The organism is Phycisphaerales bacterium (assembly GCA_035627955.1).
Taxonomy (GTDB): domain Bacteria; phylum Planctomycetota; class Phycisphaerae; order Phycisphaerales; family UBA1924; genus JAEYTB01.
Window position 1 is genome coordinate 1 of the sequence record DASPKU010000019.1, and the last position, 115,343, is coordinate 115,343.

Consider the following 115,343-nt stretch of genomic DNA (forward strand, 5'->3'; position numbering starts at 1 on the left):
CATGGAGTCCTTCACCCACGCGAGGGTCTGCCGCCAGACCTTGAGCTCTTCGAGCACGCTGGCGAACACGGCGAACTGCGGCCCCGCAGGCGCGGCCACGTACCAGACCGCCCCGGGTCGGGAGTTTGCCGCCGCAAGGCCAAGCGCGGGCCGTAGGAGCCCCTGTAGGCCCTCTACGCCGTCGTTGGCGATCTCCAGCGCCTGCTCAGTCTTGCCGACATAGGAGACGCCGTAGGGCGGGTCGGTGAGGATGAGATCGGCGCGGGAGCCGGCGAGCACGCGGGCAACGTCGGCCTCCTTCGTGCTGTCGCCGCAGAGAAGGCGGTGCTCGCCCAAGACCCAGAGGTCGCCGGGCTTTGAGATCGCGGTGGTGGGGGGCTCGGGGACCTCGTCCTCCTGCACCTCCGTGGGCCGTAGCTCCTCGATGAGGTCGTCGAGCTCGGCCTGGTTGAAGCCGGTCACCTCCAGCATCTCCAAGGGCAGAGACTCCAGCAGGCGCGTCAGCGTCTCGTCGTCCCATTCAGCCAGCTCGCTGGTGCGGTTGTCGGAGATCGCAAAAGCGGTCGCCTCCACCTCGCTCTCGTCCACGACCACGCAGGCCAGGTGGGACCAGCCGAGCTGCTTCGCGGCCAGGAGTCGGCCGTTGCCGGCGCGGACCACCATGCCCTGGCGCTGCACGACGATGGGGAACCGCTGGCCGAAGCGCTTGAGAGACCCCGCGATCGCGGCGAGGTTGCGCTCGTTGTGCTTGCGGGCGTTGGAGGGGTCGAGGGTGAGCTCGGTAAGAGGTACAGCGAGGTGCCTCAACGGCTCGGCGATGTACGTGAGGTGTGCGCGTGCGTCCTGCACCAATGTTGAGCTCCCATTGCTCCTCCAGATGTGTTTTACGCGCACTCGGCGCTGCCGAGCAAGACCCACGTTGATCAAAGACAACTGCTTGGCGTCAAGAGGCACGACATGGCTTGTCGGGGCCCACCCCGGCAACGAAGAAAAAAACACAAATCCGAGCGTGTCCACCGAGAGTTCGCTCGGTTCTAAGTTGATCTGAGGAGTGTGGCAATGTCGCGTCTGTTCCCGCATTGACCGCACCAACCCCCGCTGGGTAGCTTCAGGTGAGAGCGCTTCTGGTCGGCTCCGCTGGAGGTAAGACCGAAAGCATTGCGCTGGGGGGCCATGCCAAGGCGGTCACAACTGGATCATCGTCGCGGCCTGGGCCGTAGCGCTCCCGTTCACCCTGTACTACTTCTGAAAGGCGAATCCCCATGCTCGCAAGAACCCTGATGCTCGCTGGCGCTGCAACCCTCATTTTCGCTGGGGGCGGGTGCAGCTCCAAGTTCAAAACCGAACTCATTTCTCAGATGCCGTCGGACGTTTCCGGAGGGATCTACTACTACCTGCCAAAGACCGTGGTTCGTCTCCAAGTCGAGTACGAGTTGGCGAAGACGACCGAGTGGTTCGCGGGTAAGGACGGAAAGCCGGACAAGACAAGAGGTGAGGTCAAGACGAAGCACTCGGTCGATGTGAAGAGCGTGGCTGCCACCCCGATCTTGGTCCCTGACACCGCATACTTGTGCCGAGTGGACCTAAGCGAGCTCAACTCGGCCACGGTTGCGATCACCGACGGAATCATAAACCTCACGGACTCCGGCCTGCTCTCGTCCGTGAACGTTCCGTTCGCAGACAAAACCGCGGACATCGCAGTGTCGGTCGTGAAGACCGGGATCAGTATCGCGGCGGCAGTGACCGTCCTGGACGTAGATCCGGAGCCGAAGGTCTCCGAGCGGGAGGTGGTCCGCACCCAGATTGCTACCGTGGTGCTTACGGAGTCGAACTTCAGAGAGGGCGTGTACAGCGACCTCGAGCGCGCCAAGTCGCTGTTCTCTGGGATCACGAACGAGATCAAAGAGGTGAAGGTGGTTCTCAGAGAGGTGTCCAGTCGGCCGCCGGCAAATGCTGGCGCGCTGCAACCCAGCGATCAGACGCCAATCCTTGAGCCCACCAACGCGGAGGAGTTGACGAGTTTCGATGGTGCTGTGGTGCGCATCCCGAAGCCATACATCATGGAGACCTCCATAGGCGGTGCGTTGGTGGACTCGCAGGTGGTGAGTTTGCCCCAACACGGGCCGATCGCTTACGTCCCCATCTCGTCGAAACGATTCACCAACAACTCTGTAATGGTGAAGCTGTCAGCAACGAGCGGTGCAGTCACTGAGGTGAAGCTGACGACCGGAAGTTCTGGGCAAGGTGCCGCGAAGGCCGCCGAAGATGTTGCAGCGCAACTCGCAGGTGCGAAGAACGCTCTTCTCGACGCACAAAAGACGGCGGCAGAGAAGGAGGCCGAGCTGCTCAAGAAAGAGAAGGAGCTGGAGGAAGCGAAGCGCGCGCTTGAGGAAGCGAGGAAGAAGCCCTGAATCCAAGTTGGCTGCGTCATTGCCGCCCGGAAAGCAGATCCCGTAGTTCGTCCACCTTCATTGCGGGCGTCTTCAGGTGAATGATCGCGTGGCAGTTCGGGCACACGGGGCGTAGGTCCTTCACCGGATCCAGTGTGTACTCCCTCCCGATCGACGCCACCGGGTTGAGATGGTGGGCATGGATGAAGCCCTCCGCGATCTCGCCGTACCGGTCCTCCATTTTCAACCCGCAGCAGTAGCAGCCCGTGCCCCAGTGCTTTACGCATGCCGCCTTCGCTTTGCGGCTGCGCTCATAGGCGTTGACGGTTATCTGCCTCACCGCGCCCTCTCTAACGAGGGTTGCAGGGACTTCGTCGGGGCTCGTTAGGTCGTCTGTCACGGCCTGCACTCCCCAGTGCACCTTTACCGGCGTTTCGTCAAACGTCTGAGTTGCCCGCGCGAGCCCGTGATAGGTGAACATGGCCCTGTCGTGCTCGCGGGTGAACAGGTGGACAGGCGTGCGGCCGCTCACCATTGCCTGAATGCGCGGTTGCCACACCGTCGTGCCGTTCTTCCCATACCACGCGAACTCGCTGTCGCTGAGCCAGCGATTCCCGTAGTTGTGACCAGTCCTGGCCTCACCCAGCGTTGAGAAGATGATGAACTCCCCCCCGAGCTCTGTGTAGCCCGTGTCGAAGTCGCCGCCCTTCCCGGGAAGCCCTGCTAGTTCCCGCAACATGGCACGGGAGTACTGCTGACCAACTGCGAGTCGGTTCCCAGGAAGCTTCGGTGCGCGAGGGACGAGGAGCGAACGGACCAGCGCGGCTTCGTCGGGGTGGTCCTCCAAACGTTGCTTCAGGATCTCACGAAGGTGCTTCTGGCCGGGTCGATCTTTCGGATCGGCCGCGATGAGGAAGGGGAAACCCAGATCCCGCAAGGCTGCGCTGACGTTTCGGATCGCGAATGTGCTGGAATTGGTGCGGCCAAGCTCCCGGTCTAGCGCCTCGGCTTCGCTCGAGACTGACGGAGCCTTGCCTGCGATGTGCGCACGCACCATGCCCATGTACACAGTGATCACACGTTGGATCTCATCATCGCTCCATCTCTCCCCCGCTGGACCCAGGCGCTCGATCCGAAAACCGAGGTTTCGGAGATAATGGTTCGCTTGCCCCGGCGCTTCGCCGCCGCTGAAATCAGCGGGCCCGAGTGGCTGTCCAAAGGCGTGCCCGGCAGCAACCCCCACGAGGGCCTTGGGCGCGTACGCCTTGTTGTTCACGATGGCTTCGTATCCGGTATGTGGCCCGAACTCTCGTCCCAAGCCCGCGTCGATGTCCGAAGCGGCGAGCAGGACGTGGTCGCGAGTGATACCTGGCGGGATGGATTTGGGCATACGGGTCACTACCTGCTCGGGTCAGGAGTCGTGGGTGTTATGCTTTCTGGAGCCTAAAGCTGACCTGGTACTTGTAGAACTCGATGGCCGGCGTGACTGAGAGCGCTCGCCGCAGCTTGGGGTCTTCCTCCGATGCGATGATCACGCCTCGCACGTCCTGGCCTTCCTCGGCAAGCTCGTCCTGGACGAAGCCCATGTACCGGAGGATCTGCCCTACGGCCACGTCGCTCGCGCGCCCCCTTTTGAGCTCGACCACCAGGAGCCTCTTCTTGCTCTTGCTGATGGCCAGAATGTCGATCGGGCCGGTGTCGGTGGGGTACTGCTTGCCCACCCGTTCTCCGTCCTCGGAATAGACCTCGTACTCGCGGCCGAGCTCCGTCTGAGCCCAGTTCTCGACGAGGAAGTCCTCTAGGTGCTTCTCCATCACGAACTCGGCTGTGTCCTCTATGCCGGCTTCGCCTGCGCCAGGGATAGGAGGCTGCACCGGCCCCGCGCCCCCTAAGAGGAGTTCGATCTCCGCACGGTGCTTGTTCAGATCGACCACGGTCCCCTGCGTGAAGGTGGAAGCCCGCAGCTCGGCCGACATTTCCGACTTCTGGATGGTGCGGTCCAACCAGCGCACTGGCCGGCGGTGCTGGAGAATCGCACCCCCCCGGTAGAAGTAGTCGCCGGTTACTTCGCACACTCGGCAAGAGCCGCGTCCGTCCGGACAAAGCACGATGTCGCCAACCAGAATCCCCCGCGACACGGTCCACAGCGCTGCCATGGCGAGCCCCGCACCGATCTTGGTCTTCTGCGGGTGGACCTTCTGGAATTTTGGGATGAACTCCCGGTTGAAGTCCTGCCAGCGGTCGTGGAACTGGCCGCTCAGGTCCTCATCGATCTCGTAGTCGGTTCCGATGAAACCCTCACCGAAGCACGCTTCGGCGTGGGCGCTTCCCTTTCCCAACATCACCCGGTAGTAGTTCCTCATCGGGCCTCCACACGGGAGTCTACAAGGCTTTGGGGATGGGTCTAAGTGCCTTTGTTCGAGCGACCTGAGGCACGCAGCGGCACCCTTGGCACGGTGTGTGCCAGAAACTTGGCACGTATATGGCACAGAGGTTTTGCGGAACGCGAGCTGGTGCTGTAAAACAAGGGGTTCCGGATAGGTGCCCCGGTAGGTTCAAATCCTAGTACCCCAGTTTCTTCGAGCCGCCGCTCTGTGGCGGCTCTTTTCTGTTAACCAGATCGCAGGTGGCCCGCCCTCCGCCATCGTGCTTCTCAGCACCCGCCGCCACCCAGCACGCGGAAGAACGCCTCGATGTCCTGATCGGTCCCCGTGTCGCCATCGCCATTGAAGTCCGAGCCCTTGGCCCAGCAGAGCGGGCAGCAGTGGCCCCCCAGGCACGCGAAGAAGGCCTCAATGTCGGCGTCGGTTCCGGATTGACCGTCGTTATCGAAGTCCGCGCTGCCGCAGATGGGGATGGTGGCGACCCACACGCCGGTGTAAGAGAGGGTGTCCGACGCCCGCAGTTCGCCCTGGCCCATCAGCGTGCGACCGTCGGCGCTGATATCGACAGTCCAGCGGAGCTGGCCGACGGCATCGGGGGGCAGCTGAACGCCGTGCCGACGAAGGAAGTTCTCAGTGGTCGATGCGCCGGCCGTGGGGCTCCAGACCATCGCGGTCGCGCCCGTCGAGGAGGAGACCTGACCGACGAAGAGACTGCCGTCGGGCGTCACGTTACCGAAGTACGCGCCGGTGGGGCCTGAGTGTCCCTCGAGCGATTGGAAACCTCGCGCCGCGGTCCAGAACTGCCAGCTAAGGTCCGGACGCTGCGCGTGCATGGCCGTGCCGTCGGCGTTGATGCAGCTCACCCACACGTCGGGCAGCAGCACCGTGCGCCCGCCCGAGAGCGTCCACCGCACCGCGGCGTAGGAGTTCTGCCCGACACGCTCATGGCCGAGCACGGCCGATCCGTTGTAGGTCAGCTTGCGCGGGATCGCCCACTGCGGGATGTTGAACAACTGCGATCCGCCCTCGGCGGTCCAGGTGAAAGCGAAGGGGGCTGGGCTTGCCGACGAGTTGAGCGATCCCAGGACCACGCGCCCGTCGCCGCTCACCAGGCCGCTGCCCGCCGCGGTGTTCAGCGGCACTCCCGGCGGGAGCGGCAGGGCCGACATGCCCGTTTCGGCGGTCCAGCGGAACGTGCGGATGGTGCCCATGCTGCCGGCGGACTCGCCGACGATGACGCTGCCGTCATCGCTCACGTCGTACGCGGCCGACCCAATGAAGGAGGACTCGCCTCCGGGCAGCACGCCAAGCGACTGCAGGCCACCGTCAGCCGACCATCGGAAGGCACGACGCTGGTTGTTCGCAAGGCTCCGTGCGTGACCCACGATCACGCGCCCATCGGCACTCATCGCTTGTGCCGTCAAGACCTCGTACCCGGGCAGGACGCCGATCCAGCGGAACGACTGTCCCGCGGCCGTTTGTTGCAGGCAGGCCGCGCAGAGAGCGCCGGCGAGAACGCTCACCCGAGAGATGGTGCTGGTCCGCATTGTGGTCCTCCCGACTCGTGGAGGGTTGAACCGGACCGCGTTAGCTGCGGTTGCACGACTGGTGCGGGTTTTGATTCTGTGTGGGGCCTGTTGCGAACGAGGCCCTTACGCACGCGTCCAACGCTCCAGCCGCTCGGCCCGCCGGGTCAGACGCTCACTGCCGACCGCGTCACCCACGCGCTTGAGGGCGCTCGCCGCCGCTCTGATGCGCAGCAGCTCGTACTCCGCGGCCAGGCGGGCGACCTCCCGGGCGGCCCGCACCACCCGCACGCCGCGCTCGCCGGAGCTGAAGCCCGCGAGCATCTCGCGCACGCGTTCCGCGGCCGCGGCGTGGCGCTCAAGTCGGTGCTGGCGGTAGTAGGCCTGCACCTCGTCCACGACCTGGCGGTACTCGTCCACACGCGTCCGCACGCGGTCAACGCGGCTGTGGTCGATCGGCTCGCTGAGCGCGGCGGTGAGGCGCTCCTCCTCGCGACGCGCGGCGAGCTCCTGCTCCACACGCAGCATGAGCTGCGACCGCCGATCCCAGTACGCATCCATCGCAGCCTCGAGCATGCGTGCGTCCACACCTAAACCCTCGGCGCAAGACTGCACGGCCACTCGACCGGTCACGTCCACCATCGTCGATTCAGTCAGGTGCCCCGGCCCGACCTCCGCGTGCGGGCGGCCGTCCTGGAACGCGGGGTAGCCGAGCTCCTCCAGCACCTTGCACACGATCTCGGAGCAGAAGCGGCCCTCGTCGTGCCGCCGGCGTGACGATCCCGAAGGCCGGTGCAGCGCCTGGTGGAAGTCCATCGCTTCGAGCACAACCGACGCGACCCCTTCCAGCGGCCCCGCGGCCTTGCTCAGCCTGCCGAGGCGAGAGTACGGCTGCACCTTGCGATCAACGATCGCGCCGAGCATGAGCGACAGGTCGGCTTCTGCAATCGAACCAGGCTCCAGGCCGGCAAGCCCGGGGTGCCGCAGCACGCGGGCATCGACGACCTGCGGCAGCACGACCAGCGGGCCGTGACGAGGAGCCTCGATCACCGCGGGCGCGGCGGCCCCGACGCCGTGGTCGTCGGCCTCGAACAGGTGGCTCCGGTCGACGAACATCGCCGCGTGCGAGAAGCGGCTGGGGTGCGACAGCGACACGCCCACGGCCTCAAGGCCGGTGGCCCGCACCAGCAGCACATCGCCCGGCCGCAGCAGGTCCTGCCGCAGGCACACCAACATCTCTCCGGCGTCAGGTGACCCGTGCACTTGCATGCGCCACATCATAAACCCACGGCCAACAAGCACGTTGTCGGTTGCCCCCCAGCACCGTCAGTCGCCGTTTTCACTTTTCGTTTTTCACTTTTCCGTTTCTCCGCCCGGTACAGTTCCGCCCATTCAGAGGAGCCGCCCATGCCGCACGAACTCAAGATCCTCCACACCGCCCGCGCCACCGCCACCGGCGGCCGCAACGGCCACACCCAGAACTCCGACGGCCTGATCTCCGCCGACCTCTCCGTTCCCAAGGGCATGGGCGGCCCCGGCAAGCCGAATACCACCACGCCCGAGGACCTCTTCGCGGCGGGTTACGCCGCGTGCTTCGGCGGGGCGGTGGAGTTCGTTGCCAAGCAGAAGAAGGTGAACGTCTCCGAGGTGAAGGTCGACGCGGCCGTGGGCATCGGCACCACGCCCGCGGGCCAGTTCGGGCTGAAGGTGGACATGACGGTGAACGTGAAGGGCGCCACCCAGCAGCAGGCGGAGGAGCTCGTCCGCGAAGCGCACGAGAAGGTCTGCCCCTACTCGCACGCGACGCGGGGGAATGTGGACGTCGGGTTCACGGTGACTGCTGGGTGAAGTGACGAAGTGACGAAGTGACGGAGTGACGGAGTGATGGAGAACGGCTACTCGTTCTCGCGAGCGGTTGGGTTTCGCTCCAAACTCCTGATCAGGCCTTGCAGAACTCGATCGCACTCTCTGACGAGCTCAATCAGTTCAGGATCGACTTCGGCCAGCCCAAGATCGCCGATTTCCTCCAAGGCGGCGTCAGCTTCGAAGAGAGACCCTCTGGCAATCCGGAGGTGTCGGAGGAAGCCGGGGCGTGTGCCTGTCCCGAAACCCTCGGCGATGTTCAAGCGGACCGACGACGCTGCACGCCGGAGCTGACTGGCGATCTCATACTGGCAGTCGCGAGGAAGCCGACGCGTAAAACGATGAACGCTGTTGGACAACGTGCGCGCCCGCTGGTACGCCACAAGGTCCCGGAACGTGGAAACCTTCCCCACTCCGTCACTCCGTCACTCCGTCACTCCGTCACTTCTTCACTTCAGTGCAGCTTGACCTCGCCACCGCTGAAGTCCACGCCCTTCAACCCCATCCGCGTGAAACGGAAGTAGCCGTTGACCGGATCGCTCGCGGCCCCGCTCAGTGTCTTGGGGTTGTCGCGCACAGGCCAGTAGAGGTACGTGACCGGGTTCGGGCTCGTCTGATTGCCCGGGTCCCAGCCCTTGTTGCCGTCTCCGGTCTTGCGGATAGCGACCGACGTATCGAACATCAGCAGCGGCTGCGCGGCCACCGGGTACGCGTGCCAGATCGGCCGCTTGTAGCAGTGGCGGTCGTAGATGTCGAACAGCACCACCTTCTGCGACGGGAACGTGACCTCGTCCAGCCGCCGCTTGCCGAAGCCGTTCGCCGACGCCGCCGCGTCGTTGTAAATCATGTGGTTGCCGGCCGCGTTGCTCGCGGGACGGATGACGTTGGGGCCCTTGTCGGGCGTCCACGCGGTGGGCACCATCTGGTACGAGTTCCAGAATGGGTAGAGCTTCTTGAAGTCCTGCTCGGAGTTCACGTCCGGATCGGTCACGGTCGCGAGCGCGGCCAGAGGGTCATTGGCGAACTTCTGGAGGTCGATGGTGGTCCGATCCTCGGGGCACGCGGAGGCCCCCTCCGGCAACGTGGCACTCAGGTATCCCCCATCCACCAGCGGCAGGTGGTGGAAGTTACGGTTGACGATGCGGCCCGTCACCGTCCCAAAGAACGTGTCGGTCCGCCCCATCTTCCGCCGCACGATGTCGACTGCCTGATTCGCGTGGGCCTGCTGGTATCCCGCCACCGGGCCCAGATCAGGGAAGCGGCTGTACCGCACGTTCTTGTCCCACGAGTACGAGCTCAGGAACGCCTTGAAGTCCGACGAGTAGCTCGCGTACGACACGCCGTGCTGGCGCATGTTGCTCATGCACTTGGTAGTGCGGCCAGCCTTCTTGCCCTTGCCCAGCGCGGGCAGCAGCAGACCAATGAGCAGCGCGATGATCGCGATGACTACCAGCAGCTCGATCAGCGTAAACCCGTCACGGCGGCGAGCGTTCCAGACCTTCACGCGCCCTCCAATGCTCGACTGGCGTCTTTGATACACAGGCCCATCTTCATGCGGCAAGCCCGGAACCGGACCGCCGCGACCCTACCCGCCGCCCCTCAATAGATGTCTCAAGATACCGCTCCCGTCCGCAAATTGATAGCCTGACCCGAACGATCCCCCGCCCCCGCGGGTCCGGTATGGCCGAAACCACCTGCCAAACTCCCGAATGCCCCCGCTGCGGCTATGACCTGACCGGCCTCGCCGCCGCCGGCGCGGTCACCCCCGCCACCCACGACGCGGCGCCGGGCCGTTGCAGCGAGTGCGGCCTGGACTTCATCTGGGGCGACATCTTCCACCCCGACCGCACCCGCGTCCGTGGCTTCATCGAGCAGTCACCCGCCGGTTTCGTGTCCCACATCGGCGCGTCGCTTACGACCCTCCGCCTTGCCCTCCGGCCATGGACGTTCTGGAGCCGCGTGCGCCTCGAGATGACCCCCCGTGTGGACCGGATGGGGCTGTGGCTCGCCTCGTGGGCGGTGCTGTGGGTGTTCGCCGTCGCGGTCTGCATGGGCCTTTTCTGGATCGCGGGCCGCATCGCGGCGCGGCCACTTCCAAGGACGGTGACAGCAAACTCATTCACCCTCGGGTTCTATTTCGGTCCCGGGCGCAGCAAGCACCTGTTCGACCCGCTGAGCAACGCCGGCATCGTGTCATTGGCCTGCCTCACGGCAAGCCTGGCCGCACCGCTGATGATCCTTCTGCTGCCGCACACCCGTGCGCGTGCCAAGCTTCGTGGCGAGCACGTTCTCAGGGCGGCGACGTTTGGTACGTCCTGGTTCGCGATCCTCCTCTTGCTGCGGGCGCCGTGGAGCATCGCTCACTTCGCGTTATTCATTGTGATCGTCAGGATGTTCGCGAGGAGCAAGCAGGGGGGGCCTACTGGGGAAGGGTGGCCGCTCACCGCATCACGCCTTCTGTACCGTGCAAGCGAGGTCCTGTCGGAGGGCTGGTGGCTCGCCATGATCACCTGGATATCCCTGTGGTGGCTCTTCGCCATCAAGTGGGGCTGGCGCATCGAGCAGCCCGGGCGCGTGTGGCTGGCGACCATTGTCCCTGCGTGGCTGGCGTTCTTCATTGTGCTGATGAACAGCCATCTGGGGCAGGGCCTGTTCCATTGAGAGTGTTCGGAAAAGACGAGAGCCATGACCGCTGCGTCAACCGCTAGTCCCGAATGCCCCCGCTGCGGCTATGACCTGACGGGTCAGGTGCAGACCTGGGAAACCGCCTGCCCGCTCCACGGCGTCTGCAGCGAGTGCGGCCTTGCGCTCGACTTCGCCTCCATCCTCGACGAGGCCCACGCCCGCAAGTGGCGGTTCTTCGAGATCGCCGAGCGGCGGCTGTTCAACGCCTGGGTGGTGACGACGCGCCGGGCGCTGCGGCCCTGGGTCTTCTGGTCCTGGGTGCGGATGGAGCACCAGATCAAAGCCAGGCGCGCGTGGTACGGCGCGATCGTGGGTGCTCTGAGCCTCTACATGGGTCTTGGCGTGCTCATTGCCGCCGTTCTCACCCTCGCCAACTACCTGCCCGCGCGGCTCGGGTGGATGCGTGGCTTCTGGTGGCGGCAGTGGGTCTTGGATCAGCTCGGGTCGGAGCTCAAGCAGGCGCTGAACCCTTGGAGCGAGTACAGCTACTACCGCCATTGGATGGGCTCGGTCATCGCCCATTCGATCATCGCGCTGCTCGTTCTGCTGATCACGCCGTTCACGTTCGTGCTGCTTCCAAACACGCTGCGGGCTGCAAAGGTTCGCAAGCGGCACCTGGTCCGCATCACCGCGTGGTCCATCATCGTCCCGCCGCTACTGCTCTCCCTTGTGAGCGGCGCGATCTCGCTCGCGAAGACGATCGAGACCTGGTCCGCCGGCGATTGGGCTGGGCGGGTCACCCACTTCGAGAGCCGGTTCGAGGGGCGGCTGATCTGCGTGGTGGCGATCGCCTGGGTGGCTCTCTGGTGGTTCTACGCCTGTCGCGACTATCTCAAGCTGCCGCGGGCCCTTGCTATCGCTGGCGCGATGATCACGATCGCCACCCTGCTTGCGGTGCTGATCACCATGTTGATCCCCGGCGCGGACGTGCCGCTGACGACCTGACCTGCATGCAGGAAGGCGGTGATCGACTCCGCTCACCGCCTTCCCGCTTCCCCCCTCGCCCCGTACCATCCACCCCTATGGCCACCGACCCCATCGCCGCATCCATCCTGTCGCTCCTCAAGCAGCACGACCCCGCCATCAGCGACCTCATCGCCAAGGAGGCCGACCGCCAGGCCACCACGATCGAGCTCATCGCCAGCGAGAACCACGTCTCCGCACCCGTCATGCACGCGATGGGCACGTGCCTCACGAACAAGTACGCCGAGGGGTACCCGGGGGCCCGCTACTACGGCGGCTGCGTGTTCCACGACCAGATCGAGACCCTCGCCCGCGACCGCGCCAAGCTCATGTTCGGCTGCGCCTTCGCCAACGTGCAGCCCCACAGCGGCGCCCAGGCCAACCAGGCCGCGATGATGGCCCTCATGGAGCCCGGAGACACCTTCGCCTCCCTCGTGCTCAAGGACGGCGGCCACCTCTCCCACGGCATGAAGATCAACTTCTCCGGCCGCTTCTTCAAGCCCGTGCACTACCCGCTGCACTACGGGAAGGACCACGCCCAGTACGAGCGCATCGACTACGACGCCGTGCGGCGCGTAGCCCTCGAGACCCGCCCCAAGGTCATCATGTGCGGCTACTCCGCCTACCCCCGCACCATCGACTTCGCCGCGTTCCGCAAGGTCGCCGATGAAGTCGGCGCCATCCTCGTCGCCGACGTGGCGCACATCGCGGGCCTCATCGTCGGCGGCGCCCACCCCTCGCCCTTCCCGCACGCCCACGTCGTCACCACCACCACCCACAAGACCCTCCGCGGCCCCCGCGGCGGCCTCATCCTCACCAACGACGAGGAGCTCGCCAAGAAGATCGACAAGGCCGTGTTCCCCGGCGCTCAGGGCGGCCCGCTCATGCACATCATCGCCGCCAAGGCCGTGGCCTTCGGCGAGTGCCTCAAGCCCGAGTGGAAGGCCTACGCCGCGCAGGTCGTCGCCAACGCCAAGGCCCTTGCCGCGGCCCTCATCAAGCTCAACTACCGCTGCACCACCGGCGGCACCGACAACCACCTGATGCTCGTCGACCTCCGCGCCCGCAACGAGAACCTCACCGGCGCCGACGCCGAGAAGTGGCTCGAGCTCGCGGGCATCGTCTGCAACAAGAACGGCATCCCTGATGACCCCCGCCCGCCGCGCGTCACCAGCGGCATCCGCCTGGGCGCCCCCGCGGCGACCACCCGCGGCCTGCGCGAGCCGCAGATGCAGCAGGTCGCCGCGTGGATCGACCAGGTGCTGGCGGCAGGGCTCCAGGGCGAGCAGGCCCTCAACACCGCCGCGGCCAACGTCCGCGAGCAGGTGCGGGCGATGTGCGCCCAGTTCCCGCTGCCCTGACGTGCCACCGAGATGTCTTCATCTCGGTGGCTCCGCGCACGGAGACTCAACCTTCCACAAGACCCTCGCCTCTACGCCCCAACGGGGCGCCTGAGTGTTGCCACCAGTGGAGCGAGCGGCCGCCGCGAGCGCAACTGGTGGTCGCGAGCACAGGTGCGGTCCGCCCCAACGGGGGCGGCGGACCCACTCCACCATCGCTCGCTCACCCACTCACCACGTCTTGTTCTTCTGAATGATCTTCCCCTCAACCACGGTGACGGTGATCGCCTTCGTCCCGTGCTCCCACTTGTAAGTGTTCGAGGTCTTCACCTCGGTGGAGCTGATGCCGCCCGCGGAGATGCCCCCGCTCATGACCGTCTCGTACTCGCCCTTGCCCATGAACCCCTCGGCCTCCGCGAGCGTCATACCCACCGTGATCTTGTCGTAGTTCTCCTGCGACACCTTCTCCTCGCAGCCGGTCATGACGACCGTCGCGAGAACCAGGGCGATCACGGCCACGGCGCGGGAAATGAACTTCAGCATGGGCGGGGCTCCTTTGGTCACAGCCTAGCAGATTCCAAAAGAGCCGATCGCGCAAGCGATCGGATTCAATCCGCGGGCCGTCCTACCGATCGCTCGCGCGATCGGCTCTTTCAGCACGCCGCCCCGCCCAGCACCCTGAAGAAGCTCTCAATATCCTGGTCCGTTCCGGCGTCGCCGTCCCCGTTGAAGTCGCTCCCGCCCGCGAAGCACGTCGTGCAGCACGTCCCGCCCAGGCACGCGAAGAACGCCTCGATGTCCTGGTCGGTGCCGTAGTCGCCGTCACCGTTGAAGTCGCTATCGCCGCACACCGGCCCGCTGGGACGCAGGAACTCGACGCCCCGCCCGTTCGCCCCGCCCAGCGCGGCCACCTGCACATCGGTCAACGCCTCGTCCGCGAAGAACAGGTTGGCGATGTACACGCTCTCGCCCCGCTGCTGCAGGTCCGCGAACAGGCAGATGGTCGACGCGGTCGTGGTCACGTTCGACGTGCCCGGCGACTGCGCCCACGGCGAGGGGAACTGCCCCCAACTGTTCCACGCTGCGCCCGGGATGGGCGTTCCATTCGGGTTCGCGGTGGACACATCGCCGTACGTGGGGGCGGTGCTCTTGACGTGGTTGTACACCCAATCGCCGTTGGTGGTCCCGACGAGCGTGCCGTCGACGAAAATCCGCCCCTGCCCGGTGCGGTACCCGTCGCTCACGAACGCCAGCCGCATCCACCGGCCCGGCTGGATGGCGGGTGCGCTCACGTAGTTGGCCGCGAGCGTGTCATAGCCGATGCTCGCCTGCCCGCCCACCTGCCGGATCAGCAGGTCCGCCGCCGAGTCATTGTTGAAGTTGTCCTCGATCAGCGCCACCGGCCACTCGCTCGCCCACGCCGCGCCCGGAATGTACAGGTCCCACACCATGGTCCAGTGGCCGATCTTCGCATCCGGCCAGAAGTCGTGGGTGTTGGGCCACAGCGCGAGGCCAAGGCCGCGCGACTTGGCCTGGTTGGTCGGGTCGCCCGCGTTGCGCGGCGGGCTCGTGCGGTACACCGTGTCATCGACGCCGCCGATCAGCGGCAGCCCGAAGCTGCTGCACGTGCCAAAGGCGCTCTGCGCCTGCGTCACGCCCGTGGGCGTGGTGGGCTGCGGAACGGTCTCACTGCCCGGCCCACCGAGGATGGTGCCGAACGCCGGGTCATCCAGGTACCGCAGCTTCGAGGGTCCGCTGGTGGGGGCCAGGCCGTTCTCGCGCACGGAGAGCAGGTTGCCCTCGAAGTGCCACTCGCTGTGCACCGGCGGTGGCGGCGTGAACGTGGTCACCGTGGCGTTGCCGCTGGTGACATTGAGGCCCACGAGCACGGGCTTCGTGATGTTGCGGATCGCCGCGCGTGCGGTGCGGTCGGCCTGCACATCGAGCACGAGTTTCAGGCTGATCGTCAGCCCGCTGAACGTGCCGGCGACCGTCTGCTGGAACACGCCCGTGGGCGCGACGCCCGCCGGGTTGCGCACCGCCCCGAATACCGTGCGGTACTGCCCCGGGCTGAATGTGTTGAGCACGTCGCCCAGCGGCGTTGGATTCGGGATGATCGGCGACCCCAGGATGCCCGTGCCCTGCACCGTCGGGTTGAAGGTGTACAGGTAGCCTGTCGAGTTGTTCACCGTGCTCGGCGTGCTCGTGCGCACCACGTCCGGCGGGTTGCTGCTGAACTGCGAGATCGAAATCCCGCCGAGGTTCACCGCGGCGGTCTCCTGCCCACACGCCACGTGAGCCGTGCCCGCAACCGCCGCCAGCACCCCCGCCACACGCACAACCTTCATGATCTCTCTCCCCGGATGGCCAGTCTCTGGGTACCCCGCCGCTCCGCGGCGGCTCTTCTCTTGTGCCCATGCTATCCGAACCGACCCGGACCGCCAGCCAATCCCTCGTGGTATGCTTTCGCCGATGACCGGGGTCCAGCCTCCAATTCCGACGTCCGACATCGGACATCCGACATCCGCGCGGGCCTTCACCCTCATCGAGCTCCTCGTCGTCATCGCCGTGATCGCCCTGCTCATCGGCCTGCTGCTCCCCGCGCTGGGCGCCGCCCGCGAGACCTCCAAGCGCGTCAAGTGCTGCTCCAACATCCGCCAGCTCGCCCTCGCCGCCGCGGCCTACTCCACCGATGTCAGGTCCGGCGCCTTCGCCCCCTGCCTCTTCGACTTCGAGGACAACATCGGCTGGTTCTTCCCCGATTACATCTCCGACTACACCGTCTCGATCTGCCCCTCCACCCGCAACAAGATCCGCCTCGACCTCAAGCTCTCCGACGACCAGCCCGACGTGCTCGTCGCCTACGGGCGCGACTTCCTCCGCGACACCTACTGGGCCGCGCGTGACCGCAACGATGACAGCGGAGGCCACTCGTACGAGGTCCGCGCCTGGTTCTCCGCGGGCAGGTACCTCGACGGCAAGCTCATCTGGGGCCGCAACAGCGGCACCGTCGGCTCGCAGGTCGGCTGGGACTACAACCGCTTCCCCGACCTCTTCCAGATGCCCACCGACAATCTCTTCAAGACCGCGGCCAACACCCACTTCCCCAGCCGCGCCATGCTCTTCATCGACAACGACAACGACCAGTCAATCTCACCGGTGATCGGCCGCCCCGACGGCATCAATAACTGGCCCGACGCGTGGAACAACCACGGCACGCAGGGCTACAACGCCGCGTTCGCCGACGGGCACGCCGCCTGGTACGGCGCCGACCACAAGCTCATCCGCATGTACCTCGACAGCTACGACGAGCCGCCGACGAACTTCCGCGAGGTCTCGCCCTACCGCTCGCGTGCGTTCAGCGTCCCCGGTGGGTCGGTGAATGAGTACTACGAGCCCTGACGTGCCACCGAGATGTCTTCATCTCGGTGCTTGAGCCGGGGTAGGTCCTCAGCATTCCAGCTGACCACGCAACCCCGCCTGCCGGTCACCCGCACTTCACCGCCGCCTCAGCAGCCGCGTCAACCCTCAGTGGTGAACCCACCTCGGAGGGACACCCATGACCACGCGCACCCTGCTGGCGTCGCTGCTCACCATCCCACTCGCCCTCGCGGCCTGCGAGCGGGCCGGCGACAACACCCGCCCGGCTCCCGCCCGCCCCGACAACACCGCCAACAACGCGCCCGACCGCGACATGGACGCGACCAAGACGCCCGTGGACGCCTCCAACGACCGCGAGGACGTCGAGCTCGCGGCCGCCATCCGGCGCGCCATCGTGCAGGACGATGCGCTCTCCATGAACGCCAAGAACTGCAAGATCATCGCCGAGAAGGGCGGCGTGGTCACGCTGCGCGGCGTCGTTGACACGCAGGCCGAGAAGGACGCCGTCGAGCAGAAGGCGAGGCAGGTCACCGGCGTCAGGAGCGTCACCAACAACCTCGAGGTCAAGCCCAGCCTCGACTGATCACTCGACACGACGACACACGAACACCCGCACTCAATCCAGGAGCAACCCGCCATGGCCACCAACGTCTTCTGCCTCGCCGATTCCGAATCCCAAGCCGTCACCATCGTGAGCCAGCTCAAGAGCGCCGGCTTCGCCGACAACGACATCAGCGTGCTCTTCCCCGACAAGACCGGCACCCGCGACTTCGCCCACGAGCAGCACACCAAGGCTCCCGAGGGCGCGGTGACCGGCGCCACCACCGGCGGCGTGCTCGGCGGCGTCGTGGGCCTGCTCGCGGGCATCGGCGCCCTGGCCATCCCCGGCGTTGGTCCGCTGATCGCCGCTGGGCCGATCATGGCCACGCTCAGCGGCATCGGCGTGGGCGCGGCCACCGGCGGCCTGGTCGGCGCGCTGGTGGGCATGGGCATTCCCGAGCTCGAGGCCAAGCGCTACGAGGGCAAGGTCAAGGGCGGCAACATCCTGATCTCCACCCACTGCGACGACCAGGACGACGTCCGCGCCGCCCGCGACATCTTCAACCAGTGCGGCGCCAAGGACATCGTCACCGGCGGCGACGCCTCGCTCCCCAAGGCCGACCGCGCCGACCGCCCACGCGGCGCGGATGCGTCGGTCCCTGGCGGCACGCTCAAGAAGCCGACCAACGTCTACAACGTCGACAAGGACCACCCGTACCCGGGCGTCTAAAGAGCCGATCGCGCAAGCGATCGAGTCCTGCCCTCTGTTGTCAACCACCGTGCCACCGAGATGTCCTCATCTCGGTGGCTTTGCTTTACCTTCAGCACGCCCCCCCGCCCAGCACCCGGAAGAAGCTCTCGATGTCCTGGTCGGTGCCGATGTCGCCGTCACCGTTGAAGTCGGCGGACTGAGGGCAGGTGGCGCAGCAGTGCCCCCCGAGGCAGGCAAAGAACGCCTCGATGTCCTGGTCGGTTCCCGTGTCGCCGTCGCGGTTGTAGTCGGCGCTGCACGCGGGGCGGAGGTCGAAGGGGCGCGACACGTTGAAGAACACGCGTCCCTCGCCCTCGATCCTCAGACGCGCGGCCACCGGCTGCGGCACGTCCGGCAGCGTGACCACCGCGGACCCACTGTTGGGGAATGAACCCACGACGGTCGGGAACGTCGCGCCGCCGTCGGTTGACAGCCGCAGGACCACCGTCGGGCAGGAAATCGGGGTGACGTTCGTCATCGCCACGCTCCACGTGACGGTGGTGGGGGTCGCGCCGCGCACGATTGCGTTCTGCGCCGGCGCGGTGAACGCGAAGTTGCCCGGCCCGCGGATGGTCAGCAGCACCTGCGTAGAGACCGCCGTGCCGCCCGTGCCCGCCCGGTTGTCCCGCACGACGACGCGGAATCGCCGCTGCACGCCCGCCCACGTAGGCAGCCGCTCGCCCGGCGTCGCGATGCCCGCGAGCACATCCGCCATCCGCGGGAACGTGCGCCAGGCATCCGCCACCGGCGGGAAGATACGGAACAGCGAGCCGCTGCCGTTGTCGGTCCCTCCAATCAGCGGGCGTGCCACCCCCGCGTCGAACTGCTCCCACGAGTACGTGAGCGGGTCGTTGTCCTCATCGGCGGCCGTCGCGGTGAGCACAAAGGGCGTGCCCAGCGGGATCGCCTGATTCGGCGGCAGGGACGTGATCACGGGGACGTTGTTGTCCGAGGTGGTGATGGAGGCGCAGGTGAAGTTCTGGCCGTCGACGAACGCGCGCATCTGCTGGATGCTGCCCGAGTGGAACCAGGGGTCGGCGAAGATCGCTACGTTATCACTTGGCGCGGCGTCGCCAACCGGGCAGCCGCCCGCGTACGCCATCGGGCTGCTCCCGGACCCCGCCTCCCACGCCGTGCCGGTCGAGACGTTGCCCTGGCAGCGCCCCTGCACGCCGCTGAAGGTGTGGGCGGCGCCGAACTGATGCCCCAGCTCGTGGATGGGCACCAGCGCGGAGAACGGGTCGATGTCGCCGCCGCGGGGAATGCCCGAGATCCCGCGTGCCTTGGAACCGCCGCACACCGAGTTGAGGCTCGCAACACCGCCGAACACGCGCGTGAGCAGGTGCCCCACGTCGTAGTTGGCGGTCCCGATCACCGAGTCAATCGTCGACTGGTTCGGGTTGAGCAGGTCGTAGGAGCAGTCCGCCCCGGCCTCACCCGCGCACGTCAGCGTGTAAGGGTCCGTTGCCGGATCGATGAACACGAGCTGGTCGTTGTTGGCCACCAGCACGAACCGCACGGCGAGATCGTTCTCGAACACCACGTTCGTGCGGCCTACCACCGTGACGATGGCGGCGAGCGGGTCGGCGACATTGGGTGCATGCCCCTGAAGGCCCGAGTGGTGCACGCCGTACTCGCCCGTGCATGCAACCGCCAGCCGCAGGGTCTTCAGTGAGCGCAGCACCCGCGGCGAGTACGCCCCGGGCTCCTCCACCGCCGGCGCGGGGTCCGCGGCGGTGTGGCACTCCCAGTCGATGCTGTTCGGCAGGTCGCGCATCCAGTACGCGATGACGTGGGTCGGGTCGGCCGACTGCCACAGGTCGATCATCCAAGCGCCGCCGCTGCCGTCGGCGCGGGTGGCGCGGAGCATGCCCGTGAGTCCGCGGGGTGTCACCTCAAGACGACCGCCGGCGGTCTCGTCGACGGACTGCACGATGTAGGTCTTGAATGCGGGGAACTTGGCAGAGAGACCGGGCTCCATGATCGGCGACTCGGCGACGAAGCACGCGGTCATCCCGCCGTCGGGGTGCGGCAACTCGACCATGAGGCCGTACGCCGTGAGGTCCTCGCCGACGCGCTCCATCGGCGCACCGGCGAGATCGCGCGAGAGCGCGCCCGGCTCCACCCGCGCCAGGTTCCCGCGCGTCGGGCGCGGCCCCGGCACGTGCACGCGCTCGTCCACCGATGGCGGCTGGTGCATCACCGTGAACGCAGGCTGCCCAACTGCCACGCCCGTCAGAGCACTGACCAACGCAAGGGCGAAGAGCTTCATGACACCCCTTTCGCGGGGGCTACGCCCGCTGCTTCACGATACACGGGAAGGCGCCTTTTCAACAGCCGATTTCGGGCCTCCGACGACGCTCACGGGGTGTGCCGCGGACTACTTTTTCCGCTTCTTGAACTTGTCCTTGATGCTCGGGGTCGCGGTGCTGCCGCGGTTGCGGATGCTGGGGAGGCCCTGCATGCCCGGCAGCTGCGAGAGGCCGTCCTTGCCCATCCCCTTCACCGCCTTCACGCGGTCGGCGGCCGACATGCTGGCCATGCTCTTGGTGAGCTTGCTGACCATGTCGAACTGCTTGACCATCGCCCCGACCTCTTCCTGCTGCGTGCCGCTGCCGGTGGCGATGCGGCGACGGCGCGGGTTGTTGATCAGGCTGGGGGTCGCCCGCTCCTTCTTCGTCATCGACGAGATCATCGCCTCGACCTTGTCGAGCTGCTTGTCCTCGACGTGGACGTCCTTCATCATCTGGCCCACGCCCGGCAGCAGGCCCAGCAGCTGCTTCATGGGCCCCATCCGCCGCAGCGTCTTGAGCTGCGACAGAAAGTCGTCCATGGTCATCTCGCCCTTGGCCATCTTCTCCTGGAGGGCCTCGGCCTCTTCCTGGCTGACCTGCTCCTGCGCCTTCTCCACCAGCGAGACGACGTCGCCCATGCCCAGGATGCGGCCCGCCACGCGCTCGGCGTGGAACTCCTCGAGCGCGTCGAGCTTCTCGCCCACGCCCACGAACTTGATGGGCGCGCCGGTGACCTGCTTGACGGAGAGGGCCGCGCCGCCGCGGGTGTCGCTGTCGAACTTGGTCAGCACGATGCCGTCTACGTGCAGTCGCGTGTTGAAGGCCTTGGCCGAGTTGACCGCGTCCTGGCCGGTCATCGCGTCGACGACGAGGAAGATGTGGTGCGGCTGGAGCAGGTTCTTGATCTGCGTCAGCTCGCCCATCAGCTCGTCATTGACGTGGAGGCGCCCGGCGGTGTCGAGCACGAGCACGTCCACGCCCTGCTTGCGGGCCGCCTCGAGCGCCCGCTGGCACACCTGCACCGCCACGCCCACGGCCTTGCCGTAGGCCGCGACCTTGTCGGGCTCGCTGTAGAACGTGACGCGGGCGCCGCCGCCCATCTCGCTCTGGACCTGGTTGGCGATGGTCTGCAGCTGGTCGACGGCCGCGGGGCGCTGGAGGTCGGCCGCGGCGAGCATGACGCTGCGCCCGCGCTTCTTGAGGTACCCCGCGAGCTTGCCGCAGGTGGTGGTCTTTCCCGAGCCCTGCAGGCCGCACATCATGACGATGGTCGGCCCGGGGCTGACCTTCATGATCGCGGGCTCGACGGCGAGCTGGATGGGCTTGGGCGGCGTGCCCTTCTGCGCCGCCTCGGCCGCGCCCTGGAGCAGCTCGGCAAGCTTGGCGGAGTCCTCGGGCGAGCCGCCCAGCAGCTCCACGAGCTTGTCGTGGACGATGCCGATCATCTCCTGGCCGGGCTTGAGGCTCTTGGTCACCTCGCGCCCGACGGACTCGCGCAGCACCTCGTCGATGAAGGTGTTGACCACCTCGAGGTGGACGTCGGCCTCGAGCAGCGCGGTGCGGACGTCGGCGAGCGCGTCCTTGACGTTGGACTCGGAGATGTTGGCCTGGCCCGAGAGCTTGCGGAACAGGCCGTTGAAGGTGTCGGTGAGGCGGTCGAACATGCGGGACCTCGCGTAGCGGGAGGGTGGAAGTGCCAACCCCTCCCTTGCCCTCCCGATGGGGGAAGGGACAGGAAGTCAGTGCTGTGACCGCAGCGGGCGAGTGTATGCATTCCTCGCGCCTTGCAAGGCCGCTAGCTGGAGTTGTTGATTTCGGTGGAGATGTCGGTGATGCGCCATGGGGCGTGCTCGTCGTCGCGTTTGAGGGTGACGTGGGCGCGGACCTGGAGCTGGCGGTAGCGGATGAGGTACATCCGCTCGATGTGGGAGAGCTTGTCGGTGTGGGTGGTGCGGCGCTGGACCTGCACGATCTCGGCGATGAGGTGCGAGTCGGAGATGGGGTCGAGGTACTGGGCGAACTCGACGGGGTCGGTGGGGACCTCGGTGGTGTTGATGGTGGCGCCGGGGGCGAGGTAGCGGTGGAGGGAGAGGGCCGCGGCGAGGCGGCCTTTTTTGTTGGTGGGGCGCTGGCGGATGAAGTTGCGCTCGAGGTGGAGGAGGAGGGACTGGGGGTTGGGGAAGTGGGGGAGGGGGTCGGGGATGGGGGCTGAAGTGGAGGAGTGGAGGAGAGGGGGAGTGGAGGAGGTGGGATTTTGGATGTGGGATGTGGGGGTGGGTGTGGAGCCGGGGACGGGGGCGGGTACTTGGGAGTCGAGCGAACCGACACCACGTGCTTCGGCGGGGAGGAGGTTCGAGGATGGGCCGACGCGGGGGGCGGGCTCAAGGGGTTTCAAGGCAGCCGCCGCGGAGCGGCGGGGTACCCAGGTAGGAGGGAGTGGGGTGGAGTAGCGGAGGATGAGGTTGCAGGCGCGGCGTTGCTCGATGGGGTTGGTGCTGGACTTGTTGAGCTCCTCGAGTTGCTTGATGGCGTTGATGCGGGAGTCGGCGGTGGTGGCGAGGATGCGGGTGTTGACCTGCGCGAGCTGGAACTGCTGGTAGGTGGCGAGGCGGCGCTGGGACTGCTCGGTGGCGAGGAGGTCGAGGACCTGGTGGAGGGGGACCTGGGCCTGGGCGGCCGTGGCTTCGACGTTGAGGTGGTTGGTGAGGAGGAGGGTGAAGAGGTGGTCGGGGGAGATGTCGGATGTCGGAGGTGCGATGTCGGATGTGGGGGAGGGAGGCGAGGAGATCTGGGATGTTGGATTTGGGATTTCGGATGTGGAGGAGTTCGGAGTGGCTGCGAGGAGTGCAGAGGTGGGAAGAGGAGCGTCTAATGCGGCGGGTGCTTCAGGAGCGCGCGTGTCGCTCGCCAACCTCTCCCCAGCCCTCTCCCCACGGGAGAGGGGGTCGGAGGGGGATTCGGGCGGGGTTGTGGGCGCGTCGGCGACCATGACAGGAGCCTAACGCGGCCGTGATGGGTGTCGAGGGGGGAAGTGGGTATGACCACGATTTTGCGCACAGACGTCGCCGATGGGTGCGCAAGTGGTTGGGGGAGTGGGAGATGGTTTTTGATGGCCGGTTTGATGGGGCCCATGCAGCACTGATTGCTGCGGGGGTGGGCTGAGGGGTGGTCACTGTGGGCGGCCATCAGTGGCACCCGGCGGGCACGATCATGAAGCATGATCGTGGCACGGTGGGGGGGTCAGGGCTGGCCGGTGTTGATTTCGCGGCCGCCGAAGTCCACGCCGCGGAGGCCGCCGCGGGTGTAGCGGTAGAAGCCGAAGACGGGCTCGGTGGCGGCGCCGGTGACGGTCCTGGGCTCCCAGGCGTCGGGGCGGTAGGAGTACTGGTAGCCGTTGGGGCTGGCGGGGGCCCAGGGGTCCCAGCCGCGGTTGGCGTCCTTGTTGTTGCGGTAGGAGACGGAGCCGTCGAAGAAGAGGAGGTTGGCTTTGGCGCCCGCGGTGGCGTAGTAGGTGTGGCGCTTCTCGTGGCGGGCGTGGCCCTCGTGGAGGAAGACCTTCATGGAGGGGAAGACGACGCTGGTGAGCTTCTGCTGGCGGAGGCGCCAGGTGTCGAGTGAGTGGAAGAAGAAGTGATTGTCGGCCATGTTGCGCATGCGGTGCTGCACGTCGGGGCCGGTCTGCATCGGTGAGGACTGGAGGCCGTCGTAGGCCGAGATGGTGACCTCGTATGAGGAGGAGAAGGCCCAGCGCATGTCGCGGTCGTTGTCGGGCATGGGGGTGCCCACGGCCGAGGGGTAGGGACGGGCGAGGCCGGCTTTGAAGGCTTGGAGGTCTTTGGCCCAGTTCAGGCGGACAGTGTCTTCGGGGCAGGTGTAGATAGGCTCGGGGAGGCGGAGCGCGAGGTAGTCGAAGAGGACGAAGTGGGAGTAGAGGATCTGCGGGATGAGCCCTGCATTGGTCGCAGTCTCGCGGTTCATGGGGAAGCCGGTGAGGCGGCGGAAGGCATCCACCCACTGGTTGCGCTGGGCGTCGATGTCGTTGCCCGCCGTCTGCAGGTCGGCGAAGCGTGACTGGCGGGTGTCGCCCACCTTCCACGACCAGTTCCAGATGAAGTCCTTGTGCTCGTGGGCGTAGGAGTTGGTAGAGACGCCCAGCTGCTTGAGCTGCGTCGCGCACTTGAGGTTGCGGCCGGACTTGCGGGCGTGGGCGAGCGCGGGCAGCAGGATGGAAATCAGCAGCGCGATGATCGCGATGACGACGAGGAGCTCGATGAGTGTGAAGGCACGCCGGGGCATGGAGGAGTCTCCACAACTAGCTTACCGCGCGGCGGGTCGCCGGGAAGGTCGAACTGGGATGAACCGACGCCTCCACGACGGCGGGACTGAGCTCGGGACTTCGGCGAGGCGCCTCAGTCCCGGCTTCGTGCGCTCAGGCGGCGCGGGCGGTGGGGGGCTTGGAGGTCCGCGCGGCAGCCGCACGCCCCCCGGTGGCCTTCCCCACCAGCAGCCCAATCTCCACCACGCACCACCCCGCCAGCAGCGGGATCACCCACCAGGCGCTGAGGTCCAGGCGCTCGAGGGCGCGGAGGAGGAGCTTCTCGCCCTTGCCCTTGTAGAGTGCTTTGGCGAGGCCCAGGAGGGGGTGGGGGCGGAGCAGGGCCTTGGCGCTGGGGGAGCGCAGGAATGAGAGGCCCGCCGGCCCTTTCCGCGCGGCCTTCATGAGGGCCTGCTGCGTCGCGGCTGAATCCGCGGCTTTCAGCAGGTCGGGGGCTTGGCGGTTTGCGATGTGGAGCGCGGCCGCGCCCTGGCGGCCGGTGTTGTCGAGGAAGCGGGCGGTGCGGGCGATGTCGTCGGGGCCGTCGGCATGGCGGAGCAGCCGCATCGCACCGCCGGGGGAGGCGTTGTCGGCGATGGAGCGGATGTCGGTGAAGACGCGCTTGAGCTCGTCCACGCGCTTGGCCTTGATGGCGCTGGTGAGGTAGGTGGCGAATGGGCGGGCGAGGTGGCCACCCTTGGCCGCGGCTTTGAGGAGCGAGGGCACCCAGTCGATCTCGGGCGCGAGCGTGGTGATGACGCCCAGGACCGACAGCGTGAGGATGACGCCGTCGGAATCCCCGTCGATCACCTGCTTGCCGCCCTGGATGACCAGGTCGCGGATATCGCCGACGATGAAGAAGTCGGCGGTGACGGCGCCGACGAGGGACTCGAGGGAATCGCCTTCGCCGGAGAGGGCGCCGAGGCCCGCGGCCTTGGCTTTCGTGAGCAGGCTGTCGCGCTGCTGGATGATCTGGGTGCGCTGCGTGGTGAGCCGCTCGCGCGTTTCGGCGGTGAGGTCGTCGCCTTCGAGGCCTGCGTCCGCGAGGTTGAGGGCCTCGCCGTAGCGGCCCTGGATGCGGAGGGCCTCGACTTCCTGAGCGAAGTCGAAGGTTGGGAGCGCGGAGAGCTGGACGCGGGCGAGGCGCGCGCCGGTGTCCGCGGCGACTGCGAAGAGCAGGAACGCCGCGACGGCGAGGCGGAGGAGGTTGAACTTGGCGCGCCAGAGGAACATGGTGGGGGAGGAACGGAGTGGAGGAGTGGAGGAGTGGAGGAGTGGAGGGGTGGAGGAGTGGTTAGTTGGGGAGGTAGGTGACTTGGACGTGGGTGTCGGGGCCGGTGAGGGACTTGATGAGGGTGGTGACTTGTTCTTTCGTGACCTGCTCTACCTTGGCCGCGTCCTGGGGGAGGAGGACGAGCTCGCGGGCTTCGTCGCTGGCCCCGGCGCGGGCCTGGCTGAGGTAGTACTCGCCGGCCATCGACCGCAGCCGCAACCAGCCGGTGGAAACGAGCGGGGCCTCGCGCTCGCTGAAAACCTCGGTGGCGATGCGCGTTGGGCGGGGGATCTGCACGATGTAGCCGCCCCTGGCGCCCAGCAGCGCCGACCACGCGGCCCGGTCCACGGTCATTTGGCTGAGGTCGGTGCCGTAGTGCAGGCGGACGGGCACTTCGATGGAGGCGCGGACATCGCCGCGCCAGCTGGATTCGGAGCGCTCGACTTTCACCGTGGTGTCGATCTCGACGGTGACGAGCTTCATCGCGCGCACCGCTTGGGCCACGTCGGCGATGGGGCGCGGCGGGCGGGCGGTGTCGAGGGCCGCCTGGGCTCTGGCCTCGGAGATGAGTGAGGTCTGGAGGTTGCGGAGGTAGGCAGCCAGGGCCAGCGAGAGCGCGGCCGCGAGGAGGAAGATGAAGAGCTTGGCCTTCAGGCCGAAGCGTGCGCGCGGAGTGGGCGTCGGGGGCGCGGGGGCCATGGGGGAGGTATCGGCGATGGGCGGAGGCGGTCGTGAGTTCGGGGCGGCTTCATAGCGACGAAGACGTCGCCATGGCACGCGGGGGTCGGTGGTCCGCGGGGTCGCCATGGCGCGCGGGGCTGCTCCATATGGTTTGGCATGCGGCCGGCGGTTTTCCTGGATCGCGACGACACGCTGATTGCCTGCCGGGAGCTGCCCGCGGCCCCGCCGCCCTGCGCGCCCGGCGACCTCATCGACCCGGGGCTGGTGCGGCTGCTGCCGGGGGTGCTGGAGGGCTGCCGTTCACTGCGGCGGACCGGGTTCGCGCTGGTGGTGGTCAGCAACCAGGGCGTCGTCGCCCGCGGCGGGGCGACTTGTGCGGTGGTGGATCGCGTGAATGCGCGGGTGGGCGAGCTGCTCATCGATGGAGCGGGGCGTCCGCTGGTCGAGCGGTTCTACTACTGCCCATTCCACCCCAAGGGCCGTGTTCCGGAGTTCACGCGCGAGCACCCGTGGCGGAAGCCGGCGCCAGGCATGATTCTCGGCGCGGCGGAAGAGCTTGGGCTCGACGTGTCGAGGTCGTGGCTGATCGGGGACGCGGAGCGGGACATTGCGGCGGGCATTGGTGCTGGGCTGACACCCGAGCGGTGCGTGCGCGTTGGGGAGGGGGTCTCTTTCGCAGACGCGGTGCAAGCCGTTCTGGCCGGGAGGCGCGCGTGAGCGACGAGACCACGACGGTCGTGCTGCACACCGAGGACGGTGTGGCGCTCGCCGAGGAGCGCGTGTACGAGACTGTCAAGGCCGCGGCGGAGGGGCTGGCGGAGCGGTATGGGCTTGAGGTTCTGGATGTGGAGGCTGACGCGGAGGCCATCACGATCACGCTGGGGGCGGATGAAGTGACGGCGGTGGGCTTCGCAGCGGAGTTGCGTCGGACCACCAATGCGTGGTACGAGGGGAAGTACGCGTCAGGCCCGCTGTGGCGGACGCCACGCGAGTGGTGAGGGTAGTGACGAAGCGACGGAGTGACGGAGTGACGGAGCGAGTGCCACTGCGGTTGCTGGTTGTGATGCCGAGCTGGGTTGGCGATGTGGTCATGGCGACGCCCACGCTGCGCCGGCTGCGCGACCGCTTCAAGGGCTCATTCATCGGCGGCCTCGTTCGCCCGGGGATGGACCAGCTGCTCGCGGGCACCGCGTTCTTCGACGAGCTGCACGTGGAACGGGCGAGCGGGGTGATGGGGCCGAAGTTCGTGGCGGCGAAGGTGCGGCCGCGGCGGTACGACACGGCCCTGCTGCTGACGAACTCTTTCTCGACGGCGCTGGTGGTGCGGCTGGCGGGCATTCCCCGCCGCATCGGCTACGACCGCGACGCCCGCGGGCTGCTGCTGACGGACCGCTTGGAAGCGCCCCGCCGGGAGCGCGGCGGGTGGGCGCCAGTGCCGGCGGTGGAGTACTACCTGAGGCTGGCGGAGCGATTCCTGCTGTCGCCCGGGAGCGAGGGCGCGGCATCGCCCGCGGGGCGCGTTCCCCCGATGGAACTTGCGACAACCGAGTCGGAGGAGCGGAGTGCGGACGACCTGCTCGCCCGCGCGGGCATCGCGCCCGGCGCCCGGATGGCGCTCCTTAACCCGGGCGGTAATAACCCGGCGAAGCGCTGGCCTGTTGAGCGATTTGCCGCGCTCGCGGACTACCTGGCGGAGCGGCACGCGATGACCGTCCTGCTCAACGGCTCACCTGCGGAGGCCGAGCTCGTCGGGGCGATCGCCAGCGCGTGCCGCATCGCCCGCCCGGTGCAGCTCCCCGGCCTCGGGATCAACCTGGGCTCGCTCAAGGCCGTGATCCGCCGCTGTCGCCTGATGGTCACCAACGACACCGGTCCGCGCCACATCGCGGGCGCGTTCGGCGTGCCCTTGGTCTCGCTCTTTGGCCCCACCGACCCCCGCTGGACCATCATTCCGGCACCGGAGGTCGTACTGAAGGCAGACCCCACGCTGCCCGAATCCGAGGTTGCCGAGGACCACCCGGAAAGGTGCCGCATCGAAAGGATCAGCCTGGAAGCGGTGGTGGAGGGGGTGGAAACCGCATTGCAAGGCGTGCCGACCTACAGGGCTTGAAAACCCCGCGACTGCCCCTACCATCCCCCCTGCGGACTCGCCACCCGCCCGTTTCCTGGCCGAAAGGCCCGGAGCGGAGACAGATTGGACCCGGAAGGGGGCGTAGCTCAATTGGTAGAGCGCTTCCATGGCATGGAAGAGGTCGTGAGTTCGAGTCTCATCGCCTCCACTTGAATGGGAAAGCGCCGCGGTTCAGGCCGCGGCGTTTTCCGTTTTGGCAGGGGTGAGGCTTATGGGTTGAGATGGTCTGACCAGGAGGACTTGGACGAGGGGCGGTGGTCGCGCCTTGCGCGCATGAACCTGCCGACGGATGACGAGATCTCCTTGGCGGTGAGGCGGTCGAAGTGGGCGTTGAGCATGGGCTGGAGCCGCTCGAGCTGGATGACGAGTTGGTTGCCCTCGGGGAGTGCTTCGCAGTAGCGGCGGAGGTACCGCAGCTCGCGCTCGACGAAGTCGTAAGCGGCTTTCAGGGCGCCGTCCTGGTTGAGGCGCATGGCGGAGCGCACGGCCCAGGCCTGCCATGTCTGCGCGACACGGGAAGCGAGGCGCAGGTCGCGGTCTGCAAGGTGGCAGCGGTCGACGTAGCGGAGGCTGGAGCGGCTGGCCCGCGTGGTGTTCGGCGAGGTCGCGCCAGGGCGGGTCCATCGTGCGCGAACATCGAAGTGGATCGTTGAGCCGAGCGAGCCGTCGGAGCAGGTAACTTTGAAAATGGCGGCGCGCTGTGCGCCGCTCACCAGCGGGCCGAGCGTGCACACGAGGCGGCTGGCTTCGGTGCGGCAGGCGTAGTCGCCCATGACCTCCACGCGGACGCCCTCGGGGAGTTCGAGCACGAAATCACAGGACTCGACGGCGGTCTCGCGCAGTTGATCCAGCTCTCCCAGGACGACGTTGGCGATCTGGCCGGGGGTATCGGCGTGGTGGAGGTTGCCGCCGCCGTGTTCGGCGATGGACGCAATCTGCACCTCGGAGTAACCGGCGCCGATCCCGACGCAGGAGGTAATGATGCCGCGCCGGTACAGCTCGGCCGCGTGGGTGGCGAGCTGGGCGGGGTCCATGATGCCGTGGTTGGCGTGCCCGTCGGAGAAGAGCACGACGCGGTTGCGCAGGCCGGCGCGGGCCTGCATCTCGGTGGCGACCTGCTCGCAGCCCTTGAGCCAGCCGTCGGAGAGGTTGGTGCTTTCGCGGGGCTGGAGGGCCGCGATCGCCCGGGCGGTGCGCGCCTTCGCGGCGGAGTCCTGGCGGGTGGGGGGCAGGTGGACGATGGATTCGGTATCGAAAGAGATGATGGAGAGGGCATCGCTCTCTGAGAGGGCCTCGGCGACACTTGCCGCGGCCTGCTTGGCGGCCTCGAGCGGCGGTCCGGTCATGGAGCCCGACGCGTCGATGACGAGCGAGAGGTTGAGCGGCGGCTTCTCGCTCCGCACGGTGGGGAGAGTGGGGGCGGTAGCGTCGACGACGAGGTAGCGCACGGAGGTGCCGCGCACATCGATGTTGTCGCGGTCGAAGGCCGCGGTGAGGGTCAGTTGGTCAGCGGCTGCGGTCATGTGAGGGTCCTTTCGTGAGGAGTTGCCGGAGCTGATCGCCGAGGCGGTGGACCGTGGCGAGCTGCTCTTCGGACAAGGGGCCGCGGATCGAGAGCTCAATGTCGGGTGTGATCTGCACGCGGTGCCACACCTCGCCTTTGACGGGGCGGGTCGGCTGCGAGCCTGAGAGGGCGCGGAGGGTGTCTACCAGCCGATCGAGCGGCGGGAGCGAGGTGGGTTCAGGCGGCGGCGCCCGCATCGCTCGGGCCAGGTGAGTGGGAGCGGATGGGGGGCTGCGGATCGTCTTGAGGTAGTCCAGGGCGGAGGTCGAGGGCGACTTGAGGCTCTGGGGGTCGATGACCGCGCCGATCCGCACCTCGCCGGCGGCGATGGCGCGGATCTGCTGCTGGCTCAGGTGTGCGAGCAACGCACGGATCTGTTCGAGGCTGATGTCACGGTGGGCATCCCGCAGCAGGGTGATGACGCTGAGACGGTCGAGGTGGTCCTGGCTGTAGGAAGCAGACCGGCCCAGACTGGTGGGGCCCGGCAGAAGCCCCTTTTCGATGTAGGAGCGGATCGTGCGCGGCTCAATTCCAGCGAGTTCGGACAGGGCGGTGAGGCTAAAGGTTTGTTCCCCCACGCCACCAGTGTATCTCGCCATGGGAAAATGGCAAGATCATTCTGGGTGGATTCAAGGGGCAGCTTCGAACGTGCTAGCGTGCCGCACATGAACACCGACCTGATCACCACCCCCATACGCCTGGGCCACACCTGCCTCCGCGTGGTCACATGGGAGGAGGCGGAGGCACGGCAGGCGGCGTTCGGTGCGGCGGGGGAGCTAGGCCTGGAGCTGTGGACATGGTCGGCCACAAGCGGGCTGGTGCGGGGGCCGCTGTCTGGTAACCCGATCAAAGACACCGCCAACCCCGGCGCGGCCCTGGTGTTTCTGCGCACCAACCTGGTCAGCTCGAGCTTGGTCGTGATGCTCGACCTCGCCGACCACCTTGGCGACCCGCACGTGCTGCGGGCGCTGCGCGAGTTCGCGGAGCAGCTCCGCGCCGGGACGCCGCACGGCAGCGCGATCCTCATGATCGACTACAAGGACGAGGTGCCCGGGGTGGTGGAGCGGATGTCGCACACGGTCACTCCGCCGCTGCCCACCGACGAGCAGATCGAGGGGCTGGTCCGCCGGTGCGTGCGGAACATCAATGTTGGCACGCCGCTCAGGGTGTCGCTGAGCAAGGGGGAGCTGGGGGCAATGGTGCAGCACCTTCGGGGTCTGGACCGCCGGCACGTCGAGGAGCTCATCCGCGGCGTGGTGCTGGATGACAAGGCCCTCAACGCCGACGACCTCGCGCGGCTGGTGCGCGCCAAGCGCGAGCGGATCGGCTCCCGCGGCGTCCTCGAGTTCGTCGACGCTCCCGCGGCCCTGGACGAGATCGGCGGCCTCGACCGCCTCAAGACCTGGCTCAAGCGCCGCGAGCTGAGCTTCACGAAGGAGGCAAAGGAGTTCGGCATTGCACCGCCGCGGGGCGTGCTGCTGCTGGGGGTGCAGGGCGCGGGCAAGAGCCTGGCGGCCAAGGCGATAGCGACAGCGTGGAAGCGGCCGCTGCTGCGGCTGGACCCCGGGACGCTGTACGACCGCTACATCGGCGAGAGCGAGAAGCGGCTGCGCGATGCGTTGGCGCAGGCCGAGGCGATGTCGCCGGCGGTGCTGTGGATCGACGAGATCGAGAAGGGCTTCGCGTCGGCCGCGAGCCGCAGCACCGATGGCGGGCTGAGCCAGCGGATGTTCGGCACGCTGCTGACGTGGATGCAGGAGCACACGAGCCCGCTGTTCCTGGTGGCGACCGCCAATGACATCGAGGCCCTGCCGCCCGAGCTGCTGCGGAAGGGGAGGTTCGACGAAATCTTCTTTGTGGACCTTCCTGGAGACGATGCGCGACGGCGCATCTTTGAGGTGCACCTGGCCAGGCGCAAGGTGAAGGCCGATGGGCTCGACCTTGCCGCGCTTGTGAATGCCAGCATGGGCTACAGCGGCTCGGAGATCGAGCAGGCGGTGATCGCGGCCTTGCACGAGGCGTTCTCTTCGGGGGGCACCATGACGACAGAGTCTCTGATGAAGTGCATCCGCGAGAGCCCGCCGCTCTCGGTGACCATGGGCGAGCGGATCGCCGCTTTGCGGGCGTGGTCGCAGGGGCGGTGTGTGCCCGCGGATTGAGCCGGATGGGCCGTTCCCCCGTCCAGCGGAAGCAAAGCCGCCGAGGCGAAGAGACCGCGGTCGCACGTGTAGACTGGTTGCATGAAGGCTCTCGCGATCATGGCCCTGGCGTTGCTGGCGGGTACGACGGTGCAGGCGCAGGTGAAGCCGAAGCCGCCCGCCCCGGCCGCGCCAGCGGACCGCGTGCGGGACATCACCGATGCGGTGCTGGCTGAACTTGCCGAGACCGGCAACGCCGACGCGGCGAAGAAGCGGGCCGAGGCGCTGTTTGAGTCGCTGGTGGCCTACTCGCCGATCTCGCCGCAGTCCGATCTGACCGCGCTCCGGAGCGCTGGAACGCTCCGTCGTGTGACCGCCATGCTCGCCGAGGTCCCGGCGGCGCGACGCAAGGAAGCGGCGGCCCTGCTCCGCGGGAGCCCGCGGCTTCGCGAGGCGCTCGCCTGGAGCGTGACCGCCAAGGACACACCCGAAAAAGTTGTTGCGGTGCTCCAGCGGCTTGCCGTGGACGGCCCTGAGCGCGCGGAGGAGTTCGCGAACCTCAGCGCGGCCATCTGCGTGGTGTTCGATGAGCCCGTCCGTCGCACCGTCTACAAGGGTGGGGGCGAAGTGGAGCGGCTCAAGCCGCCGCAGCCGCAGGCAGTGTTCGAGTACTTCACTGCCAACGAGCAGCGGATGCAGCTGGGGCTGAAAGGCTTGCCGGTTGAGCTGCTCGTGCACGTGGTGGACCTGGCAGAGCCGAAGGCCGACTGGGGCTGGGCCCTTGAGAAGTACGGAAAGCAGCGGATCTTCGGCCACCTGTACGATGACCCGCGGTACGACACCGATTGCCTCAGGCGCGGCACCCAGAAAAAGTGGGTGCCCGCGGGCTGGTCGCTCGAGAACGTGCTGAAGCACGGCGGTGTGTGCGAGGACCGCGCCCTGTTCGCCGCGGGGGTCGCGAAGGCTAACGGCGTGCCGGCCGCGTACTGCAGCGGCACTTCGAGCGAAATGGGGCATGCCTGGGTTGGCGTGCTCGAGGTCAACGGCCGCAATGCGAAGTGGAACTTCACCTACGGGCGCTTTGGCGACTATGACCACCTGCGCGGTGAGGTGACTGACCCGCAGAGCGGGGACAAGATTGCCGACGGCACGATGTCGCTGCTCGCCGAGTCGCTGGTGGGCGACACCACTGCGCGGCGTGACGCACAGGTGCTGACCGACGCGGCCGCGTACCTCGCGGGCTTGCGCGGCACGGTGTTCAAGCCCGAGAAGCCGGAGCACGGCAAGCCCCTTGTGTCGGCGCGGAAGGCGGAGATGACGGCGGTGCTCGAACTGCTGGAGGCGGGCCTGCGCCGCTGTCCGTCGTATATCGAGGGTTGGCGGCTGCTGGCGAGCCTTGGCGAGGACGACCGGTTCGACATCACCGCCAAGAAGCGGTGGGGGACCGTGCTGATCAACCTGTGCGGGAGCCGCTACCCCGACTTCTGCCTGGAGATCCTGACGCCGCTCGTGCGGAGCATGCCGGAGGAGAAGGAACGGCAGGCGATGTGGGAGTGGGGGGCGCGCCAGTTTCCCGGGCGTGCGGACCTGGTGGCGCAGGTGCGGTTCGCGCAGGCCGAGGACTGGGAGAACGCCGGCAACAAGGGGCGGGCGTGGGAGGCGTACCAGGACGTGATCGCGCGGTACCTCAACGCGGGGCCGTTCTCGGTGCGGGCGCTGGCCAGGTGCGAGGCGCTGCTCAAGGGTGACGGCAAGGAGGGGGAGGCCGTGCGGCTGTACGCCGACGCGTGGAAGCGGGTGGAGCGGCCCGGGGGCAGCGCGCCGGAGTTCCTGTGGCAGAGCAACTGGTTCCGGATCGGGATGGGCTATGCGCGGGTGCTGACGGCGGGCGGGCGCGAGCGCGAGGCCGCGGACATCATGCGCACGCTGGGACTGGAGTAGGGGCCCGCGGCGCTGTCCGGCAGCGCGCGGATGAACGGCCGCGGGTACACTGCGGGCTCAATCCAAGGAGCCGCGCCGATGTTCCAGTCCGTGACGTTCAAAGCCAACCTGAGCCCCTCGACTGCCGAGTGCCTCGTGCTGCCGTACTTCGGCGAGAAGGGCAGGAACGCCGGGCTGGATGCGCGTACGAAGGCGTTCGCGGCGGGCCTGGGGCTGACAGATGCGGTCAACGGCGCGCTGTCGCGCACCGAAGCCACCGGCGACGCGAACTCGCTGGTCGAGGCCTTTGGGGTCGTAGCCAAGCGGCGCGGGCGGGGCCAGGACGGCGCGGCCGCGCCCCAGCGAGTGCTGCTGCTGGGGCTGGGCAACAAGGAGAAGTTCGACGGCACCAGCCTGCGCAACGCGGCCGCGGCGGTCGGCCGGCGGCTCGCCAGCGTCAAGGCCCGCTCGGTGTGGCTCGAGCTCGAGGGCGTGCTCGGCGAGCTGGATGCGGAGCAGGCCGGCAGCGCAGTGGGCGAGGGGCTTGGTTTGCTCGGCTGGGTGTGCGATGAGTTCCGCGGAAAGGCGACCACCGACCCCAAGCGCGTGCCGCTCGCGATCGGTGGTGATGGCGACTTCGGGGCCGGCATCCAGCGCGGCCTGGGCCTGGCTGAAAGCACGAACTACTGCCGCACGCTCAGCCAGACGCCGCCGAACATCGCAACGCCGGGCTGGATGGCCGAGCAGGCCCGCAGGCTGGGGCGCAAGCATGGCCTTGGCGTGCGCGTGTGGGAGGGCGACGAGCTCGAGAAGGAGCGGTTCGAGGGGCTGATCAACGTGGGCAAGGCCAGCGAGAACGGGCCGTGCATGATCCGCCTGGAGTGGAACCCGCGGGGCGCGACGGGCAAGCCGATCGTGCTCATCGGCAAGACGATGACCTACGACACCGGCGGCTTGTCGCTCAAGATCAACAACGGCATGGTCGGTATGAAGCGCGACAAGGACGGCGGGTGCGCCGTGCTGGGCGCGATGCACGCGATCGCGACGGTGATCAAGCCCCGCCGGCGCGTGGTGGCCCTGCTCGCGGCCGCGGAGAACTCCATCAGCGACGAGGCCTACCGCCCTGACGATGTGCTCCGGTACCGCAACGGCGTGACGGTGGAGGTGACGAACACCGATGCCGAGGGACGCCTGGTGCTGGCCGATGCGCTGTGCTGGGCGTGCGAGAAGGAGAACCCGGCGTACATCGTGGACCTCGCGACCCTCACTGGCGGCGTGATCACCGCCCTGGGCAGCACTTACTGCGGGATGTTCTGCGAGGACGAGCGGCTGCGCGGGCGGATCGAGGAAGCGGCGAAGGCGGCGGGGGAGCGGGTGTGGCGCCTGCCCATGCACCAGGAATACCGGGACATGATGAAGAGCCCGGTGGCCGACATCGTCAACAGCAACCCCAACCGGAAGGCCCACCCGATTCAGGGCGCGGCGTTCCTGAGCTACTTCGTTGAGGAGCGAGTGCCGTGGTGCCACCTCGACATCGCGGGCGTGCACGTGGCGGACAAGAACGCGGGGCCGTACATCGACGGGCCGACGGGGTGGGGCGTGAGGCTGCTGGCGAACCTGGTGGGGCAGTAAGCCTGCGCTTTACAGTTGATCAATCAGCTGGTCGTACTCGGCGTGCGAGCCGATGAAGAACCAGACAACCGTGTCGCTGCGCCAGCGACCGATGGCGCGGTAATCGCGGTCGATTCGAACTGACCAGATGTCCTCGTGCGGGGGCAGCTTCTTGAAGAAGAGGCCGGGGTGCTGCGGGTTGGAGATGAACTGCCTGTACGCTGCCTTGGCCTTAGCGCGCACCTCCCGGGGCAGCTGCCCGTAGCGCTTCCGGAATGCGGCCGTGGTCCGGGACTCCAAGGGTCAACTCACAACTTCTCAGGGTCGAGCGGTTCAGACTTCCCGGCCTCGTGCTCGGCCCACGCCTCATCGGCGAGGCGGCCGAGCTTGTCGGGGGATCGCGCGATAGCAGCGTTCCATTGCCGGTCGGCCTCGATCTCAGCCAGGATGAGGCGGGCCAGGGCGTCCTGCTCGGCATCAGGCATCTGGCTGACGCGCCCAACGACCTGCTGGAAGAGCTTGGTCATGAGTGGATGATACCGGGTGCCCCGACGGCCTCACCGGGGGGATGTCGCCGGGTGCAGCTCCCCCGATTGACCCCCCGTGCCTCCCCGCTACTATCCCTCCCCGCGCGGTCAGTCTGCGCGGGGGCTGTCTTCTAGGGACCCGGCGGTTTCCACCCCGGCCACCCCGTGGGGGCAGTGCCCTAAGTCCTTGTGACAGGCCACCGTAGCTCAGTGGTAGAGCACTCCCTTGGTAAGGGAGAGGTCATGGGTTCAAGTCCCATTGGTGGCTCTTTCAGTAACCGGCCCAAAGGGGCCTGAGTCCAGATGGAGGCGGGCGGTTTTGGCAGCCGCCGGCGGGGCTCAGGATCCTCGGGTCGCACCGGTGCTGGCTTGGTGGAGGCGCGATCGGGAGCCCCGCCCCAAGGCCTTCTAGTACGGGATCCCTCGAAGCATCTGTCGGAGAAGCGATTCATGGCAAAGGGCGTATTCGAGCGGAAGAAACCACACGTCAACGTCGGCACCATCGGTCACATCGACCACGGCAAGTCGACCCTCACCGCGGCGCTCTCGGCCCGTTCCGCGGCCCGCTTCGGCGGTGAGATCAAGTCCTACGCCGACATCACCAAGGGCGGCACCGTCCGTGACGCCAACAAGACGGTGACCATCGCGTCCTCGCACACCGAGTACGAGACCACCAAGCGGCACTACGCCCACGTCGACTGCCCGGGCCACGCCGACTTCGTCAAGAACATGATCACCGGCGCCGCCCAGATGGACGGCGCGATCCTCGTCGTCTCCGCCGCCGACGGCCCCATGCCCCAGACGCGCGAGCACGTGCTGCTCGCCCGTCAGGTCGGTGTGCCCTACATCGTCGTCTTCATGAACAAGGTCGACCTCGTCGACGACCCCGAGCTCCTCGACCTCGTTGAGCTCGAGGTGCGCGAGCTCCTCAAGAAGTACGGCTTCCCCGGTGACACCACCCCCGTGATCCGCGGCCAGTCCAAGCTCGCCGTCGAGAACCCCAAGGACGACAAGGCCTGCAAGCCCATCGATGACCTCTTCGACGCCATCGACAGCTACATCCCCGAGCCCGCCCGCGAGGTCGACAAGCCCTTCCTCATGTCGATCGAGGACGTGTTCTCGATCAAGGGTCGTGGTACCGTCGCCACCGGCCGTATCGAGCGCGGCATGGTGAAGGTCGGCGACACCGTCGAGATCGTCGGCCTCAAGGCCGAGATCAAGCCCACCGTCGTGACCGGCGTCGAGATGTTCAACAAGACCCTCGACAGCGGCATGGCCGGCGACAACGTCGGCGCCCTGCTCCGCGGCGTTGAGAAGGACGACATCGAGCGCGGCCAGGTGCTCTGCAAGCCCAAGTCGATCACGCCCCACAGCAAGTTCAAGGGCGAGGTCTACGTTCTCACCAAGGAAGAGGGTGGGCGCCACACGCCGTTCTTCAGCGGCTACCGCCCCCAGTTCTACTTCCGCACGACGGACGTGACCGGCAGCACCAAGCTGCTCGGCGGGGCCGAGATGTGCATGCCCGGCGACAACGTGACCATGGAGATCGACCTCATGGGCAAGCCGGTCGCCATGGAGAAGGGCCTCCGCTTCGCCGTGCGTGAGGGTGGCCGCACCATCGGTTCGGGCGTCGTGGTCGAGATCCTCGACTAACCCCCGATCCACCGGCTCAGGCGGGGCGTAAGCCCTGCCGGGGACGGAGCCTAAAGTTCAATCCCGTCCGGGCCTGAAGGTCTGGACGGGTTTTCTCAGACGGACCAGCAGTTTCAAGGGCCGGTGCATGCCGGCCTGGAAAGAGGTGGGTGTTTCATGGCGAAGAAGAAGTCAATGGCCCGCGAGTACGTGTGGCTTCAGTGCACCGAGACGGGCGACCTGAACTACCGCACCTCCCTCAACACCAAGGGCGGCATGCCCGAGGGCGTGAAGGAAGGCCTCAGCAAGTACTGCCCGCGCCTGCGCCGCCACACGCTGCACAAGATCAAGCGCAAGTGATCTGAGAGCAGCGTGGCAAGGCTCCCGGGGCCGAAGGGCCGCGGGTGAAACGGAAGGCAGCGTACGGAAGGCGGCGGCAGTGGCCGGTCAGGTCGACAGCAATCGTGGAAACCCGGGCGGCAGCGCCGATGGTGCGCCCGGTCAGAACGGTCAACGGACGGCGGTAGCTCAATTGGTAGAGCAGCGGATTCCAAATCCGCAGGTTGCGGGTTCAAGTCCCTCCCGCCGTGTTTCGATGGAGCCCAAGAGCCACTACTCCTTCGGCATCTACAAGTACGGCCAGGGCTACTGGGTCCGGATGCTCACGGCCATCATGCTGGGCGTCCTGTTCCTCTCGGCCGCGGCCTGGGCGTGGGGCCAGCTCACCAAGCTCTCCATCCCCATGCCGACATGGGCGTTCACGGTCAACCAGATCGACGGCAGCCCTGCGGTCGGTCAGTCGGTCACCCTCCTGCGGGCGGGCAACACCGCAGAGAAGGTTGGCACCGCCGTCATCCAGTCGGCCGAGCCCTCGGGCAGCGACTACCGCCTCGTTGTCGGGGACATCGTTCTCGAGCCCAACAGCCACATGCTGGACGCCAAGCAGATGGAGGCTCTGGGCGCTCAGGGGGCACGCTCGTTCTACGGCGCCGTCAATGCCGCGGCCGGCATCCGCGTGTTCGACCTGGTGTACATCCAGATCGCCGTCGCGGGCCTGATCGTGCTCGTGGGCGCGTGGATGATCTACTACTACGTCGGCCGCAAGGCCGAGAGCGTGGACTTCCTGATCGCAACCGACGCTGAGATGCGGAAGGTCAACTGGGGCACCCGCAAGGTAATCCTGGACTCCACGTGGGTGGTGATCGGTGCGACGTTCCTGATCGCGTTCGTGATCTTCCTGTCCGACACCATCCTGTTCAAGCTGGCGCAGGTCATTGGGCTGATGGGGACGAAGTAAGCCCGCGCGGGGTGGCGTGGGCCCCGGGGCTGAAGGCCTCGGGTTGGGGTGGGTCAGACTGCCGCTGAGTTTTCGCGGCCAGCCTCGACCAGTTTCGATTGTGGCGTCCGCCGGAGATGAAACCGGCGAACGCTCCGGGTGCAAGCGTTGGAGCCATCGAGGGATTCTGCGAGGAAACCATGGAAAAGACCGGTACCAGCACGGCATTCGACGGGCGCCCCAACGAGCGCGGCGACCTCCTCCGGCCCGACGAGCTCGTGCGGCAGGAGGGCATGAACTGGTTCGTCCTCCGCGTGGCCTCCAACAAGGAGAGCTCCGTCCGTGAGACGCTGCTCCGCAAGGTGCAGATCGAGGGCATGACCCATCTCGTCGGCCGCATCCTCGTCCCCACCGAGAAGACCAAGACCATCAAGGCCGGCAAGCAGAAGGTGACCGAGACCAAGCTCTACCCCGGCTACGTGTTCGTCGAGATGCGCCTGGAGCCCGACGGCCGCATCCCCCAGGACGTCTTCTTCCTCATCAAGGAGACGACCGGCGTGGGCGACTTCGTGGGCACGGCCGGCCGGCCTACCCCGATGAAGGACCACGAGATCGAGAAGATGCTCAAGGACAGCCGCAAGCCCGAGGACGAGCCCAGCGTCAAGCTGGTCTTCGGCAAGGGCGAGCACGTGGTCATCAAGGAAGGCCCCTTCCAGAGCTACGAGGGCACCGTCGACGAGGTCTTCCCGGAGAAGGGCATCGTCCGCGTGCTCGTCACCATCTTCGGCCGCCAGGCCCCGATCGACCTCGAAGAGTGGCAGATCGGCAAGGCCGAGAACACCTGACGTGCCACGACCGTGCTCTGACGGTCGTGCTTCCGACGTTCATCAAAAGACACAGGCCCGGGCACCGCCGCCCGGGCTTTTTCGTTGCCATGGCCGCTCGGCTGAACCGCCATTCATCATCTCACCGCCTGAAAGTGGGGAGGCCGCACCTATCGTTTTCACATGGCCACTCATGAGGACGGCGACTTCTGGGGCAAGGGGGGCAAGAAGAAGGGCGACAAGCCGCCCGCGGGCGGTGAGGGCTTCTGGGAACGCCCCGGCGGCCGCCCCGCGCCCGAGCCCGCGCGCAGCGAGCCCGTCCCGGCTGAACCCGCGCCCGACGCGGCGTTCTGGAACAAGGCCGAGCAGCGCAAGGAGATCGACCGCAAGCTCGCCGCCATGACCGAGGACGACAAAGCGCGACTCAAGAAGCGGCGTCGCCGCCGCCGCTGGCTCATCGGCAGCGGCGTGTTCGTGCTCATCCTGCTGCTGCTGGTGGCACTAACGCCCGCCATCGTGGGCTGGATTGCGCCCGGCATCGTCGAGAGCCGTGCGGGCAAGCAGATCGCGGGCTCAGTCAAGATCGACAAGACCAGCTTCGGCTGGTTCGGTTCGCAGCGCATCCAGAACGCGCGACTGCTGGACAAGGACGGCAAGACCGTCGCGACCTTCGGCGTTGAGATCGGCAAGGGCCTCTCCGCCTTCGTGTTCGGGAACCTGGATGTTGGCACGGTCACGCTGCGCAACGTGAAGGCGGACATCATCAAGTACCCCGACGGCACGACGAACCTACAGCGTGCCATCGAGCCGCGCCAGGCCGCCAAGCCGCAGCCGACGCAGCAGCCGGGCGGCAAGAGCGAGCCGCCCAGCATCCCCGATTCGCTGAACGTCAAGGTGATCGCGCGCGACATGCAGGTCACCTTCACCGACCTCTCGCGCCCCGGCGCGTCGGCCGGGACGCCCACCGTCGTGCTCGACAAGGCGGACCTCGAGGCCCAGCTCGGCGCCGGCAAGCCGGTGGTTCTCGCGTTCAGCGGCAACGCCGCGGGCGCGCAGGGCGATGCCGGCCGCATCAAGCTCGACGTCAAGGCCGAGAAGCTGATCCGCAGCGACGGTGTCATCCAGGCCGACAAGGCCACGATCGACGCGGCGATCGCCCTCACGTCCATGCCTACCGCCCTCGCGGATGCGTTCGTCACGCTCCCCGAGAACGCCTCGGTGCGGCAAGCCCTGGGTGAGACGCTCAACGCCAACATCACGGCCAAGGGGAACATGGAGCAGGCGTCGGTGCAGCTCGCGGCGAACGCGGGCGAGGAGCTCCGGCTCAAGGGCGATCTCGCGGTCGCGGGCGGGGTGCTGACCACGCCCAGCCCGCTCGAGGTCTTCGTGAGCGGGCGGGCGGTGCGGACGCTTGCGCCGCAGGTGGACGCCGCGCTGCGCGAGCAGGGCACGGCCACCATCGAGGTCTTCCCCAGCGTGAGCCTCGCGGTCTCGAACCTCAAGCTCCCGATTCCCAAGGACGGCGCACCGCTGAACCTGCGCGGCGCGGGCATGCAGCTGGCCGCGGAAGTGGGGCAGACCAGCGGCTCGGTCAAGCTCGCGGCTGATCGTGGCGCGGAGCCGTTCGTGATCGCGCCGCTCAAGGCCACGGTGAACGCGCCCGACCTCGCTCAGGGCGCGAAGGTGACCGCCGCCACCACGGCCACCCTCGGCGGACAGCCCGCGGGCGACGTGGGCGTGGACCTGAACATCGCGGGGCTGCTCGACAACAAGGGCGAGCCCGTGAAAGGCCCGCCCAGCTCGCTCGAGGGGACGGTCGCGATTCGCCGCATCGCCACCGCGGTGGCCCAGCCGTTCCTCGCGGCGACGCCGATCAACCTGCCGGAGGACATCGGCCCCACGCTCGATGTGGAGCTGAAGGCCGCGACGCAGACCGGGGGCGTGCAGCCCGGGCAGACGCCGCCCACCGACGTGACGATCGCGGTCACCAGCGAGGGGCTGCGCGTCAACGGCGGCATGCAGCTGGCGCAGACGCACATCCGCACCGTGGGCGAGGGGCTGACCGTGCAGGTCCGCAACCCAGTCGGCCTGGCTGACGGGTACGTAAAGCCCGAGACCGGCTTCCAGCTGCTGGCCAGCGCCAAGCAGGGGCGGCGGCAGAGCGTGGTCGTGACGGTTAGGGGGCTTGATGTGCCCCGCAACGCGGCCGATGGCGCCATGCTGCTGGACAAGGCCGCGGCCCAGGTGCAGGTGGCGATGGTGGGGCTGGTCGTTGCCCCTGCTGGCCTCGACGCGGCCCAGGCGCAGACGGCGGCGCTCGCGCTCAACAACGGCATCATCGGCGCGGAGCTTGCGCCGGGCGGGAATGCCAAGGCGTCGGTGAACCTCGCGATGGCGTACGGCGGCGCGGGCTTCACCGCGCAGGGCGGCTTCGACGTGCCCGGGGCGGTGGTGGTCACCAACGGGCAGGCGGGGCTCGCGCCCGTGGAGCGGCTGCGTCCGGTGGGGCAGCTCGACATCAAGAACGTGCCTTCCAAGCTCGCAGGGCTGTTCATGCGTGCCGAGCCTGCGGCAGGCACGGAAAAGCCGCTGGACATCGCGCAGCTCCTGGCGGACACGCTGGGGGACAAGGTCACGGTGTCGGTCGCGACCAGCGCTGCCGCGGAGAACGCGGAGGCGCTCAACGCCGCGGTGACCATGCGTTCGCCCACGACGACGGCGGACGTGAACGCGAGCGTCAGCCGCACGGTCCTGGCGGTGCAGAAGGTCGCGCTGGTGGCGAACGTCACACCGCAGACGGTGAGCGGGCTCATGCGGCAGTTCGCCCCCGATGTGCAGGGCGTGCCGCGCCTGGCGGGGCCTGCGAAGATCAACGTGAACGTGGACCCGATCACGGTACCGCTGGCGGACTACCAGCCGCGCCTGGAGCGGGCGGGCGTCGTCAACGCGAAGGTGACGATCCCCGGGCGCACGCTGGTCGAGGGCCTGCAGGTCGCCAACGAGGACGGCAGCAAGCGCGACCTCGGGCGCGTGGGCGTGGACTCGCTCGCGATCACGGCACGGGTGCCCGCCCCGGCACTGGCCAAGGGCACGCTCCCGGATCAGCGCCGCGTCACCGCCACGCTCGCGGGGCTTGTCATCGCTCAGGACGACACGCTGCTGGAGCTCTCGGGCAACCTCGCCACCGAGATGGCCGATGGGCAGCTCGCGGGCGGGCTGAGGTCGGACTTCAGTCTCAAGGGCATCAACACGCGCCTGCTCGAGTCGATCGCGGGCAAGCCGGGGGTGATCTCGGGCGCCATCGGCAACACGCTCACCGTGGGCCTGACGGCACGCCTCACGCCGCCCGCGGGGGCCAAGGGCCAGGCCTTCGACGCCAAGAACGCGACCACCAATGTCGAGCTGACCCTCGACGCTCCCAAGCTGCGCAGCGACGGCCCGCTCGCGGCCACCATCGCCCCCGCCGGCATCACGCTAGACAAACCGGTCAAGATGGTGATGGACGTGGAGCCCGCGTGGCTCAACCAGTTCTTTGTGAAACCCCCGCCCCCGGGCACGATCGGGGGCAAGGGGCCGCCGCCGGATATCGCGCTCACACAGCCTACCAGCCTCACGATCACCATCGGCAAGCTGCGTTATCCCATGCCGGGCGGGCCCGGCGGGGCGAGCGCCATCGCCACCGAGGCGGGCGTGAGCGCGACGATCCCGCAGCTGCAGTTCAAGACCAGCGACGGGCAGGACATCCGCATGAAGGAGCTGGTCGTGCAGGTGGACGCCACGCCCGTGACCCCCCAGGGCGCGGCCCAGCCCATGAGCATCGTGCCGATCGCCCTCAAGCTCGACGTCGCGGAGGCGACGGTGGGCGACCAGCCCGCGGCCAAGGCGATGACCCTGCGGGGCGCGGTGAACAACCTGCTGAACATCGACGGGCGCGTGCAGATGAACGCGGCGACGGTGACGCTCAACGGCGACCTGCCCGCGATCCCGACGGCGCTCATCGACGCCCTCGCCAAGCAGGATGGCCTGCTGGTGGATGCGCTGGGCCCGGTCGCCACCGTGCGCGTGCAGGTGGAGGAGTACCCGCTCAGCCAGGACGCGGGTCCTGCGGGGGAGAAGCCGCCCGTTCTCGTGCTCGACGCCAAGTCGCAGCGTGCCCAGGCCGAGCTGCGCGGCACCATCAGGAACAACGTGTTCTACAGCGACATGCCCATGCGGGTCACCATCACCGAGCTGACCGAGGACCTGGCCAAGCGGCTGGTCAAGGGCCTGCCGCTGATGGGCACAATGTCCAAGAGCCCCAAGGACGCGCCGGCGCTGATCACCGGGCGCGACCTCACCGCGCCGCTCTCCAACGACATGAGCAAGCTCAACGGCGAGTTCGTGATCGACCCGGGTGAGGCCCGCTTCGTCACCAGCACCGGCTTCGCCAAGCTGCTCAAGATGGGCAACCAGCGCGAGAGCGGGCTGGTGGGCCAGAAGCTGCGGCCGCTCAACGTGCACGTCAAGAACGGCGTCGCCACCTACGACCGCTGGAGCCTGCCGCTGGGCGAGTTCGAGGTGGAGACCGAGGGCACGGTGGACCTCGTCAAGCGCACCATCGACGTGGTGACGTACGTGCCCTTCGCGTCCCTGAGCGAGAACGCGGCGGGCTCGCTCAACACCAGCCTCTCGCAGGTGCTGGGCGCAGCCGGCGGCCGGCTCGTGAGCGCGGCGACGATGGTGCCCATCCGCACCAGCGGCCCGCTGGACAACCCCTCGACGGGCATCGACACCAAGGCCTTCGCCGAGAACCTCCGCAAGAACCTCAAGCCCGAGGACCTCATCAAAGATGGGCTGGGCGATCTGCTGAAGGACCAGCTGAAGCCGAAGAACCCGTAGGTCGTATAGGTCTGATGAGTCCTCTACGTCCTATTCGAGCGCATCCGCGACCGACTCGAACGTCTCGGGCCCCTCTGTCTGCCCAACCGGGAGCGCATCGGCCAGCGGCTTGCCCATCGCGTCGGTGAGCGCCTTGCCGGACATCGTCTTGATGATGGGGATGGGGTGCGCGGCCTCGTGGCTCTTGAGGGCCTGCTCCAAGCTGAAACGGACGTCCTCGGCGAGGTCGTTCCACTTGCCGCGCCCGCGGCACTTGGGGAAGCGCGAGCAGGAGAGCCAGGGGCCGCGGACGCCGTTGCGCAGGACCAGGGGGGCCTGGCACTTCTCGCAGGGCACCTCGGTCTGCATGGCGGGCATGCTGGGGGCGGTGACCTTGCCCTTCTTGTCGAGGTTGAGGATGCCGTCGCAGGGGTTCTGCTTGTTGTTGTAGTTGGAGCAGCCCAGGAAGGGGCCGAAGCGGCCGACGCGCTTGGTCATCGCCCCGCCGCACTTGGGGCAGGCGACGTCGACGGTCTCGGCGGCGGGGCGGGGGTTGCCCTCGCGGTCGACGGGGCTGGCGTAGCTGCACTCGGGGTAGGTGGAGCAGGAGAGGAAGCGGCCGTTCTTGCCGAAGCGGTACACGAGCGGGCTGCCGCAGGTGGGGCACTTGAACTGCTCGGGCGCGGGCACGGTCTCGGCCTTGGCGTGGACGAGGTTGCTCTCGGCGTTCTTGAGGCTCTTCTTGAAGGGGCCGTAGAACTTGCGGAGCATCTCGATCCAGTCGGTGTGCTCCTCCTCGATCTGGTCGAGCTCCTTCTCCATGTCGCGGGTGTAGCCCACGTCCATGATCTCGGGGAAGGCCTCGATGAGCTTGTCGGTGACGACCTCGCCCAGGTCGGTGGCGTAGAAGCGGCGCTCCAGCTGCTCCACGTACTTGCGGTCCTGGATGACGCCGATGATGGAGGCGTAGGTGGAAGGGCGGCCGATGCCCTCGCTCTCCAGGACCTTGATGAGCGAGGCCTCGGTGTAGCGCGGCGGGGGCTGGGTGAACTTCTGGTCGACGTCGAGGGCGAAGGGCGCGACAGGGGTGTTCTCCGCGAGGCGCGGGAGGTTCTGCTCGTCCCCGCCCATAGGCACGCCGGTCACCTTGTAGAAGCCGTCGAACACCAGGGCGCGGCCGGTGGCCCGGAACGTGACGGGGCGGGAGGCGTCGCGCCCGCCCCTGATGAGCGCGGTGGTCGAGTCCCACTGCGCGGGCACCATCTGGCACGCGATGAACCGCTCCCAGATGAGCGAGTAGAGCTTGAACTGGTCGGGGCTGAGCGCGGAACGCACGCGGCTGGGCGTGTAGTCAGCGGAGGTCGGGCGGATCGCCTCGTGGGCCTCCTGGGCCGCCTTGTTGGACGAGGTGAAGAAGTTGGGCTTCTCGGGCAGGTACTTGTCGCCGATGCGGCCCGCGATGTAGCGGCGGGCCATCTCGATGGCGTCGCCCGAGAGGTGCGTCGAGTCGGTACGCATGTAGGTGATGAGGCCGACGGGACCCTCGCCGGGGATCTCGACGCCCTCGTACAGCTGCTGGGCCGTGCGCATGGTGCGCTGGGCGTTGAAGCCGAGCCTGCTGCTCGCGGCCTGCTGCAGCGTGGAGGTGATGTACGGCGCGCCAGGCCGGCTGCTGGTGCGCTTGGTCTCCACCGAGACGATCTTGTAAGGAGTCTTGGGGTCCAGCGTGCCGGAGATGGTGCGAACCCACCGCGCCGGGCCCTTGCCCTTGCTGTCCTCGCGCACGTCGGTCGCGACGTCGGTGAGGCCGGCGTACATGGCGACCTCCATGACGCGGTCGTTGCCGTCGTCGGGCGGGGCGTCGAAGTTGGCGGTGGTGCCGATGGTGCGGACGTCGAACTTCTGGCCGTCGAACTCGACGAGCTCGGCGTGGAAGCCGCCGTGCTCGGCCAGCCACGCGCCCTGCACGCGCTGCGTGGGCGGGTTGCCCTTCTCGTCGCGCTTGCTGAGCAGCTTGGTCCACTCCGCGGCCAGGCCCGAGGCCTTAGCGAGGTCGGCGGTGAAGTTGGCGGTGATGGCCCAGTACTCGTCGGGCACGAAGGCGCGGATCTCCCGCTCGCGTTCAACAACGAGCCGCACGGCCACCGACTGCACGCGCCCCGCCGACAGCCCCCGCGCCACCTTCTTCCACAGGAGCGGCGAGACCTGGTAACCCACGATGCGGTCCAGAATGCGGCGCGCCTGCTGCGCGTTCACGCGGTCCACGTCGATGGGGTGGGGGTTCTTAAAAGCCTTCTCGATCTCGGTCTTGGTGATGGCGGGGAAGATCACCCGCTTGGCCTGCTTGGGCTCGACGCCCAGCTCCTGCGCGAGGTGCCACGCGATCGCCTCCCCTTCGCGGTCCAAGTCGGTTGCGAACCAGACCTCGTGGCCGGTGCTCGTCGCTTCCTTGGCGGCCCGCTTGAGGTCGCTGATCACCCGCTCCTTGCCCTCGCTCACCTCGTAGGTGGGGGCGAAGTCGTGCTCGAGGTCCACGCCGGGCACCGGGTTTTTGACGCCCTTGGGGTTGCGGCTGGGCAGGTCTCGCACGTGCCCCACGCTTGCGAGCACGAGGTAGTCCTTGCCCAGGTACTTGTTGATCGTCTTGGCCTTGCTGGGCGACTCGACGATCACCAGGTGCCGGTTCTTGCCGGCCCCGGAGACGTAGGCGGTGGTGGCCATCCGCCGATTGCCGCGCCCGCCCCGGCCCGCACCGCGCCCCTTGGCCGCCGGCGCTTCCTTTACGGCTGTTGAAGATTCAGCCTCGGGTGCGGGCTTCGCGGCCTTGGACTTGGCGGCCTTGCTGGCGGTTTTCTTGGCCATGAGGGTCTCGGAATCCAAACTATACCCAAACAAAATCCCGGACAAGGCCGGGATCGAGTCACAGGAAAGGGGGGCTTGTGCCTCGTGTCAAGTAGATAGATCGGCTCCGAAGGTGGCCAGTCGCCCAAATCGTGCGTCCGGGGGGCTGGTTCAGCAGGGTCCGAACTATCCATTTCACGAGTGGTTGCGCCGGTCGCGGCGTGCGCGTCCGGGTGAAGCCACCTCGGGGAGCCGGTCGTATAAACTGGTGCAGTCGCCCACTCCGGTGGAACCGGCGTCGGGCGAATCGGGCCTGGGGAGGCCTGCCAATGCTGAAGCTTGTCGGAGACACCTTCGTTCGTGTGACCTGCCCGCAATGCAACGGACGCGGCACCGAGCCGTGCGGGCGGCACATGGGCGTGCGCACGCTCAACGGCGGACGCCCGATCGACACACCGGGCGAGGGGCGGCCGATGCCGTGCTCGGTGTGCAAGGGGGCGAAGACGGTGGCGGAAGTTCCTGCCGGCGACCAGTACGCGCAGCACTGAGCCTTCCGGAGCGCGCATCTACGCGCACGCCTGCAACACCAGGGTTGCCCATGTCTCCGTTGGGGTAGCCGCAGCGTCGATCCACACGGAACCAGGCGTCGTGCGGAGCCGCCGCAGCCAGGTGCGCTGGTTTTTCGCGAAGCGGCGGGTTTCAATCTTGATCTCTTCCACCGCGTCCTCGAGCGAGCAGCGGCCCTCGAAGTGCTCGATGAGCTGCTTGTAGCCCAGCCCCTCGCGGGCCTGGGGGCCCAGGCGGCCCTGCTGCCACAGCTCACGGGCCTCCTCGAGCAGGCCGTCTTCCATCATCTTCTTCACGCGCGCGCTGATGCGCGGGTTGAGCAGCTCGCTGGGCCAGGAGAGGCCGATGAGCACCGACGGCAGACCGCCGCGGAGCGGCGGGGTACCCAAGCCCCACTGCGTCTGGTGCTCGCTGATGGTCTTCCCCGTGAGCTCGAACACCTCCAGCGCGCGGATGGTGCGGCGCAGGTCGTTGGGGTGCAGGCGCGCGGCCGCGGCGGGGTCCACCTGCTCGAGCCTCTGGCGGAGCTCCCCCGGCGGCAACGCCCGCAGCCGTTCCCGCAACGCCGCGTCCTCGCCCGGGCCTTCGAAAAGCCCCTCGAGCAGCGCCTTGATGTACAGGTGCGTGCCCCCGACCACGATCGGCAGGCTCCCGCGGGCGATGATCTCGGCGATGGTGCGGTTCGCGAGCGTCAGCCAGTCGTGCACCGTGAAGCGGTCGGTGGGCTCGGCGACGTCGATGAGGTGGTGGGGGATCCCTCGGCGTTCCTCGGTCGTCGGCTTCGCGGCCCCGATGTCCAGCCCCCGGTAGATGAGCATGGAGTCGGCGGATACGACTTCCGTGGCCGCGCGTCCAGCGCGCTCATTCACCCGCAGCGCCACCTCGACCGCGAGCGCGGTCTTGCCGCCGGCGGTGGGGCCGGCGATCACCGGGTACCTGGTCAGGCCGAGGGGCAGCACGTGGCGAGTGTAGTGGTACGCTTGGCCCGTGCCGCCCCTGCCCTCCGTCAAAAGCCCGGTGTTGAAGCGCGTCGAGGAGCTGCTCCGCGCCCGCGGCCGCGCGGCGGTGCTGGTGGCGGTCGAACGTGCGGAGTCGCTGGCGCTGGAGGTCGACCCTGCACTCACCTACCCCGAGGACTGGGTGGTCTTCCGCGTGTTGGGCGAGAACGCGCCCGGCGCGGGCGGGCTGAACGCCCAGATCACCGGGGAGCAGCTGCGGGCTGGCCTGGGACCTCTCGTCGAGCGTGCGTGCGCGGCCGTGCGCCTGAAGGTGGAAGAAGCGGGGGAGGGTTCGCTGACCGCAACCGCTGTTTGCGAGCGCTGGAATGTGAGCCGCGCGACGCTCAATCGGCTTCGCAAACGCGGCCTGATCGGTCGGCGGGTGCAGACCGATGCGCTGCGGGCGAGTGTGGTGTTCCGCGCCGAGGTGGTGCAGCGGTTCGAAGAGCTGCGTGCCGACGAGCTCCAGCGCGCGGGCGAGTTCTCCCGCGTGAGCGACGCCGACGCCACGCGGTTTGTCGCCCAGGCCGAGCAATGGCGGCGCGAGCGAGGGTGGTCGCTCAATCAGGCTGCCGCGGCGCTGGCCAGGGAGACTGGGCGGAGCCACGAGGGGGTGCGGCAGGTGCTGCGGCGGGCCGCGGCCAAAGGTGCAGCGGCTCTGCGTGAGCCACCGCCGATCTCTGAAGATCGCAGGCGGGTGCTCTACCGCGCGTGGCGGCGCGGCGTTGACCTCTCGCTGATGGCCCGCAAAGTGCGTCGCTCGCGCGGGGCCGTGCGGCGGGCGATCAATATGGAGCGTGCGGAGCGGCTGCGCGAGGTGCTGAGCAGCGGGGCGCTTGCGGTCGAGGTCGCTGCCGCCATGCCGAAGAAGCCCGCCGCCGATCCGCTCCAGCAGCTCCCCGCCCGCACGGGACTGGCGCAGCCGTCCGCATCCGGCGTGCTCGCCTTCCTCGCGAGCGCCCGCACGCAGGGGCCGCCCATTGGCGCCGAGGAGAAGGTGCGACTGAGCGCGTACCACCACCTGCGAACCGAGGCCGCGCGGGTGATTGCCAAGCTCGACCGCCTGCAGCCCTCCGCCAGTGCCGTTGACCGCGCCGAGACGATGCTGCGCTGGGCCGCGCGACTCAAGGCCGAGCTCGTCCGCTCGCAGCTCCGCCTCATGGTGGACACGCTCACCTCACGGTTAGGCCGCCCGCTGGAAGAGCTCCCGCCCGCGGTGCTGGTGCGCACCCTCGGCGGCGCCATCCGAGTCATCGGCGAAGTGATCGACACCCACGACGTGAGCAAGGGCGGGCGGCTGGCCGCGGCATCGGGGCTCGCCCTCGACCGGTTCGCGATGAGCGTGACCAAGGAGCTCGCGCCCTCCCCCGCACAGGCGCGCCGCGCCGTCGCGGTCATTCCCTCGACGCTTCCCATGCCTGACTGGGAGCGGCAGCTGTGCTCCTGGCAGAGCGTTCTCGAGCCCGACCGCCGCCTCCGCCCGGCCATCACCGCAGGACGCGTGCCCCCGCAGAGCGCCGGCGTGCTTGCCAAGCGCCACGGCTGGGACGGCGGTCCGCCGCGGACCCTCACCGAGCTCGCCGCCGAGCTCAAGGTCACACGCATCCGCGTGCTGGTGGTGGAACAGAAGGCCCTGGCCGAGGCGCTGAGAGCCGTGCGCGCCCTTCGTTGAAGGCTCGCAGCATCCGTTACTATCACCGCATGCACGCTGCCGCCGAGATCGTCTCTGTCCAGCTGATCGTCGGCCTCGAGGTGCACGTCGAGCTCTCGACGCGCACCAAGATGTTCTCGCGCGTGCCCAGCCCCGCCTGCCGCGAGTTCGACGGAGCGGGGCCCAACAGCCTGATTGATCCCATCGTGCTCGGCCTCCCCGGGGCGCTACCTGTTCCGAATCGCGCGGCGGTGGAGATGGCCATGATGGTCGGGCTTGCGCTCAACTGCTCCATCGCCGACACGACCAAGTGGGACCGTAAGGGTTACTTCTACCCCGACCTGCCCAAGGGCTACCAGATCAGCCAGTACGACCTGCCGCTGTGCTTCGACGGCTCGGTTGAGCTGCCCGCTGTCGACGCGGCCGGCTTCCCGCGCATCGACGGCGAGGTCCGCCGCATCGGCATCGTGCGGGCCCACCTTGAGGAGGACGCGGGCAAGCTGCTGCACGACGCGCCGGGTGGGCACGCCATCGACTTCTCGATCGTGGACCTCTCCCGCGCGGGCACCCCGCTGCTGGAAGTCGTCACGCAGCCCGACTTCCGGCACCCCGATGATGTCGTGCTCTTTGCCCGCACGCTGCGGAACATCTGCCGCTTCCTGGGCGTGACCGAGGGCGTGATGCAGAAGGGGCACATGCGGTTTGAGCCCAACATCAACTGCGAGCTGCGGCTGAGTGACGGGCACGTGGTGAAGACGCCGATCGTCGAGATCAAGAACCTCAACTCCTTCCGCTCACTCAAGGGCGCGATCGAGTACGAGCTGGCCGAGCAGCCCCGCCGCTGGCAGCAGGACCGGCGCGTGCTGGGCAAGGGGACCAAGGTGACGCGCGGGTGGGACGACGTGAAGAGCGTCACCTACGTGCAGCGTGAGAAGGAGGACGCTCACGACTACCGGTACTTCCCCGATCCGGACCTGCCGATGGTCCGCATCGACGCCGCGTGGAAGGACCGGGTGGCGGCGCTGGTGCCCGAGCTGCCGATGCCGCGCTTCCGCCGCTACGTCAGCAGCTACAGCGTGGGCGTGAAGGAGGCGTGGGCCCTGGTCGAGGAGCGTGAGGCGTGCCTCTTCTACGAGGCTTGCATCGAGGAGATGGTCACGCGCCACATCGAGCGCGACCGCGCCGGCAAGGTCGCGGCCAACATCCTGCTGCAATCGGGTGCGCGGCGCGCCAACGAGCGGGGGGTCCGCATCGATGAGCTGGGGATCACGCCGGCGGAAGTGGGGGCCATCGGCGCCATGCGCGAGCAGGGGAAGCTCGGCAACCAGGCCGTGGATGACCTCTTCGGGGCCTTCTGCGACGACGGCGCCACGCTGACGAGCGACGGGGAGGTCGAAGCCGCCGCGCGATCCCGCGGCCTGCTCATCGTCCGCGACGACGCCGCCCTGGAGCGGTGGATCGATCAGGTGATCGCGGCCAACCCGAAGGTGGCCGACGACGTCCGGGGCGGCAAGGTCGCGGCCGCGGGTCGGCTGGTCGGTGAGGTCATGAAGCTGGCCGGCGGCAGCGCCGACGCCAAGACCGTGCGTGAGGCGATCCTGAAGAAGCTGTCTTAGGGCGGCCCGCTCTGCGGCCTTAGGGAGTAAGCAGGTAATGGGCTGTTTCATCAGTCGAGGCGAGGACGGGCCTAAGCCCATCGGAGTATGGGTGAGCAATGCGGAACGGGACTCCCTTCTCGATTGGTTCGCGGAAAACCGGTGTGAACACCGCCCCGAGAAAAGGGAGTTCTGTCACTCCCCTGGCCAGCGGTGGATGGGCCGGTGCATCAGGCTTGAAGAGCTCTTGGATCCCGGAGAGCGTTTTGAGCTCACGGCAGCAGAGTGGAGCGAGCTTCGTGCGCGGCATCCACCGGGCCTTGTGCGGGCCTTCGAAATCGTTTCAGCGATGACAACGGGTGGGTGGCAGCACAGGTTGGGGGACATCGAAACCGAGCAGTGGCGTACACGGCTCGGATAGAGCTTTGAAAGTGGGACCGCCGGGACTCAGTCCACAGCCTTGGCCGGAACTGCAGAACGCACCGCCGCGGAGCTTCGGTCAACCCGTGCAAGCGGCTGTTACACACGTGTGACGCTCATTCGGCAACCAACCGGGTACCCGTCCCGTATTCTGGACCGGGTTGGCCACTGCCGGGCTTTGCGCCCGGTGAGGTGTGGGGCTGAAAGGCCCCACCCGGCCAGCTGACCGGAATCGTGTACTATCCCCACCCCGCCGAGCCGGTCACCCGGTCCACGGCGGCTGTACGAGGGTCACGCATGGCTTCATCTTCTGTCTGCTGGGGCATCGAGATCGGCGCGGCCGCGATCAAGGCCATCAAGCTCGAAGCGGTCGGGGACGGCAACGTCAAGGTGCTCGACTTCGCGGTGATTCAGCACCCCAAGGTGCTGTCGACCCCCGGCGTCGACGCCAATGACGTGCTCCGCGTCTCGCTGGGCGCCCTGACCAGCCAGTACGACCTCAGCAAGGCCGCGATCGCCGTGTCCGTCCCCGGGCACTCGGCCTTTGCCCGCTTCGCCAAGCTCCCGCCCGTGGAGCCCAAGAAGGTCCCGGACATCGTCAAGTTCGAGGCGATGCAGCAGATCCCGTTCCCGCTCGAGAATGTGGAGTGGGACTACCAGACCTTTGTCAGCCCCGACTCCCCCGACGTGGAGGTGGGCATCTTCGCCATCACCAAGGAGAAGGTGAACGAGCGGCTGAACATGCTGGCGGACGTGGGCATCTACCCCAACTACGTGGTGCTCTCCCCCATCGCGGTGTACAACGCCCTCGCGTACGACCTCAACTTCGACAGCAAGACCCCCGGCACCATCATCGTGGACGTCGGCACGACCTCCACCGATCTGGTGATCGCCACCCCCGGCCGCATGTGGGTCCGCACCTTCCACACCGGCGGCCACCAGTTCACCGACGCCCTCGTCAACCAGTTCCAACTGAGCTACCCGAAGGCCGAGAAGCTCAAGAAGGAGGCGGAGGACACCAAGCACGCCCGGCAGGTGTTCCAGGCCCTGCGGCCCGTCTTCACCGACCTGACCCAGGAAATCCAGCGGTCGATCGGGTACTACCAGAGCATCAATAAGGATGCGCAGCTTAACCGCCTGATCGGGGTGGGCTCCACCTTCATGCTCCCCGGCCTCCGCAAGTACCTCAAGCAGCAGCTCTCGATGGACGTCTACCGCGTGGACGCCCAAACGCCCTTCAAGCGGGCCACCATCGAGGGTGACCGCGCCGCGCTGTTCAACGAGCTCTCGACCTCCATGGTCACGGCCTATGGCCTGGCCCTGCAAGGGCTTGGGCTCAACGCCGTGGGCGGCAACCTCATGCCCACCGCCGTGATCCGCAAGGCGATGTGGAAGGAGAAGGTGCCGTGGTTCGGCCTCGCTGCCGGCATCGCAGGCCTGGCCAGCGCCGTCATGTTCATCCGCCCCGTCCGCAACCACTTCGAGGCGACCGGGCGCGTTACTGACCCCATCGTGCAGTCCACCATCAGCAAGGGCGGCCAACTCAAGAGCGATGCCGACCAGGCGGGCGTCACCAACGCGGGCGAGCCCGATATGCGGGCCGCGAACATGGTCGCCCTCGTCGACCACCGCGGCGTGTTCGAGATGATCACCGCCGACGTCGCCTCCATGTTCGACTTCGCGAACTCAAAGATCGAGGCTCACCGTGCCGGCTTGGGCGTGGACGCCAAGGTCGTGCCGCCGCCGGCGTATTCGCTGGTCACCATGAACACCACCTACATGCCGCCGACGGGCACGCCGCCCGATCCCGCGGCCCCGCCTCCTGATCCCGCCACTACGGCGGGCCAGGACCCGAACGCACCCTACCCGCGGATCAAGATCGACGCGGTGTTGTCCACCGCTCAGCCCGAGCCGCAGCGCTTCCGGGCCATCAACGACTGGTTCACCGCCAACAGCAAACGCCCTGGCAGCGGCATTGAGCTCGTTCTCGAGAAGGTCACGGTCAAGCTGGCCGATGCTCCCGCAGCCGGGAACCCCAACCAGCCCAGCCCCGTGAGCCCTTTCCAGGGCATGGACCCCGAGAGCCCGCGCGGCGGCCGCCTTTCGCCCATCGGCGACCGCGGCGCCCGCCCAATGACTCCCAGTTCTCCCATGAACCAGCCCAGCGGTGACGGCGATCAGCGCCTCAACGGCCTCGCCCCCATCGTGGCCCCCGCCGCAACCGGCCCCGCCGACACCGCAACGGTGAACGTCACCTGGTACCTGGTCATCAAGCCCGAAGCCCCGAAGCTCGCCGAAGGGGGTGCGAATTGAAGCCCGTACTTGCCTGGGTGAAGTCGAACCTGGTCATCGTCATCCTGACGGCGGTGATCCTCATCATCCTGCCCACGTCCTGGTTCTTCAGCAACATGTGGGACAAGAAGATCCGTGAGACGCAGGAGAAGCAGGCCAAGGACGCGTTCGGCAAGCTCAACGCGCTCAAGGTCAACTACACGCTCCCGCAGCTGGACCCGAAAGCCACGGCCATCTCTCACAACGAGGTGCCCAACACCACGCTGATCAACTGGTTCAAGGAGCAGCGCGACGCGCTCACCAGCCAGGCCAACGCCGTGGTCAAGAAGGCCGAGGACTTCAACAAGGGCATCGGTGGTGACGCGGCCAGCGTCGGGCGCACCGAGCACAAGCCCCTTGTCGACGGCCTCTTCCCCGACGGTGGTCAGGCCAAGATCGACGAGATGGAAGACGCGCTCCTGGGCAATCGCGGCAAGCCCAACCCGTACCGCGAGCTGCTTAAGGCAGCCCGCGCCGGCGAGCCGGCTGAGGCCGCGGCACTCGCCGAGACCCTCCAGGACTTCCGCACCCGCGAGATCGACAAGATCACCGCCGGCAAGCGCGACCTCACGCCCGAGGAGCAGGCCGAGCTGAGCAAGCAGCTGACCGACCGCCGGCTTGGCGAGTACCAGGCCCGCGCCGGAACGTTCTCGGTTTACGCCTCGATGAACTCGCTGCCCAAGGACAAGCGGGCCTCGTTCGTGCCCACGGGCTCGAACATGGATCAGGCGAACCTCAACCTCTCCGACCTCTTCGTCTTCCAATGGGACTATTGGATCCTGCGCGACCTGTTCGCCGCGGTGAAGCTCGCGAACACCGTCAACGGAACGCTCGCGAACGTCGACCGCGCGGTGGTGAAGCGCATCGAGAAGATCGACATCACCGTGCCCGCGGCCGTCACCCGTTCCGCCGGCGGCGACGCAGGCTACAACCCCATGTACCCGGACCAGATGATGGACCCGGCCATGAGCGGCGGCGCCGCCCCGACGACCGCCGTCCCGGGCATGGCCGCCCTGGACTTCAGCCAGTCCATCACCGGCCGACGCGCGAGCAACACGGTGTACGACACCCGCGTGGTCACTTTGACGGCCGTGGTCAGCTCCGCACGCCTCGCCGACTTCATCAGCGCCGTCGAGCGCACCAACTTCATGACCGTCACCGACATGGACCTCGCCGAGGTCAAGGTGTGGGAGGACCTCGCTCAGGGCTTCTACTACGGCCCCGAGCACGTAGTCCGCGTCACCATGACCATCGAAACGGTGTGGCTGCGCAGCTGGATGACCAAGTACATGCCGGCTCAGCTCAAGACCAACATGAAGATCGACGCTCCCGCCGCGGACCCCAACGCGGCTCCCCCGCCCGGCGCCGGCTGATCGAGCCGGCGACTGCCGCACCCGACACCACGCCAGACGACCGCCTCCGCAGACCAGGCAAGGAACCAGGTATGAAACTCAAGGGCATTTCGCCGCTGGAACAGAACGTCGACCGCATTGTGCTCGGCGTCGTGGGCCTCGCCCTCGTCGGGGCCGTCGGCCTCCAGTTCCTCCCAGAGACGCCGGTGAAGGTCGGCAACCCCCCGAAGGACACCCGCGCCACCCAGGCGATGGGCGTGGTCGAGGAAGAGGCCAAGAAACTCGCCGGCCAGCTCGACAGCGTGTCCCTCGCGACCCCGACCATCCCCGCCTTCTCGCTCAACGACAAGCTCGCCCTCGGGGCCGCGGCCCCAACTTTCGCCGGCAAGGCTCCGCGCGTCGCCCTCGGCCGCCTGCCTGAAGTCGCGGGCAAGGCCATCCAGGCCGTCGCGTCCAATGAGACCTTCGGCCTCCCCGCGGTGCCCGCCCCCACCGGCGGCCTGGCCAACCTCGTGCAGGTGACCATCAGCCCCATCGAGAAGCTCCGCAACGCCGAGCTGGCCAAGCTGCTGCCCGAGGCCCAGCCCTTCGACAAGACCTGCGTCAGCGTCGAGTTCGGCTGGAACGGCGCGGCCCTGCGTGACGCCCTCCAGAGCGATCCCGACGGTGAAGGTCCCGCCTCGCCCATGCCGCTGAACTGGTGGCGCGACCAGGCCGGTGGCCGTAACAGCGACCTCGTCGAGGTCGTCGGCGTGCAGTACGAGCGCGAAACGATCACGAAGCCAGACGGCAACCCGCCCGCCGCGCCCGAGGTCCTCATTCTCGCCGCCCCGCCAGGGCGCGCCACCAAGCTTGCCGAGTGGCGTGATAGCGCGAAGGGCGCCGGCGACGTGGCTCAGGTGCTGCTGCCCGCCCTCAAGGAAGTCTCCGAGGACATCCAGCGCCCGCGCTTCTACGAGATCGTCGCCGGCCCCGAGTGGCAGCCGCCAGCAAAGGCCGTGAACCAGGGCGACGTTGCTGGCAAGGTCGTCCAGATCAACCGCCTCAAGCAGCGCCTGCAGTCGGTTGAAGACAAGATCAAGGACCTCGAGAAGCGGCTGCAGGAACTCGGTGGCACAACCGAAAAGGACCGCAACCCGCCCACGCAGCCCCAGCCCCCGCGCCCGAGCGGTGGCGGCAAGGGCTCGCAGCCCGCGGCTCCCACCAACCAGGACCGCCAGCAGCCCAAGGAGCCCCCCCGCGGCAATCGCGCCGCGATCGAGAGCACGCTCAAGCAGCAGCGCAGCGAACGCGACTCGATCCTGAAGCAGCTCGCCGACCTTGGCGAGGTCATGCCCGGCATGGAAGGCGCCGCCCAGCCAAACCAGCCCGACGGCACCCCTGTTGCCGCGTCGACCCTCGACAATCCCGACGTCCGCGTCTGGACCCACGACCTCACCGCCGAGCCCGGCGCCACCTACCGCTACCGCGCCCGCGTCGTCATCAACAACCCCTACTTCGGCCGCAACCTCCAGGACAGCCAGGCCGACCTCGCCCGCCAGCAGCTGATCGAGGGCCCCTGGTCGGAGTGGACGCAGCCCATCCATGTTGCCCGCGACAGCTACTACTTCATCACCTCCGCCAGCGAGCCCAACCCGCTGGTCTCGAGCGAGCCCCAGGCGCTGGCCGAGATGTACGTCTTCAAGTACGGCTACTACCGCAAGGCCCGCGTGCAGCTGACCCCGGGCGACACGCTCTGGGGCGAGGCCCGCATGCCCGAGATGCTCAAGTATGCCGACATGGAGAAGCTCAAGGCCGCGGTTGACGCCGGGCAGCAGCCCGCCCCTGGCAACGCGCCCGCTCCGATCCCCGATGCTGGCAAAGGTCGTCGCGGCGTGCCGGAAGCCCCGCTGCCCAACCCCGGCCAGAATCCCGGCCAGCCTGGCGACCTGAACGGCACGATCTGGACCATCGACGTCCCGGATCGGCAGGGCATCTCGGTCGACGTCACCTTCCTCGACGCATGCCCGCTCCCAACCACGGTCCGGAATGAGCTGGGTTCCGAGCAGGTCCGCATGCAGGCCGTCCTGCGGGATGAGCTCGGCCGCGTCGTCACTCGCCAGCCCCAGCAGGACGCGGCGGGCGACATCTACAAGCGGGTTTCCGACTCTGCAAAGGCCGGCGAGAACCAGGGGGAAGTCATTGTGAAGGCCCCCGAGCCCGACCGCCCCCGTCCCAATCAGCCCGACCGTGCCCCGGATCGTGGGCCCACGCCCCCGCCCGCTGGCCCGGGCGGCGGTTGAAACAGGTCAGAAGTGCATCCGAGGACGCGGCGCCCCCGAAGACTGGGGGCGTCGGTCATTTCGGGGGGCCACAAGCCTCCCCTGGCCGACGGCGGCCGTAAGCACCTGGATGACAGGAACTTGCGGTCGGGAGACGAAAACGAAACCTTGGTCGCTTGACTGATCGAGGGTGCCGTCTAAAGTACTCCCCACCCAACGCGACAGCGACGGGGAAAAACGACGAGAGACGCCGGGGCAACCCGAAGGATCGAGTCGGCTCTTTGACAACCGGATACGGATGAACATGCCCCCCAGTCGGTTCTGCGGAACTGGCCGAGGCTGAAGCCCTGTCGTCGCAAGACGGGAGGTTGGAGGTCGCGGTTGGGTTCACGCAGGGGTCGCCGAGTGGGGGTGCAGAAAGCTGCAAGCAAGTTCGAAAGTTGAATGCAGCGCGCAAGGCGAAAGTGCTGTCCCTCGTGCCCACCAATAGTTCCGGTGGTCGCGGGTGAGACGGGTGGCCCTCCCTTTAGGGCACCCACGGTGGACTGATCGGTCAAAGCGGTGAAGTCGGAAACGACGGAGCCGCGGCGTCCGGTTGGTATGACCGAGCATAAGGGCACGTGATGGATGTCTTGGTGTCGAGAGGCGATGAAAGACGCTGGAACCTGCGATAAGCCCAGAGGAGCTGGTAACCGAGCTGTGATCCTGGGATTTCTGAATGGGGCAACCCACCCGCAAGGGTACTTCACTCTGAATGTATAGGGGTGAAGAGCGAACGCAGAGAACTGAAACATCTCAGTACCTGCAGGAAAAGAAAGCAACCGCGATTCCGTGAGTAGCGGCGAGCGAAAGCGGATAAGCCAACGGACGAGCGAAGCGTTTGAATGACGCACCGCAGAAGGTGAAAGTCCTGTAGCCGAAAGTTGGTTAGCCCATAGAGTAAACTCGGGCTCGGGAAACCCGGGTTGAAGATGGGGGGTCCACCCTCCAAGGCTAAATACTCCTCGACAACCGATAGTGAACCAGTAAGGCGACTGAACGATGAAAAGCACCGCGATGAGCGGGGTGAAAGAGTTTCTGAAATCACGTGCTTACAAGCGGTCGGAGCCCTTTCGGGGGTGACGGCGTGCTTTTTGCATAATGAGCCGGCGAGTTAGTCTGTACGGCGAGCCTAAGGCCTACCAGGCCGGAGGCGGAGCGAAAGCGAGTCCGAATAGGGCGCTAAGTCGTACGGGCTAGACGCGAAACCTTGTGATCTACCGTTGGCCAGACTGAAGGGCGGGTAAAACCGCCTGGAGGGTCGAACGGGTGACCGTTGAAAAGGTCTCCGATGAGCTGACGGGAGGACTCAAAGTGTAATCAAACTGGGAGATAGCTCGTTCTCTCCGAAATAACTTTAGGGTTAGCCTCAGGTAGCAACTCATGGGGGTAGAGCTACTGGATGAGGTAGGGGGTCTACCCGACTACCCTCCTCAACCAAACTCCGAATACCATGAGCCAAGGCCTGGGAGATAGACGGCGAGTGACAATATCCGTCGTCAAAAGGAGAACAATCCAGACCACCAGCTAAGGTCCCAAATCTCTGCTCAGTTCGAAAGGAAGTTGGATTGCTGTGACATCCAGGATGTTGGCTTAGAAGCAGCCATCATTTAAAGAGTGCGTAACAGCTCACTGGACGAGGAATCCAGCGCCGATAATGATCGGGAATAAGCAGGGAGCCGAAGCTGTGGATAGGGTAACCTATGGTAGGAGAGCGTTCCATACAGCGGTGAAGCCGTCCCGAGAGGGTAGGTGGAGCGTATGGAAGTGAATATGCCGGCTTGAGTAACGATTAACCAGGTGAGAATCCTGGTCGCCGAATATCCAAGGTTTCCTGGGGAAGGTCATTCCGCCCAGGGTTAGCCGGGACCTAAGACGAGGCCGAAAGGCGTAGTCGATGGACATCAGGTTAATATTCCTGAGCCAGTGCAGAGGACGGATCTCAAAGCTCCACGGGACTGTTAGATGTCCAGGCCCTTGAGGCCGATGTGGGGTGGCGGGGTTCCTAGAAAAGCCTGCACACTAGCCCGTACCAAAACTGACACAGGTGGATGTGGCGAATAGCCTAAGGCGCGCGAGAGAACGGTCGTGAAGGAACTAGGCAAATTGACCCCGTAACTTCGGGATAAGGGGGCCCTCGCCGCAAGGCAGGGCGCAGAGAAAAGGATCTGGGAACTGTTTATCAAAAACACAGCTCTGTGCTAAGACGCAAGTCGACGTATACAGAGTGACGCTTGCCCGATGCCGGAATGTCAAGAGAGCGGGTCATCGCAAGAGAAGCTCGCGATCGAAGCACCGGTGAATGGCGGCCGTAACTATGACGGTCCTAAGGTAGCGAAGTTCCTTGTCGGGTAAGTTCCGACGCGCATGAATAGCGTAATCACTGGATCTCTGTCTCCACGACCGACTCGGTGAAATAGTAGTGGCGGTGAAGATGCCGCCTACCCGCAGCAAGACGGAAAGACCCCGTGGACCTTCACTATAGGTCCCTATTGGCCACGAGCATATGCTGCGTAGCATAGGTGGGAGGCTTTGACGGCTGGGTTCCGGCCCAGCAAGAGCCAAAGGTGAAATACCACCCTGTGTAAGTTTGTGGCCTAACTCTGATTCCCATGAATCTGGGCAGAGGACAGTGGGTGCCGGGTAGTTTGACTGGGGCGGTCTCCTCCAAAAAGGTAACGGAGGAGCGCAAAGTTCGGCTCAGCACGGATGGAAACCGTGTTTCGAGTGTAAGAGCACAAGCCGGATTTACTGCGAGAGCGACGGCTCGAGCAGTCTCGAAAGAGGGCTCTAGTGATCCTGCGATCCCGTGTGGAAGGGTCGTAGCTCAACGGATAAAAGGTACCCCGGGGATAACAGGCTGATCGCGCCCGAGCGTCCATAGCGGCGGCGCGGTTTGGCACCTCGATGTCGGCTCATCACATCCTGGGACTGAAGGCGGCCCCAAGGGTTCGGCTGTTCGCCGATTAAAGTGGTACGCGAGCTGGGTTCAGACCGGCGTGAGCCAGGTCGGTCCCTATCTGCTGTGGGCGTTGCAAGCTTGAGAGGAGTCAACCTTAGTACGAGAGGATTGGGTTGGACGTACCCCTGGTGATCCAGTTGCACTGCTAAGTGCACCGCTGGGTAGCTACGTACGGCAGGGATAACCGCTGAAAGCATCTAAGCGGGAAGCCCCCCTCGAGATGAGGCTTGCTAGTCGTAAGACGAAAGACCCCTGGTAGACCACCAGGTTGATAGGCCGCAGGTGTAAAGGCAGAAATGCCCTGAGCTGAGCGGTACTAACGGTCGAAGTTCGGTCATACCAACCAGCCGTCGCGGTCCCCGCGATCGGTCTGGCGTGGCACTGACCTTGCACGCTGCACTTGATTGACGATTGGTTTGATACAAAGTCTCTGCAACATGTTCATCCGTCCGGTTTGCCCCTCGGTCGCTGTACCGCGGGGTCGACTGGACGCGGCGCCGAAAGGCGTCCCGTCCGGTTTGTCGGTGAACATGAGCGCTGGGAAACACCTGTTCCCATCCCGAACACAGCAGTTAAGCCAGCGCTGCCGATGATACTGCACTGCGGGAAAGTAGGTCATCGCCGACTTTTGGGCTCCTTCGAGGTAAACCTCAAGGAGCCCTTTTTCGTTTTTGCACTCTTCGCCCGCGCGCGGCCATGCAGCCCCACGACCTCACCAAGCTCGACGACCTGCTGCACGACTCGCGCCTCCGCCGGGTCCACTCCCCCCGTCCAGATCAGCTCGAGCTCACGTTCCACGCCCTCCGCGCCGCCGCGGGCGCTGTCATAGAGGCACCGGTGCTGATCCGCTTCGACCAGCTCCGGGCCGTGGGGCTCGGCTACGACACCAACCCAGCAGTCAGGCCATCCCAGCTGCGCCTGGCCACCCGCCCGCGCGCGGAGGACCTCGCCCGCTGGCCCGGCGTTGAGGCCGACTGCTTCGCTACAGGCAACGTGACCACCCACGGCCACAGCCTCATCGATGACCTCCTGCTCGGCACTCCAGAGGACTTCACCACGGCACCAGTCCGGATCTCCTTCCTCTTCGAGCAGCCCTGGCGGGCCGGCGGCGAACATGTCGAGGTCGATCTGAACATCGCGGCCGGCGCGATAAGTGCCATCGCCGACGGGGCTGAGCTCCCGGTAGATACTTGGGAGCGCCAGTACGACGAGTGGTGGCGCCTCTGGTCATCTGAGTGGGAGAAGCCCGAGGGCCCCGACCACCCCGACCTCGCCGCCGCGATCCCCGGCGGCAAGCCCGATGCACGCCCACCCACGCCGCCTCCGGACCAGCCCGCCTTCGAGGTGAGCGCGGACGAACTCCCCGCGGAACTCGCGGCCCCGCTCCGCGACTGGTACGAGGGCTCAGTCACCCAAGACTGGCACCGCGTGGCAGCGTCCTACCTGAACATCTGCATATCGGCCGAGTCCCGTGCCAATGACCTCGAGCAAACTGCGGTCTCGCTCCAGAGCTGGCCGTTCGCGCGGATGATCGATGACTGGTGGATCGAGGGCAAGGCCGCGTGCGTCGCCGTGCGCGGCATCGAGCACTCGGCGGGTGACGATGGCGGCGAGGCACTCGAATCGGTGTGGACCTTCAGCCTGGTGCAGACCCACGGCGCTTGGAAGATCCGCACCCACATGCAGGGCTGGCCCGCCTACCGCTCCGCGAAGCGCATCGCATGGTGGAGGAAGCCATGGAAGCGCCGCTGGCCGACGCGGGTGAAGTGATCAAACCCGATGACCCGGTGTGGCGTGTCGAACCGGCGCGGGCGCCCCGCAGTATCATGCCAATATGAAGCTCGCCGCGGTTGAGGCGGTTGCCCGAGTGCTGAACGAGGCGGGGGTTCCGTTCCTGGTTGTGGGCGGGCTGGCCGTGATCGCTCACGGATACGTGCGAACCACCCAAGATATCGATCTGGTGATCCGCCTCGAGCCGAGTGCAATTAGGAGGGCTTTCGCGGCGTTGCTGACGATCGGCTACCGACCCACGGTTCCAGTCACAGGTGAGCAGTTCGCGGATGTTCGCCAACGTGAGGGTTGGGCGCGCGACAAGGGAATGACGGTGCTGAGCTTTTTCAGCGACCATTTCCGCGGCGTGTTGCTCGACGTGTTCATAACCGAGCCTTTCGACTTCGAGGCGGAGTATGCCGCCGCCAAGGTGGACGAGGTTGCGTCGGGTGTGCCGGTAAGGGTGGTGCGGCTGACGACGCTCATCAATCTCAAGCGGGCCGCGGGGCGTCCTCAGGATCTGGCCGATATCGCGGAGTTGGAGCAGATCGAAAGGGAGCAGCGGGATGGATGAGGAGGTCGATTGGTCTCTGACCACCTTTGAAGGCGCCCGGCGGGCGCAACGTCGCGAGAGCGCCAAGCTCACGCTGCGTGAGAAGATCATCGCAGTGGAGGAGATGGTGGAACTCGCCCGCCGGCTCCAGGGTCAACGGACTCATTCGGGACCGTCACCCGAGGTCGCGCCAGCACCTGAAGGGAAGAAGTCGGAGTAGGGTCACAGCCGCGCGCTGTTGGAATTGCTCCACTCGCGACTGATCGCATCCACCAGCACCTTCAGCAGCTTCACAGCGACCGGCCCCGCCTTGCCGCCGCACAGCTCGCGCCCGTCGAGGCGGGTGATGCTCGTGATCATCGTGAGTGTGCCGACGGCGATCACCTCGCTCGCCCGTTGCAGCTCGCCCGTGGTCACCGAGCGGTCGGAAATCGCCAGTTCCTGCCGCGCCGCCTCCTCCAGCAGGATGTCGCGCGTGACGCCGGCGAGGAACGAGGTGCTGCCCAAGCTGGGCGTCGCGATCTCGGCGGTTCCGTCCGCGCGCGGGAGCACCACCACCACGTTGGCCGAGGTTGTCTCGGCGAGCAGCCCGTCGCGGACGAGCACGGCGTCATCGTGCCCGCGCTCGTTGGCCTCGATGACATTCAGCACACCGCCCATGAGGGCAATGGACTTGATGTGGCCGCGGAGCCAACGGGTGTCCTCGAGTATCACTGCCGACTTGGTCGGCGGCAGGTTCGGCGGCTCGTAGGTCGCGAGCGGAGGAGTGGGGGAGCAGTAGCCGAACACAGTCGGCCGCATGCTGCCGGGCTTGCGGGCGCGGACCGGGTCGCTCGGCCCCGGCGTGCCGCGCGTCACCTGCCAGTAGATGAAGCAGTCGTCCATCTTGTTCGCCGCGAGCAGCTGTGCTGTGAGCGGCGCTAAGGCCGCGGCGTCCCAGTCGATCCGTGCCTCGCGCAGCCCCGCCCGCATGCGGGCGATGTGACGGTCCATCGCGACTACATGCCCGTCGAAGGCGCGGAGCCCCTCGTAGATGCCGTCGCCAAAGACGAAACCGCGGTCGAAGACGGACACCTTGGCTTCGGTGTGGGGCAGGAGCTGGCCGTCGAGGTGGACGAGCATGGGGGAAGTGACGGAGTGACGAAGTGACGAAGTGACGCAGTGACGCAGTGACGAAGTGACGAAGTGACGAAGTGACGAAGTGACGAAGTGACGAAGTGACGAAGTGACGCAGCAGGATGTTCAGTCGCCAGAGTGCTTTGTATCGGCAGGTCGGTGCCCTCCGGCGCACAGTTCGGCACCGCCCCGCGCCTGCAGCATGTATGAGCGCAGGTTCCGCTCCCGCTTGCACTTGCCGCCTTCATCCCAGCTGGTGGCAAACAGGTCATGAAACCGTGAGGTACTCTGTTCCAGCGACAGGAGACCTTCATGCCCGCAACGACCGCACCCGCCCAGCCCAAGCCCGGCAACGGTTCCCAGCACACCCCCGTCCGCCTCTACGACGAGTCCGGCGAGGACCTGCTGCGGTCCGAGCTCTTCCCGGACCGGGTCACCCTGCTGCCGGGCGAGCCAGGCAAGGTCGTGCCGCAGTCCCGCATCCGCATCCTCTGGGGCCAGGACCTGCTCCGCGACCTCATCGACGGCCGCTACCGCACCGTTGTCTGCGGCGTGAACGACACGGATAACTCCCACGGCATCATCGCCCAGCTCGTCGAGCTCATGGCGACGAGCCAGTGGTCCAGCAAGGCCGTGACAAGTTACGCCAAGATGTTCCAGGACAGCGTCGGGGTGCACGCGGCCACCGACCGCGAGCCCTACGTGCTCAAGTTCGATCTTGACTCCATCCTCATCCTCGCGATCCTGCGGCCCAAGAAGAAGGACCACTTCTCGCTCGAGGACCTCTCCCGCGGTTTCCGCACCGTGAGCAAGATGATCGGCGACCGGCGCGACCGCTGGCCCGCGGCCGCGGTGAGCTTCCTCAACGCCAAGGCCAACCGTCTCTTGGGCCCTGACGGTAGAGAGCCCGCGTTCGAGACCGTGCTCCAGACCATGTTCGACGCTGGCTTCCGCGGCGACGTCTACACCGCCCCCGCCATGTGGCGCTTCGGGCATGTGGGCGTCTTCCCCAGCTACCCCTTCCCCGAGAGCCTCGAGCGGATGCGCGGCGGCAGCTCGTAAGCGGGCTCGCGCGGCCGATCAGCCCTGAATTGCGAACTCATCCTGGAGCACCTGCTCGCCGTCCGCGCCCGGCGTCCGCATGGTTACGCGGATCTTAATGAACTCCTTCTGCGCGGTGTCGGCGATCCACGTGGGCGCCACCAGCGGCACGCGGTACGTCCGCGTCGCCATGTCGAACCGTTTGGTGTTCGCCTCCGGCAGGTTCATCCCCTCCACGTCCCACGCGAGCTCCTGCGTCTCGGTCCCGGGCAGCACGCCGCCGGGCCGGTACAGCTCCACGTGCACGTTTCCCAATCCCTTCACCGAGTCCCCGTACCGGTCCAGCAGCTCAAAGTGCAGGATCAGCTGCGCGTTCTCCGGCGCCTCACCCTCGCGCTCCCAGCCCGGGTCGATGTGCGTCAGCGGGTGGATGCGCAGGGCCGTCGGCGCGAACGGGTACGCCGTGATCACGCCGGCCTCCACGGGCAGGTCAGGCTGCGACCGCTGCCCCATGCAGCCGGTGAGGGACAACAGGAGCACCGCCCCCATCACGCCCCTCATCACACCGCCAGCCACTCGGCCAAGTTCAGGAACGAGCATGCCGGATCGTAGGGCGTCAACGCGGCACCACCGGCACGCGCAGCTCAGCACGCATGCCCACCCAGCACCCTGAAGAACGACTCGATGTCCTGGTCTGTGCCCGCGTCGCCATCGCCGTTGAAGTCAGCAGTGGGGAAGCACGACCCGCAGCAGTTCCCGCCCAGGCACGCGAAGAACACCTCAATGTCCTGGTCCGTGCCGGTGTCCCCGTCGTTGTTGAAGTCGGCGGTGGCGCACAGGCGATCCGGCAGTGTCAGAACGAATCCCCGAGCCTGGCCATTGAGAAATCCATTCCCGGCGATGACCCGGCCATTGGCGCTCACGCCCCGGGCTCGTCGAAGGTCCCAGCCCGTCAGATCGATCCCGATCGCGGGCAGGTACCGGTTGAGGTCAACCGCCCCGAGGTTATCCGTCCAGATCACCGCGGCAGTCACCTGGTTCTGAACCGGCACCGCCGGGTTGTTCGTATGGCAGCGGCCAACGATGACGCTTCCATCGTCACTGACTCCGAGCGCCAGGCACGCCCTGAGCTCCAGATCAGGTCCGGCCGTCACGGGGAGCTCGATCGCTGTCGGCAGCTCCTGACCCAGCCCGCCGAAAGTCCACCGCCACGCCCGCGTCTGCTGCCCCGGGATGCCACTCCATCCCACCATCGTCAGACCATCCGGGGTCAACGCTTCGCCCGAGCCGCTTTCGGTGAAGTGGTGAGCCACCCCGTCCACCCAGCGCGTGGCTCCGGCGCTGCTCCTCCCCCCGATCACGCGCCCGTCCTCGCTGACGCACATGGCCCACGCGTTCGCGCCAGGGAGCGTCTGGAACCCGCCCGTCGCCGTCCAGCGGAAGGCGAAGCTCGGAATGACGAATCCCACCACGGTCGTTCCATCGCGGCTCACGCTCTGCACCCGTGGCTGATCCGACGACCCGATCGACGGGAACTGGAACCCCGCCGGTGTCCGCAGCGTGAACGCGCCGTCATACCCGAAGCCCGCCGCGACTTGCCCGTTCCCGCTCACAGCATGGAAAGTCGCATGCAGCCGGTTCGCTGGAAACCCCGCGGGCGTAACCGTGCCACCCTGCACCGTCCACTCGATGGGCTTGGCATTGACTAACAACGTCACCGAGTTCGTGTACCCGCAGTAGCCCACCACTTTGGACCCGTCCGGGGTGACTGCTTCACCCGACGACTGGAGCAGGTTCGGCAGCGGCAGCAGCGGGATCTCCCTGATCCCGACCTGCCCCGCGGCCACGCTCACCACGCCAAGGTGCGCGCACGCCAGCGCCGCAGCGGTGATCCGCCCGTTCCTCGCCCCGGTGTTCCTTCTCGCAATCCGCAAAATATCCCCACATTCCGGGCGTCTGCCCCTCAGCACCCACTGCCCCCTAGCACCCGGAAGAACGCCTCGATGTCCTGGTCCGTTCCCGCGTCGCCGTCCGCGTTGAAGTCCTGCGGCCCGCAGGTCGCGCAGCACGTCCCGCCGATGCACGCGAAGAACGCCTCGATGTCCTGGTCGGTCCCGACGTCTCCGTCGCCGTTGAAGTCCGCCGTGCACCCCACCAGCACCCGCGCCGGAGCGCTCGTCTCCGCCGCGCAAGCGTTCGACACGCGGCAACGGTACTCGGCCATGTCCCCCGCCTCGAGCCCGGTGATCACCAGCGTGTCGGTGTGCGCCCCGCTCACGCGCGGACCATCCTCCAGCGGCTCGCCGTTCCGCAGCCACCGGTACGTCAGCACCCCGCCGCCCTTGGCGATGATGAACAGCTCCGCGGCGTCACCCGCCCGCGCCGTCACATCAACCGGCTGCACGGCCACCGCGGCGGGGCCCGTCGCGAACTTCCACGTATCCCGCGTCAGGTACCGTGCGTCAAAGGGCGCCATCCCTCGCCCGCCGTGCATGACCGTGCGCTCGCTCAGGGTGTCGCGCGACGTACCGGCGAGCGTCCGCCCGAGCGGGCCGCGCTCGTTCAACTCCGCCCAGTTCGTCGCCTGCGAACCAAGGAAGTAGGTGCGGTTGGGGAAGTTACCCCCGCCTGATGGCGGGTTGAGCCCACCAAACAGCAGCAGGCCGCCCAATCGCCCGTTGTACACCAATGTCGGCGTAGTCCGCGCGGTTGGGATCAGGGTGAACCCACTCCAGGTGCTGCCCACGAGCCTATAGGTAGGAGAAGAGCCGTTGGAAAACCCCGCACCGATGAGCTGACCACGCACAGGCTCGAACTCAAAGCCGCCGTAACCGGCCGGGGCCAAGATCCCTGTTCCGACCCACGCGGCCCCATTCCACGCGAGCGTTGAGCCGCCGCTCTGATTGTGGAACAGCAGCTGCGAAGTCGCCGCGTTCCAGTCCATTGCCCCGTAGGGGCCGATGGCCTGTGCCGCACCGATCGCGTTCCATGTCTCGCCGTCGTACGACCAGGTCCGCGAGTCACCACCGAAGGAGCCCGCCAGAACCAACCCACCGATCCCCGGGTGGAACTCCATCACGCCGCCCGTGCGTGCCCCGGGCGTGTGCGTCCCGCGCTGCTTCCATGTGTCCCCGCGCAGCTCCCACACCGCGTCGTCGTAGACCCCCGCCGCGACCTCGCCGCCGGTCACCACGCTCACGCCCCGCACAGGACCGAACGCCACCGCCGGCCCGTCGGCCCCGATCGGCCCCGGCCGCTCGAGGGGCAAGAACGCGACTTCATCCAGCAGCCATGAGCTCACGCGACGGTTGTCGGGGGAAATCCCGCCCATCACCAGCAGACGCCCGTCCGGCAGCACCTCAGCGGCCAAGCGGTCCGCACCTGCTGGTGGCGAGGAAACCACCATCCCTGCCGGCAGCCCGGTTACCTGCGTCCAGCCTGCGTCGCTGAGCTCCCACAGCGTCAGAACCCCGACGGTGCCGAACCCCATGACCCGCCCGCGCGAGGGCACGAAACAAATCTCCCGTGGGTTGTTGAACATGGTCGACCCGATCGGGTTGAACGCGGTTCCATCCCATTCCAGCGTGCTGTCGGCGCGTGTGATGATCATCTTCCCGCGGATCGGGTCGTACGCCGCGTCGAGCGGCGTGCCGGTGGCCGGCGGGGTGGTCGAACTGCTGTGCAGCGACCAGGCCGCGCCGTTCCATCGGTAGATCTGAACCGCGGCCCCGCCCGTGTCGGGCACGAACAGCACCATCCCCACGCCCGGCATGTACTCCAGCGCCGAGCTCGTGTTCACCGCCGGCGCGGACGCGTGCTGCGTCCACACGCTGCCGTCCCACTCCCACGTGATCAGCGGGTTGGGCGTCGGTGTGGTCGGCATCGTCCCGCCGACCAGCACCGTCCGCTGGCGCGGCGGGTCGTAGGCCAGCAGCCCGTTCATCCGCGCGGGCGGCCCATCGAGGGTGCGGAACACCCACCGCGTGCCGTCGTGCTCCCATGTCTCGCTCGAGAACGTGCCCGGCGAGTTGAGCACGGCCGCGGAGGCCCCGCCGAACAGCACGGTCATGCCGCGCCCGGTATCGAGGCTCATCGCCGGGCTCAAACGCGGCGACGGATCACCGATCGCCGCCCACCCCGTGCAGTCCTGCGCGACCGCCACGCCCGCGCACGCGAGGACCGCCGCCGCCGCTGCAATAAAACCGTTCCGCACGTGCATGCTCCCCTCTAGAAAACCGCAGCATACCGCCCCCTCCCGCGAAGCAATAGACCTTCTGCTGCCTGTCGCAACGACCCGGCCCCGGCACACCCCGCCACGCCCCTAAACTCCCGCCCAATGACCCCCACGCGCGCTCCCCAGTCCCAGAACTCCCGCCCCCGCATCCTCACCGGCGACACTCCCACGGGCCGCCTTCACCTGGGCCACTGGGTCGGCTCCGTCGAGCGGCGCGTCGCCCTCCAGGACTCCTACGACTGCTACTTCCTGCTCGCGAACATGCACGCCTTCACGACCCGCTGGGACAAGCCGCAGGACATCCGCCAGGACACCATCGAGATCGTCAAGGACTGGCTCGCGGCCGGGATCGACCCGCAGCGCTCCACCATCGTGCTGCAGACCGAGGTCCCCGCCATCGCCGAGCTCACGTGGTTCTTCGCGATGTTGCTGAAGTTCAACGACGTGATGGGCAACCCCACGCTCAAGCACGAGCTTGAGACCAAGGGCCTGGCCGACTCCTACTCCTTCGGCTTCCCGATGTACACCGTGGGGCAGTGCGCCGACATCCTCGCGTTCCGCCCCACGCTGATCCCCGTGGGTGAGGACCAGGAGCCGCACATCGAGCTGGCACGCAAGGCGGCGCGCAAGTTCAACCAGACCTACTGCAACGTCGGCGACCGCGTGCCCGACGAGGAGCACCACAACGCGGGCGGCGTGTTCCCGGTGCCGAAGGCCCTCATCGGCCGTATCGGCAGGCTGCCCGGCGTGGGCGACGGCACGCAGAAGATGAGCAAGTCTCTCGGCAACGCCATCTTCCTCAGCGACTCGCCCAAGGACGTGCAGAAGAAGGTCAACAAGATCACCACCGGCCGGCAGTCACCCACCGAGCCCGGCGACGTCAACAACATCCTCTTCAAGTTCGTCGACGCGTTCATCACCGACCCTGACCGCGTGGCCGAGCTCAAGCGCCGCTACGCCGCCGGAGACAACCTCGGCGACGGCCACGTGAAGCAGGAACTCGCCGAGGCGATCAACCGCCTGCTCGAGCCGATGCGCGCCCGGCGCGCGGAGTACGAGAAGCCGGGGGGCGACGAAGCCGTCATCGACATCATCCGCGCGGGAACCAAGCGAGCCAACGCCGTCGCCGAAGGAACCCTCTACATGGCCAAGCAGGCAATGAAGATTGATTTCGGCAAGCGCACGTTGTCCTGATTGTTCCTATCCCTCTCATAGGTCCAATGAGTCATATAGGTCCTATGCCTTGGCGAGCAGCATCGCCGCCACCTTCGCCGCACCATCCGCCGCCCCCAGCTTCCTCAACCCCGCCTTCAGTTGCGCCCGCTTCCCCCCGTCCCGCAGCAGCTCCATCAGCCTCGCCCCCGCCCCTTCCACGTTCCGCGAGGGCTCAATCAAGTCATCAACCACCACCGCCGCGCCCGCCGCCATCAGCGGCTCCGCGTTCTTCTTCTGGTGCTGGTCCTTGTGGTAGGGGTACGGCATGAACAGCGTCGGCACGCCGTTGGCCCAGGCCTCCGCCACGCTCCCCGCCCCGGCGCGGCTCACCGCCAGGTCGGCCGCGCCCCAGCACACGCCCAGCTCGCGGCTGAACTCGAACACCTTCGCCGGCACGCCCGAGTCGCGGTAGGCCGACTCGATCGCGGCAGTATCGGCCTTGCCCGTCTGGTGCACCACCTGCCACCGCCCGCGGCTCAGCTCCGCGCCGTGCGCCTTCACCAGCGCCACCATCATCTGGTTGATCGACGCCGCGCCCTGGCTCGCGCCAGTGACGAACAGCGTCGGCCGGTGCGGGTCGAGGCCCAGGCGGTGCCGGCAGTCCTCTGGTGCTTCCGGCGCCGTCGCTGCCCGCCGGACGATCGGCGGGATCCGATCCCAACCGCGCGCGATGTCGCCCTCGACTGGCGCGGTCGTCACGATCTTCGTTGCGTGCTTCGAAATCCACCGGTTCGCCAGCCCCGGCGTCGCGTCAAGGTTCAGCATCAGCACCGGCACCTTCTCTACCCGCGCGGCCTGCACCACCGGCGCGGCCACAAACCCGCCGCCCGCCACCACCCACACCCGCCCCTCTTCGCTCGCCGCGGCGCGGGCCGCCTCAATCGCCCGCCGCCCCGCACGCACCGCACCGCCCCAGCTCTTTAGGAACCGCAGCGCGGTGAGCGGGCGCGCCCCGAACGGCTTTGCCGGGATCACCTCAAAGTCGATGCGTTCATCGGCAGCCCGTTCGTCGCTCAGAATCTGCGTGTCCAGCGGCCGGTCCGAGCACAAGAACCGCACCTTGGCCCACCGGTTGCGCTCCAGCACTTCCTCGGCAATCGCCAGCGCCGGGAACAGGTGCCCGCCGGTGCCGCCGCCCGCGAACAGGATTGTCGGCGCACTCCGCTGCATGGGGTGCGAAACTCGCGCAGCAGTGGGGGGCTTGCGTGGGGGAGGAGGAGTGGGGGAGCTCATGCCGCCGGGACCGCCACCTCGGGCTCGCTGGGCGTCATGCGCGCCACCGGCAGCGGGGCGGCCTCGATGATCGGCGACTCGGCACTGATCGGCACCTCCTCGAGCCCAGCCTCCACGCCCTCGTGCTGCGTCCGGTCGATCGAGATCACCAGCCCCAGCGACGCGGCCGTGAGAATCCAGCCCGTGCCGCCGTAGCTCAGCAGCGGCAGCGCGATGCCCTTCGTCGGCGCCATCCCCGTCACCACCATCAGGTTGATCACCGCCTGCACGCCCACGGTCGCGATCACGCCCAGCACGACCAGCCGCAGCAGCGGGTTCTGCTCGCGCCGCATGACCATGAACCCTGTCCACACCAGCGTCGCGAACAGCGCCGTCACCAGCGCCGCCCCCGCGATGCCCAGCTCCTCGCAGATGATCGCGAAGATGAAGTCCGTGTGGTCCTCGGGCAGGTAGTTGAACTTCTGCAGCCCGTGCCCCAACCCCCGCCCAAAGCCCCCGCCGTTGGCGATCGCCAGCAGCGACTGGATGGTGTGGTACCCGATCCCCTTGGGGTCCTCGTACGGGTCGATGAACGCGAGTATCCGCTTCACGCGGTAGGGGCTCGTGATGATCGCCCCTGCGATCCCGATCAGCGCCACCGGCACCGCCATCATGAAGTACCGCAGGCGTGCCCCCGCGGCGAGCAGCATCAGGCACGCCACGACGCCGATCAGCACGCCCGTGCCCAGGTCCTCCAGCACGATGAACCCGGCCACCAGCCCCACGCAGAACAGCGCCGGAACCAGCCCGCGCCAGAACTCATGGATGACCCGCACCCGCGACGCGCCGTACAGCGCGATCAGCAGCACCATCGCCCACTTCGCGACCTCGCTGGGCTGCATCGACAGTGTCTCGGTGATCTGGATCCACCGGTGCGAGCCGTTGATCTTCCGCTCCAGGGCCGGCACGTACGCCAGGGCACAGAACGCCACCAGTCCTACGCTCGCCGCCAGCACGATCGTGAACGCGCGGGGCGCCCACGCCTCCGCGTACCCGGCCAGCCGCCGCACCGGCACGAACGCCGCGAACGCCATCGCGCCCACAGCCAGCGCCATGTACACCGTCGCCCGCGAGAACATGATCGACGACGCCGACGTCGTCACCGCCCCAGCCGCGGGGTCCCCCATCGCCTCCACGTGCATCGTCGCTGAGTTCACCATCATCACACCGATGGTGAGCAGCCCAATGACCGCCAAGGCAATGACCTGACCAGCGCGCATCGAACGGCCTTTATCGGCCGGTCAGCGCAAAACTGTGCAATCCCGTGCCACCCAGATGTCCTCATCTCGGTGGTCCTCGCCGGGGGATCGATTGTCACAAGAAAACAACGCGGCTCAGGAACCCAAACCCAGGCCCCACCGCCGCGTCGCCCGCCCTCATCCGCTCACTCCGCGTCTGCCTTCCTACCGCAGCGCCACTGTCCCCGCCACCGCCCGGACACCCTCCGGCAGGAACGCCCCCGTCGTCTCCGTCAGGCACCCGTCATCGGAGCAGTGGCTCGACCCGCTCTGCACCGCCGCCGCCAGGAACTCCGCCTCGGCCGTGCTCGAGGGCAGCCGGTCCCGTGGACCTTCCATCGCGATCACAAGCACTTCCTGCGGGTTCTCGTGGCACGAGCTCTCCAGCGCGGCCCGCACCAGCTCGCTGCTGCCGATGCTCGCCAGGTCGCCCTTGAAGTCCGCCCCGTTGATCTGGATGCACGAGCACCGGTCCTCGGAGTCCTTGAACACGGCGAGCAGCACCGCACCCAAAGGAGACGACCCCTTTGCCGACGCCAGCCGCACCGCCACATCGCGCCCTTCCGAACGAGGCTCAACCTTGACGTCGATCGGCACCGCCGCCGGACCGCTGTTGGTCGCCACCGGCCCCGGCACGCCCGAGGGCGCCGGCTTCATCCACGTAATCGCCGCAATGCCCAGGCACGCCGCGGCCGCGAGCGCCGCCACGCCGCCCAGGGCCTTGCGCACGTGCAGCTTCCGAGCCCCCGCGTCCGCCTGCGCCCACTCAAACCGGAGTGGCGCAGGCTCTTCCAGCTGCTCGACCTCCTGGGCCATCCGGATCAGTGCATTGAGGTCGCGGTCGTTCATCGGGGGCCACCTTCGCGAATCACTCAGCCCACCCGCCCAGCACCGGGGGCTGCCACGCAGTTATTCCCCGCCCGGCAACAACTGACCGGCAGATTCCGCGCGGTGACCCAGCTTTTCCAGGTACCGCCTGAGCTTGTCGTAAGCCGCTTTTTTACGGGTGTTGGCCGTGCTCGCAGCGACCCCCAGCCGGGCCGCGAGTTCTCGGTCGGTCACGCCGCTGCTGCTGGCCGTCAGAATCCACCGCTCCTCGTCGTCCAGCCCCGCCGGGTTGTCGCCGTCCTTCAGGCAGTTCCGCACGCACTGGATCAGCTCCGCCAGCTTCGTCTGGGCCGCCGGGTCTTCCGCGAGCCCGAGCCCCGCCATCCCCGGAGCCGCGGCGTCAAGGTGCGCGTTCGCCCGCCCTGTGCTCCGCATGTGCTGCAGCCACACCCGGTACCCCACGGCGTAGATGAATGTCGAAATCGCCGCCCGCTCGGGGTCGTACTTGCCCGCCTGCAGGGCCTGCCACACGGCCACCCACGTCTTCTGGCAGAAGTCGTCGGCCAGCTCGCTCCGCCGCCCCGTCCGGTCCATGAACAGGCGGAACAGGCCCCCGCTCAGGCGGTGGTGCAGGGCGGCAAAGGCCTCCTTGTCACCCTTGGCCGCCCGCGCAGTCAACACCTGCAGCGTCTGGTCGCGCTTGGGCGACTCCGCGGGCGCGGCAACTTGGTCGGGTGGGTCGTCCGGCATTGGGATGGAGAGGGCACTCATGCCGGCAGGGCTGATCGCAACACGCGTACCGCCCGGGTTGTTCTTGGCCGCAGGCTCCATCGCGCTCGCTCGCATCCCCTCTGCTTACGGCCCGCCGGCGGCCCGCGGCGTGGGTCTTTCACCCCCACCGGACCCGGTCGGCCGCGCCTCCACCCCTGCCAGCAGCCGCTCCGCCTTGTGAACCTCGCCGGTCACGGCGTCGGTGAACTCCAGCCGCACCAGCACGCCGGGGTTCCCCCCCGCCCGCTCGATCGGGGTCTCCAGCGGCAGCCGGAAGAGGTAGTAGGTGCCCGTCACGTCCGACCGGTACGCGTTCCGCAACTGCGTCGGGGTGAACTCCCCGCCTGCAATCCGGCGCGGCTCGCCGCCATCCCGCGGCGTCACGTACGCATCGACCTTCGTCGTCCCCACCGCCTGCGTGAACCGCCCCCGCCCATCCTGCGGCAGGAACGTCACCGTTACCTCGTTCGCCGGCTGCGACCGGTCCACCGGCGACAGCCCCGACAGCATCGAGATCTTCACCCCTGTCACCCGCGGCAGCGCATCCGTCACTTCCGCGGCGACGGGGGCCTGGTTGGCCCGCTGCGCCTCTGCCAGCTTCACCCTCAGCTCCGCGTTCTCACCCTCGAGCGCCTTGAGACGGTCCGCCTGCTCGTGCACCCGCGACCGCAGCCGGTCGTTCTCCTCGGACATGCTCCGCTCACCTCCGACGCGCACCGTCCCGCACGAGGCGAGCAGCAGGAGGGGGATGGCGGCGAGAGCAGCGCACTTCATTCGAGCATCCTGAAAGGAGAACGGAGAGCCGGGAACGGTAGGTCCCGTTGCCCGCTCTCCGTTCTCCGCTGTCTGATTCCGGTTTCCGCGTTCCGGTTTCCGGTTTCCGGTTTCCAAGTTACTCCGCGTCGATGTCCTTGCTCCGCTTGTGCTCGGGCATCCGCTCCAGCACGGCGTCCACGAGCCCGTACTCGAGCATTTCCTTCTCATCCAGCCACTTGTTGCGGTCGCAGTCCCGCGCGATGCGGTCGAAGGGCTGCCCGGTCGCCTCGGCGTACAGGTTGTACAGCCGCTCGCGGATCCGCAGCATCTCGCGGGCCTCGATCTCGATGTCGCTGGCCTGGCCTTCCATGACGCCGCCCAGCAGCGGCTGGTGCATCAGGTTGCGGGCGTTGGGCAGCGTGAACCGCTTGCCCTTGGTCCCCGCGCACGCCAGCACGCTGCCCATGCTCGCGGCCTGTCCGATGATGTACGTGCAGATGTCGCACTGCACGAACTTCATCGTGTCCAGCATTCCCAATCCCGCCGACACGCTGCCGCCCGGGCTGTTGATGTACAGGTGAATGTCCTGCTTGGGGTCCTCGTTGGCGAGGAACAGCAGCTGCGCGACTACGAGATTGGCGATTTCGTCGGTCACCGGCCCGCCCAGGAAGATGATCCGGTCCTTCAACAGGCGGGAGTAGATGTCGTACGCGCGCTCGCCGCGCTGCGACTTCTCGATCACGATCGGCACCAGGTAGGACATCTCAGGTTCCTTCGCGCTCGCGGCGCCGGGGCGCCGCGAGGTAAGACTCGTCTTCGTGAGGCTCTGAATGGTTCGGATAGGACTCATGGGACTCAGAGGACTGATAGGACTGGGCAACTACCGGGCAAAGATCGCCGGCTTCGCCTCTTTCGGGGGCTCGGTCAGCACCTCATCCGCCAGCCCGTACTTCACCGCCTCCTCGGCGCTGAAGTACTTGTCACGCTCGCTGTCGCGCTGCACCACCTCCACCGGCTGGCCGGTGTGCATCGCGATGATCCGCGTCAGCTCCGCCTTGCTCTTGATGATCTGCTCGGCCTGGATCTTGATGTCCTCGGCCTGGCCCGTGATCCCGCCGTAGGGCTGGTGGATCATCACCTTTGCGTGCGGCAGCAGGTACCGCTTGCCCTTGGCCCCCGCCGTCAGCAGCAGCGCCCCGCCCGAGTACGCCCGGCCCAGGCAGTACGTGCTCACCGGGCTGGAGAGGAACCGCATGGTGTCGTACAGCGCCAGCGTGTCGTCCACGGCCCCGCCCGGGGAGTTGATGTAGAAGTTGATCTCCTGCCCGCGCTTCTGGTTCTCCAGGTACAGCATCTGCATCATCACGCGGGCCGCGGAGGCCTGGTTGATCTCCCCGATCAGGAAGACAATCCGGTTCTCCAGCAGCAGCTCATCGATGGTCATTTCGCGGGTGCGCTGATACGACACGTTCGCGGCGGGCATAGGTCGTTCCTGTCGGGCTTGTGGTCAGCCCAGGTGAATCCAACACGTCTCAAACAGTCTTCCACCACCCCAGCGCCGATGGTAGTCCCACCGCCCGCTCGGTCCGCCTTCATCGGCACTCCCGGGTGGGAGGGTTAAGGCCGGCGTGAGAGACAGTGCAACTCTCATGCCGCCGTTCACCCGCGTTTCCGACCATGCAGCCCCGCCTCAGCCCGGCGACAACTGCCGAAATGGCACGTGCTTGCGCCATCCATCACGACATTCGTAAGAAGCCGCGCACCCTCACGACGCGGGGACTGAGGCGTCCTCGCCGAAGTCCCGGGTTGGCGGCGACTCGCGCCCTCACGGCCGCACGCCCACCGCGCGGTAGCCTCCCCATCATGCCCGGGCGAACCCCGCCAGCCAAGCCGCTCGAATCCTGCCTCCCCGTCATCCTCGCGGTGATCTTCATCGGGGGCATGTTCATCAGCGTCCTCTATTACGCCGCGATCGAGGGCTTCCTCACCACGTTGTTGCTGGTCGCGGTGCTGATCGTGCTTCCAGGAGGGGGCGTGCTGCTTTTCGCCTGGCACACCGCCCCCCACCGCGTCGCCCGCCGCCGCCTCGCCAGCGCCGCCTGCCCCGAGTGTGGCTACGACCGCCACGCCGCCCCCGCGAACGCCCCCTGCCCCGAGTGCGGCACCACCCCCGACCTCTGCCACCACTGCGGCCACTACCGCAAGGACCTCACCCGCGCGGACCCCTGCCCCGAATGCGGCCGCGTCCCTCCCCCGCCCTGAACCTACTCAGCAGGCCCCGCCTCCCAGCACGCGGAAGAAGCTCTCGATGTCCTGGTCCGTCCCAACGTTCCCATCCCCATTCACATCCGCACTCCCGCACGCCGCGCAGCACGTACCACCCAGGCACGCAAAGAACGCCTCAATGTCCTGATCGGTGCCGGTGTCGCCGTCGCGGTTGAAGTCGGCGGGTGAGAACACGGTCAGCACAGCAGGTTCGCTGTAGAAGTTACCACAGGGTGTTGTGACTCGAAGACGGATCGAACTGCCGCTCACGCTCGTGGGAGGACGCGTGATCGTGAGCGTGTTTGTGTCAGCGCTCTGAACCCAGAAGTGTCCGTTAAGTTCATGAGGTCCATACATCCACCGGTAGGCGGGGGGCGGGCCGCCCGCCACACTCGCATGTAGCTGCACGGTCTCGCACTGCGTCATCTGCACGTCCTGGGGGTGCTCGACGAACTCCGGAATGTTCTGAAGCAAACCCTCTGCAAATCGCGGGCTTGCGATCGTGCCGATGCTCTCAAACTCGCCTCCGATGACGATTCGTCCTCCAGGCAGCTCGGCCACCGCCCAGGCACGCGGCCCTACATCCGCAGTGAGCTGCGGCCAGAAGCTCCGTGCGAACATCGCAAATCGCCGCTCGTTTGCTGCTGCACTCTGATAGAGAACGAAAAAGTCGCCATCCCTGCGTTTTAGCAGGCTCTGAACTGGATTCCTCGGCGCTCCCGCGACTCCGCCCCACCGTGCGAAAACCGAGTTGGGCGGGCCGGTCAGCAACGAATGGATACCGAGAGAGAATGTCCATCCATCGGGAGCGGTGTACCAGTTCTCGAAGCCCCCGCCTGCGAAGTAGTACCGTCCCAGACTGTCAGCGACTACAGACCGGATCGACGCGAATCCAAACCCCCCATCGACATGCCAGCCTGAGCCGTCCCAGCGCCAGATCGCGTTTGTGCTTGCGACGATCGCTCCGTCCTCCCCGATCGACACGGATCGGACCTGCCCCGATGTGATTCCGGAGCCAATCGGAGTCGCAGCCGAGCCATCCCACCATGCGATGCGGTTCACGGCGCTACCGCCTGCCTCAGTGAAGTCGCCAGCGATCAACAGGCGGCCATCCTCGGCGACGCTCATTGCAAGTACTGGACCGTTGATCCCTTCGCCGTAGCTCGACCAAGTCGCACCATCCCACCTGGCCAGCCTGTTTACCGCCACACCATTGACACTCGTCATTCCTTGATCGGCAACGATCAGGTCGCCGTTCTGCAAGACGCACATGGCGTCGGGACGTGTGGTCCCCGTACCGATGACCTCCCATTGCGAGCCCGTGCGACGGTAAATTCCCCCCGACCTACCGAAGGAGGAGTTCTGCCCAGGGAGCACATACATGCCATAAACGCCCGCGTAGAGCGTGCCGTCGGGAGCGACAGCAAACGCCTGGATGGCGCCGACTGCCGGCTCCTGCGTGTCGAGCCAGTGTGTCCCGTTCCACGTCGTCAGCGGCGTCTGAATCATGGCTCCCCCGAGCAGCATTCCGCCCGCGGCAGCAATCATCCCGGTGGGCAACTGCGCCGCGGTAAGCACGCCTTGGCGGACACCATTCGCCATCGGTGACCACGTAACACCATCCCACACGGCGGCGGACCGTGCGGCAACTGCGTCGGCAGAGGTGAAGTTCCCGAGTGCGCACAATCGCCCATCCTGCAGTTCCAGGAGCGAGTGGACCGCTCCATCACATCCACCTGCCAATCGCTGCCAAGCGGTCCCGTCCCATCGCGCTACATTGCTCGCCGGCAAGCCGCCTGCTGAATTGAAGAGGCCCCCGACGGCAATGCTGCCGTCGCTCATCGGCCGCACTGCGTAGATGTGCGGCGGCCCATCGGCGAGCAGCCCCGGTCCCAATGCTTGCCACGCCACACCGTTCCATCGTGCAACACCTCGCGCAGGCGTGCTGCCGACACCGCTGAACTCGCCCCCGGCGATCAGCGTCCCGTTGGCAACGGCCGCGAGTGATTCCACCGGAGCGTCGAATCCCTCTCCAAGCGGCTTCCACGTGGTCCCGGTCCAATGAACCACATGTGCCCGCCCCGACTCTGCCCCGATGTCTCCCGCGGCCACGACGTCTCCGTTCGACAGCACTGTCACCGCCCGCACGCCAGGGAGTGAGCCCCCCATTGGAGCCCAGACGCCGCCACTGCACGTGCTCACGCTTCCGCCACCTCCAGCGATCAACCGACCATCAGCGTGCACCGCCAATGACCGAATTTGGAATGTGACCCCCGCACCAATTGCGTGCCACTGCTCACCATCCCACCGCGCGACGTTGCTCGCCCGCACCGCTCCCGCCCACTGGAAGTTGCCGCCCACGACGAGTTGCGGCCCGTCCGGCCCGGGCCCGTCGTGATCCCACACCGCCATCGCGTACATCTCTCCGTTCACACCACCGAACGGATTCTCAGTGGACCACGCGATGGTGCACTGGCCGCGCGAAACCGTCCCCGCGCACACCACCACAACAACCGCCACGATTAAGTGCAGCAGCCGCATCCACCCATCATGACAACCCACCCCGCCGATGCAACACAACTTCCGCGGGATGAACGCGGTTCAATGCGCGCGAGTGACCCACCCCTCACCCCTACAGGACCTCATACCTCGCCAGATGCCGCGCCAGCTGCGCCGCCGTGTCCCCCGTGTGATCGATCTGCTCCGCGTGCCACCCCACCTGGTGCGCGGCCACCACATTGTCAGGCAGGTCATCAAAGAACAGAATGTCCGTGCCGCTGAACCCCGTCGCCCGCTCGAAGGCGCGGTAGATCTCCAGCGACGGCTTCGCGTGCCCCAGCAGGTGGCTCGCGTGCTTGTGCTTCAGCAGGCCGGCCGTGGGGAAGTCTGCCATCCGCGCCCAGTGGCACGCGTTGGTGTTGCTCAGCAGCGCCGTCTCCACCCGCGGCAGCGCGACAAGCTTGCGGATCAACTCCGCGACGCCGGAGTACTCCTCCGTCAGCCACGCATCGTGCACGCGCCGCACTTCCTCCGGCGTGTACAGCCCGCCCGTCGCCTTCGCCAGCGCGGGATAGAACTCCGCGGCCTCGATCTGCCCCGCCTGAAACCGCTGGTTCAGCGCCCGCCGCTCCATCACCAGCTCGATCGCCTCATGCCCCGCGCGCACGTCAATCCCCGCGCTCGCGCACGCATCCGCCCAGCACCGATGGTGCTTGAGGATCACCCCACCCCAGTCAAACACAACACAACGCGGCGGTTTCCAGCTCACGTGGGGAGTCTAATCGCACACGGCCCAAAAAAGAGCCGATCGCGCGAGCGATCGAACGCTCCTTCTCGCCCTGGTCTCTCGATCGCCTGCGCGATCGGCTCTTTTCAAAAACAAAGCGACCCCTCCGCAGGGGTCGCTCGAAACGTTACTGTGCCACGATCACGCTTCGTGATCGTGTTCTTTACCCGGCCTTGATCGTCACGAACGGCGAAACCCGCTCGATGCTCGCCGCCAGGTCGTGGCTGTACGGCATCGTCCAGCTCTCGCCCTTGGACACGTGCACGACCTTGGCCGACTTCTCGCGGCTGTACCAGTCGCGGTTGCCGCGGTTGTACACGATCATGCGCTGGCGACGCATCCGCTGCGCCCGCCGCAGGGCCCGCTTGGACTCGGGATCGAGCCGCATCAGGCGGGCGATGGTGTCCGCCTGGTCATCGGTCTTCGGGGCCTTGCTGATGGTGCACACCAGGTTCTGGCCCGGCTTGAACTTCGACACGTCCATACCAACCTCCAAACGGCCGGCTCTCCCGGCAGGGCGGGAAGTGTAGGCGGTAGCCCCGCCAGTTCCACACATCAGCCCCCATCACGCCCCGATTCGGCCCCCAAACCCGGCCACGCACCCCCCTTCCAAGCCCGCATCCACCTAGACTCCCCCCCAATGACCACTTCCGACGCCGCCCAGCCCAAGTTCGACCCCAATGCCCACCACATGGAGCATCCCCGCCTCCGCCCCGTCCGGGGGTTCAGGGCCCAGGCCGGCGAGCAGGAAGCCCTCGGCCTCGCGGACGCCCGTCAGGTCTCTGACCGGGTGGTTTTCACCGCGCCCGCCGCCCAGCTCATCCTGCCGCTGATGGACGGCAAGAAGTCCATCAACGAGATCGTTGCCCAGGTCGGCCGCGGCCTTACCCGCCCCGACGTCGAGGGCCTCGTCGCCCAGCTCGACCACGCCGGCCTGCTCTTCGGCCCCACCTTTGACGCGATGCTCCAGAAGATGCGCAAGGAATTCGACAGCGCAACCGCCCTGCCCCCCGGCACCACGGCCGCGCTCGCCGACGCCCTCGTCGAGGCCGACTTCCAGCAGCGCGGGCAGACCGCCACCGACGAGGACAAGTCCGCCAACGCCGCGGCCAAGCTCCGCGAGGCCATGGACGCCTGGATCGCCGCGGCCCTCAAGGACGTGCCCAACCCCAGCCTCGACACCCTCCCCGCCGGCATCGTCGCGCCGCACATCGATTACCCCCGCGGTTGGCTGAACTACGCCAGCGTCTGGGGCCGCCTCCGCGTCGCCGACCGCCCCGACCGCGTGATCATCCTCGGCACCAACCACTTCGGTGAGGGCACCGGCGTGACCGGTTGCGACAAGGGCTATGAGTCGCCCCTGGGCGTGTGCCCTGTGGATACGCAGCTCCTCGACACGCTTAAGAAGCACTTGGGCGCCGACAACGCGACCAAGCTCCTGGCCAACCGCTACGACCACGAGCGCGAGCACTCCATCGAGCTGCAGATCCCGTGGATCCAGCACTGCCTGGGCGCGGGCGACGACGGCAGCTTCTGCAAGGTCTTCGGCGTGCTCATCCACGACCCCACGGTGAAGGACGGCGAGAGCTACGACGGCAACGGCCTCGCCCTCGAGCCGTTCATCAAGGCCATGAAGGCAACCATCGCCGAGCTGCCCGGGCGCACGCTCATCGTGTCATCCGCCGACCTCTCGCACGTGGGCCCCGCCTTCGGCGACCAGCAGACCCTCGCCGGGGACGACCAGCAGGCCAACGACGCCCGCAATCGCGTCTTCGCCCACGACCGCGACATGATCCAGCTGATCATGGAGCGCAAGCCCGACGAGCTCGTCGCCGCGATGAGCTGGCAGCAGAATCCGACGCGCTGGTGCTCGATCGGCAACCTCGTGGCGGCGCTCAAGATCGTCGAGCCCACCAGCGTGGACCTCTACAACTTCGCCGCCAGCATGGACGAGCAGGGCACGACCCTGGTCAGCAACGTGGGCATGGCGCTGAACAAGTGATGACGGTCCTCGCGGTCGCGCCACTGCAGATCGGCGCGTACGTGCTGGCCGCCATCCTCGTCCCCTTCGGCATCTTCATGCTCTGGGGCGGGCGCGACTTCACGCCGCCGCCGCTGGATGACGAGCTCCACCCGCCGCCACCGCCGCGCACGCGCCTGCACGCCTTCCGCGCCACGCTGACGCGCGCCACCCGCACCGCCTTCGGCCTCTGCTCCCTCATCACCGCCTGGCACGCCATCGCCTGGACCCACCCCAAGGTCCACCTGCTCCACGTCCCCCTCGACCGCTGGTGGGTCCTCGCCTTGGGCGTATTGATCGCCGTGTGGTCCAGCCTCGCCATGGACCGCCACTTCAAGTAGCGGTGGGGGAGCATTAGGGGACCGTGCCGTGATCGTCCGGACGTGCCACCGAGATGTCTTCATCTCGGTGCTCTTCGCTATCCCTTCATCGGAGGCTGCGAACCCGGCACCACGCCCTTCTTCTCCCCCACCCGCGGCTCCGTCCCCGCCCGTAGCCGCTTGATGTTCGCCCGGTGCGTCCAAACCACCAGGCCCGCCAGAAGCACGGCCACCGCCATGTACGGCCACCCATCCTCGAACCGCACCACCCGCCCCTGCTCGCGCGGCATGTCGTTGAACAGCGGCCCATCCATGAGCAGCCAATCAACCACCACAATCACCGGCAACGCCAACCCCGCCAGGATCGACGACACGCTGATCGTCCGCCACACCGCCAGTGCCAGCAGCCACACGATGAACGCTCCCGCGCCCGCAATGGTGAAGTGCGGGAACACCCCCATCATCGCCCCCAGCGCCGTCGCCACGCCCTTCCCGCCCTTGAACTTCAGCCACGGCGAAAAAACGTGCCCCAGCACCGCCGCCACCATCACCGCCAGCCACACCAGCGCCACCCGCTGATCCGCCCACTCTCGAGCCCCGCCCCCGATCGCCCCCAGCACGATTCCCGCCCCCAGCGTCGGCGCGAAGCCCTTGAGAAAGTCCAGCGCAAAGCACAGGAAGAAGAACTTCCGCCCCAGCACCCGCCCCACGTTCGTCGCCCCAATGTTCCCCGACCCGTGCTGCCGGATGTCGATGCCCTTGGCGCGCCCGATGAACAGCCCGAAGGGGATCGAGCCTGCGAAGAACGCACCCAGAATTAGCAGCACTTCACGCATCATGTGCCACGATCACGCTTCGTGATCGTGTCCTTGTTCCACCGCGCACGATCATGAAGACATGATCGTGGCACTACAACCGCTCCGGCAACTTCCGCACCAGCTCTGCCCACACCTCATCCGGCCCTTTGCTCGCATCGATCACCAGGTGCCGCCCCGGCTCCTGGCGCGCCAGCTCCAGGTACCCCTGCCGCACCTTGCGGTGGAACTCGCTGCCGCGTGCCTCGATCCGGTCGGGGCCCTTGTTCTCGCGGTCGTTCGCCGTCGCCCCCAGCAGCGGGTTGATCCGGCGCGCCGCCGTGACCTCATCCACGTCGAAGATGATGACGACGTCCGGCACGGTCCCCTGGAGCGCGATGTCCGCCGCGGCCGCGATCTCCTTGACCGGCACGCCCCCCGCGTAGCCCTGGTACGCGAACGTCGACGACACGAACCTGTCCGCGATCACGAGCTCCCCGCGCCGGAGCGCCGGCCGGATCCGCTGTTCGACGAGCTGGCTGCGGCTGGCCATGTACAGCAGCATCTCGCACCGCAGCGTCATGTCCGCATGGGCGTGATCAAGCAGGATCTCGCGCACCCGCTCGCCGATGGCGGTCCCGCCCGGCTCGCGCACCTCGCAGCACGTGACGTCCGCGTCCTTGCACGCCCCCAGCAGCCGCCGGTACTGCGTGCTCTTCCCCGACCCGTCCGGCCCTTCAAAGGCCAGGAACTTCCCCCGCAATCGGCTGATCCAAGGCAGCGACGTCATTCAACCCCAGTGTACCCGCAAGCCCCCTCACACCCCCAAACCCACAACTTTCCACCACCCCGTCATCCCTGCTCTCCCCTTCCCCCTTTCCCCACCCTCGCCTTTCTCTGTGCCCCTCTGTGCACCCTCTGTGTCTCTGTGGTGAACTGCCTTCTGCCTTACGTCCGGATGCTCGACACCGCCGCCACCGCCAGCGGTATCAGCACCATCACCGGGATAAACACCGACAGCTGCGGCGGCAGCCCCGGGATGGCCGCGCTGGTCCCCACCATCGTCGCCACGAACCCCACCAGCGTCACCGGCGCCGACATCAGCGTCTGCACCAGCACGTTCCCCGGCTCACGCCGGATGTAGAACGGCAGGCACACCAGCAGCAGCAGCACCGTGCTCGCGTACTGCGCTACCCGCCCCCAGCGCACCCGCTCATACCGCTCGATCCGCTGCGCCGGCGGCTTGGGCTGGCCCTTGTAGTTCTCAATCAGCAGCGACAGGTCCCGCGTCGACAGGTTGTTGGCATACCCCTCGAACCGCCGCAGTTTGAGGGCCGTGGGGTCCAGGTCCGTTTCCAGGCTCGCCACCGGCACGATCTCCCGCCGCGGCCTCACCGCTTGGGACTGCTGCCCCTGGCGCGACTCCACCTCCCCGCCCTGAAGCACCCACTTCCCGCCATCCCACACCGCCCGCTCCGCGGTGATCCGCCGCGTCATCAGCCCCTGGCCATCCCGCTCCCACACCCACAAACCCTCGATATCCCCCGTGTCCAGCACCACGTTCCGCGCATAGAACAGCCGCCCCTGCGCATCGCTCGTCAGCGGCTGCGGCGTCGTCCCCAGTGTTCGCGATCCCGCATCGCCCTTGTCCCGCGTCAGCAGCGGCGCCAGCCTGGGAATCACGAACTCCCGGTTCACCGCGCTCAGCACCACCAGCCCCAGCGCCGCCAGCACGATCGGGCGCGCCACACGGTGCAAACTCAGCCCGCCCGCCAGAATCGCCACGAACTCCCGGTGCCGGTTCAGCTGCGCGCACGTGAACCCCATCGCCCCGATCAGGATCACCCCGAGCAGCGCGTTGTACAGCAGAAACAGTCGCGGCCACCACAGGTCAAACACCAGGTACAGCGCCGTCGCAAAGTTCGCCACCGCCGACGGCTTGCTCCCGGCGGCGGCGTGGTACCGGTCCGCCACCTTCACGTACTCGTCGAAGTTCAGCGAGAAGTCGATCCCGATGATCACCGCGAACAGCACCGCGAACAACACCAGGATGTTGAGCAGGTACTGCCGCACGATGTACCGGTCCAGCAACGACATTCAGCCCGCCCTTCGCCCATCCACCGCCAGCAGCCCCCGCACCACACCATAGCTCAGCACCCCCGCCACATAGACGTCGCTCAGAAAGTGCGCCCCGCTGATCAGCCGCGTCACGCAGCAGCCCACCGCCAGCGCCACCGCCACCGCCCCCACCCGCGGCCACAGCGCCGCCACCATCATCGCCCCCCCGAACGCCACCCCTGCGTGCGAGCTCGCCAGCCCCAGCCCCCGCACCAGCTCGCCCCCCGGCACCTCGTCCATCACCCAGCGGAACACATACTCGCCGTTGGTGCCCGGCCGGAACCGCTGCACCACGCCCTTCAAGACCTCCGCCGCCGCGCCGCCCAGCGCCGCCGCCAGGAACACCATCGACGCCCGCCGCAGCTTCCCCTCCGCCCACCACATGAACACCGCCGCGATGAACCACGCCGGCAGGTACCCCACCTGCCGGAACAGCTGGTACCAGTCCTTCCGCTCCACGCTCTCGAACGTTGCGCGGTCGAGCGTGAACCGCTCCCACACCCAGCGGTCAATCAGCGTCACCAGCAGCAGCCCGACCACCAGCGCGAGCGCCACCACCAGCCCGCGCACGCGTCGCGCCCGCCGCTCGTGTGGTGCGAGCAACGCCGCGGGCACGCTGTGTGGAACGCTCACTTCCCACCGCCCTTCGGCAGCATCTCATCGAGCGTTGGCGGCGCCCCCTCGGTCCGCAGGCCGCCCTTCGGGAACCCCTTGAATCCGTACCCCTTGAACGCGGGCCGGTCGCGCTTGCCATCGGCCCGCAGCTTGCCGATCTCCACCACCCGCTCGAACAGCGGCGCCCAGTCCTGGAACCGCGCCCCGTTCATCACCGCCGGCCGCCCGATCAGCGACGGGTACTCCGCGCTCGCCTCCACGCCCACCGTCCCGCGCTTGCGCAGGTCCGTATCAGGCCAGAAGTCGTACGGCGACACCCGCCCGTTCAGGAGCAGGCTCGAGCAGCAGAACACTGTCGGCCGCCCCGGCATGTAGAACGCAAACTGCGACGCCCGCCCGTAGTGCAGCGCGATGACAAAGGGCTCTCGGCCCGTCTCTGCCCGCAGCTCCTCAGCCAGCTCCTGCGCGTGCGACGCCATCACGTCCGCCCCCATGACCCGCCAGACCGGCACGTACTTCCCTACCACCGGCACCTTCGCCAGCCAGTCGATCCGCAGCATCCCCAGCCCCGTCGCCAGCCCGAGGACCAGCGTCGCCCCCCACGCCAGCCGCGTCCACCTCGCCGCACTTCCAGCCAAACCATCGCGCAGGCGCACGACCTGCATCGCCGCGACCGGCACCAGCGTGACAAACGCGGCCATCGCCCAGTTCCCCTGCGGGTTCGTCACCAGACTCACCAGCAGGTACAGCACGAACATCGGCTCGCTCAGCGACAGGCAGTACCGCACCGCCGCCCACCGCGCCGGCTCCTCGCGCCGCGCCCGGCGCGTGTACAACCGCTGCAGCAACGCCAGCAGCAGCATCGGCCCGCCCAGCGCCAGCTGCGACCCCACGTAGTTCAGCGTCCACTGCGGCTTGTACGTCCACCCCTGCCCCCCGCCCTGCCGCACATACTGATCCCCGCCGGGCAGCCCCAGGTGCCCCATCAGGTGCCGCACCGTCGGCCACCCCTGCTCATGATTCCACACCACGATCGGGCTCACGATCACCGCGAACACCGCGAGCGCCAGCAGCCAGTAGAGGAGTGGAGGAGTGGAGGAGTAGAGGAGCGGCGAACCGTCATCCATGCTCCTCCACTCCTCTTCTCCTCTACTCCTGTTCTTCCCCCTACGCCCCAACCACCATGCCAACGCCAGCCCCGGCACCACCATCAGCATCGTGTACTTGTACAGCACACCAACGCCAATCACCGCCCCCAGCCCCACCAGCGCCCACCCCGACCCCCGCAGCACGCGCCACCCCGCCCACGCCGCCACCGCCCAGCACGCCGCGTACGGCCCATCAATCGTGGTGATCAGCCCGAGCGACTGGAACACCGGCATCACGAAGAACACCGCGGCCGCGTACCACGCCACGCGCCGGTCCCGCGTCAGATCAAACGCCAGCCCCGCCACCGCCCACGCCGCGACCCCCGACGCCACGGCCGCGATCGCCCGCACCGCGAACTCGTTCTCCCCCAAGAGCCGCACAAACCCCGCGATCGTCCACGCGATCCCCGGCCCCTTGGTGTAGTACGACAGCGACAGGTGCCGCGACCACTCCCAGTAGTTCGTCTCGTCCTCGATCAGCGTGTACGGGCACAACCACGCCAGGTACGCCAGCCGCGCAAGCGTGATGCCCACGATCAGCAGCAGTGTTCCTTTTGAAGAAGTGGCAAAGTGGCAAAGTGGCGAAGTGGCAAAGTGAGAGGACGCTGCCTCCGGTCGCACTTTGCCACTTTGCCACTCTGCCACTTTGCCACTCTCCTCAGTGCCGCGCCAGCTTCCAGTACACCACCATCGTGTACAGCCCCAGCGCCGCCACCCCCGCCCACATCAGCGCCAGCCCGCCCGCCCCCACCTGCTTGGTCAGCTGCTGCCCGCCGCTGATGGTCACCATCGTCACCAGCGCCGGCGCGAACGTGAACAGGTACACGGTCAGCGGCAGCTTGCGGCTCAGCAGCAGCGCCGTGATCGCCCCCGTCAGCACCATCACTGCGCACGACGCCGCCATCGCCATCCGCTCGTTCTGCTTCCCCAGGATCACCCGGTCCAGCTGCACCAGCCCATCGCGCAGCGCCTGCGGCGCCTCGTCCAGCCGATCCCCCGCCTTCACCCACGCGTCCGCCCGCTCCAGCAGCGCCGCCGGCGGCAGCTTCCGCAGCTCCTCCGCCGGGTCCGGCGACGGCGACAAGCCCTCCAGCGAGAACCCGCTCCGCTCCGTCGCCGCCGTCGAGTCACCCGCGGCCGCGGAATCCCGCACCCGCGCCCGCTCTAAGGTCAACTTGAACGATGCCGCCGCACCGCGCTGCTCGCGCTTCAGCGTCCCCGACTCCGCCGTAATTGTCTGCGTCGACCGCCCCGTCGTCGTCGTGCGCAGCCGCAGCACCTCGACGCCCCCCGCCAGCGTCCACTCGCCGTTGGCGAACGCCAGCCGCCCCACCCGCAGCGACACCGGCTGGTTGCTCCCATCCGCAAACTGGATCGCCTCGCCCCGCGTGCTCGCCTCCTGGATCCGCGCGAGCGTCTGCCGCTGCGCCAGCGCTGTCACCAGCTTCTGCCGCTGCGCATCCACCCAGTTCAGCCGGTACGGGTTGTCCACCAGCCGCCGCAGCTCCCCCCACGACATGAACGCCACCTTCTCCGTGAACGTGTTGGGGATCGTCCACGTCAGCGGCACCTCCTGCACCTGCACCAGCCCCACGCCCTCCACGTACCCCGACGCGTCCTCGAACTCCATCACCACCCGCGACACGCCCTCGCTCGACTCCCCCGCCCCCTCCGCCAACGGGATCAGCCACAGGTTCGCGTGCGCACACGACAGCTCCCGGCGCGGCCTGCCCTCCTTGTCCAGCTCCACGAACGCGAAGTTCGCGAACCGGATCTGGTCCGTAGCGCCCCCCGTGGGCTGCTCGATCGCCAGCGCTCGGTCCGCGTAGATCATCACCTTGCCTTCGCCGCTCCCCCCCCCGACGCCCCCCATCCCCCCGCGGAACTCCACGGCCTCTCCCCGCGTGGTCCCCTGCAGCATCTTCCGCGCCACGTCCACCGTCACCATCTTCTGCATTGTCCGCAGGAACACCGGTATCACCTGCTCGTTGAGCAGCATCAGCCCGCCCGTCAGCACCAGCGCCAGCGCGAGCGCCGGCCCCAGCAGCGCCCGGTGGCTGATCCCACCCGCGTGCGCCGCCACCGCCTCGTTGTCGCTCGCGATCCGGTGGTACACCAGCGTGCTCGCGAAACCGCCCGCGAACGGCAGGGCGTACGCCAGCATCGGCACCATCGCAATCAGCACGAACTTGGGCAGGTCCCCCGCCGACAGCACGCCGTCCGACAGCGGCTTGATCGCCGCCCCCAGCGCAATCACCAGCACCAGCACCGTCGCCGTGAGCGCAACCAGCTTCAGCAGGTCCAGGAACGTGCTGCGGAACAGAGTGAATGAAGGTCGCGCCACAGGGCCCGCATCGTAGCGACCCGTGCCACCGAGATGTCCTCACCTCGGTGGTAGTGCCGCGGTCACCACTCCTGTTAGTTCCACGACTCCTATGAGTCCTTTGCCCCGCCCCGGCAATCACCATTGCATCCCCCACACCAACCACTACCCTGAGATTGATTCCCCGGGGGACCTCACCATGCCCGCGCGCCCAGCACTCCTCGCCGCCGTGCTCCTCACCGCCCCTGTCCACGCGCAGTGGACCGCCGAGATCCTCGGCCCCGCCGACGGTTCAAGAAGCATTGCCAACGGCGTGCACGCGAATCAGCAGGCCGGCAGCCTCGAGAGCCCGGCCAACGCACCACGCCGCGCCGTGCTCTGGTCCGGCGACCCAGGCTTCATGATCGACCTGCACCCCGCGGGCAGCACCACCTCCGAGGCCTTCGCCGCTCATGCCGGCCAGCAGGGCGGCTCGGCCGACGGCCGCGCCTGTTACTGGACCGGTTCCGCCGCATCCTTCACACTGCTTTCGAACGATTCCTCGGACGTGTGGGCGGTCTTCAATGGACAGCAGGGCGGCGACCGCGTGGTCGGCGGCAGCGTGCGCGCGAGCCTATGGAGCGGCACCCCCGAGTCTTGGATCGACCTCAGCCTCCCCGGCTTCGGCGCTTCCGCCGTGTTCGGCATGAGCCAGGGCCAGCAGGTCGGCCTGTACCTCCTCAACGCCCACTGGAACTTCCGCGCCTGCATGTGGAGCGGCTCCGGCGCCTCCTTCGTCGACCTCCACCCCTCCGGCTTCTCGTCCTCCACCGCCTATGGCTGCGGCGACGGCCAGCAGGTCGGTACCGCTGACTCGCGCGCCGCGCTGTGGACCGGATCCGCCGCTTCCTTCACCGACCTGACGCCCCCGGGGGTGGGGCTCATCGGTGCCGCCCTCGCCGTCTGCGGCGGCATCCAGGTCGGCAGCATCGCTCCTTCGCCCGCGTCGTATCCCCGCGCCGCCCTCTGGCGCGGCAGTGCCGCAACCTTCGAAGACCTCTCCACCGCCCTGCCACCAACCGCTATCTCATCCCACGCCACCGGCGTCTGGACCGACGGCCAATCCATCCTGGTCTCCGGCCAGATGCGGATTGGCGACGAGCACTTCGCCGTCCTCTGGCGCCAGGCCCGCTGCGGCACGTCGGACTTCAACAACGACGGCGACATCGGCACCGACCAGGACATCGAGGCCTTCTTCGCCTGCCTCGGCGGCCACTGCTGCCCCACCTGCTACCCCGGCGCCGACTTCAACGCCGACGGGGACACCGGCACCGACGCCGACATCGAGAGCTTCTTCCGCGCCCTCGGTGGCCAGCCCTGCTGATCCCGCAATCCCTACCCAATCTTCATCCGCGCATGGTCCACCCCGCTCACCGGCAGGTTGATCCGCGTGTTCGTCGCCACCGCCTTCAGCAGCTTGAGCATGTAGCTCGTGTTGCTCGGCCCCTCCCAGTACTCCGCCTCCTCCACCTCCACGCGGATCAGCGTCAGGTTGGGGTCATCGGGGCCCCCCGGGTACCAGCCCTTGGCGTGAATGTTCCACAACTCCTTCGCCTTCTCCGGGTTCTGCTCCGCCGTCGCCCGCCCCATCACCGACACGAACACGTTCTTCCCCGCGTCCGCGTACGTCACCAGCACCTGCTGATTGGCCGCGAGCTCGCGCAGCTTCGGGGTGCCCGTGGGCGTCATGAACCACAGCACTCCGTCGAAGTCCTCGGGCTTGACGTTGTGCGTGTACATCGGGCGCGCATGCGGCGCCGAGCCCCCGACGCTGCCAGGAGCGAACGTCGTGAACATCGCCACCCGCACCTCCCGGATCAGCTCCGCCAGCCTCTGGGCATCCGACTTCGCCGCGTCGTTCTGTGTGACCATGCAGGGAGTGAAGAGGGGCCGGGTGAGCCGAACCCCCGCGGCGGGATGAACGGCCTGATAGCCGGAGCGAATTCTGCGTCCGGCAACGAAACAAGCTGCATCGCACCGTCCGCACTTGGTTACCGCATAAGAAGTTGCGTACGTTCCGCCAAAACCGCGCCTCGGTGCGCGTTTTTCATGCACCCCGCGCCCTCTCCAGCCGGTATAACGAGCCGTCCAAGAGGAGAGAGAACATGAACTTTCGGCTGACGGCGGGATCGTGCGCGCTCGTTGCGGGCGTGCTGGCCAACATCGCGGGCGCTGCCACTACCATGCGGCTCCAGGTCGCAGAGGCGGGCTCCGAGCTCTGGAGCAGCTCGATCAACGCCAAGCCCGGCGACGCCGTTGATATCCGCGTCACGGTGAGCTTCACGGGCGGCCCGGTGACGCCCATCGGCCTCTCCTCGACGATCTTCCAGCCCACCGTCAGCAACTGGCAGATTGGTGGCGACGCCCTAGCGCCAATGGTCGCCTCCGGCAGCAACACCACCACCCCCTCCGGCGCCGTTTCGGACTCACCGGGCCAGTACGGGCGTGTGTCGCCCTTCGCGGGCGTGGTGATCGCGACTTCCGCGCGCCTCTTCGGCCATGTTCACGCCGCGAGCGCGACCACCGGCGGCGTCAGCTTCCTCCGCATCGCCCAGCGTCAGGTCACCAGCTGGTTCGGCGGGCCAGGGAACACCAGCGGCGGCAGCGGCATCAATATCAAGCAGTGGAACATCAACAGCCCGGCCCGCACGCTCCCCAACCCGCAGCCCGCGTTCCTGACGCAGCTCACCGACATCGTGATCCTCAAGTTCAAGATCGTGCTCTCGACCGATCCCTCCACTCGCACGCTCACTGTCGATGCGCCGCTCGCGGGCTTCGTTCGTGTGGCCGATGTCAATAACTGGCCCGGTCACCCGTACATCGGCTGGTACACCGGACCGAACGGCGACACCCCGCACATCGCCGACCTACCCACCATCGAGCAGGGCTTTATCAACATCCCCGCGCCCGGCGCGGCCGCGCTGTGCCTGGCAGGGCTGCTGGCCATTCGCCGACGCCGCTGAGCCGCGCGCCCGTCGCACGATCCTGGACGAGACTCCGGGCCGGCGTTTTCCATCCGCGCCCCCGCGTCCTCCGCGAGAGCATGCCTCCCCGCGCATGCACGCGCGGCCCGCTCAGGCCGCGCTGCGCTCCTTCGCCTCCATCCGCGCCTGGTCGGGGACCCGCACGTTCTTCGCCAGCCCCACGTAGGACATCAGCTTGATAAGGATGTAGCTGGAGTCGAACTGGTACCACTTGAGGCCGTGCCGCGCCGACGTCGGAAAGGCGTGGTGGTTGTTGTGCCACCCTTCGCCCATGGCGAGAATGCCCATGATCGCGTTGTTGCGCGAGTGGTCGTGGCTGTTAAACGGGCGCGAGCCCCACAGGTGGCACACCGAGTTGATCGACCACGTTACGTGGTGCACCATCAGCAGCCGTACCAGCCCGCCCCACAGGAAGCCCTGGATCGCCCCCACCCACGTCCCCACCCACAGCCAGCCCGCCACCGCGGGCAGCACCGCCGACAGCAGGATCCACACCCAGAAGGTGTTGCTCACAAACCGCGTCACCGGGTCGGCGACGAGGTCCTTCGCGTACCGCTCTTCGAGGTCCTTGGGCAGGGCGTTGAAGAACCACCCCATGTGCGCATGGAAGAACCCCTTGAGCACCGACCCCAGGCCCGCATGGTGGCTCTCTTCGTGCGGGTCGCCGCCGCTGGGCTTGTGCCGGTGGTGGTGGTGGTGCCCCTTGAACGCGTGCGGCGAGTGCGGATCGCCCTCGTGATCGCTGAACTGGTGGTGCCGCCGGTGCATCGCCACCCAGCGGATGACCGGCCCCTCGGCGGCCATGCTCCCCAGCACACCCAGCACGAACCGCGTCACCGGCCCGCAGTCAAAGCTCTTGTGCGTGAAGTACCGGTGGTAGCCCACCGTCACCCCGAACGCCGTCAGCACGTACCCGATTACCATGATGGCGAACGCGTGCCACGTGATCCCCGTCCCCCACAGATAGATGATCGCCCACACGAGCCCCACCGGCGGCAGCGTCACCGCCGCCAGCGTCCCGATTCGCTCGGCCATCGGGGGGCGCTCGATTTCCAGATTGGACGTGTCGTTCTTCAACTCGGACGGGACGGTGGACTGGCGGGCAACGCGGGCGGGGACTTCTTGGGGCACTGCAGGACTCCTGACCGGACCGGGGGAACAACCCATGTCGTACGCCGCTCATCGGCCCCACGGCCGGCTGCCGGCGTTAATCGGCCAGAATAAACGCTTGGCCCTCACTCCGCATGAGTGCCATCCCCCAAACCCGGGTGGTCGGCCCGTGTTCCTACTTCCCCACCGCCTCGATGTCCCGCCGCAGCGAGCAGGTATCCAGACACCGCATCAGTTCCGTGGGCGACGGGTGCGCGCCCACACGGCAGATCCCCGCCCGCTCCTGCTCATTGCTCAGCGGCCCGTCCGCCATCAGGATCACCGGCCGGTTCCCCCGCCGATTGGACTCCTCGGTCGAGATCGCCTCCACCACCCACAATGTCGAGGCCGTGCGCAGTTCGCCCGTGTTCACGGTAAACCCCGCCGCCCGGAGTACCGAGTGCACCATCGCCGACGGCGCGCCCTCCGTCAGCCGGATGTCCGCCGTGAGCGGGCGTGCCGCCTTGGGCGTCTCTTCCTTCGCCAGCGGCAGCCACAGCCGCACCGTGGTGCCCTTGCCCACCTCGCTCAGCACCTCGGTTTTCCCGCCCGCGTCGTTCACGATGCGGTGCACGAGCGTCAGCCCCAGCCCCGTCCCCGACTGGTGCCCCCGCACCCGAGTGGTGAAGTAAGGGTCCATGCAGTGGGCCAGCACCTCGGGCTTCATGCCCGGCCCGTTGTCGGTCACCTCGAACCACACGCCCCCCGAGCCGTTCCCCGGGTACGCGTGCAGCGTGATCTTGGCGCCGTCCTTGGCGAACTGCCCGGACGCGCCGAACGCGTCGATCGCGTTCTTGACGAGGTTGACCGCCGCCTGCGTGAGCGCCCCCGGACCCAGCGCGACCTTGGGCAGGCCCGGCTCGATCTTGAGCTCCAGTTCCACCGACCGCCCCGCGAGGTTGTTGAGCAGCCCGCGGGCATCCTCGGCCCACGCGCCCAGCTCCGCCGCGTCGCCCTTGCGGTCGCCGGCGTCGCCGCGACCGAACAGCCGCAGCCCGCGCACGAGGGAGGCGAAGTAGTCCGCGCACCGCGCCAGCACGGCGCAGTTGTCGTCCACCACGCTGTCGCCCGCGTGCGTCGCCCGCAGGATGTCGATGCTCGCCCGCATCGGCAGCAGCAGGTTGCCGATGTCATGGCCTAATCCCGCGGCCATCGTGCCCAGGGCCGCCAGGCGCTCGCTGCGGCGGAGGGCCTCGTTGCTCCGCTCCAGCTCCAGCCGCGCCTCCGCCACCGCCAGCGTCATGGCCTCGGCGTGGCGGGCCAGCTTCTCCTGGGCCTCGATCCGCTCGCTGATGTCGCGGGCGATCTTGGACGCCCCGATCACCCTGCCGCTGCCGTCGCGGATGGGCGACACCGTCAGAGACAGGGGCACCAGCCGCCCGTCCTTGCGCCGTCGCCAGGTCTCGAAGTGGTCGACCCGTATCCCGGCCCGCACCTGCGAGAGGATCAGGTCCTCCTCTGACTGGCGGTCGGCGGGGATGATGGTGCGGATGGAGCGGCCGACCATCTCCGCTGCGGTGTAGCCCAGGATCCGCTGCGCGGCCGAGTTCCAGGAGGTCACGATGCCGTTGAGGTCCTTGCCGACGATCGCGTCGTCAGATGACTCCACAATGGCCGCGAGCAGACGCACCATGTCGTCGGGGCTGCGGCTGGCGTCGTGAGAGAAGATCATGAACAGCTCGGCATCGGGTAAGCGGGAAGGTACCCGTCCCTCAGTTAAGCTTTCATGAGAGTCCACTAAAGACCTGCCGCTTTCCAAACGTCCGGGTTGCAACGCGGTCGGAACCACAGCAGGGGCATCAGGCGGCATAGGGCTCCATCTGAACGGCGCGCCGTAAGCACCGCCTGCCGCTCACATCAACAACCTCTCACCCCTTCACGCTCAGTTCCATCCCGTCGAAGGCCAGGATGGCGTCGATGCCGCGCTCCAGGCCTAATCGCCGCACCGCCTCCTCCGCCTCGCCCTCGCTCGAGGTCGTCACCTCGGTGCCGCAGTGCGTGAACACCGCGCGGTCCACCCCCTCGGCCCGGCACCAGCCGATCTGCGTCTTCACCGTCGCGTGCCCCACCAGGGCCTCGCCGGCCTTGCGCACGAAGGACTGCGTGAGCGTGGCCGCGTCGCCGACGTAGACGTCGATGCGGCGCATGGCTGCGGTGCGGTCCTTGATCGCGACGACGTCGGGCGCGTACAGCACGCTGGCGTCCCCCTCGCTCACGCGGTAGCACACCGCCGGGCACCGCACCGAGTGCTCGACGGGGAAGGCCTCGAACTCCACCCCCGAGATCACCATCTTCTCCCGCGGCGTGATCACGTGCCGGTCCTTGATGGGGTAGTCGCGGAGCAGGTCCCACGTCTCGTTGGTGGCCCACACCGGGCAGGGGGCGCCGTTTTTGAGGCCGAACGCGTGGTCCGGGTGCGCGTGCGTCAGCACGATGGCGGAGGGCTTCAGGTCAAACACGATCTCCAGCCAGTCCAGCCCGCAGTCGATCATCACGCCCTTGGTCATGCGGACGCGCCCCGTGCCCGCCGCGACCAGCACCGAGCTGTGCCGCCCGTGCCGGCGCGAGCGCGCTTCGATCTCGCCCCGGGTGCCCAGGAACGTGAACTTCATGCTGCTAGTCCATACGCGGCCGGTGTGTGGGCGGGGTGAGCGGGTGGGTGAGAAAGTAGAAAGCAGGGAGTAAAAGGCGGGTCTCTCGCGGAGGACGCGGGGGGCGCGGAGGGAGGCACTTCGGATGTGGGATGTCGGATGTCGGATGTCGGATGTGGGATGTGGGATGTGGGGGGGGGAAGAAAGCTCAAGGCAGCCCCTCCCCTCTCCCTCCGCGTCCCCGCGTCTCCGCGAGAAATCATCTTCTTCAGAACAGGAAAAGGTCCCGGCGTCACGACACCGGGGCCGGCGTTCCTTTGTTGCCTTCCTGCTTCCACTCCGCGCCCCCGCGCCCTCCGCGAGAGACCTGCCTTCCGTTCCAACGAGAAAGGCCCCGGCGTCACCACGACACCGGGGCCTCCTTTCTTCTTGTCTGGCTCAGCGCCTCCGCGCCTCCGCGAGAGATCGTCTTCTCACGCCGCCAGGCTCTCGCTCCCGGTGATGGTGAGGCCCCCGCCGGGCAGGCGGCCGAAGTTCACGGTGAGGATCGCGCTCACCGGGCTGCTGAGGCCGGCGCGCTGGCCCTGCACCGTGTACTGCACGCTGTCGGGGCCCGCGAAGAGGGTGGTGTCGGTGAAGCTCTTGGTCCCGGTCACGCCCAGGAAGGCGAACTCGGTCTCGCCGGGGAGCCTGCGGCGCACGATGTACGACGTGCCGCTGGAGCCCGCGGGGTTGCTGGCCTTCCACTTCAGCGTGAGCTCGCCGCTGGTGGGGTTGATGCTGATGGCAAGGTCCGAGGGCTGCGCGGGGGCCGGCACGGGCGCGGGCGGGCCGGGCGGGGTCAGGTCCGCGAGCTGCCAGACGACGGACGGCTTCTCCGCGGCCTCCGCGAAGAGGCGGATCTTGGTGACGGTCGTCGCTGTCGAGGACTTGAGCGCGGACACCAGGTCGTTGGCGTACGCGGTCGCGGCCTTGGCGGCGTTGCGGGCCTGCTCGGCCGCGAGCACCGCCGCCACCGCCTCGTCCACCTGCTCCTTATAAGCGAGGGCGGAAGGGCCGGTGAGGCCAACGCCCACAGCGTTGGTGACCCACTGAGGGGCGTGCGACTGGCAGAAGGCGAGGAACAAGGCACGAGGGGTCTGAGGGATCATCGGGCACCGTCCTTTCGTGTTTCTTGGACGGGGCCGGGCAACGCTGCCCTGCACCATCCGACGGTGCTGAGGGATCGGGATATTCCTTGAGCAACTTTGGTGCAGCGCGCGCGGATTTTGAGGCCCTGAGCCGTAAGTTCCTGCCCCGGCACGGCTTGTTCAATGCCGGGAGCGCTCGCCCGCGGCCACCGAAGACCCCGCGCGGGCCATGATTCACCCTCAATAAGCCATGATTCGCCCTGCCCGGGCCATGATTCACTCTGAATGAGCCATGATTCGCGCTGCTCGGGCCATGATTCACTCTCAATAAGCCATGATCCGCCCCGCTCGGGCCATGGTTCACTCACGACACCGCTGAGCCACAAAGGCGCGGTACGCTGAAGGCGTGCGGCGGCCCGCCTCGACATCTTCGTCACCATCGGTGAAGCAATGGACGCTCAAGGTCGCCCTGTGCCTTCTCGCGGGCGCACTCTCCTCCCTCTTCGCATGTGTCCATGAGGTGTCAAATGGCGTGCTTACGACTGCTGGTTGTCGTCTTTGTCTGCCTCGCAACGGTTGCCGTTCTGGCGGGGACTGCCACTCCTACGGCGGAACCCTCGACATCGCTCGTCTGGACCATTGAGAGCATCAGCCCGGACATTAGTCTGGCGACAACGCCTGTCGGCGACTGGGACCGGGTGGCGCTCAATCCGAAGGAGCGTCAGGCACTCGAGGGCGTCGAAGGCATCAACTTCGTCGCGAAACGCTGCATCGTTCGCTTCACCCTCAGCAACCCGACGAACCGGTCGTACCTCGTTTCCCACGAGGACATCCACCTCGCCCTGTGCAGGCCGACCCTGACCGATGGCGATGGTCGGAAGTGGGTGCTCAAGCTCAACGTCCGCGGCCATGCCGATGGTGATGTGCACGGATTCCCCTCAATTGCAGGCCAGACGCGCGCAGGGCGTCTGCTCATGATGGCCGACCTCGTGCGATCGGAGCCGCCGGACGGAGAGGTGGCGCCGCCTTACCCCAAGACGCTCCGCTACGACGTGAACACGAAGGTGAGCGGACGCGAGGTCGTAGGGAAGAAGCTGAAGATCGCGCAGCCGGTCCCAATAAAGGGGACAGGTACATGCAGCGTCGACCTTAGCCGTGCCGACTAGATGCCGCAGCCGGCGGGCCGCCGCCGTCCACGTGGTAGGCTATGAGCGTGAAACGACAGGCCTCGACTCACACTTCCTTTCCGGTGAAGCGATGGTTTCTTGAGGTCGTCTCGTGTCTGCTCGCGGGCGCGCTGATCACGTGCTCAGTTGCCTTCGGCGGCGCGCTTTGGGGGCCGCCCCCGGTCCTGATTCGGGACGGCGCATCAGTGAGCTTGATGCACACGAAGTCGCCTGCGGGATCTCCCGGCGATTACACCTACCAGTGGGGCTGGCCGATGCGGTCCTTCGCCAAAGCAGGGGTCAACAGCACTCTTCAGTTCCTCAGGACCGCGCGGGAGGGATCGCCGCGGCGCGAGTGGTATTGGCGCCTGCGCCCCGCTTCGAGCTTTGACGGCAATCTTCCGCGGTCCATCATTCCCGTGGGCTTCACTCTCAACACCCTCCTCGCGGCGGGCGTCTTGATGGGGGTGGTTGAGACCATCGCGTGGGCGCGGCGGCGGGGGGGGCGGCGCCGGGGGCGGTGCCCGGCGTGCGGCTACGACCGGCGCGGGCTCGCGGGGGGTGACGCGGCGGCGTGCCCGGAGTGCGGGGCGGGGGTTTAGAAGGAGCGGGAGGCAAAGACGATTTGGGAGGCTTCGCCCGGGTGTCGGGTGGAAGCTCTCCGTTCACCGGGTGGTGCTTGCCCGACACCAGCAGGCCGGCCGTTGATCCGGTTGTGCCACGACCGTGCTTCGATGGTCGTTTCTTCCGCAGACGGCTGCGGCTTACTGCCTCGCTTGCGTCGGGGCGGGTCGGGCAGGGCGGCGAGCCCTGCCACAAGCGACTCCAAAAGCGCTGTACGCTGCGTTGATGCAGAGGCCGCGTAGTCGCGCGCTCTGTGATACCCTTCGTCAGTGCGTCCGGGCGGAAGGACCAGCCCTCGGTGGCGGGTCGTGCCACCTGCCCCGCTCCTGCGGGCGCCGATCCAAACACAAGGAAGATCGGGGCCATGCCCGACAAACGCAGGATCGAAATGAGTCCAGCCTGGGCCCTCACCATCCTCACGGCTGGTGGTGTTATTGGCGCAGCTGCAAGCTGGCAGGTGGCGAATCGGACGCCGCTTCAGCATCACACGGATGCGCCGACATCAAAGGAAGTCATCGACCGATTCCTGTCCGAGGGAGTGCCCCAAGTCTTCCGCCCGCTGAGCAGCCCCCGCCACCGCGGGCATCAGACCACTTACAAGGCCACACATTCCGCGGGCGCCGGGGGCGTTGATCACCAGACGGCGGTGTACGTCGATGGGAGCAGATGCATGATCGCCTACTTGGCGGGTGACACCGTGCACAGCGTGCTTCTCATCGGGAGGACGCCAGGTCAGGCGGAGTGGTTGACGTTTGACGATGCCGTGTTCCAGCAGCACTTGCGTGCGTCTGGTGCTCGGTAACCCTCGCTGATGTCGAGCCAATCCGGGACTTCGCCCAGAGCGGCTCAGTCCCGGCGTCGGTCGGCGGGGGGCGCAACACCCCCTCCCCCAAGCGCTTCCGCCCGCCCTCTTCCCGGGCTAACCCGCGCTCCCTGCACCCCGCCCTACGCTTGCGCCCCCTTTTTTCCGGAGACCAGAGGAATGCCCGCCGCGACTGCGCCGTCTGACGTTGCCAGCCTTGTGAACAGCGACACCCACACGCACCTGCCCGCGAACTCCAACCAGGCGCTGGGGATTGCCCAGTACGCCATCGACTTCATGTGGAGCGAGGAGGAGGGCAAGCGCGGGGAGCCGTCCAGGGCGGTGCTGGACAAGACAAGCGACTTCTATACCGACGCGTGCCTGTGCGGGGTGTCGGCGATTGCGCTGGGGACCAACGCGCCGCTGATCCTGCGGGAGGAGGCGCTGCGGTACGAGGTGCCCAGCAAGGGCGTGGCGCGGGGGGCCGCGTGGGCGGAGGACACGGTGCGGGCGGGGGTGCCGGTGTTCGGGAGCAACGTGGACGTGGCCGTGGAGAAGGCGATCGTGGCCAACTGTGCCGCGGTGCGGGAGTGGGACAGCAACGGGACCAACTTCGGGTTCAACCCGCTGCTGGGGCACACGGCGGGGGAGTTCGGGCACAACGACTTCTACGCGGTGCCGGTAGCGGCGGCGCAGCTGCGGGGGATGGACGGGGAGTTCGCCCTGCGGGGGATGGTGCTGCTGGATGAGATCCGCGGGCGGCTGGCGGAGGTGTTCAGCCTCAAGAGCTACAAGGTGGACCACGTGGTGCACGGGGCGATCGCCAGCGCGGCGACCTTCGGGGCGATGATGGGGGCGACGGGGGCGCAGATCGAGAGCGCGATCGGGATGGTGGTGGCGCACTACATCCCCTTCCGGGCGATCCGCGCGGGCAAGCAGCTGAGCGACAGCAAGGGGGCGTCGGCGGCGATCTCGACCGAGGCGGCGGTGCTGAGCGTGAAGCGGGCGATGGCGGGGTTTTTGGGGCCGCGGGATATTTTCCGGAACCCCGAGGCAATCTTCCGGATCTTCGAGGGGCCGGGGCAGATGTTCCAGAAGGTCGGCGCGACCGACGCTAATACAGAGAAGGCGGACGCGTCGCCGTTCGATCTGGTGCTGGGGCGCAAGGGCGACGACTTCGCGGTGATGGGCATGCACTTCAAGCTGGGGCTGTACGAGCACCAGTCGGCGGGTGCGCTGCAGGGGCTGTGCGACCTGATTACCGCGAACCCGCACCTGCTGGAGGACCAGAGCGGGGATGCGATCAGCAAGATGGTGGTGGTGGCGTACGAGCCGGCGTTCGGGATCATCGGCGACCCGGCCAAGCGCGACCCCAAGACGCGGCAGAGCGCGGACCACTCGATGCTGTACCTGGTGTGCACGATGCTGCGGAAGGCGCTGGAGCTGAGGGCCGCGGGGCACAAGGGGCCGTACCAGTTCAAGGAGCTGATGCTGCTGCCGCACGACTTTGACGCGCATGCGCTGCACCACCCCGTGACGCGGGCGCTGATGGCGAAGATGACCTTCGAGCACGGCGGGGCGGAGTACGACGCCAAGTACCCTGACGGGATCCCGACGTCGATCGTGATCACCGACGACCAGGGGCAGAGCTTTGACTCGGGCCTGGTGATGTACCCGACCGGGCATGCGCGGAACACGACGGCGGACCTCAAGGGGCTGCTGGCCCACAAGTGGGAGCAGCTGGGCAAGCTCGCCGCCAACAAGCCGAAGCCGATGATCGCGCAGCTGTCCAACATCGGGGAGAAGTCGGCGAAGGAACTGGCGAAGATGTACGACTTCAAGATCGCGGATCGTGGGCGGTTTGAGTGATTCGCTGACGGGATGACGAGAACGGAGCGCAGGCTCCGGGCGGCTGGTAGCGATGCCCGACGCAAAAGGCAGAGTGTGGTGCTCGCGGTGCAAGCGGCACGTTGGCGTCTTTGACGACACGGAGCACGAACGCTTCCGGGCGCTCTATGTAGAAGGCGTTCAGGCGGTAAAGGCATTCCGAGAACGGACCGGAGCGCCACTGTCGGAGGTTTCATTCAAGACGCTGTTCGCGCCGATGTACCGGGCGTACGCGGAGTTTGGCGGCGATTCCGAGGTGATCGCCGAGGAGGTCCTGAAGCATCAGCGTGGCAGGTTCGGCCCACCCTGCGCGACGTGCGGTCTGGAGCTGCAGTCATCCCGGGCGAACTGGTGCATCGGGTGCGGCGCGAGGAGGAAGCGGTGATGGCTGGCTACTCGGGAACACCGCTGGCGCAGAAGCTCGGGATCAAGGCCGGGGCGCGGGTGTTGCTGATGAGCGCGCCCTCCGAGTTCGAAGCGACCTTGGGCAAACTGCCGGAGGGCGCGGTGATTACGTTGCGTGCGGGGAAGGCGCCGGCGCAGGTCATCGTTCTGTTCTGCAAGGACCTCAAGACGCTGGAAGCGAAGTTCGATGGCGCCCGTGCGGCGCTGGATGAGTCCGGCGGGCTGTGGGTCGCGTGGCCGAAGAAGGCGAGCGGCGTCAGGACGGACCTGACGGAGGACATCATCCGCGACCTTGCGCTGGCGGCGGGGCTGGTGGACAACAAGGTGTGCGCGATCGACGAGACGTGGTCGGGGCTGCGGGTGGTGGTGCGGGTGAAGGATCGGACGGGCGGAAAAAAAGCACCGAGATGAAGACATCTCGGTGGCACGGTTCAACCTCGGGCGTGTGGCGCGGGTAAGGTTGGCCGCATGCACAACCTGCCCCTCCTGACAACGATTGCCGCGGCATTCGCGGCCGCGTGGGTGCTCGGCATCATCACGCAGAAGCTGCGGCTGAGCCCGATCGTTGGCTACCTGCTCGCGGGCGTTGTGATTGGTCCTTACACGCCGGGGTATGTGGGCGATGTGGACCTGGCGACGCAGCTGGCGGAGGTCGGCGTCATCCTGCTGATGTTCGGCGTGGGGCTGCACTTTCACCTGAAGGACCTGCTGGCGGTGAAGGGGATCGCGGTGCCGGGGGCGGTGGTGCAGAGCCTGGGGGCGACGGCCGCGGCGGTGGTGATGTTCTACTTCCTGGACCTGCCCTTCCGGACGGGGCTGGTGATCGGGATGGCGATGTCGGTGGCGAGCACGGTGGTGCTGCTGCGGGTGCTGATGGACAAGCACATGCTGAGCAGCGCGCCGGGGCACGCGGCGGTGGGGTGGCTGATCGTGGAGGACATCTTCACGGTGCTGGCGCTGGTGATGGTGCCGATGATCGCGGCGATCGGCGGGGGCGTGGAGCTGCCGCAGGCGGCGCAGAGCGCGGCGCCGGTGGTACCGGAACTGCCGGTGGGCGCGACGGCGCTGGAGCAGGCGCGGCATGCGTACGAGGTGGCGAAGGCGGCCCTGCACTCCCTGGAAGCGGAGGCGAGCGCGACGCACAGCAGCGGCGCGGCGGGCTGGAAGGGAATGGCGTGGGCGCTGGGGAAGCTGGTCGCGCTGGTCGCGATCGTGCTGCTGGCGGGGTCGAAGGTGGTGCCGTGGATGCTGATCCGCGTGGCCAAGCTGCGGTCACGGGAGCTGTTCACGCTGACGGTGCTGGTGCTGAGCGTGGCGATCGCGGTGGCGAGCGCGGTGTTCTTCGGTGTGTCGGTGGCGCTGGGGGCGTTCTTGGCGGGGATGGTGGTGGCGCAGTCGCCGGTCAGCCATCAGGCTGCGGCGGACGCGCTGCCGATGCGGGACGCGTTCAGCGTGCTGTTCTTCGTCGCGGTGGGGATGCTGTTTGACCCGATGTTCCTGGTGGAGCGGCCGGGGATGATCGCGGCGGGGCTGGGCATCGTGATGATCGTCAAGCCGCTAACGGCGCTCATGATCGTGGCGGTGCTGGGGTACCCGGTGCGGACGGGGCTGGTCGTGGCGCTGGCGCTGGCGCAGATCGGCGAGTTCAGCTTCATCCTGTCGCAGGCGGCGCGGGAGAACGGGCTGATCCTGCCGGAGCACCACAGCCTGCTGGTGGCGTGCGCGATTATTTCGATCACGCTGAACCCGCTGATCTTCGGGCGGCTGGAGGTGGTGGAAGGGTGGCTGAAGCGGCGGCCGCGGCTGTGGAGGCTGCTCAATGCGCGGGCGCAGAGGCGGATCGACGCGGTGAACATCGGGTCGGCGGAGCAGAAGGCAAAGCGGGAGGCGGAGGAGAACCCCAAGCCGCTGGCGGTGATCGTGGGGTACGGGCCGGTGGGGCGGCTGGTGGACGCGGTCCTGCGCGACAGCGGGATGGACACGTGCATCATCGACATGAACATGGACACGGTGCAGCAGTTGCACCGGCAGGGGCGGATGGCGATCTACGGCGACGCGGGCCTGCGTGACGTGCTGGTGCAGGCGGGGGTGGACCGGGCGGTGCACCTGGTGGTGACGCTGCCGCACAGCGATGAGCGGGTGGCCATCGTGATGACGGCCAAGGACATCAACCCGAAGCTGGAGGTGACGGTGCGGGCGCGGTACCTGCGGGAGAAGGAGGACCTCAAGCACGCGGGGGCGAGCAAGGCGGTGTTCGAGGAGGGCGAGGCGGGGCTGGCGCTCGCCGAGCACGTGATGATGCGGCGGGGGATTGACGAGCCGACGCGAGAGAAGCTGATGGGGGCGGTGCGGAAGCTGTGGGGGATGGCGTAGGCGGTGCGCTCGGGACCACCGAGATGAAGACATCTCGGTGGCACGTCACTTGCCCTTCGTGAGGGCTTGCTCAACCTTGGCGCGGAGCTCGGGGATCTTGGGGTGTGAGGACTTGGTGGCGGCGGTGTCGAGGAGGGTGAGGTGCTCTTCGCGGGGGTGGTTGGCCTTGAGCGCTTCCTCGACGAGCGCGACACGGCTGGTGGCGTCGTCGAGTGTGAGGATGAGGTGGGTGGCGACCTCGTTGGCCTGCTTCTCGCGTCCGCTGATGAGCAGCCCGGCGTAGATGCCCGAGACGTTGGTGCGGACGGCGCTCCTGAGGGCTTCGCGCACGGCCCTCTGCTGCCGCTCGTCGCCGGGGAGCCTGGTGTCGAGGCTGGTCATGGTTTCGCGGACGTCGTCCATTGGGCGGGCGGAGATGCGGCCGACATCGACCCAGCGGGCATGGGTTTTGAGAGCTTCTTTGATGTAGGCGCTGTTGCGGCGGAGGTCGTTGGTGGCCGCGGGATCATCCTTGACGCGGTCGTACCAGGCGATGGTGCGGTCCTCGTCGTTGAGAATGGTGTTGAGGCGGATCCAGTCGGTGAGGGTGTCCTTGGTGGCGCTCTGGTCCTTGAGCCTGGCCTCGGCGGCGTCGCGGAGCTTCGTGAACACCTCCTTCGCGGGCGGGTGCTCGAAGGCGAGGACGTGCATCTCACTGACCATGAAGGAGAGGCGGACGCCGGCCATGGAGCGCTTGTGCTGGAGCATGTTGTCCCAGAGCCAGGCGTACTCCGCGGCCGCGAGGTCGGGGTCGGACTCGGAGAGCTTGCGGGCGAGGTCCAGGCGCTCGTCAATGTCGACCTTGCCGTTCTTGCCGACGCGGGTGCCGGCCTTTTCACGAAGGCGCTTGAGCTCCTGCTCGCGCTCGGCGGCCTTGGTCTTGCCCTGCTTGACGTCCTCGAGCCAGGCGATGAGCTCGGCGGCGGACTTGTAGCCGGTGTCGCGGTCGATCTCCTTGCCGTCCTTGAGGATGATGGTGGTGGGCAGGAGCTCGATGGCGAACTGCTGGGCGAGCTCGGGCTGCTTGTCGGTGTCGAACTGGAAGGCGATCGCGTTGGCCGCGAACCACTCGACGACCTTGGGATCGACCCAGGTGGTCTTGTCCATCTTCTTGCAGGGCGGGCACCAGTCGGCCATGGAGTCGACGACGAGGAGCCTCTTCTCGTCGATGGACTGCTGCTTGGCCTGGTCGTAAGTCTTGGCAGTGAAGATCGGAGGTGAGGCGAGGGAGAGGGCGGCCGGGAGGATGAGGGCGGCGAGGGTGGGGAGGAGCATGGCTCGTTCCTGGGACTAGCAGGGATGGAATACCAAACACGGAGGCACGGAGGGGATGCTGATCAAAGGTCAGTATGACAGATAGGAGTCATAAGGGGGATAGGAAGTCAGAGGAGATGCAAGTGATCGGAGGGGGTGCGCGGTAGGCTGGTGGGATGGATGCGAATGCGATCGTGCGGCGTTTGGAGGCGTTTCCGCGGGGGTTGTGCGCGGTGGTGCGGGGCCTGACGGTGGAGGAGGCGCGGTGGAAGCCGGAGGGTGGGCAGTGGTCGGTGCTGGAGATTGTGTGCCACCTGGGGGATGAGGAGGTGCGGGACTTCCGGGCGCGGCTGTTCAGCACGCTGCGTGATCCCGCGGCGGCGTGGGAGCGGAATGACCCGGAGGCGTGGGCGCGGGAGGGGAAGTACAACGAGCGGGACCTGGAGACGGAGCTGGCGCGGTTTGAGCGGGAGCGGGCGGAGTCGGTGCGGCAGCTGCGCGAGTTGGGAGAGCAGTTCGGGGGCTTGTCACGCGTGGACTGGTCACGGGCGTACCAGCATCCGAAGGTGGGGCCGGTGCCGGCGGGGGATCTGTTCGCGTCGTGGGTGGGGCATGATGCGCTGCACCTTCGGCAGATCGCGAAGCGGATGTGGGAGCTGGCGGGGCGAGATGGATCGTCGTGGAAGATGGAGTATGCGGGGGAGTGGAAGGCGTGAAGACGGGTACCAAACACGGACACACGGAGAGCACGGAGGGGGGAATGGGGCGGGTGGAAGAGAGGCATCAAGGCATGTGGCATCCAGGCATCAAGTAGGCGAGGAGAGGTGAGATGTTTGGTGCGCGTGTGAAGGTGGTGTGGGAGTGCCCGACGTGCCGGTATGGGCTGGAGGGGCTAGTGGAGGAGGACCGCGCGCGGTGCCCGGAGTGCGGCGTGGTGTGGACGAAGCGGCAGCTGGCGGAGGTGCAGGGGTTTTTTACGTGGCCGGACTGGCGGTGGGCGTGGGCGGCGGGGCTGACGCCGGTGGTGATGGTGGCGGGGATGGCCGCGGGATGGCGGATGACGGGGCTGGCTGGCGGGCTGGTGTGGGCGTGGGTGTGCGTGTGGGTGATGATGGCGCAGATGATGAGGCCGCGGCTGGGAGATATGGCGAGTGTGTTCGGTGCGATGACGGCGGTGCCGGTCGCGGGGGTGTGGGGCGGGGTCTGGTGGTCGGTGAGCGGGTTGGTGTGGGTGGTGTTGAGGGGGATGTCAGGGGATGTCTGATGTGCGATGTCGGATGTCGAACGTCCGGGCTTTCGCGCGCAGAAACACCGAGATGAGGACATCTCGGTAGCACGTGTTCAGGTCCAGCGCTGCGCGATGGGAAAGCGGCGGCCGGGGCCGAAGGCGACGGTGGTGACCTTGAGGCCGATGGCGGCCTGCTTGCGCTTGTACTCGGCCAGCGCGATGAGGCGGAGGACGCGGCGGACGGTGGGTTCGTCGTAGCCGGTTTCCTTGATGATGGTGTCGGCGGACTGGTGGCGTTCGACGTGGCGCTCGATGATGGCGTCGAGGATGTCGTAGGGGGGGAGCGAGTCCTGGTCGGTCTGGTTGGGGCGGAGTTCGGCGCTGGGGACCTTGGTGATGGTGCGCTCGGGGATGGGGGGTTCTTGGAATCCACACTTGAGGTGGTTGGCGTTGATCCAGCGGGAGAGGCGGTAGACGAGCTGCTTGGTGACGTCGGAGAGGACGGCGAGGCCGCCGTTCATGTCGCCGTAGAGAGTGCAATAGCCCACGGCGAGCTCGGACTTGTTGCCGGTGGTGAGGACGATGGCGCCGGTGCGATTGCTCAGAGCCATCAGGAGGGTGCCGCGGAGGCGGGACTGGAGGTTCTCTTCGGCGATGTCGGGGAGTTTCTCGCCCAGCGCGGGCTGGTGGAGAGATTGGAAGGTGGGGTTGAGGGTGCGCTCGAAGGTGGTGAAGGGGTCCTCGATGGGGACGACAGGGCAGGGGATGCTCAGGCGGCTGGCGAGGTCGAGGGCGTCTTCGACGGAGTGCGTGCTGGAGTAGTGGCTGGGCATGGCGACGCCGAGGACGTTGGGCGCGCCGAGCGCGGCGACGGCGAGTGCGGCGGTGAGGGCGGAGTCGATGCCGCCGGAGAGGCCCAGGAGTGCGCGGGTGAAGCCGGTTTTGCGGAGGTAGTCCTTGATGCCGGTGGTGAGGGCGAGGAAGAGGAGCGATTCGGTAGAGGAGTGGAGGAGTGGAGGAGTGGAGGAGTGGGGAGAAATATCGGATGTGGGATGTCGGATGTGGGATGTGGGGGCGGTCGCGGTACCGCGGGTTGAAGGTGATTGCGACTCGCGCGAACTCACCCCAACCCCTCCTGGGAGGGCGTTCAGGTCGATGACGAGCATGTCGCCTTGGAAGAGGTTGCCGGCGGCGATGAGGTCGCCGGTGGGGGCGTAGAGGAGGGTGTGGCCGTCGAAGAGGAGGTCGTCGTTGCCTCCGAGCTGGTTGACGCTGGCGACGTAGACGCGGTGCTTCGTGGCGTGGTGCTGGAGGATGGCGCGGTGGCGGTCACCCTTGCCGAGGACGAAGGGGCTGGCGCTAGGAGAGATGATGAGGTTGGCGCCGAGCTTGACGAGTTCGTCGACGGGGTCGGGGGTGTTGGTGTAGCGGGAGGAGAAGCCGGCGTCCTCGCCCTTCCAGAGGTCTTCGCAGATGGTGAGGCCGGCGCGGAATGTCGGATGTCGGATGTCGGATGTCGAAAGGTCGATGACAACCGCGCGGTTGCCGGGCTCGAAGTAGCGGTCCTCGTCGAAGACGTCGTAGGTGGGGAGGAGGCGCTTGTCGTAGTAGTCGAGGAGGGTGTTATTGCGGTAGGCGAGGAGGGCGTTGGCGGTGGGGGCGCGGCGGGGTTGGTTGGGGGTGGCGTCGAGTGGGAGGGGGAGGCCGAAGATGGCGGTGATGTTGTGGGTGTGGTGCTCGCCGATGTGTTTGGCGGCCGCGGCACAGGCGGGGACGAAGCCTTCCATGAGGAGGAGGTCGCGGGGGGGGTAGCCGCAGAGGGCGAGCTCGGGGAAGACGACGACGTCGGCGCCGGCGTCCCGGGCCCTGTTGATGCCGGTGATGATGAGGGCGGTGTTGCCCTTGAGGTCGCCGATGGTGGGGTTGATCGGGGCGAAGGCCAGACGCATGTGGGGGATGGTAGATGGAGGGGGCGGGGGAGTAGAGGAGAAGAGGAGTGGAGGAGTAGAGGAGTGGGGTAGGATGGGGGAATGACGCGGTTGCGATTACTGGGAGTGGTTGCGGGACTGGTGCTGGGCGCGGGGGCGGTGGCGCAGGAAGCTGTTGTGCAGGAGGCGGCAGGGATGCAGGTGTTTGCCAAGGCGGCGGTGGCGGCGGATCACAGGCTGGCGTCGGCGGCAGGGGTGGAGGTCCTGAGGGCGGGCGGGAACGCGGTGGACGCGGCGGTGGCGACGAGCTTCGCGCTGTCGGTGGTGCGGCCGTATTCGTGCGGGATCGGCGGGGGCGGGTTCATGGTGATCCGGCTGAAGGAGCACCCGCGGTATCCGGAGGGCGTGACAACCGCGCTGAACTATCGGGAGTGGGGGATCGGAAAGGCGCGGCCGGACTACTTCGAGAACGAGCCGGACCCCGACGCCGCGACGCACGGGGGCAAGGCGGTGTGCGTGCCGGGGCATGTGGCGGGGCTGCTGGTGGCGCTCGAGAAGTACGGGACGATGACGCGCGAGCAGGTGCTGGCGCCGGCGATCCGTCTGGCGGAGCAGGGGTACGCGGCGGATGCGCACTACGTGCTCAGCTCGCGCGAGGTGATCGAGTGGATCGAGAAGGACGCGTCGCGGGCGCCGCGGTTTGAGTTCCTGTGGGATCGGCTGCTGTACAAGGGGAAGGTGAAGGAGGGGGACAAAGTTGATCTGCGGGAGCAGGCGCGGGTGCTGCGGTTGATCGCGGAGAAGGGGAGCGCGGGGTTTTATGAGGGGGATGTGGCGCGGGCGATCGTGGACGCGGTGCGGCGGGACGGCGGGGAGATGACGCTGGAGGACCTGGCGGGGTACCGCGTAGAGGAGCTCAAGCCGCTGGTGACGGCGTTCCGCGGGAACACGGTGCTGAGCATGCCGCCGCCGAGCAGCGGGGGGATCGTGCTGGCGCAGGTGCTGGGGATGCTGGAGGTGCGCGGCCGGGATCTCGAGCGGATCGTGAAGGAGAGCGGGTGGGGGAGTGCGGAGTACGTGCACCTGGTGGCGGAGGCGGGGAAGCACGCGTTCGCGGACCGGGCGCGGTGGATGGGGGACCCGAACTTCGTGAAGGTGCCGGTGAAGGCGCTCCTGAGCGAGGAGTACGTGCGCGGGCGGGCGCGGGCGATGGACTTGACGCACGTGCTGCCGATCGAGGCGTACGGGTCGGCGTCGCCGCTGCCCGATGACGGCGGGACCAGCCACCTGTGCGTGGTCGATGAGATGGGCAACGCGGTGGCGTGCACGGAGACGATCAACCTGGTGTTCGGGTCGCTGGTCGCAGTGCCGGAGTACGGGTTCATTCTCAATGATGAGATGGACGACTTCCTGGCGCGGAAGGGCAAAGCGAACGCGTTCGGGCTCGACCATGCGGACCTGAACCGGCCGGAGGCGAAGAAGCGGCCGCTGTCGAGCATGACGCCGACGATCGTGCTGAAGAACGGGGAGGACGGGAAACCAGGCGATCCCGTGCTGCTGGCGGGGGCGAGCGGGGGCCCAAGGATCATCAGCGGGACGATCGAGGCGTCGCTGAACGTGCTGGTGTTCGATATGCCGGCGCTGGAGGCGGTGAGCAGGGCGCGTTTCCACCACCAGTGGCACCCGGATGTGCTGGAGCTGGAGGGGGAGATCGCTGGTGGGGCGCTGGAGGAGGCGCTCAAGAAGCTGGGGCACACGACGAAGCGGCGGGACCGGATCGCGGCCGTGCAGATCATCCGGAGGGTGAAGGATGGGTGGCAGCCGGCGAGTGATCCGCGGAAGGGCGGGGTGCCGGCGGGTTACTAGTTCACGTGACTACCAGTTGATGGCTTTGAGCAGGTTGGTGTAGTCGTCGGTCCAGACGGGGTCGCCCGCGGCGGGCGTGAGCCTGGTCCAGCGCGGGTCGAGGGTGAGGGGGAGGAGGTCGCCCTGGCTGCGGGCGACGGCGACCCACTCGGAGGCAAACTTCTCGCCCTTGGTCTCGAGGTCGTTGCGGAGGTAGGCGACGGCGTCGGCGTTGTGGGCGAGCGCGGCGACGATGGGGGCGAGGCGGAAGGTGCGGCTGGAGACGTGGAACATGACGACGCCGCGGGGGGAGAGGTTGCGGAGGTAGATGTCGAGGGCCTCGGCGGTCATGAGGTGGACGGGGATGGCGTCGCTGCTGAAGGCGTCGAGGATGATGAGGTCGGCGAGCTCTGTGAGCGCGGCGACGCCGAGGCGGCCGTCGCCGACCCATGTGGTGACCTGGGCGCCGCGTTCGCGGGCGTCGGAGAGGTAGGTGAACCACGTGGGGTTGGAGGCGATCTCGACGACGCCGGGGTCGATCTCGATGAAGTGCACGCTGGTGGTGGTGTCGGCGTAGGCGGCGATGGTGCCGGCGCCCAGGCCGACGCCGACGATGCGGTGGAGGCGGCCGTCGTCGCGGAGCATGGCGATCACATTGCCGAGCGGGCCGTCGGGGTGGTAGTAGGTGGTGGGGGTGCGGGAGAGCTCGTCGGTGGCGGGGTCGGAGGGGACGCGGCGGACCTGCTGGCCGTGGTTGGTGGTGCCGTGGCAGAGGGTGCGGTGCTTGCCGTCGGCCCACTCGATGACGGTGGTGACGCCGAAGAAGGAGCGGTGGCGGAGGATGGCGCCGGCGGTGGTGCCGGTGAACGGCGCGAGCAGCAGCAGGAAGAGGGCGGTCAGGCCGAAGCGGAGGGTGCCGCCGTTGACGAGGGTGAGGAGGCAAAGGCCGGCGGGGATGGCGGCGGTGAAGAGGGCCTTGATCGCCTTGGAATCGATGGACGAGGCGGAGACGATGCGCTGGATGATGAGGGTGGCGGCAAGGATGAGGGACGCGGCGAGGAGGTCGCGGGGGAAGGAAGACCCTCGCTTGCGCGTCGGGCTCGTTTGGTGGGCGAAGTTCGTTGGGCGGGCCAGGCAGACCAGCCCCAGCATGAGCGGGTACTCGACGATGGCGTTGAAGATGAGCGGGGCGAGGAGGGCGTTGAAGACGCCGCCGAGCGCGCCGCCCAGGGCGATGGTGAGGTAGAAGGTGGTGAGGTGCTGGGCCGGCGGCCGGGACTCGGCGAGGGCGCGGTGGCACATGGTGGCCGCGATGAAGAAGGTGATGAGGTGGACGGGGGCCTGCAGGAGCTCGCCCTGCACGTGGCTGAGCAGGAGCGTGAGGACGATGGCGGCAGGAAGCACCAGCACGTTGCCCCAGAAGCGGGCGGGGAAGTTGACGGAGCGGGCGAAGGCGAGGGTGTAGCTGAGCAGGTACAGGGTCAGCGGCAGCACCCACAGCAGCGGCACCGCGGCGATGTCGGTGGTGATGTGCTGGGTCACGCCCATCATGAGGCTGGAGGGGATGAGGGCGTAGAGGAGCCAGCGGAGGCGCTGAGACGGTGAGACGGTGAGTGGGTGAGACGGTGAGGGCAGTGGCAGTGGAGGAGTGGAGGAGTGGAGGAGTGGAGGAGCTGCGCTGCGGCGGGTGATGAAGGTGGTTGTCGCTGTCAGGGCGGCGAACACGGCGAACGCGCCGGTCCAGGCCCAGGACTGCTGCGTGCGGGTGAGGCTGGGCTCCACCAGCAGCGGGTAGGCGAGCAGGCCCGCGGCGCTGCCGGCGTTGCTGGCGGCGTACAGGAAGTAGGGGTCTTGGGCCCGCTCGTGCCGCGTGCGCGAGAACCACGCCTGCAGCAGCGTGCCGGTGGCGGCGATGGCGAAGAACGCGGGGCCGAAGGTGAGCGCGAGCTGCCCGAGCAGCCACAGGGCGGGGGTGTCTGTCGAGGGCTCGGCGCTGGTGGCGCGGATGGGCAGGGAGATGGCCGCCGCGGCGATGACGGCGAGGTGCACCCACTGCTGCGCGGCCATCGGCAGGCGTGCGAGGCGGTGGGCGTAGAGGTACCCCAGCAGCAGCACGCCCTGGAAGAACATGAGGCAGGTGTTCCACACCGCGGGCGAGCCGCCCAGCAGCGGCAGGTACAGCTTGCCCGCGAGGGGCTCGAGGAGGAAGAGGAGGGCCGCGCCGAGGAAGATGGTGGCGGTGAGGAGGGGGAGCACGGGGGGAGGATACTGGGGGGAGTGGGGGAGTGGGGGAGCGGAGGAGTGGAGGAGTGGAGGAGTGGAGGAGTGGAGGA

Annotated in this window: 91 protein-coding genes, 3 tRNA genes and 2 rRNA genes; 48 read left to right on the plus strand and 48 right to left on the minus strand. The window is 67.5% G+C overall.

Translation table 11 applies throughout. From position 1 onward, the window contains the following. Nucleotides 1–849: ParB N-terminal domain-containing protein (locus VD997_14735; protein ID HYE63249.1), on the minus strand; the 849-nt coding region annotated here is incomplete at its 3' end. Nucleotides 850–1,262: 413 nt separating this feature from the next. On the opposite strand from VD997_14735, the gene VD997_14740 reads away from it, so the two are divergent. Further along, nucleotides 1,263–2,411 carry a hypothetical protein gene (locus VD997_14740; protein HYE63250.1) on the plus strand — a complete coding sequence of 383 codons (1,149 nt, stop codon included), beginning with the start codon at nucleotides 1,263–1,265 and terminating at the stop codon, nucleotides 2,409–2,411. Between the two features lie 16 nt (nucleotides 2,412–2,427). Here the strand turns inward: VD997_14740 and VD997_14745 are convergent, their stop codons facing one another. The 4 genes from VD997_14745 to VD997_14760 all read right to left on the minus strand — a co-directional run bounded on the left by VD997_14745 (nucleotide 2,428) and on the right by VD997_14760 (nucleotide 7,569). After that, nucleotides 2,428–3,780: a DUF3427 domain-containing protein gene (locus VD997_14745; protein ID HYE63251.1), complete on the minus strand. Its 1,353-nt coding sequence runs from the start codon at nucleotides 3,778–3,780 to the stop codon at nucleotides 2,428–2,430. A 37-nt stretch (nucleotides 3,781–3,817) separates the two neighbouring features. After that, entirely contained in the window at nucleotides 3,818–4,753 is a 936-nt protein-coding gene (locus tag VD997_14750) for an endonuclease NucS domain-containing protein (GenBank protein ID HYE63252.1), read from the minus strand. Between the two features lie 290 nt (nucleotides 4,754–5,043). After that, complete coding sequence (locus VD997_14755; protein ID HYE63253.1) at nucleotides 5,044–6,321, minus strand: hypothetical protein; 1,278 nt, start codon at nucleotides 6,319–6,321, stop codon at nucleotides 5,044–5,046. 105 nt (nucleotides 6,322–6,426) lie between these two features. Then, nucleotides 6,427–7,569 (minus strand): hypothetical protein, encoded by a 1,143-nt coding sequence (locus VD997_14760; GenBank protein ID HYE63254.1) that lies wholly within the window; start codon nucleotides 7,567–7,569, stop codon nucleotides 6,427–6,429. Nucleotides 7,570–7,707: 138 nt separating this feature from the next. On the opposite strand from VD997_14760, the gene VD997_14765 reads away from it, so the two are divergent. After that, nucleotides 7,708–8,148: an organic hydroperoxide resistance protein gene (locus tag VD997_14765; GenBank protein HYE63255.1), complete on the plus strand. Its 441-nt coding sequence runs from the start codon at nucleotides 7,708–7,710 to the stop codon at nucleotides 8,146–8,148. A gap of 469 nt (nucleotides 8,149–8,617) precedes the next feature. Here the strand turns inward: VD997_14765 and VD997_14770 are convergent, their stop codons facing one another. After that, a complete protein-coding gene (locus VD997_14770) occupies nucleotides 8,618–9,667 on the minus strand; it encodes a prepilin-type N-terminal cleavage/methylation domain-containing protein (GenBank protein HYE63256.1) in 1,050 nt (349 codons plus the stop codon). A gap of 176 nt (nucleotides 9,668–9,843) precedes the next feature. Between VD997_14770 and VD997_14775 the strand changes: the two genes are divergently transcribed. From VD997_14775 to glyA, 3 genes are all read left to right on the plus strand, one after another. Continuing rightward, nucleotides 9,844–10,824, plus strand: a complete 981-nt coding sequence (locus VD997_14775; GenBank protein ID HYE63257.1) for a hypothetical protein — start codon at nucleotides 9,844–9,846, stop codon at nucleotides 10,822–10,824. A 24-nt stretch (nucleotides 10,825–10,848) separates the two neighbouring features. Next, nucleotides 10,849–11,793: a hypothetical protein gene (locus tag VD997_14780; GenBank protein ID HYE63258.1), complete on the plus strand. Its 945-nt coding sequence runs from the start codon at nucleotides 10,849–10,851 to the stop codon at nucleotides 11,791–11,793. A gap of 77 nt (nucleotides 11,794–11,870) precedes the next feature. Then, complete coding sequence (glyA, locus tag VD997_14785; GenBank protein HYE63259.1) at nucleotides 11,871–13,172, plus strand: serine hydroxymethyltransferase; 1,302 nt, start codon at nucleotides 11,871–11,873, stop codon at nucleotides 13,170–13,172. A 210-nt stretch (nucleotides 13,173–13,382) separates the two neighbouring features. Here the strand turns inward: glyA and VD997_14790 are convergent, their stop codons facing one another. Next, entirely contained in the window at nucleotides 13,383–13,694 is a 312-nt protein-coding gene (locus tag VD997_14790) for a hypothetical protein (protein HYE63260.1), read from the minus strand. Between the two features lie 110 nt (nucleotides 13,695–13,804). Continuing rightward, on the minus strand, nucleotides 13,805–15,499 hold the full coding sequence (locus VD997_14795; protein ID HYE63261.1) for a hypothetical protein: 1,695 nt from the start codon (nucleotides 15,497–15,499) through the stop codon (nucleotides 13,805–13,807). Nucleotides 15,500–15,623: 124 nt separating this feature from the next. Here VD997_14795 and VD997_14800 point away from each other — a divergent pair, with 124 nt between their 5' ends. The 3 genes from VD997_14800 (at nucleotide 15,624) to VD997_14810 (ending at nucleotide 17,802) form a co-directional block, all read left to right on the plus strand. Continuing rightward, entirely contained in the window at nucleotides 15,624–16,553 is a 930-nt protein-coding gene (locus VD997_14800; GenBank protein ID HYE63262.1) for a prepilin-type N-terminal cleavage/methylation domain-containing protein, read from the plus strand. A 157-nt stretch (nucleotides 16,554–16,710) separates the two neighbouring features. Next, the gene (locus VD997_14805) at nucleotides 16,711–17,115 is read left to right on the plus strand and encodes a BON domain-containing protein (GenBank protein HYE63263.1); all 405 of its coding nucleotides are present in this window, start codon (nucleotides 16,711–16,713) and stop codon (nucleotides 17,113–17,115) included. Nucleotides 17,116–17,169: 54 nt separating this feature from the next. Then, entirely contained in the window at nucleotides 17,170–17,802 is a 633-nt protein-coding gene (locus tag VD997_14810; GenBank protein ID HYE63264.1) for a hypothetical protein, read from the plus strand. Nucleotides 17,803–17,893: 91 nt separating this feature from the next. Here the strand turns inward: VD997_14810 and VD997_14815 are convergent, their stop codons facing one another. The 6 genes from VD997_14815 to VD997_14840 form a co-directional block, all read right to left on the minus strand. Continuing rightward, entirely contained in the window at nucleotides 17,894–20,095 is a 2,202-nt protein-coding gene (locus tag VD997_14815) for a zinc-dependent metalloprotease family protein (GenBank protein HYE63265.1), read from the minus strand. A 108-nt stretch (nucleotides 20,096–20,203) separates the two neighbouring features. After that, nucleotides 20,204–21,781: a signal recognition particle protein gene (locus VD997_14820; GenBank protein ID HYE63266.1), complete on the minus strand. Its 1,578-nt coding sequence runs from the start codon at nucleotides 21,779–21,781 to the stop codon at nucleotides 20,204–20,206. A gap of 131 nt (nucleotides 21,782–21,912) precedes the next feature. After that, nucleotides 21,913–23,106, minus strand: a complete 1,194-nt coding sequence (locus VD997_14825; GenBank protein HYE63267.1) for a hypothetical protein — start codon at nucleotides 23,104–23,106, stop codon at nucleotides 21,913–21,915. Nucleotides 23,107–23,357: 251 nt separating this feature from the next. Further along, entirely contained in the window at nucleotides 23,358–24,413 is a 1,056-nt protein-coding gene (locus VD997_14830) for a prepilin-type N-terminal cleavage/methylation domain-containing protein (protein HYE63268.1), read from the minus strand. 133 nt (nucleotides 24,414–24,546) lie between these two features. Further along, nucleotides 24,547–25,665, minus strand: a complete 1,119-nt coding sequence (locus tag VD997_14835) for a hypothetical protein (protein ID HYE63269.1) — start codon at nucleotides 25,663–25,665, stop codon at nucleotides 24,547–24,549. Nucleotides 25,666–25,726: 61 nt separating this feature from the next. Beyond that, nucleotides 25,727–26,404: a hypothetical protein gene (locus VD997_14840; GenBank protein ID HYE63270.1), complete on the minus strand. Its 678-nt coding sequence runs from the start codon at nucleotides 26,402–26,404 to the stop codon at nucleotides 25,727–25,729. A 138-nt stretch (nucleotides 26,405–26,542) separates the two neighbouring features. Between VD997_14840 and VD997_14845 the strand changes: the two genes are divergently transcribed. From VD997_14845 to VD997_14860, 4 genes are all read left to right on the plus strand, one after another. After that, entirely contained in the window at nucleotides 26,543–27,103 is a 561-nt protein-coding gene (locus tag VD997_14845) for an HAD-IIIA family hydrolase (protein HYE63271.1), read from the plus strand. After that, the gene (locus VD997_14850; protein HYE63272.1) at nucleotides 27,100–27,384 is read left to right on the plus strand and encodes a hypothetical protein; all 285 of its coding nucleotides are present in this window, start codon (nucleotides 27,100–27,102) and stop codon (nucleotides 27,382–27,384) included. The genes VD997_14845 and VD997_14850 overlap by 4 nt, the downstream gene beginning before the upstream one ends. 65 nt (nucleotides 27,385–27,449) lie before the next feature. Then, nucleotides 27,450–28,496: a glycosyltransferase family 9 protein gene (locus tag VD997_14855; protein ID HYE63273.1), complete on the plus strand. Its 1,047-nt coding sequence runs from the start codon at nucleotides 27,450–27,452 to the stop codon at nucleotides 28,494–28,496. A 96-nt stretch (nucleotides 28,497–28,592) separates the two neighbouring features. Then, nucleotides 28,593–28,665 (plus strand) — tRNA-Ala (locus VD997_14860). Between the two features lie 61 nt (nucleotides 28,666–28,726). Here VD997_14860 and VD997_14865 read toward each other — a convergent pair. Next, on the minus strand, nucleotides 28,727–30,040 hold the full coding sequence (locus VD997_14865; protein HYE63274.1) for a VWA domain-containing protein: 1,314 nt from the start codon (nucleotides 30,038–30,040) through the stop codon (nucleotides 28,727–28,729). Then, on the minus strand, nucleotides 30,024–30,659 hold the full coding sequence (locus VD997_14870; GenBank protein HYE63275.1) for a helix-turn-helix domain-containing protein: 636 nt from the start codon (nucleotides 30,657–30,659) through the stop codon (nucleotides 30,024–30,026). Before VD997_14870 ends, VD997_14865 begins: the two co-directional genes overlap by 17 nt. An 87-nt stretch (nucleotides 30,660–30,746) precedes the next feature. Here VD997_14870 and VD997_14875 point away from each other — a divergent pair, with 87 nt between their 5' ends. The 3 genes from VD997_14875 (at nucleotide 30,747) to VD997_14885 (ending at nucleotide 35,771) form a co-directional block, all read left to right on the plus strand. Further along, on the plus strand, nucleotides 30,747–32,240 hold the full coding sequence (locus VD997_14875; protein HYE63276.1) for an AAA family ATPase: 1,494 nt from the start codon (nucleotides 30,747–30,749) through the stop codon (nucleotides 32,238–32,240). A gap of 81 nt (nucleotides 32,241–32,321) precedes the next feature. Then, nucleotides 32,322–34,160 carry a transglutaminase-like domain-containing protein gene (locus VD997_14880; protein ID HYE63277.1) on the plus strand — a complete coding sequence of 613 codons (1,839 nt, stop codon included), beginning with the start codon at nucleotides 32,322–32,324 and terminating at the stop codon, nucleotides 34,158–34,160. A gap of 78 nt (nucleotides 34,161–34,238) precedes the next feature. Further along, entirely contained in the window at nucleotides 34,239–35,771 is a 1,533-nt protein-coding gene (locus tag VD997_14885) for a leucyl aminopeptidase family protein (protein HYE63278.1), read from the plus strand. A 9-nt stretch (nucleotides 35,772–35,780) separates the two neighbouring features. Here the strand turns inward: VD997_14885 and VD997_14890 are convergent, their stop codons facing one another. Beyond that, nucleotides 35,781–36,050: a hypothetical protein gene (locus tag VD997_14890; protein HYE63279.1), complete on the minus strand. Its 270-nt coding sequence runs from the start codon at nucleotides 36,048–36,050 to the stop codon at nucleotides 35,781–35,783. A gap of 8 nt (nucleotides 36,051–36,058) precedes the next feature. Beyond that, complete coding sequence (locus VD997_14895; protein ID HYE63280.1) at nucleotides 36,059–36,277, minus strand: hypothetical protein; 219 nt, start codon at nucleotides 36,275–36,277, stop codon at nucleotides 36,059–36,061. 196 nt (nucleotides 36,278–36,473) lie between these two features. Between VD997_14895 and VD997_14900 the strand changes: the two genes are divergently transcribed. The 7 genes from VD997_14900 to VD997_14930 all read left to right on the plus strand — a co-directional run bounded on the left by VD997_14900 (nucleotide 36,474) and on the right by VD997_14930 (nucleotide 44,887). Then, nucleotides 36,474–36,545, plus strand: a tRNA-Thr gene (locus tag VD997_14900). A 182-nt stretch (nucleotides 36,546–36,727) separates the two neighbouring features. After that, a complete protein-coding gene (gene tuf, locus VD997_14905; protein HYE63281.1) occupies nucleotides 36,728–37,930 on the plus strand; it encodes an elongation factor Tu in 1,203 nt (400 codons plus the stop codon). Between the two features lie 156 nt (nucleotides 37,931–38,086). Then, nucleotides 38,087–38,269: a 50S ribosomal protein L33 gene (gene rpmG / locus VD997_14910; protein HYE63282.1), complete on the plus strand. Its 183-nt coding sequence runs from the start codon at nucleotides 38,087–38,089 to the stop codon at nucleotides 38,267–38,269. A 157-nt stretch (nucleotides 38,270–38,426) separates the two neighbouring features. Beyond that, nucleotides 38,427–38,499: transfer RNA gene (locus tag VD997_14915), tRNA-Trp, on the plus strand. 5 nt (nucleotides 38,500–38,504) lie between these two features. Next, a complete protein-coding gene (gene secE, locus VD997_14920) occupies nucleotides 38,505–39,206 on the plus strand; it encodes a preprotein translocase subunit SecE (GenBank protein ID HYE63283.1) in 702 nt (233 codons plus the stop codon). A 179-nt stretch (nucleotides 39,207–39,385) separates the two neighbouring features. After that, nucleotides 39,386–40,030: a transcription termination/antitermination protein NusG gene (gene nusG / locus VD997_14925; GenBank protein ID HYE63284.1), complete on the plus strand. Its 645-nt coding sequence runs from the start codon at nucleotides 39,386–39,388 to the stop codon at nucleotides 40,028–40,030. A 162-nt stretch (nucleotides 40,031–40,192) separates the two neighbouring features. After that, entirely contained in the window at nucleotides 40,193–44,887 is a 4,695-nt protein-coding gene (locus VD997_14930) for a hypothetical protein (protein ID HYE63285.1), read from the plus strand. 30 nt (nucleotides 44,888–44,917) lie between these two features. Here the strand turns inward: VD997_14930 and VD997_14935 are convergent, their stop codons facing one another. Then, nucleotides 44,918–47,728 (minus strand): DNA topoisomerase, encoded by a 2,811-nt coding sequence (locus VD997_14935; protein HYE63286.1) that lies wholly within the window; start codon nucleotides 47,726–47,728, stop codon nucleotides 44,918–44,920. Between the two features lie 308 nt (nucleotides 47,729–48,036). Between VD997_14935 and VD997_14940 the strand changes: the two genes are divergently transcribed. Then, nucleotides 48,037–48,255, plus strand: a complete 219-nt coding sequence (locus VD997_14940; protein HYE63287.1) for a hypothetical protein — start codon at nucleotides 48,037–48,039, stop codon at nucleotides 48,253–48,255. A gap of 18 nt (nucleotides 48,256–48,273) precedes the next feature. Here the strand turns inward: VD997_14940 and miaA are convergent, their stop codons facing one another. Then, nucleotides 48,274–49,233: a tRNA (adenosine(37)-N6)-dimethylallyltransferase MiaA gene (gene miaA / locus VD997_14945; GenBank protein HYE63288.1), complete on the minus strand. Its 960-nt coding sequence runs from the start codon at nucleotides 49,231–49,233 to the stop codon at nucleotides 48,274–48,276. A 28-nt stretch (nucleotides 49,234–49,261) separates the two neighbouring features. Between miaA and VD997_14950 the strand changes: the two genes are divergently transcribed. The 10 genes from VD997_14950 (at nucleotide 49,262) to VD997_14995 (ending at nucleotide 64,426) form a co-directional block, all read left to right on the plus strand. Next, nucleotides 49,262–50,944 carry a hypothetical protein gene (locus tag VD997_14950; protein ID HYE63289.1) on the plus strand — a complete coding sequence of 561 codons (1,683 nt, stop codon included), beginning with the start codon at nucleotides 49,262–49,264 and terminating at the stop codon, nucleotides 50,942–50,944. Between the two features lie 29 nt (nucleotides 50,945–50,973). Continuing rightward, nucleotides 50,974–52,539 (plus strand): Asp-tRNA(Asn)/Glu-tRNA(Gln) amidotransferase subunit GatB, encoded by a 1,566-nt coding sequence (gene gatB, locus VD997_14955; GenBank protein ID HYE63290.1) that lies wholly within the window; start codon nucleotides 50,974–50,976, stop codon nucleotides 52,537–52,539. A gap of 696 nt (nucleotides 52,540–53,235) precedes the next feature. Then, nucleotides 53,236–55,251 (plus strand): type IV pilus assembly protein PilM, encoded by a 2,016-nt coding sequence (pilM, locus tag VD997_14960; GenBank protein HYE63291.1) that lies wholly within the window; start codon nucleotides 53,236–53,238, stop codon nucleotides 55,249–55,251. Continuing rightward, nucleotides 55,248–56,642 (plus strand): hypothetical protein, encoded by a 1,395-nt coding sequence (locus tag VD997_14965; GenBank protein HYE63292.1) that lies wholly within the window; start codon nucleotides 55,248–55,250, stop codon nucleotides 56,640–56,642. The genes pilM and VD997_14965 overlap by 4 nt, the downstream gene beginning before the upstream one ends. A gap of 71 nt (nucleotides 56,643–56,713) precedes the next feature. After that, the gene (locus VD997_14970) at nucleotides 56,714–58,903 is read left to right on the plus strand and encodes a hypothetical protein (GenBank protein HYE63293.1); all 2,190 of its coding nucleotides are present in this window, start codon (nucleotides 56,714–56,716) and stop codon (nucleotides 58,901–58,903) included. A gap of 579 nt (nucleotides 58,904–59,482) precedes the next feature. After that, a 23S ribosomal RNA gene (locus VD997_14975) occupies nucleotides 59,483–62,223 on the plus strand. Nucleotides 62,224–62,403: 180 nt separating this feature from the next. Next, a 5S ribosomal RNA gene (rrf, locus tag VD997_14980) occupies nucleotides 62,404–62,510 on the plus strand. A 69-nt stretch (nucleotides 62,511–62,579) separates the two neighbouring features. Next, the gene (locus VD997_14985) at nucleotides 62,580–63,653 is read left to right on the plus strand and encodes a hypothetical protein (protein ID HYE63294.1); all 1,074 of its coding nucleotides are present in this window, start codon (nucleotides 62,580–62,582) and stop codon (nucleotides 63,651–63,653) included. Nucleotides 63,654–63,717: 64 nt separating this feature from the next. Then, entirely contained in the window at nucleotides 63,718–64,227 is a 510-nt protein-coding gene (locus VD997_14990; GenBank protein HYE63295.1) for a hypothetical protein, read from the plus strand. Next, nucleotides 64,220–64,426 (plus strand): hypothetical protein, encoded by a 207-nt coding sequence (locus VD997_14995; protein ID HYE63296.1) that lies wholly within the window; start codon nucleotides 64,220–64,222, stop codon nucleotides 64,424–64,426. Before VD997_14990 ends, VD997_14995 begins: the two co-directional genes overlap by 8 nt. Nucleotides 64,427–64,428: 2 nt before the next feature. On the opposite strand, the gene VD997_15000 is transcribed toward VD997_14995, so the two are convergent. Next, nucleotides 64,429–65,328 carry an aminotransferase class IV gene (locus VD997_15000; GenBank protein HYE63297.1) on the minus strand — a complete coding sequence of 300 codons (900 nt, stop codon included), beginning with the start codon at nucleotides 65,326–65,328 and terminating at the stop codon, nucleotides 64,429–64,431. Between the two features lie 306 nt (nucleotides 65,329–65,634). On the opposite strand from VD997_15000, the gene VD997_15005 reads away from it, so the two are divergent. Beyond that, nucleotides 65,635–66,384, plus strand: coding sequence for a hypothetical protein (locus tag VD997_15005; GenBank protein HYE63298.1), 750 nt, complete (start codon nucleotides 65,635–65,637; stop codon nucleotides 66,382–66,384). 18 nt (nucleotides 66,385–66,402) lie between these two features. On the opposite strand, the gene VD997_15010 is transcribed toward VD997_15005, so the two are convergent. From VD997_15010 to VD997_15020, 3 genes are all read right to left on the minus strand, one after another. Beyond that, entirely contained in the window at nucleotides 66,403–66,963 is a 561-nt protein-coding gene (locus VD997_15010) for a hypothetical protein (GenBank protein HYE63299.1), read from the minus strand. A 44-nt stretch (nucleotides 66,964–67,007) separates the two neighbouring features. Further along, nucleotides 67,008–68,216 carry a hypothetical protein gene (locus VD997_15015; GenBank protein ID HYE63300.1) on the minus strand — a complete coding sequence of 403 codons (1,209 nt, stop codon included), beginning with the start codon at nucleotides 68,214–68,216 and terminating at the stop codon, nucleotides 67,008–67,010. Nucleotides 68,217–68,326: 110 nt separating this feature from the next. Beyond that, nucleotides 68,327–70,582 carry an immunoglobulin domain-containing protein gene (locus tag VD997_15020; protein ID HYE63301.1) on the minus strand — a complete coding sequence of 752 codons (2,256 nt, stop codon included), beginning with the start codon at nucleotides 70,580–70,582 and terminating at the stop codon, nucleotides 68,327–68,329. Between the two features lie 117 nt (nucleotides 70,583–70,699). Between VD997_15020 and trpS the strand changes: the two genes are divergently transcribed. Beyond that, complete coding sequence (gene trpS, locus VD997_15025; GenBank protein HYE63302.1) at nucleotides 70,700–71,791, plus strand: tryptophan--tRNA ligase; 1,092 nt, start codon at nucleotides 70,700–70,702, stop codon at nucleotides 71,789–71,791. A gap of 42 nt (nucleotides 71,792–71,833) precedes the next feature. Here trpS and VD997_15030 read toward each other — a convergent pair whose 3' ends face one another. From VD997_15030 to VD997_15060, 7 genes are all read right to left on the minus strand, one after another. Further along, nucleotides 71,834–72,982, minus strand: a complete 1,149-nt coding sequence (locus VD997_15030) for a UDP-N-acetylglucosamine--N-acetylmuramyl-(pentapeptide) pyrophosphoryl-undecaprenol N-acetylglucosamine transferase (protein HYE63303.1) — start codon at nucleotides 72,980–72,982, stop codon at nucleotides 71,834–71,836. A 59-nt stretch (nucleotides 72,983–73,041) separates the two neighbouring features. After that, nucleotides 73,042–74,304, minus strand: coding sequence for a putative peptidoglycan glycosyltransferase FtsW (locus tag VD997_15035; GenBank protein HYE63304.1), 1,263 nt, complete (start codon nucleotides 74,302–74,304; stop codon nucleotides 73,042–73,044). 183 nt (nucleotides 74,305–74,487) lie between these two features. Further along, nucleotides 74,488–75,171 carry a hypothetical protein gene (locus tag VD997_15040; protein HYE63305.1) on the minus strand — a complete coding sequence of 228 codons (684 nt, stop codon included), beginning with the start codon at nucleotides 75,169–75,171 and terminating at the stop codon, nucleotides 74,488–74,490. A 60-nt stretch (nucleotides 75,172–75,231) separates the two neighbouring features. Continuing rightward, nucleotides 75,232–75,996 (minus strand): RNA polymerase sigma factor, encoded by a 765-nt coding sequence (locus tag VD997_15045; GenBank protein HYE63306.1) that lies wholly within the window; start codon nucleotides 75,994–75,996, stop codon nucleotides 75,232–75,234. 9 nt (nucleotides 75,997–76,005) lie between these two features. After that, on the minus strand, nucleotides 76,006–76,695 hold the full coding sequence (locus VD997_15050) for a hypothetical protein (protein HYE63307.1): 690 nt from the start codon (nucleotides 76,693–76,695) through the stop codon (nucleotides 76,006–76,008). 118 nt (nucleotides 76,696–76,813) lie between these two features. After that, nucleotides 76,814–77,527, minus strand: coding sequence for an ATP-dependent Clp protease proteolytic subunit (locus VD997_15055; protein ID HYE63308.1), 714 nt, complete (start codon nucleotides 77,525–77,527; stop codon nucleotides 76,814–76,816). A gap of 30 nt (nucleotides 77,528–77,557) precedes the next feature. After that, nucleotides 77,558–78,160: an ATP-dependent Clp protease proteolytic subunit gene (locus VD997_15060; GenBank protein ID HYE63309.1), complete on the minus strand. Its 603-nt coding sequence runs from the start codon at nucleotides 78,158–78,160 to the stop codon at nucleotides 77,558–77,560. Between the two features lie 380 nt (nucleotides 78,161–78,540). On the opposite strand from VD997_15060, the gene VD997_15065 reads away from it, so the two are divergent. After that, nucleotides 78,541–78,939 carry a hypothetical protein gene (locus VD997_15065; GenBank protein HYE63310.1) on the plus strand — a complete coding sequence of 133 codons (399 nt, stop codon included), beginning with the start codon at nucleotides 78,541–78,543 and terminating at the stop codon, nucleotides 78,937–78,939. A gap of 6 nt (nucleotides 78,940–78,945) precedes the next feature. Here the strand turns inward: VD997_15065 and VD997_15070 are convergent, their stop codons facing one another. From VD997_15070 to VD997_15080, 3 genes are all read right to left on the minus strand, one after another. Then, nucleotides 78,946–81,483 (minus strand): immunoglobulin domain-containing protein, encoded by a 2,538-nt coding sequence (locus VD997_15070; GenBank protein ID HYE63311.1) that lies wholly within the window; start codon nucleotides 81,481–81,483, stop codon nucleotides 78,946–78,948. A gap of 91 nt (nucleotides 81,484–81,574) precedes the next feature. Then, nucleotides 81,575–82,210, minus strand: coding sequence for an HAD-IA family hydrolase (locus tag VD997_15075; protein ID HYE63312.1), 636 nt, complete (start codon nucleotides 82,208–82,210; stop codon nucleotides 81,575–81,577). A gap of 181 nt (nucleotides 82,211–82,391) precedes the next feature. Then, a complete protein-coding gene (locus tag VD997_15080; protein HYE63313.1) occupies nucleotides 82,392–82,712 on the minus strand; it encodes a hypothetical protein in 321 nt (106 codons plus the stop codon). A gap of 156 nt (nucleotides 82,713–82,868) precedes the next feature. Here VD997_15080 and amrB point away from each other — a divergent pair, with 156 nt between their 5' ends. Next, on the plus strand, nucleotides 82,869–84,230 hold the full coding sequence (gene amrB, locus VD997_15085; protein ID HYE63314.1) for an AmmeMemoRadiSam system protein B: 1,362 nt from the start codon (nucleotides 82,869–82,871) through the stop codon (nucleotides 84,228–84,230). Then, the gene (locus tag VD997_15090; GenBank protein ID HYE63315.1) at nucleotides 84,230–84,589 is read left to right on the plus strand and encodes a hypothetical protein; all 360 of its coding nucleotides are present in this window, start codon (nucleotides 84,230–84,232) and stop codon (nucleotides 84,587–84,589) included. Before amrB ends, VD997_15090 begins: the two co-directional genes overlap by 1 nt. A gap of 77 nt (nucleotides 84,590–84,666) precedes the next feature. Here VD997_15090 and plsY read toward each other — a convergent pair whose 3' ends face one another. The 6 genes from plsY to VD997_15120 form a co-directional block, all read right to left on the minus strand. Continuing rightward, complete coding sequence (plsY, locus tag VD997_15095; GenBank protein ID HYE63316.1) at nucleotides 84,667–85,407, minus strand: glycerol-3-phosphate 1-O-acyltransferase PlsY; 741 nt, start codon at nucleotides 85,405–85,407, stop codon at nucleotides 84,667–84,669. 70 nt (nucleotides 85,408–85,477) lie between these two features. After that, nucleotides 85,478–86,152: a dTMP kinase gene (gene tmk / locus VD997_15100; GenBank protein ID HYE63317.1), complete on the minus strand. Its 675-nt coding sequence runs from the start codon at nucleotides 86,150–86,152 to the stop codon at nucleotides 85,478–85,480. Between the two features lie 158 nt (nucleotides 86,153–86,310). Further along, nucleotides 86,311–87,459 (minus strand): LptF/LptG family permease, encoded by a 1,149-nt coding sequence (locus VD997_15105; GenBank protein ID HYE63318.1) that lies wholly within the window; start codon nucleotides 87,457–87,459, stop codon nucleotides 86,311–86,313. Next, nucleotides 87,460–88,113 carry a phosphatase PAP2 family protein gene (locus VD997_15110; protein ID HYE63319.1) on the minus strand — a complete coding sequence of 218 codons (654 nt, stop codon included), beginning with the start codon at nucleotides 88,111–88,113 and terminating at the stop codon, nucleotides 87,460–87,462. Further along, nucleotides 88,110–89,777, minus strand: coding sequence for a glycosyltransferase family 39 protein (locus VD997_15115; GenBank protein HYE63320.1), 1,668 nt, complete (start codon nucleotides 89,775–89,777; stop codon nucleotides 88,110–88,112). The genes VD997_15110 and VD997_15115 overlap by 4 nt, the downstream gene beginning before the upstream one ends. A 124-nt stretch (nucleotides 89,778–89,901) precedes the next feature. Next, nucleotides 89,902–91,587 carry an LptF/LptG family permease gene (locus VD997_15120; protein ID HYE63321.1) on the minus strand — a complete coding sequence of 562 codons (1,686 nt, stop codon included), beginning with the start codon at nucleotides 91,585–91,587 and terminating at the stop codon, nucleotides 89,902–89,904. Nucleotides 91,588–91,765: 178 nt separating this feature from the next. On the opposite strand from VD997_15120, the gene VD997_15125 reads away from it, so the two are divergent. Continuing rightward, on the plus strand, nucleotides 91,766–92,929 hold the full coding sequence (locus VD997_15125) for a hypothetical protein (GenBank protein HYE63322.1): 1,164 nt from the start codon (nucleotides 91,766–91,768) through the stop codon (nucleotides 92,927–92,929). Between the two features lie 11 nt (nucleotides 92,930–92,940). Here the strand turns inward: VD997_15125 and VD997_15130 are convergent, their stop codons facing one another. Further along, nucleotides 92,941–93,477, minus strand: coding sequence for a pyridoxamine 5'-phosphate oxidase family protein (locus tag VD997_15130; GenBank protein HYE63323.1), 537 nt, complete (start codon nucleotides 93,475–93,477; stop codon nucleotides 92,941–92,943). 233 nt (nucleotides 93,478–93,710) lie between these two features. On the opposite strand from VD997_15130, the gene VD997_15135 reads away from it, so the two are divergent. Continuing rightward, nucleotides 93,711–94,568 (plus strand): hypothetical protein, encoded by an 858-nt coding sequence (locus VD997_15135; GenBank protein ID HYE63324.1) that lies wholly within the window; start codon nucleotides 93,711–93,713, stop codon nucleotides 94,566–94,568. Between the two features lie 111 nt (nucleotides 94,569–94,679). Here the strand turns inward: VD997_15135 and VD997_15140 are convergent, their stop codons facing one another. From VD997_15140 to VD997_15155, 4 genes are all read right to left on the minus strand, one after another. Next, complete coding sequence (locus VD997_15140) at nucleotides 94,680–95,720, minus strand: acyl-CoA desaturase (protein ID HYE63325.1); 1,041 nt, start codon at nucleotides 95,718–95,720, stop codon at nucleotides 94,680–94,682. Nucleotides 95,721–95,874: 154 nt separating this feature from the next. After that, entirely contained in the window at nucleotides 95,875–97,410 is a 1,536-nt protein-coding gene (locus VD997_15145) for a PAS domain S-box protein (GenBank protein HYE63326.1), read from the minus strand. Nucleotides 97,411–97,606: 196 nt separating this feature from the next. Further along, nucleotides 97,607–98,350: an MBL fold metallo-hydrolase gene (locus VD997_15150; GenBank protein ID HYE63327.1), complete on the minus strand. Its 744-nt coding sequence runs from the start codon at nucleotides 98,348–98,350 to the stop codon at nucleotides 97,607–97,609. 452 nt (nucleotides 98,351–98,802) lie between these two features. Continuing rightward, nucleotides 98,803–99,480: a hypothetical protein gene (locus VD997_15155; protein HYE63328.1), complete on the minus strand. Its 678-nt coding sequence runs from the start codon at nucleotides 99,478–99,480 to the stop codon at nucleotides 98,803–98,805. Nucleotides 99,481–99,986: 506 nt separating this feature from the next. On the opposite strand from VD997_15155, the gene VD997_15160 reads away from it, so the two are divergent. From VD997_15160 to VD997_15180, 5 genes are all read left to right on the plus strand, one after another. Further along, nucleotides 99,987–100,625, plus strand: a complete 639-nt coding sequence (locus VD997_15160) for a hypothetical protein (protein ID HYE63329.1) — start codon at nucleotides 99,987–99,989, stop codon at nucleotides 100,623–100,625. A 1,606-nt stretch (nucleotides 100,626–102,231) separates the two neighbouring features. Further along, entirely contained in the window at nucleotides 102,232–103,920 is a 1,689-nt protein-coding gene (locus tag VD997_15165) for an MmgE/PrpD family protein (GenBank protein HYE63330.1), read from the plus strand. Between the two features lie 52 nt (nucleotides 103,921–103,972). Beyond that, nucleotides 103,973–104,323 carry a hypothetical protein gene (locus tag VD997_15170; protein ID HYE63331.1) on the plus strand — a complete coding sequence of 117 codons (351 nt, stop codon included), beginning with the start codon at nucleotides 103,973–103,975 and terminating at the stop codon, nucleotides 104,321–104,323. Then, entirely contained in the window at nucleotides 104,323–104,754 is a 432-nt protein-coding gene (locus tag VD997_15175) for a hypothetical protein (protein HYE63332.1), read from the plus strand. Before VD997_15170 ends, VD997_15175 begins: the two co-directional genes overlap by 1 nt. A gap of 57 nt (nucleotides 104,755–104,811) precedes the next feature. Continuing rightward, nucleotides 104,812–106,716 carry a cation:proton antiporter gene (locus VD997_15180; protein HYE63333.1) on the plus strand — a complete coding sequence of 635 codons (1,905 nt, stop codon included), beginning with the start codon at nucleotides 104,812–104,814 and terminating at the stop codon, nucleotides 106,714–106,716. Nucleotides 106,717–106,761: 45 nt separating this feature from the next. Here the strand turns inward: VD997_15180 and VD997_15185 are convergent, their stop codons facing one another. Continuing rightward, nucleotides 106,762–108,030, minus strand: coding sequence for a thioredoxin family protein (locus VD997_15185; protein HYE63334.1), 1,269 nt, complete (start codon nucleotides 108,028–108,030; stop codon nucleotides 106,762–106,764). 155 nt (nucleotides 108,031–108,185) lie between these two features. On the opposite strand from VD997_15185, the gene VD997_15190 reads away from it, so the two are divergent. Together VD997_15190 and VD997_15195 are read left to right on the plus strand one after the other, a co-directional pair. Beyond that, nucleotides 108,186–108,725, plus strand: a complete 540-nt coding sequence (locus VD997_15190; GenBank protein HYE63335.1) for a DinB family protein — start codon at nucleotides 108,186–108,188, stop codon at nucleotides 108,723–108,725. Nucleotides 108,726–108,838: 113 nt separating this feature from the next. Beyond that, nucleotides 108,839–109,273: a hypothetical protein gene (locus VD997_15195; protein ID HYE63336.1), complete on the plus strand. Its 435-nt coding sequence runs from the start codon at nucleotides 108,839–108,841 to the stop codon at nucleotides 109,271–109,273. Nucleotides 109,274–109,350: 77 nt separating this feature from the next. On the opposite strand, the gene VD997_15200 is transcribed toward VD997_15195, so the two are convergent. Further along, nucleotides 109,351–111,186 carry an NAD+ synthase gene (locus VD997_15200; GenBank protein HYE63337.1) on the minus strand — a complete coding sequence of 612 codons (1,836 nt, stop codon included), beginning with the start codon at nucleotides 111,184–111,186 and terminating at the stop codon, nucleotides 109,351–109,353. A gap of 81 nt (nucleotides 111,187–111,267) precedes the next feature. Here VD997_15200 and ggt point away from each other — a divergent pair, with 81 nt between their 5' ends. Then, nucleotides 111,268–113,031: a gamma-glutamyltransferase gene (gene ggt / locus VD997_15205; GenBank protein HYE63338.1), complete on the plus strand. Its 1,764-nt coding sequence runs from the start codon at nucleotides 111,268–111,270 to the stop codon at nucleotides 113,029–113,031. 9 nt (nucleotides 113,032–113,040) lie between these two features. Here the strand turns inward: ggt and VD997_15210 are convergent, their stop codons facing one another. Then, nucleotides 113,041–115,266 (minus strand): hypothetical protein, encoded by a 2,226-nt coding sequence (locus tag VD997_15210; protein HYE63339.1) that lies wholly within the window; start codon nucleotides 115,264–115,266, stop codon nucleotides 113,041–113,043. Nucleotides 115,267–115,343: the final 77 nt, after the last annotated feature.

Excerpts from the sequence above, each read along its gene's own strand:
- VD997_14740 (HYE63250.1), top strand. The coding sequence starts at position 1,263 with ATGCTCGCAAGAACCCTGATGCTCGCTGGCGCTGCAACCCTCATTTTC.
- VD997_14745 (HYE63251.1), bottom strand. The coding sequence starts at position 3,780 with ATGCCCAAATCCATCCCGCCAGGTATCACTCGCGACCACGTCCTGCTC.
- VD997_14750 (HYE63252.1), bottom strand. The coding sequence starts at position 4,753 with ATGAGGAACTACTACCGGGTGATGTTGGGAAAGGGAAGCGCCCACGCC.
- VD997_14755 (HYE63253.1), bottom strand. The coding sequence starts at position 6,321 with ATGCGGACCAGCACCATCTCTCGGGTGAGCGTTCTCGCCGGCGCTCTC.
- VD997_14760 (HYE63254.1), bottom strand. The coding sequence starts at position 7,569 with ATGCAAGTGCACGGGTCACCTGACGCCGGAGAGATGTTGGTGTGCCTG.
- VD997_14765 (HYE63255.1), top strand. The coding sequence starts at position 7,708 with ATGCCGCACGAACTCAAGATCCTCCACACCGCCCGCGCCACCGCCACC.
- VD997_14775 (HYE63257.1), top strand. The coding sequence starts at position 9,844 with ATGGCCGAAACCACCTGCCAAACTCCCGAATGCCCCCGCTGCGGCTAT.
- VD997_14780 (HYE63258.1), top strand. The coding sequence starts at position 10,849 with ATGACCGCTGCGTCAACCGCTAGTCCCGAATGCCCCCGCTGCGGCTAT.
- glyA (HYE63259.1), top strand. The coding sequence starts at position 11,871 with ATGGCCACCGACCCCATCGCCGCATCCATCCTGTCGCTCCTCAAGCAG.
- VD997_14790 (HYE63260.1), bottom strand. The coding sequence starts at position 13,694 with ATGCTGAAGTTCATTTCCCGCGCCGTGGCCGTGATCGCCCTGGTTCTC.
- VD997_14795 (HYE63261.1), bottom strand. The coding sequence starts at position 15,499 with ATGAAGGTTGTGCGTGTGGCGGGGGTGCTGGCGGCGGTTGCGGGCACG.
- VD997_14800 (HYE63262.1), top strand. The coding sequence starts at position 15,624 with ATGACCGGGGTCCAGCCTCCAATTCCGACGTCCGACATCGGACATCCG.
- VD997_14805 (HYE63263.1), top strand. The coding sequence starts at position 16,711 with ATGACCACGCGCACCCTGCTGGCGTCGCTGCTCACCATCCCACTCGCC.
- VD997_14810 (HYE63264.1), top strand. The coding sequence starts at position 17,170 with ATGGCCACCAACGTCTTCTGCCTCGCCGATTCCGAATCCCAAGCCGTC.
- VD997_14815 (HYE63265.1), bottom strand. The coding sequence starts at position 20,095 with ATGAAGCTCTTCGCCCTTGCGTTGGTCAGTGCTCTGACGGGCGTGGCA.
- VD997_14820 (HYE63266.1), bottom strand. The coding sequence starts at position 21,781 with ATGTTCGACCGCCTCACCGACACCTTCAACGGCCTGTTCCGCAAGCTC.
- VD997_14825 (HYE63267.1), bottom strand. The coding sequence starts at position 23,106 with ATGGTCGCCGACGCGCCCACAACCCCGCCCGAATCCCCCTCCGACCCC.
- VD997_14830 (HYE63268.1), bottom strand. The coding sequence starts at position 24,413 with ATGCCCCGGCGTGCCTTCACACTCATCGAGCTCCTCGTCGTCATCGCG.
- VD997_14835 (HYE63269.1), bottom strand. The coding sequence starts at position 25,665 with ATGTTCCTCTGGCGCGCCAAGTTCAACCTCCTCCGCCTCGCCGTCGCG.
- VD997_14840 (HYE63270.1), bottom strand. The coding sequence starts at position 26,404 with ATGGCCCCCGCGCCCCCGACGCCCACTCCGCGCGCACGCTTCGGCCTG.
- VD997_14845 (HYE63271.1), top strand. The coding sequence starts at position 26,543 with ATGCGGCCGGCGGTTTTCCTGGATCGCGACGACACGCTGATTGCCTGC.
- VD997_14855 (HYE63273.1), top strand. The coding sequence starts at position 27,450 with ATGCCGAGCTGGGTTGGCGATGTGGTCATGGCGACGCCCACGCTGCGC.
- VD997_14865 (HYE63274.1), bottom strand. The coding sequence starts at position 30,040 with ATGACCGCAGCCGCTGACCAACTGACCCTCACCGCGGCCTTCGACCGC.
- VD997_14875 (HYE63276.1), top strand. The coding sequence starts at position 30,747 with ATGAACACCGACCTGATCACCACCCCCATACGCCTGGGCCACACCTGC.
- VD997_14880 (HYE63277.1), top strand. The coding sequence starts at position 32,322 with ATGAAGGCTCTCGCGATCATGGCCCTGGCGTTGCTGGCGGGTACGACG.
- VD997_14885 (HYE63278.1), top strand. The coding sequence starts at position 34,239 with ATGTTCCAGTCCGTGACGTTCAAAGCCAACCTGAGCCCCTCGACTGCC.
- VD997_14895 (HYE63280.1), bottom strand. The coding sequence starts at position 36,277 with ATGACCAAGCTCTTCCAGCAGGTCGTTGGGCGCGTCAGCCAGATGCCT.
- tuf (HYE63281.1), top strand. The coding sequence starts at position 36,728 with ATGGCAAAGGGCGTATTCGAGCGGAAGAAACCACACGTCAACGTCGGC.
- rpmG (HYE63282.1), top strand. The coding sequence starts at position 38,087 with ATGGCGAAGAAGAAGTCAATGGCCCGCGAGTACGTGTGGCTTCAGTGC.
- secE (HYE63283.1), top strand. The coding sequence starts at position 38,505 with ATGGAGCCCAAGAGCCACTACTCCTTCGGCATCTACAAGTACGGCCAG.
- nusG (HYE63284.1), top strand. The coding sequence starts at position 39,386 with ATGGAAAAGACCGGTACCAGCACGGCATTCGACGGGCGCCCCAACGAG.
- VD997_14930 (HYE63285.1), top strand. The coding sequence starts at position 40,193 with ATGGCCACTCATGAGGACGGCGACTTCTGGGGCAAGGGGGGCAAGAAG.
- VD997_14935 (HYE63286.1), bottom strand. The coding sequence starts at position 47,728 with ATGGCCAAGAAAACCGCCAGCAAGGCCGCCAAGTCCAAGGCCGCGAAG.
- VD997_14940 (HYE63287.1), top strand. The coding sequence starts at position 48,037 with ATGCTGAAGCTTGTCGGAGACACCTTCGTTCGTGTGACCTGCCCGCAA.
- gatB (HYE63290.1), top strand. The coding sequence starts at position 50,974 with ATGCACGCTGCCGCCGAGATCGTCTCTGTCCAGCTGATCGTCGGCCTC.
- pilM (HYE63291.1), top strand. The coding sequence starts at position 53,236 with ATGGCTTCATCTTCTGTCTGCTGGGGCATCGAGATCGGCGCGGCCGCG.
- VD997_14970 (HYE63293.1), top strand. The coding sequence starts at position 56,714 with ATGAAACTCAAGGGCATTTCGCCGCTGGAACAGAACGTCGACCGCATT.
- VD997_14985 (HYE63294.1), top strand. The coding sequence starts at position 62,580 with ATGCAGCCCCACGACCTCACCAAGCTCGACGACCTGCTGCACGACTCG.
- VD997_14990 (HYE63295.1), top strand. The coding sequence starts at position 63,718 with ATGAAGCTCGCCGCGGTTGAGGCGGTTGCCCGAGTGCTGAACGAGGCG.
- VD997_14995 (HYE63296.1), top strand. The coding sequence starts at position 64,220 with ATGGATGAGGAGGTCGATTGGTCTCTGACCACCTTTGAAGGCGCCCGG.
- VD997_15000 (HYE63297.1), bottom strand. The coding sequence starts at position 65,328 with ATGCTCGTCCACCTCGACGGCCAGCTCCTGCCCCACACCGAAGCCAAG.
- VD997_15005 (HYE63298.1), top strand. The coding sequence starts at position 65,635 with ATGCCCGCAACGACCGCACCCGCCCAGCCCAAGCCCGGCAACGGTTCC.
- VD997_15010 (HYE63299.1), bottom strand. The coding sequence starts at position 66,963 with ATGCTCGTTCCTGAACTTGGCCGAGTGGCTGGCGGTGTGATGAGGGGC.
- VD997_15020 (HYE63301.1), bottom strand. The coding sequence starts at position 70,582 with ATGCACGTGCGGAACGGTTTTATTGCAGCGGCGGCGGCGGTCCTCGCG.
- trpS (HYE63302.1), top strand. The coding sequence starts at position 70,700 with ATGACCCCCACGCGCGCTCCCCAGTCCCAGAACTCCCGCCCCCGCATC.
- VD997_15030 (HYE63303.1), bottom strand. The coding sequence starts at position 72,982 with ATGCAGCGGAGTGCGCCGACAATCCTGTTCGCGGGCGGCGGCACCGGC.
- VD997_15035 (HYE63304.1), bottom strand. The coding sequence starts at position 74,304 with ATGCGCGCTGGTCAGGTCATTGCCTTGGCGGTCATTGGGCTGCTCACC.
- VD997_15040 (HYE63305.1), bottom strand. The coding sequence starts at position 75,171 with ATGAACGACCGCGACCTCAATGCACTGATCCGGATGGCCCAGGAGGTC.
- VD997_15045 (HYE63306.1), bottom strand. The coding sequence starts at position 75,996 with ATGCGAGCGAGCGCGATGGAGCCTGCGGCCAAGAACAACCCGGGCGGT.
- VD997_15050 (HYE63307.1), bottom strand. The coding sequence starts at position 76,695 with ATGAAGTGCGCTGCTCTCGCCGCCATCCCCCTCCTGCTGCTCGCCTCG.
- VD997_15055 (HYE63308.1), bottom strand. The coding sequence starts at position 77,527 with ATGAGTCCTATCCGAACCATTCAGAGCCTCACGAAGACGAGTCTTACC.
- VD997_15060 (HYE63309.1), bottom strand. The coding sequence starts at position 78,160 with ATGCCCGCCGCGAACGTGTCGTATCAGCGCACCCGCGAAATGACCATC.
- VD997_15065 (HYE63310.1), top strand. The coding sequence starts at position 78,541 with ATGCCCGGGCGAACCCCGCCAGCCAAGCCGCTCGAATCCTGCCTCCCC.
- VD997_15070 (HYE63311.1), bottom strand. The coding sequence starts at position 81,483 with ATGCGGCTGCTGCACTTAATCGTGGCGGTTGTTGTGGTGGTGTGCGCG.
- VD997_15080 (HYE63313.1), bottom strand. The coding sequence starts at position 82,712 with ATGGACGTGTCGAAGTTCAAGCCGGGCCAGAACCTGGTGTGCACCATC.
- amrB (HYE63314.1), top strand. The coding sequence starts at position 82,869 with ATGACCACTTCCGACGCCGCCCAGCCCAAGTTCGACCCCAATGCCCAC.
- VD997_15090 (HYE63315.1), top strand. The coding sequence starts at position 84,230 with ATGACGGTCCTCGCGGTCGCGCCACTGCAGATCGGCGCGTACGTGCTG.
- plsY (HYE63316.1), bottom strand. The coding sequence starts at position 85,407 with ATGATGCGTGAAGTGCTGCTAATTCTGGGTGCGTTCTTCGCAGGCTCG.
- tmk (HYE63317.1), bottom strand. The coding sequence starts at position 86,152 with ATGACGTCGCTGCCTTGGATCAGCCGATTGCGGGGGAAGTTCCTGGCC.
- VD997_15105 (HYE63318.1), bottom strand. The coding sequence starts at position 87,459 with ATGTCGTTGCTGGACCGGTACATCGTGCGGCAGTACCTGCTCAACATC.
- VD997_15125 (HYE63322.1), top strand. The coding sequence starts at position 91,766 with ATGCCCGCGCGCCCAGCACTCCTCGCCGCCGTGCTCCTCACCGCCCCT.
- VD997_15130 (HYE63323.1), bottom strand. The coding sequence starts at position 93,477 with ATGGTCACACAGAACGACGCGGCGAAGTCGGATGCCCAGAGGCTGGCG.
- VD997_15135 (HYE63324.1), top strand. The coding sequence starts at position 93,711 with ATGAACTTTCGGCTGACGGCGGGATCGTGCGCGCTCGTTGCGGGCGTG.
- VD997_15145 (HYE63326.1), bottom strand. The coding sequence starts at position 97,410 with ATGATCTTCTCTCACGACGCCAGCCGCAGCCCCGACGACATGGTGCGT.
- VD997_15150 (HYE63327.1), bottom strand. The coding sequence starts at position 98,350 with ATGAAGTTCACGTTCCTGGGCACCCGGGGCGAGATCGAAGCGCGCTCG.
- VD997_15155 (HYE63328.1), bottom strand. The coding sequence starts at position 99,480 with ATGATCCCTCAGACCCCTCGTGCCTTGTTCCTCGCCTTCTGCCAGTCG.
- VD997_15160 (HYE63329.1), top strand. The coding sequence starts at position 99,987 with ATGGCGTGCTTACGACTGCTGGTTGTCGTCTTTGTCTGCCTCGCAACG.
- VD997_15165 (HYE63330.1), top strand. The coding sequence starts at position 102,232 with ATGCCCGCCGCGACTGCGCCGTCTGACGTTGCCAGCCTTGTGAACAGC.
- VD997_15170 (HYE63331.1), top strand. The coding sequence starts at position 103,973 with ATGCCCGACGCAAAAGGCAGAGTGTGGTGCTCGCGGTGCAAGCGGCAC.
- VD997_15175 (HYE63332.1), top strand. The coding sequence starts at position 104,323 with ATGGCTGGCTACTCGGGAACACCGCTGGCGCAGAAGCTCGGGATCAAG.
- VD997_15180 (HYE63333.1), top strand. The coding sequence starts at position 104,812 with ATGCACAACCTGCCCCTCCTGACAACGATTGCCGCGGCATTCGCGGCC.
- VD997_15185 (HYE63334.1), bottom strand. The coding sequence starts at position 108,030 with ATGCTCCTCCCCACCCTCGCCGCCCTCATCCTCCCGGCCGCCCTCTCC.
- VD997_15190 (HYE63335.1), top strand. The coding sequence starts at position 108,186 with ATGGATGCGAATGCGATCGTGCGGCGTTTGGAGGCGTTTCCGCGGGGG.
- VD997_15195 (HYE63336.1), top strand. The coding sequence starts at position 108,839 with ATGTTTGGTGCGCGTGTGAAGGTGGTGTGGGAGTGCCCGACGTGCCGG.
- VD997_15200 (HYE63337.1), bottom strand. The coding sequence starts at position 111,186 with ATGCGTCTGGCCTTCGCCCCGATCAACCCCACCATCGGCGACCTCAAG.
- ggt (HYE63338.1), top strand. The coding sequence starts at position 111,268 with ATGACGCGGTTGCGATTACTGGGAGTGGTTGCGGGACTGGTGCTGGGC.